The sequence below is a fragment of the Pseudoponticoccus marisrubri genome (genome assembly GCF_001482405.1).
GTDB classification, from domain to species: Bacteria; Pseudomonadota; Alphaproteobacteria; order Rhodobacterales; family Rhodobacteraceae; genus Pseudoponticoccus; species Pseudoponticoccus marisrubri.
The window spans coordinates 1-109,252 of record NZ_LPXO01000011.1; the positions used below are offsets into that span (position 1 = coordinate 1).

General features: G+C 68.4%; 107 protein-coding genes and 3 pseudogenes (1 of these 110 cut by a window edge). 50 read left to right on the top strand and 60 right to left on the bottom strand.

The annotated features are described in order from the left end of the window. The first annotated feature begins 396 nt into the window (after positions 1-396). From AVJ23_RS15875 to AVJ23_RS22300, 7 genes are read left to right on the top strand one after another with little or no spacing between them, the layout of a single operon-like run. Positions 397-660, top strand: coding sequence for a hypothetical protein (locus AVJ23_RS15875; protein ID WP_157772687.1), 264 nt, complete (start codon positions 397-399; stop codon positions 658-660). Positions 661-675: 15 nt separating this feature from the next. Then, positions 676-1,221, top strand: coding sequence for a hypothetical protein (locus tag AVJ23_RS22870; protein WP_157772688.1), 546 nt, complete (start codon positions 676-678; stop codon positions 1,219-1,221). 13 nt (positions 1,222-1,234) lie between these two features. Continuing rightward, positions 1,235-2,101 (top strand): S1 family serine peptidase, encoded by an 867-nt coding sequence (locus AVJ23_RS15880; RefSeq protein ID WP_058863202.1) that lies wholly within the window; start codon positions 1,235-1,237, stop codon positions 2,099-2,101. After that, a complete protein-coding gene (locus AVJ23_RS15885; protein WP_157772689.1) occupies positions 2,101-2,772 on the top strand; it encodes a hypothetical protein in 672 nt (223 codons plus the stop codon). Before AVJ23_RS15880 ends, AVJ23_RS15885 begins: the two co-directional genes overlap by 1 nt. A 25-nt stretch (positions 2,773-2,797) precedes the next feature. After that, a complete protein-coding gene (locus AVJ23_RS15890) occupies positions 2,798-3,418 on the top strand; it encodes a hypothetical protein (protein WP_058863204.1) in 621 nt (206 codons plus the stop codon). Further along, a complete protein-coding gene (locus AVJ23_RS22875) occupies positions 3,375-4,358 on the top strand; it encodes a hypothetical protein (RefSeq protein WP_169795949.1) in 984 nt (327 codons plus the stop codon). Before AVJ23_RS15890 ends, AVJ23_RS22875 begins: the two co-directional genes overlap by 44 nt. Further along, positions 4,355-5,575, top strand: a complete 1,221-nt coding sequence (locus AVJ23_RS22300) for a lytic murein transglycosylase (RefSeq protein WP_276203218.1) — start codon at positions 4,355-4,357, stop codon at positions 5,573-5,575. Before AVJ23_RS22875 ends, AVJ23_RS22300 begins: the two co-directional genes overlap by 4 nt. Before the next feature lie 16 nt (positions 5,576-5,591). Here AVJ23_RS22300 and AVJ23_RS15900 read toward each other — a convergent pair whose 3' ends face one another. The 5 genes and pseudogenes from AVJ23_RS15900 to thyX form a co-directional block, all read right to left on the bottom strand. Continuing rightward, positions 5,592-6,590 (bottom strand): OmpA family protein, encoded by a 999-nt coding sequence (locus AVJ23_RS15900; protein ID WP_084794669.1) that lies wholly within the window; start codon positions 6,588-6,590, stop codon positions 5,592-5,594. After that, positions 6,591-7,148, bottom strand: coding sequence for a DUF4384 domain-containing protein (locus AVJ23_RS15905; protein WP_157772693.1), 558 nt, complete (start codon positions 7,146-7,148; stop codon positions 6,591-6,593). A 431-nt stretch (positions 7,149-7,579) separates the two neighbouring features. Beyond that, positions 7,580-8,373, bottom strand: a pseudogene (locus tag AVJ23_RS22305) (IS5 family transposase). 184 nt (positions 8,374-8,557) lie between these two features. Next, positions 8,558-9,622, bottom strand: a pseudogene (locus tag AVJ23_RS15920) (IS3 family transposase). Between the two features lie 133 nt (positions 9,623-9,755). Continuing rightward, positions 9,756-10,661, bottom strand: coding sequence for an FAD-dependent thymidylate synthase (thyX, locus tag AVJ23_RS15930; RefSeq protein ID WP_058863209.1), 906 nt, complete (start codon positions 10,659-10,661; stop codon positions 9,756-9,758). A gap of 201 nt (positions 10,662-10,862) precedes the next feature. On the opposite strand from thyX, the gene AVJ23_RS15935 reads away from it, so the two are divergent. The 5 genes from AVJ23_RS15935 (at position 10,863) to AVJ23_RS15955 (ending at position 15,150) form a co-directional block, all read left to right on the top strand. Beyond that, positions 10,863-11,846 (top strand): hypothetical protein, encoded by a 984-nt coding sequence (locus AVJ23_RS15935; protein ID WP_058863210.1) that lies wholly within the window; start codon positions 10,863-10,865, stop codon positions 11,844-11,846. Between the two features lie 14 nt (positions 11,847-11,860). Further along, positions 11,861-13,228: a surface lipoprotein assembly modifier gene (locus AVJ23_RS15940; protein WP_157772694.1), complete on the top strand. Its 1,368-nt coding sequence runs from the start codon at positions 11,861-11,863 to the stop codon at positions 13,226-13,228. Between the two features lie 109 nt (positions 13,229-13,337). Then, on the top strand, positions 13,338-13,772 hold the full coding sequence (locus AVJ23_RS15945) for a VOC family protein (RefSeq protein WP_058863212.1): 435 nt from the start codon (positions 13,338-13,340) through the stop codon (positions 13,770-13,772). Further along, positions 13,769-14,464, top strand: coding sequence for a DUF1194 domain-containing protein (locus AVJ23_RS15950; RefSeq protein ID WP_058863332.1), 696 nt, complete (start codon positions 13,769-13,771; stop codon positions 14,462-14,464). Before AVJ23_RS15945 ends, AVJ23_RS15950 begins: the two co-directional genes overlap by 4 nt. After that, positions 14,461-15,150, top strand: coding sequence for a DUF1194 domain-containing protein (locus AVJ23_RS15955; RefSeq protein WP_058863213.1), 690 nt, complete (start codon positions 14,461-14,463; stop codon positions 15,148-15,150). Before AVJ23_RS15950 ends, AVJ23_RS15955 begins: the two co-directional genes overlap by 4 nt. Here AVJ23_RS15955 and AVJ23_RS15960 read toward each other — a convergent pair. The 3 genes from AVJ23_RS15960 to AVJ23_RS15970 all read right to left on the bottom strand — a co-directional run bounded on the left by AVJ23_RS15960 (position 15,144) and on the right by AVJ23_RS15970 (position 16,440). After that, the gene (locus tag AVJ23_RS15960; RefSeq protein ID WP_437176756.1) at positions 15,144-15,623 is read right to left on the bottom strand and encodes a MarR family winged helix-turn-helix transcriptional regulator; all 480 of its coding nucleotides are present in this window, start codon (positions 15,621-15,623) and stop codon (positions 15,144-15,146) included. The genes AVJ23_RS15955 and AVJ23_RS15960 overlap by 7 nt on opposite strands. Positions 15,624-15,778: 155 nt before the next feature. Then, the gene (locus AVJ23_RS15965; RefSeq protein ID WP_084794675.1) at positions 15,779-16,054 is read right to left on the bottom strand and encodes a succinate dehydrogenase assembly factor 2; all 276 of its coding nucleotides are present in this window, start codon (positions 16,052-16,054) and stop codon (positions 15,779-15,781) included. Next, positions 16,051-16,440 carry a helix-turn-helix domain-containing protein gene (locus tag AVJ23_RS15970; RefSeq protein ID WP_058863215.1) on the bottom strand — a complete coding sequence of 130 codons (390 nt, stop codon included), beginning with the start codon at positions 16,438-16,440 and terminating at the stop codon, positions 16,051-16,053. Before AVJ23_RS15970 ends, AVJ23_RS15965 begins: the two co-directional genes overlap by 4 nt. 84 nt (positions 16,441-16,524) lie before the next feature. Here AVJ23_RS15970 and AVJ23_RS15975 point away from each other — a divergent pair, with 84 nt between their 5' ends. Continuing rightward, positions 16,525-17,736: a pyridoxal phosphate-dependent aminotransferase gene (locus tag AVJ23_RS15975; RefSeq protein ID WP_058863216.1), complete on the top strand. Its 1,212-nt coding sequence runs from the start codon at positions 16,525-16,527 to the stop codon at positions 17,734-17,736. Beyond that, positions 17,726-18,127, top strand: a complete 402-nt coding sequence (locus AVJ23_RS15980) for a hypothetical protein (protein WP_058863217.1) — start codon at positions 17,726-17,728, stop codon at positions 18,125-18,127. Before AVJ23_RS15975 ends, AVJ23_RS15980 begins: the two co-directional genes overlap by 11 nt. 3 nt (positions 18,128-18,130) lie before the next feature. Here AVJ23_RS15980 and AVJ23_RS15985 read toward each other — a convergent pair whose 3' ends face one another. The 10 genes from AVJ23_RS15985 to AVJ23_RS16030 form a co-directional block, all read right to left on the bottom strand. Next, the gene (locus AVJ23_RS15985) at positions 18,131-18,406 is read right to left on the bottom strand and encodes a hypothetical protein (RefSeq protein WP_058863218.1); all 276 of its coding nucleotides are present in this window, start codon (positions 18,404-18,406) and stop codon (positions 18,131-18,133) included. A gap of 133 nt (positions 18,407-18,539) precedes the next feature. Then, positions 18,540-19,970, bottom strand: coding sequence for an amidase (locus tag AVJ23_RS15990; RefSeq protein ID WP_058863219.1), 1,431 nt, complete (start codon positions 19,968-19,970; stop codon positions 18,540-18,542). Next, the gene (locus AVJ23_RS15995) at positions 19,957-20,292 is read right to left on the bottom strand and encodes an ArsR/SmtB family transcription factor (protein WP_058863334.1); all 336 of its coding nucleotides are present in this window, start codon (positions 20,290-20,292) and stop codon (positions 19,957-19,959) included. The genes AVJ23_RS15990 and AVJ23_RS15995 overlap by 14 nt, the downstream gene beginning before the upstream one ends. 57 nt (positions 20,293-20,349) lie before the next feature. Further along, positions 20,350-21,582 carry a mandelate racemase/muconate lactonizing enzyme family protein gene (locus AVJ23_RS16000; RefSeq protein WP_058863220.1) on the bottom strand — a complete coding sequence of 411 codons (1,233 nt, stop codon included), beginning with the start codon at positions 21,580-21,582 and terminating at the stop codon, positions 20,350-20,352. A gap of 223 nt (positions 21,583-21,805) precedes the next feature. After that, on the bottom strand, positions 21,806-22,903 hold the full coding sequence (locus AVJ23_RS16005) for an alcohol dehydrogenase catalytic domain-containing protein (protein WP_058863221.1): 1,098 nt from the start codon (positions 22,901-22,903) through the stop codon (positions 21,806-21,808). A gap of 90 nt (positions 22,904-22,993) precedes the next feature. Continuing rightward, on the bottom strand, positions 22,994-24,196 hold the full coding sequence (locus AVJ23_RS16010; protein WP_058863222.1) for an MFS transporter: 1,203 nt from the start codon (positions 24,194-24,196) through the stop codon (positions 22,994-22,996). Between the two features lie 6 nt (positions 24,197-24,202). After that, a complete protein-coding gene (locus AVJ23_RS16015; RefSeq protein ID WP_058863223.1) occupies positions 24,203-25,534 on the bottom strand; it encodes a lyase family protein in 1,332 nt (443 codons plus the stop codon). 23 nt (positions 25,535-25,557) lie between these two features. Further along, positions 25,558-26,280: an alpha/beta fold hydrolase gene (locus AVJ23_RS16020; RefSeq protein WP_058863224.1), complete on the bottom strand. Its 723-nt coding sequence runs from the start codon at positions 26,278-26,280 to the stop codon at positions 25,558-25,560. Positions 26,281-26,295: 15 nt separating this feature from the next. Next, entirely contained in the window at positions 26,296-27,084 is a 789-nt protein-coding gene (gene pcaD / locus AVJ23_RS16025) for a 3-oxoadipate enol-lactonase (RefSeq protein WP_058863335.1), read from the bottom strand. A 129-nt stretch (positions 27,085-27,213) separates the two neighbouring features. Continuing rightward, complete coding sequence (locus tag AVJ23_RS16030) at positions 27,214-27,645, bottom strand: FKBP-type peptidyl-prolyl cis-trans isomerase (RefSeq protein ID WP_058863225.1); 432 nt, start codon at positions 27,643-27,645, stop codon at positions 27,214-27,216. A gap of 169 nt (positions 27,646-27,814) precedes the next feature. Between AVJ23_RS16030 and AVJ23_RS16035 the strand changes: the two genes are divergently transcribed. From AVJ23_RS16035 to AVJ23_RS16045, 3 genes are read left to right on the top strand one after another with little or no spacing between them, the layout of a single operon-like run. After that, the gene (locus AVJ23_RS16035) at positions 27,815-28,492 is read left to right on the top strand and encodes a haloacid dehalogenase type II (protein ID WP_058863226.1); all 678 of its coding nucleotides are present in this window, start codon (positions 27,815-27,817) and stop codon (positions 28,490-28,492) included. Continuing rightward, positions 28,492-29,331, top strand: coding sequence for an alpha/beta fold hydrolase (locus tag AVJ23_RS16040; RefSeq protein WP_058863227.1), 840 nt, complete (start codon positions 28,492-28,494; stop codon positions 29,329-29,331). Before AVJ23_RS16035 ends, AVJ23_RS16040 begins: the two co-directional genes overlap by 1 nt. 57 nt (positions 29,332-29,388) lie before the next feature. Further along, a complete protein-coding gene (locus tag AVJ23_RS16045) occupies positions 29,389-30,435 on the top strand; it encodes a Gfo/Idh/MocA family protein (protein ID WP_058863228.1) in 1,047 nt (348 codons plus the stop codon). Between the two features lie 9 nt (positions 30,436-30,444). On the opposite strand, the gene AVJ23_RS16050 is transcribed toward AVJ23_RS16045, so the two are convergent. Genes AVJ23_RS16050 through AVJ23_RS16060 form a run of 3 tightly spaced genes read right to left on the bottom strand, consistent with a single transcriptional unit; the run spans position 30,445 to position 33,925 of the window. Beyond that, positions 30,445-31,251 (bottom strand): SDR family NAD(P)-dependent oxidoreductase, encoded by an 807-nt coding sequence (locus AVJ23_RS16050; protein WP_058863229.1) that lies wholly within the window; start codon positions 31,249-31,251, stop codon positions 30,445-30,447. Further along, a complete protein-coding gene (locus AVJ23_RS16055; RefSeq protein ID WP_058863230.1) occupies positions 31,248-32,768 on the bottom strand; it encodes a class I adenylate-forming enzyme family protein in 1,521 nt (506 codons plus the stop codon). The genes AVJ23_RS16050 and AVJ23_RS16055 overlap by 4 nt, the downstream gene beginning before the upstream one ends. Continuing rightward, positions 32,765-33,925 (bottom strand): acetyl-CoA acetyltransferase, encoded by a 1,161-nt coding sequence (locus tag AVJ23_RS16060; RefSeq protein ID WP_058863231.1) that lies wholly within the window; start codon positions 33,923-33,925, stop codon positions 32,765-32,767. The genes AVJ23_RS16055 and AVJ23_RS16060 overlap by 4 nt, the downstream gene beginning before the upstream one ends. Before the next feature lie 82 nt (positions 33,926-34,007). On the opposite strand from AVJ23_RS16060, the gene AVJ23_RS16065 reads away from it, so the two are divergent. Continuing rightward, positions 34,008-34,553 (top strand): PAS and helix-turn-helix domain-containing protein, encoded by a 546-nt coding sequence (locus AVJ23_RS16065; protein WP_058863232.1) that lies wholly within the window; start codon positions 34,008-34,010, stop codon positions 34,551-34,553. Positions 34,554-34,574: 21 nt separating this feature from the next. Here AVJ23_RS16065 and truB read toward each other — a convergent pair whose 3' ends face one another. The 3 genes from truB to metG form a co-directional block, all read right to left on the bottom strand. Then, entirely contained in the window at positions 34,575-35,483 is a 909-nt protein-coding gene (gene truB / locus AVJ23_RS16070) for a tRNA pseudouridine(55) synthase TruB (protein ID WP_058863233.1), read from the bottom strand. A 53-nt stretch (positions 35,484-35,536) separates the two neighbouring features. After that, positions 35,537-36,937: an MATE family efflux transporter gene (locus AVJ23_RS16075; RefSeq protein WP_058863234.1), complete on the bottom strand. Its 1,401-nt coding sequence runs from the start codon at positions 36,935-36,937 to the stop codon at positions 35,537-35,539. 157 nt (positions 36,938-37,094) lie between these two features. Continuing rightward, the gene (gene metG / locus AVJ23_RS16080; RefSeq protein ID WP_058863336.1) at positions 37,095-38,807 is read right to left on the bottom strand and encodes a methionine--tRNA ligase; all 1,713 of its coding nucleotides are present in this window, start codon (positions 38,805-38,807) and stop codon (positions 37,095-37,097) included. Between the two features lie 190 nt (positions 38,808-38,997). Between metG and AVJ23_RS16085 the strand changes: the two genes are divergently transcribed. Beyond that, positions 38,998-40,302, top strand: coding sequence for an MFS transporter (locus AVJ23_RS16085; RefSeq protein ID WP_058863235.1), 1,305 nt, complete (start codon positions 38,998-39,000; stop codon positions 40,300-40,302). On the opposite strand, the gene AVJ23_RS16090 is transcribed toward AVJ23_RS16085, so the two are convergent. Further along, entirely contained in the window at positions 40,293-41,528 is a 1,236-nt protein-coding gene (locus AVJ23_RS16090) for an MFS transporter (RefSeq protein WP_058863236.1), read from the bottom strand. The genes AVJ23_RS16085 and AVJ23_RS16090 overlap by 10 nt on opposite strands. Before the next feature lie 227 nt (positions 41,529-41,755). After that, complete coding sequence (locus AVJ23_RS16095) at positions 41,756-42,358, bottom strand: ImuA family protein (protein ID WP_058863237.1); 603 nt, start codon at positions 42,356-42,358, stop codon at positions 41,756-41,758. A gap of 129 nt (positions 42,359-42,487) precedes the next feature. On the opposite strand from AVJ23_RS16095, the gene AVJ23_RS16100 reads away from it, so the two are divergent. Beyond that, entirely contained in the window at positions 42,488-43,534 is a 1,047-nt protein-coding gene (locus tag AVJ23_RS16100) for an aldo/keto reductase (protein ID WP_058863337.1), read from the top strand. Between the two features lie 98 nt (positions 43,535-43,632). Here AVJ23_RS16100 and AVJ23_RS16105 read toward each other — a convergent pair whose 3' ends face one another. Further along, positions 43,633-44,493, bottom strand: coding sequence for a helix-turn-helix domain-containing protein (locus AVJ23_RS16105; protein WP_058863238.1), 861 nt, complete (start codon positions 44,491-44,493; stop codon positions 43,633-43,635). Between the two features lie 106 nt (positions 44,494-44,599). On the opposite strand from AVJ23_RS16105, the gene AVJ23_RS16110 reads away from it, so the two are divergent. Together AVJ23_RS16110 and AVJ23_RS16115 are read left to right on the top strand one after the other, a co-directional pair. After that, positions 44,600-44,803, top strand: a complete 204-nt coding sequence (locus tag AVJ23_RS16110) for a DUF2061 domain-containing protein (RefSeq protein ID WP_058863239.1) — start codon at positions 44,600-44,602, stop codon at positions 44,801-44,803. Then, positions 44,796-45,695 (top strand): fatty acid desaturase, encoded by a 900-nt coding sequence (locus AVJ23_RS16115; RefSeq protein ID WP_058863240.1) that lies wholly within the window; start codon positions 44,796-44,798, stop codon positions 45,693-45,695. The genes AVJ23_RS16110 and AVJ23_RS16115 overlap by 8 nt, the downstream gene beginning before the upstream one ends. 4 nt (positions 45,696-45,699) lie before the next feature. Here the strand turns inward: AVJ23_RS16115 and AVJ23_RS16120 are convergent, their stop codons facing one another. Both AVJ23_RS16120 and AVJ23_RS16125 read right to left on the bottom strand, forming a co-directional pair. Beyond that, complete coding sequence (locus AVJ23_RS16120) at positions 45,700-46,020, bottom strand: hypothetical protein (protein ID WP_058863241.1); 321 nt, start codon at positions 46,018-46,020, stop codon at positions 45,700-45,702. Further along, on the bottom strand, positions 46,017-46,469 hold the full coding sequence (locus AVJ23_RS16125) for a hypothetical protein (protein WP_058863242.1): 453 nt from the start codon (positions 46,467-46,469) through the stop codon (positions 46,017-46,019). Before AVJ23_RS16125 ends, AVJ23_RS16120 begins: the two co-directional genes overlap by 4 nt. Positions 46,470-46,633: 164 nt before the next feature. Here AVJ23_RS16125 and AVJ23_RS16130 point away from each other — a divergent pair, with 164 nt between their 5' ends. Continuing rightward, entirely contained in the window at positions 46,634-47,536 is a 903-nt protein-coding gene (locus AVJ23_RS16130) for an EamA family transporter (protein WP_058863243.1), read from the top strand. A 4-nt stretch (positions 47,537-47,540) separates the two neighbouring features. On the opposite strand, the gene AVJ23_RS16135 is transcribed toward AVJ23_RS16130, so the two are convergent. Beyond that, positions 47,541-47,951 carry a (R)-mandelonitrile lyase gene (locus AVJ23_RS16135; RefSeq protein ID WP_058863244.1) on the bottom strand — a complete coding sequence of 137 codons (411 nt, stop codon included), beginning with the start codon at positions 47,949-47,951 and terminating at the stop codon, positions 47,541-47,543. A 106-nt stretch (positions 47,952-48,057) separates the two neighbouring features. Here AVJ23_RS16135 and AVJ23_RS16140 point away from each other — a divergent pair, with 106 nt between their 5' ends. The 3 genes from AVJ23_RS16140 to AVJ23_RS16150 all read left to right on the top strand — a co-directional run bounded on the left by AVJ23_RS16140 (position 48,058) and on the right by AVJ23_RS16150 (position 49,752). Then, complete coding sequence (locus AVJ23_RS16140) at positions 48,058-48,663, top strand: TetR/AcrR family transcriptional regulator (RefSeq protein ID WP_058863245.1); 606 nt, start codon at positions 48,058-48,060, stop codon at positions 48,661-48,663. A gap of 83 nt (positions 48,664-48,746) precedes the next feature. Beyond that, a complete protein-coding gene (locus tag AVJ23_RS16145) occupies positions 48,747-49,424 on the top strand; it encodes a PspA/IM30 family protein (protein WP_058863246.1) in 678 nt (225 codons plus the stop codon). Between the two features lie 49 nt (positions 49,425-49,473). Next, positions 49,474-49,752 (top strand): hypothetical protein, encoded by a 279-nt coding sequence (locus tag AVJ23_RS16150; protein WP_058863247.1) that lies wholly within the window; start codon positions 49,474-49,476, stop codon positions 49,750-49,752. A gap of 377 nt (positions 49,753-50,129) precedes the next feature. Here AVJ23_RS16150 and glyA read toward each other — a convergent pair whose 3' ends face one another. Next, positions 50,130-51,425 (bottom strand): serine hydroxymethyltransferase, encoded by a 1,296-nt coding sequence (gene glyA, locus AVJ23_RS16155; protein WP_058863248.1) that lies wholly within the window; start codon positions 51,423-51,425, stop codon positions 50,130-50,132. 160 nt (positions 51,426-51,585) lie between these two features. On the opposite strand from glyA, the gene AVJ23_RS16160 reads away from it, so the two are divergent. Then, positions 51,586-52,347, top strand: a complete 762-nt coding sequence (locus AVJ23_RS16160; protein ID WP_058863249.1) for an NAD kinase — start codon at positions 51,586-51,588, stop codon at positions 52,345-52,347. 8 nt (positions 52,348-52,355) lie between these two features. Here AVJ23_RS16160 and AVJ23_RS16165 read toward each other — a convergent pair whose 3' ends face one another. Then, positions 52,356-52,886, bottom strand: a complete 531-nt coding sequence (locus AVJ23_RS16165) for a CIA30 family protein (protein WP_058863250.1) — start codon at positions 52,884-52,886, stop codon at positions 52,356-52,358. 70 nt (positions 52,887-52,956) lie between these two features. Then, positions 52,957-54,849 (bottom strand): propionate-CoA ligase PrpE, encoded by a 1,893-nt coding sequence (gene prpE / locus AVJ23_RS16170; protein WP_058863251.1) that lies wholly within the window; start codon positions 54,847-54,849, stop codon positions 52,957-52,959. 344 nt (positions 54,850-55,193) lie between these two features. Here prpE and AVJ23_RS16175 point away from each other — a divergent pair, with 344 nt between their 5' ends. Continuing rightward, entirely contained in the window at positions 55,194-56,078 is an 885-nt protein-coding gene (locus AVJ23_RS16175) for a hypothetical protein (RefSeq protein WP_058863252.1), read from the top strand. A 24-nt stretch (positions 56,079-56,102) separates the two neighbouring features. On the opposite strand, the gene AVJ23_RS16180 is transcribed toward AVJ23_RS16175, so the two are convergent. Beyond that, a complete protein-coding gene (locus AVJ23_RS16180) occupies positions 56,103-58,382 on the bottom strand; it encodes an NADP-dependent malic enzyme (RefSeq protein ID WP_058863253.1) in 2,280 nt (759 codons plus the stop codon). Positions 58,383-58,586: 204 nt separating this feature from the next. Next, the gene (locus AVJ23_RS16185) at positions 58,587-58,778 is read right to left on the bottom strand and encodes a DUF3072 domain-containing protein (RefSeq protein WP_058863254.1); all 192 of its coding nucleotides are present in this window, start codon (positions 58,776-58,778) and stop codon (positions 58,587-58,589) included. Positions 58,779-58,882: 104 nt separating this feature from the next. Here AVJ23_RS16185 and AVJ23_RS16190 point away from each other — a divergent pair, with 104 nt between their 5' ends. From AVJ23_RS16190 to AVJ23_RS16215, 6 genes are all read left to right on the top strand, one after another. Next, positions 58,883-59,275 (top strand): cytidine deaminase, encoded by a 393-nt coding sequence (locus AVJ23_RS16190; protein ID WP_058863255.1) that lies wholly within the window; start codon positions 58,883-58,885, stop codon positions 59,273-59,275. After that, the gene (locus AVJ23_RS16195) at positions 59,272-60,567 is read left to right on the top strand and encodes a thymidine phosphorylase (protein ID WP_058863256.1); all 1,296 of its coding nucleotides are present in this window, start codon (positions 59,272-59,274) and stop codon (positions 60,565-60,567) included. Before AVJ23_RS16190 ends, AVJ23_RS16195 begins: the two co-directional genes overlap by 4 nt. Further along, entirely contained in the window at positions 60,564-61,760 is a 1,197-nt protein-coding gene (locus AVJ23_RS16200; protein WP_058863257.1) for a phosphopentomutase, read from the top strand. Before AVJ23_RS16195 ends, AVJ23_RS16200 begins: the two co-directional genes overlap by 4 nt. 14 nt (positions 61,761-61,774) lie before the next feature. After that, the gene (locus AVJ23_RS16205) at positions 61,775-62,779 is read left to right on the top strand and encodes an adenosine deaminase (RefSeq protein ID WP_058863258.1); all 1,005 of its coding nucleotides are present in this window, start codon (positions 61,775-61,777) and stop codon (positions 62,777-62,779) included. Next, entirely contained in the window at positions 62,776-63,408 is a 633-nt protein-coding gene (gene upp, locus AVJ23_RS16210; RefSeq protein WP_058863259.1) for a uracil phosphoribosyltransferase, read from the top strand. The genes AVJ23_RS16205 and upp overlap by 4 nt, the downstream gene beginning before the upstream one ends. Before the next feature lie 185 nt (positions 63,409-63,593). Continuing rightward, positions 63,594-65,033, top strand: coding sequence for an SPOR domain-containing protein (locus AVJ23_RS16215; protein WP_099045526.1), 1,440 nt, complete (start codon positions 63,594-63,596; stop codon positions 65,031-65,033). Between the two features lie 69 nt (positions 65,034-65,102). Here AVJ23_RS16215 and AVJ23_RS16220 read toward each other — a convergent pair whose 3' ends face one another. After that, positions 65,103-66,128, bottom strand: a complete 1,026-nt coding sequence (locus AVJ23_RS16220) for a hypothetical protein (RefSeq protein WP_058863261.1) — start codon at positions 66,126-66,128, stop codon at positions 65,103-65,105. A gap of 80 nt (positions 66,129-66,208) precedes the next feature. On the opposite strand from AVJ23_RS16220, the gene AVJ23_RS16225 reads away from it, so the two are divergent. After that, positions 66,209-66,850 (top strand): sulfotransferase family 2 domain-containing protein, encoded by a 642-nt coding sequence (locus AVJ23_RS16225; protein ID WP_058863262.1) that lies wholly within the window; start codon positions 66,209-66,211, stop codon positions 66,848-66,850. A gap of 96 nt (positions 66,851-66,946) precedes the next feature. On the opposite strand, the gene AVJ23_RS16230 is transcribed toward AVJ23_RS16225, so the two are convergent. The 5 genes from AVJ23_RS16230 to AVJ23_RS16250 form a co-directional block, all read right to left on the bottom strand. Continuing rightward, entirely contained in the window at positions 66,947-67,837 is an 891-nt protein-coding gene (locus AVJ23_RS16230) for a sphingomyelin phosphodiesterase (RefSeq protein ID WP_157772695.1), read from the bottom strand. A gap of 223 nt (positions 67,838-68,060) precedes the next feature. Further along, complete coding sequence (locus AVJ23_RS16235; protein WP_058863264.1) at positions 68,061-69,821, bottom strand: hypothetical protein; 1,761 nt, start codon at positions 69,819-69,821, stop codon at positions 68,061-68,063. Next, the gene (locus AVJ23_RS16240) at positions 69,799-70,458 is read right to left on the bottom strand and encodes an ABC transporter ATP-binding protein (RefSeq protein ID WP_058863265.1); all 660 of its coding nucleotides are present in this window, start codon (positions 70,456-70,458) and stop codon (positions 69,799-69,801) included. The genes AVJ23_RS16235 and AVJ23_RS16240 overlap by 23 nt, the downstream gene beginning before the upstream one ends. 158 nt (positions 70,459-70,616) lie before the next feature. After that, positions 70,617-71,642: a permease gene (locus AVJ23_RS16245; RefSeq protein ID WP_058863266.1), complete on the bottom strand. Its 1,026-nt coding sequence runs from the start codon at positions 71,640-71,642 to the stop codon at positions 70,617-70,619. Continuing rightward, positions 71,635-71,979 carry an ArsR/SmtB family transcription factor gene (locus AVJ23_RS16250; protein WP_099045527.1) on the bottom strand — a complete coding sequence of 115 codons (345 nt, stop codon included), beginning with the start codon at positions 71,977-71,979 and terminating at the stop codon, positions 71,635-71,637. Before AVJ23_RS16250 ends, AVJ23_RS16245 begins: the two co-directional genes overlap by 8 nt. Before the next feature lie 99 nt (positions 71,980-72,078). Between AVJ23_RS16250 and AVJ23_RS16255 the strand changes: the two genes are divergently transcribed. Both AVJ23_RS16255 and AVJ23_RS16260 read left to right on the top strand, forming a co-directional pair. Further along, positions 72,079-72,663: a uracil-DNA glycosylase family protein gene (locus tag AVJ23_RS16255; RefSeq protein WP_058863338.1), complete on the top strand. Its 585-nt coding sequence runs from the start codon at positions 72,079-72,081 to the stop codon at positions 72,661-72,663. After that, complete coding sequence (locus AVJ23_RS16260; protein WP_058863268.1) at positions 72,656-73,441, top strand: SseB family protein; 786 nt, start codon at positions 72,656-72,658, stop codon at positions 73,439-73,441. The genes AVJ23_RS16255 and AVJ23_RS16260 overlap by 8 nt, the downstream gene beginning before the upstream one ends. 13 nt (positions 73,442-73,454) lie before the next feature. On the opposite strand, the gene AVJ23_RS16265 is transcribed toward AVJ23_RS16260, so the two are convergent. Then, positions 73,455-74,462: a P1 family peptidase gene (locus AVJ23_RS16265; protein WP_058863269.1), complete on the bottom strand. Its 1,008-nt coding sequence runs from the start codon at positions 74,460-74,462 to the stop codon at positions 73,455-73,457. Positions 74,463-74,624: 162 nt separating this feature from the next. On the opposite strand from AVJ23_RS16265, the gene AVJ23_RS16270 reads away from it, so the two are divergent. Then, a complete protein-coding gene (locus AVJ23_RS16270) occupies positions 74,625-75,560 on the top strand; it encodes an L-lactate dehydrogenase (protein WP_058863270.1) in 936 nt (311 codons plus the stop codon). A gap of 9 nt (positions 75,561-75,569) precedes the next feature. Here AVJ23_RS16270 and AVJ23_RS16275 read toward each other — a convergent pair whose 3' ends face one another. From AVJ23_RS16275 to AVJ23_RS16325, 11 genes are all read right to left on the bottom strand, one after another. Beyond that, positions 75,570-76,310, bottom strand: coding sequence for an SDR family oxidoreductase (locus tag AVJ23_RS16275; protein ID WP_058863271.1), 741 nt, complete (start codon positions 76,308-76,310; stop codon positions 75,570-75,572). Between the two features lie 10 nt (positions 76,311-76,320). Then, entirely contained in the window at positions 76,321-77,052 is a 732-nt protein-coding gene (locus AVJ23_RS16280) for an SDR family oxidoreductase (protein ID WP_205626872.1), read from the bottom strand. Positions 77,053-77,108: 56 nt separating this feature from the next. Beyond that, the gene (locus tag AVJ23_RS16285; protein ID WP_058863339.1) at positions 77,109-78,512 is read right to left on the bottom strand and encodes an aldehyde dehydrogenase family protein; all 1,404 of its coding nucleotides are present in this window, start codon (positions 78,510-78,512) and stop codon (positions 77,109-77,111) included. 32 nt (positions 78,513-78,544) lie between these two features. Further along, entirely contained in the window at positions 78,545-80,164 is a 1,620-nt protein-coding gene (locus AVJ23_RS16290) for an ABC transporter ATP-binding protein (RefSeq protein WP_058863273.1), read from the bottom strand. Beyond that, the gene (locus tag AVJ23_RS16295; RefSeq protein ID WP_058863274.1) at positions 80,161-80,976 is read right to left on the bottom strand and encodes an ABC transporter permease; all 816 of its coding nucleotides are present in this window, start codon (positions 80,974-80,976) and stop codon (positions 80,161-80,163) included. Before AVJ23_RS16295 ends, AVJ23_RS16290 begins: the two co-directional genes overlap by 4 nt. After that, a complete protein-coding gene (locus AVJ23_RS16300; protein ID WP_058863275.1) occupies positions 80,973-81,917 on the bottom strand; it encodes an ABC transporter permease in 945 nt (314 codons plus the stop codon). Before AVJ23_RS16300 ends, AVJ23_RS16295 begins: the two co-directional genes overlap by 4 nt. A 91-nt stretch (positions 81,918-82,008) precedes the next feature. Beyond that, the gene (locus AVJ23_RS16305) at positions 82,009-83,433 is read right to left on the bottom strand and encodes a tannase/feruloyl esterase family alpha/beta hydrolase (protein ID WP_058863276.1); all 1,425 of its coding nucleotides are present in this window, start codon (positions 83,431-83,433) and stop codon (positions 82,009-82,011) included. 107 nt (positions 83,434-83,540) lie between these two features. Then, positions 83,541-85,010, bottom strand: a complete 1,470-nt coding sequence (locus tag AVJ23_RS16310) for an ABC transporter substrate-binding protein (RefSeq protein WP_058863277.1) — start codon at positions 85,008-85,010, stop codon at positions 83,541-83,543. 91 nt (positions 85,011-85,101) lie between these two features. Next, entirely contained in the window at positions 85,102-86,373 is a 1,272-nt protein-coding gene (locus AVJ23_RS16315) for a DMP19 family protein (RefSeq protein WP_058863278.1), read from the bottom strand. 164 nt (positions 86,374-86,537) lie between these two features. Beyond that, positions 86,538-87,812, bottom strand: a complete 1,275-nt coding sequence (locus tag AVJ23_RS16320) for an acetylornithine deacetylase/succinyl-diaminopimelate desuccinylase family protein (protein ID WP_058863279.1) — start codon at positions 87,810-87,812, stop codon at positions 86,538-86,540. A gap of 67 nt (positions 87,813-87,879) precedes the next feature. Beyond that, positions 87,880-88,770, bottom strand: a complete 891-nt coding sequence (locus AVJ23_RS16325) for a DUF2125 domain-containing protein (protein ID WP_058863280.1) — start codon at positions 88,768-88,770, stop codon at positions 87,880-87,882. A gap of 103 nt (positions 88,771-88,873) precedes the next feature. On the opposite strand from AVJ23_RS16325, the gene AVJ23_RS16330 reads away from it, so the two are divergent. After that, the gene (locus AVJ23_RS16330; RefSeq protein WP_058863281.1) at positions 88,874-89,413 is read left to right on the top strand and encodes a gamma-glutamylcyclotransferase; all 540 of its coding nucleotides are present in this window, start codon (positions 88,874-88,876) and stop codon (positions 89,411-89,413) included. On the opposite strand, the gene AVJ23_RS16335 is transcribed toward AVJ23_RS16330, so the two are convergent. Next, on the bottom strand, positions 89,410-90,375 hold the full coding sequence (locus AVJ23_RS16335) for a homocysteine S-methyltransferase family protein (protein WP_058863282.1): 966 nt from the start codon (positions 90,373-90,375) through the stop codon (positions 89,410-89,412). The two genes, AVJ23_RS16330 and AVJ23_RS16335, sit on opposite strands and share 4 nt — an antisense overlap. 112 nt (positions 90,376-90,487) lie before the next feature. Here AVJ23_RS16335 and AVJ23_RS16340 point away from each other — a divergent pair, with 112 nt between their 5' ends. The 3 genes from AVJ23_RS16340 (at position 90,488) to AVJ23_RS16350 (ending at position 96,040) form a co-directional block, all read left to right on the top strand. Then, the gene (locus AVJ23_RS16340; RefSeq protein ID WP_058863283.1) at positions 90,488-91,126 is read left to right on the top strand and encodes a TetR/AcrR family transcriptional regulator; all 639 of its coding nucleotides are present in this window, start codon (positions 90,488-90,490) and stop codon (positions 91,124-91,126) included. A gap of 177 nt (positions 91,127-91,303) precedes the next feature. Further along, the gene (locus AVJ23_RS16345) at positions 91,304-92,488 is read left to right on the top strand and encodes a hypothetical protein (protein ID WP_058863284.1); all 1,185 of its coding nucleotides are present in this window, start codon (positions 91,304-91,306) and stop codon (positions 92,486-92,488) included. Positions 92,489-92,491: 3 nt separating this feature from the next. After that, positions 92,492-96,040, top strand: coding sequence for a peptidoglycan -binding protein (locus AVJ23_RS16350; RefSeq protein ID WP_058863285.1), 3,549 nt, complete (start codon positions 92,492-92,494; stop codon positions 96,038-96,040). Position 96,041: 1 nt separating this feature from the next. On the opposite strand, the gene AVJ23_RS16355 is transcribed toward AVJ23_RS16350, so the two are convergent. The 3 genes from AVJ23_RS16355 to gloB all read right to left on the bottom strand — a co-directional run bounded on the left by AVJ23_RS16355 (position 96,042) and on the right by gloB (position 100,390). Continuing rightward, on the bottom strand, positions 96,042-96,935 hold the full coding sequence (locus AVJ23_RS16355; protein ID WP_240484688.1) for a M23 family metallopeptidase: 894 nt from the start codon (positions 96,933-96,935) through the stop codon (positions 96,042-96,044). An 80-nt stretch (positions 96,936-97,015) separates the two neighbouring features. Continuing rightward, on the bottom strand, positions 97,016-99,346 hold the full coding sequence (gene clpA / locus AVJ23_RS16360) for an ATP-dependent Clp protease ATP-binding subunit ClpA (RefSeq protein ID WP_058863287.1): 2,331 nt from the start codon (positions 99,344-99,346) through the stop codon (positions 97,016-97,018). A 282-nt stretch (positions 99,347-99,628) separates the two neighbouring features. After that, positions 99,629-100,390: a hydroxyacylglutathione hydrolase gene (gene gloB, locus AVJ23_RS16365; protein WP_058863288.1), complete on the bottom strand. Its 762-nt coding sequence runs from the start codon at positions 100,388-100,390 to the stop codon at positions 99,629-99,631. A 63-nt stretch (positions 100,391-100,453) separates the two neighbouring features. On the opposite strand from gloB, the gene AVJ23_RS16370 reads away from it, so the two are divergent. The 8 genes from AVJ23_RS16370 (at position 100,454) to AVJ23_RS16405 (ending at position 108,208) form a co-directional block, all read left to right on the top strand. After that, positions 100,454-101,200 carry a class I SAM-dependent methyltransferase gene (locus AVJ23_RS16370; RefSeq protein WP_058863289.1) on the top strand — a complete coding sequence of 249 codons (747 nt, stop codon included), beginning with the start codon at positions 100,454-100,456 and terminating at the stop codon, positions 101,198-101,200. 306 nt (positions 101,201-101,506) lie between these two features. Then, on the top strand, positions 101,507-102,073 hold the full coding sequence (locus AVJ23_RS16375; RefSeq protein WP_058863290.1) for a F0F1 ATP synthase subunit delta: 567 nt from the start codon (positions 101,507-101,509) through the stop codon (positions 102,071-102,073). Continuing rightward, positions 102,074-103,612 (top strand): F0F1 ATP synthase subunit alpha, encoded by a 1,539-nt coding sequence (atpA, locus tag AVJ23_RS16380; protein WP_058863291.1) that lies wholly within the window; start codon positions 102,074-102,076, stop codon positions 103,610-103,612. It abuts the gene before it with no gap. Between the two features lie 12 nt (positions 103,613-103,624). Next, on the top strand, positions 103,625-104,512 hold the full coding sequence (locus AVJ23_RS16385) for a F0F1 ATP synthase subunit gamma (RefSeq protein WP_058863292.1): 888 nt from the start codon (positions 103,625-103,627) through the stop codon (positions 104,510-104,512). Positions 104,513-104,527: 15 nt separating this feature from the next. Beyond that, positions 104,528-105,952, top strand: coding sequence for a F0F1 ATP synthase subunit beta (gene atpD / locus AVJ23_RS16390; protein ID WP_058863293.1), 1,425 nt, complete (start codon positions 104,528-104,530; stop codon positions 105,950-105,952). 89 nt (positions 105,953-106,041) lie between these two features. Beyond that, positions 106,042-106,476, top strand: a complete 435-nt coding sequence (locus AVJ23_RS16395) for a F0F1 ATP synthase subunit epsilon (protein WP_058863294.1) — start codon at positions 106,042-106,044, stop codon at positions 106,474-106,476. A 319-nt stretch (positions 106,477-106,795) separates the two neighbouring features. Continuing rightward, the gene (locus AVJ23_RS16400) at positions 106,796-107,383 is read left to right on the top strand and encodes a hypothetical protein (RefSeq protein WP_058863295.1); all 588 of its coding nucleotides are present in this window, start codon (positions 106,796-106,798) and stop codon (positions 107,381-107,383) included. A 474-nt stretch (positions 107,384-107,857) separates the two neighbouring features. Beyond that, positions 107,858-108,208: an H-type lectin domain-containing protein gene (locus tag AVJ23_RS16405; RefSeq protein WP_058863296.1), complete on the top strand. Its 351-nt coding sequence runs from the start codon at positions 107,858-107,860 to the stop codon at positions 108,206-108,208. Here AVJ23_RS16405 and AVJ23_RS16410 read toward each other — a convergent pair. The 3 genes and pseudogenes from AVJ23_RS16410 to AVJ23_RS23180 all read right to left on the bottom strand — a co-directional run. Then, positions 108,202-108,744 (bottom strand): C-type lectin domain-containing protein, encoded by a 543-nt coding sequence (locus tag AVJ23_RS16410; protein WP_058863297.1) that lies wholly within the window; start codon positions 108,742-108,744, stop codon positions 108,202-108,204. The two genes, AVJ23_RS16405 and AVJ23_RS16410, sit on opposite strands and share 7 nt — an antisense overlap. 122 nt (positions 108,745-108,866) lie before the next feature. Continuing rightward, a pseudogene (locus AVJ23_RS23505) lies at positions 108,867-109,061 on the bottom strand (VOC family protein); the annotation flags it as partial. Positions 109,062-109,094: 33 nt separating this feature from the next. Continuing rightward, positions 109,095-109,252: the 3' portion of a VOC family protein gene (locus AVJ23_RS23180; RefSeq protein ID WP_205626873.1), read on the bottom strand. 4 nt of this gene lie beyond the right edge of the window; the window shows 158 of its 162 coding nt (coding positions 5-162); its start codon lies beyond the right edge, outside the window; its stop codon occupies positions 109,095-109,097.

Below are 109,252 nucleotides of genomic sequence, written 5' to 3' on the forward strand. Positions count from 1 at the left end.
GTCCTTGGATGTTCCGGATTTCTGGCTCATCTTCGCTCCTTGGTGCCTGCGATGATCCAGAAATCCTCCGTTACGAAAACCTCAAATCTGTCCCACAGGCGCTGACGTCAGACAACACGGGATGTGACACCTAGGCTCTTGACCCTGCTAAGCCCTTGTGGATCTTCGCTTACCCACCTTGGCACATCGATGCCGTTGGGGGAGCGGTCATATCATTAAAGTCGGTTCAAACACTCAGGCAATTGGGATAGGATAAACGCCATGCTAAGACGCATTCTATTGACAATCCTCACGGGCACTATACTCGCCAACTGTACGTCCTCTCCGCACGGGAGAAACACTGCGGGGCCCGTGTCAAACGGCCAAACCCAGACGCAGCGGCAACTGGTGGTTGAGGTGTCCTACTTTGAGCGGCTGCTGGTTCCCGCCGGCTCGCAGCTGATCATTCAGGTTGCGGGTGGACCCAAGGTAGCGCAGCCGATCAAAACCAGCCTGCCATACCGCGTTCAAACCATTCTACCGCCCGACATTCAGTTCCCAGCCACAGTGACGGTGCGTATCGAAAGCGCCCTTGGACATATTTTGATCGGTCAGGGGCGACTGATCGGCTGGCCTCAAGAAAGCTTGAAAATCATCGCAAAGACCAGCACAGTAGAGTGAAGGGAAGGATTGATTATGAAGATCTCTTGTTTTAAAGTATGTTCTGTAGTTGTCTTGATAGCCGCATTTTCCACACCCGCCTTATCCTGCATCGACGGCTTCATGACAGGGTTGTCCGACTACACGGGGGGCGACCGGAGTGGAAAAAAAACATTCCGTGTAGAGGAGTTTCTTGTAATTTGTGTCACACCCAAACAATCGGGCTATATGGCGATATATGATTCCCCAGCGCAGGGGGATTTCGAACAGCTCTACCCGAATGTCATGACGCATGACCAAGGAGAGACCTTTTCTCGTGTCAGCGGTGGAGAAACCTACTGTTTTGGCACCAGCGACAGCTTCCCCATGTATCACCCAAGCTCAGAAGGTTTGGGGCGGGGTAAGGTCTCCGTTGTACTGACAGCGTCGCAAGACCAGCAACTGCCGGCAGAGGATTTTGAGATTCCCGGGCAGCGTGTTCGGTCTGGCGTGATGAACCGGTACCTTTCGATTCACTCGGAGAGTCAGGGTAAGTGCACCGATCGCGAAGTGAAGTATTTGTACTATGACGTCATACAATGAAGGATCAGGCTGCATGAAAAAGTCAAATTGGGTGACTGGTGCTACTCTGGGCCTTCTCACCTTTGTTTTGGCGGGTGCCGCGGCGGCCGCGTCGACCATCGAATGCATAGCTCCGAAGTCGCAGGAACCGCAACTACGGATCATCAACGGCCAAGCAGCCAAGCCCGGCAACTGGCCGTTTATTGTCGGACTGGGTGGCAAGGGGTCGACGCAGGCGTTCTGCGGTGGGTCCCTGATTGCGTCGCAATGGGTGCTGACCGCGGCCCATTGCTACACAGGTCCGGGGTTTGAAGACCAAGTTGTGGTGCGAAGCATCGCCCGGGGCGGGCAGCTTGGCTCACAGGCCATGCCGATCGAGCGGGCGATCCGGCATCCCGACTATGGCACCCGGGCGGACAAAGCCGATTCCGAGCTCCAGGCCATCGTCAACGACGTCATGTTGCTCAAGTTGAAAAGCCCGGCGCCGATCTCGAACAGCAACCTCGCGCTTTTGCCATCACGCCGCGTGGAGCAAACCCTTGCCAAGCTGTCGAGCTGCGCCGAAGTAGCGGGTTGGGGTGTCACCCGCGAAGGTAGGCCCGATGGGGCAAAGCGCCTCAATCGGGTGAACGTAAAATTTCTCGAAAGCGTCCTGTGTAGGCGGGCCTACGGCAGCGGCATTTCCGGCCAGCATATCTGCGCGGGCTATGAGCAAGGCGGGCTGGACAGTTGTCAAGGTGACAGTGGTGGGCCGCTGATTATCCGCGACGGACCGAATGGTTTCTTGCAGATCGGTGTCGTCAGTTTTGGCAAGGGCTGCGCCCGCGCGGGTTTTCCCGGTGTCTATGCCAGGGTCTCGCATTTTCGGGACTGGATCTTCGAAACAGTCGAGAGCAACTGATGATTACGTCTGTTTTGGCAAGACGCGCGCTTGCATCAATGGCCTTCGCGCTTGCCACAGTTAGCGCCGAGCCGGTCGAGGCCGCCTGCGACGGGCCCTATCAGTTCAATGTAAAGGAGCTTGACGCAGAACTGTACCGGCGCCTTTTTTTGTCGCTGCAAAGTGAACTGGAGCGATTCTTCAACATCGAATTCTCGGCCTTCTGTCTGGATGAGGAGGAAATGGGTGCCTATTACGATGTGCAAACCAACGAAGTCACCATCGGCATCGAATTCTTTATCGAACAAGCCAGCCCCCCGGGAAATATCAACGGCGCCATTGCTATTCTGGCGCATGAGGCCGCACATAGCTTCCAGACCCGCCACGGTCTTTTGGACATGCTCAAGGAGCAAAACCCCCATCGGGTGAAATGCATCGAACTGCACGCCGACTTTCTGGCAGGCGGTTTCATGGGGTGGAGGTCTCAATCCTTTGACATATCAGAGAAAAATATCGCCAAGATCTTCTTTAATCTGGGTGACGGCGACAGTTTGAACGATCGACACCACCACGGATTGGGTGCTGAACGATACCTGTCTTTTTTGCAGGGGTTCAGAACGCAAAACGTTGATGAAATAACCCTTTCAAGCTTGGGGATAGCGTATGTCAGCCAAACGAATTGTGATTCATAAGATATGTATCCTTGCACTGTTGTGGATGTTCGTGCTGACTGAGAAGGCGGCGGCCCAGCAGATGCGTATCAATAATGGGTGCCCGTCGCTGGGCACCTCCAATGTGGGTCAATATACCATCGAACAGCTCAACAAGCTTTGCCACGATGAGGCCCAATCGGGCGGGCAGGTGAAACCAGCCGAAAATGGCGCGGCCCTGACCTGTGGCCAGCACCGTTTCATGGCGATGAAAGCCCGCATCGACGTCAGCTATTCCGAAGGCGTGGCCAGCCAGCAGGTGGTCGACAAATATTGTACCAACAAGCCGGACTCCGCCCTACCCGATCAATCCTATGAAGGGGGGGACAAGATCACCGGAACCGTGCGCTTTGAGCGCGGCTACGACACCCGCTGGAGCGGCCGCAAAGCGAGTATCTGCCAGCGTTACTACAGCGGGCGCGCATATATCGAAAACGGTCGGATCGAATTCAACTCGGGAGGACACACATGGCGCGGAACAATTTCCCAAAGTTCATATATCTCTATTACCCGAAACGGCGTGACGCCTCGCCCCAAAAACCACACGGTGATTTCTGGCCCTATGTTCGACGCTGAGCTGTATAATGGTTATTGTGGCGCTGGCTTCTTCCGTCTGGTCGCAGACTGAAACTGAAAGGAATATCATGCCTCAGTTCACTTCACCTGTCTGCGTTTTGCCGCGCATGATTGTGTCGGCCACTGTGCTGTTGCTGGCCGCCTGCGTTGCTCTTCCGATCACCACTACGGGGGTGCGGGCGGACTGTCTCGCGCCTGCCAAAAGTGACGATCAGGATGTGCGCCGAAACGCCGATCTGCTCGGCCAGGACAGCGGTCTGTGTCTGTCACGCGAGACTTTTTCAGAGAATGGCCGTGACTGGGATCTAACGATCATTCGTAACAAGGTGCATGACCGCGGACCACTGATCTATTTGGTGCATGACAATGAACAATCTGCCTTTGATACAGCGCTGTATTCGGTGCGTCGATATGGTGGCAGCCTTGTTGCCGTCGAGTCCGGCGAAAAACGATCCCACGCGGGCCAGGACCCCAACCGAAACTTCGCGATCAATGCCAGTGATGCCGCGACCTGCCGCGATATGGTGACCAAGCCCGCGCCCGAATTCACCGAGATCATGCGCGCGCTCAATCCAGACAGGCAGTCCTTTTTTCTGACCTTGCACAACAACGATGACGGGTATTCCGGCGGTGGCGGTCTGGGCACGATCAATGTCGAACGTCCCAGCTCGATCATGCAAGGGATGCCTGCCCCACAAAGCGCCAGCGACACCGACGATGCGCTTTTGATCGCTGGCATCGAGCCATTTGGCGCCAACAAGCATGCGCGCGCGGTCACGGATCATATGCACGAGGCAGGCTATCACGTGATCTACGAACTCGTGAAATCGTCTAACAACGACTGCTCGTTCTCCAACTTTGTGGTGCTGAACAATCTGGGGGATTACTACAATATCGAGACTCAGCACGGGCATACAGCGCAGCAAAAGCAGATTCTGGATCATCTGATGGCTTATCTGCGCTTTCGCCCCCAAAATCAGGAAGTGAAGTGATCTGTAAAAAACGCGCTTTGGCCGTTAGCATTGGACTTCTTGTTACGACTACGGGGGTAGGGGCGGAGCGACCGTGTCTGACCAATGCCCCCTGTCCGGCATTTTCCGACTGGCTGATAGATTTGGGCCAACAGCTGCGTGCTGAAGGGCTAGCGCAGGCCACCATCGATCGTGCTCTTGCCGGGTTGTCACTGAACGAACAGGTTGTCGAACTGGAAAACAGGCAGCCTGATTTCATTCGGACTCTGGGTGATTATCTGGACCGGGCAGTCACGTCCGAGCGCATTCGGCTGGGGCGAAAAAAGCTGTCGGACTACGCAGATCTGCTGCAAGAGATCGAAACTCGCTATGGCGTCCCACCGCAGGTTATCGTTGCGATCTGGGGCGTGGAAACTTCTTATGGGGGTTACCGTGGGCGCAGCGACATTGTGCGGGCACTGGCTTCGCTGGCCTATGCCGGCCGCCGCAGCGCGTTTTTCCAAACGGAGTTGATCGCTGCACTTCGCCTGTTGGAAACCGAAGGCTTTTCGCGCAAAGCGCTGAGGGGTAGCTGGGCCGGAGCGCTGGGGCATACCCAGTTCATGCCCAGTTCCTACCTCAAATTTGCCGTTGACTTCGACACAGACGGTCAGCGCAACCTGATGGCCGATAATCCCGCAGACGCACTTGGTTCGGCTGGAGCCTATCTGGCCGCACATGGGTGGAGCGCATATCAGGACTGGGCGCTCGAAGTCCGCTTGCCCGATGGTTTCGACTACCGTTTGGCCCACCCTGACATCCGCAAGACCCCAAAGGCTTGGGCTGCTTTGGGAGTGGTTCCGATGCATGGTCGGCCCCAATCGCCTAGCCCGGCCTCGATCTATCTGCCGGTTGGGGCCGAGGGACCTGCGCTGCTTCGCTTCGGCAACTTCGAGGCATTGAAGGCTTATAATGTGACCCCCGCTTATATCCTTTCGGTTGGACTCTTGGCCGATGCTCTGGTCGGTCGTCCAAAGCTGGCAACGCCTTGGCCCACGCAGCGATTGCTATCATTGCCGGAACGACAAGAAATGCAGACCGGCCTGGCCCAGGCGGGCCTGTTCCCGGGGGAGGTTACCGGTAAAATGACACCGAATTTCATTACCGCGGTTCAGAACTATCAAGAAATGCGGGGTATGATCCCGGATGGTTTTCCCTCCGAGTCCTTGCTGAAGGATATCCAGCTTCACGCCAATTGACTGACGGCGGTCTGGTTTACTCGTCCTGCACCTGTATATTTATTTCGACCGGCTCTGAGGGTCGCTCGGACAGGTCTAGGCTTCCTGCCAGAGTATGTCCGTCTAAAGAGGTCAGGATCACATCCAAAATCGCCGGAAAGGCGAAGTCTTCAGGAACTGGCAGGCGCACATCATAGGGCGGCCCGTTTTGCGTGACGAGGCTATGCGTCACGGCGGCATCGGCGGCCGTCAGCTTCAGGCTCATGGTCGATCCCGCGGGGACAAGCAGTCGCTCCAGAAAATTGACTTGTAGGTCAAAGCCGACAACATTCTCGGTTTGCAAATCAAGGGTCAGGGTCTTTTCTGCTTCGTGCACGGCCTCCTGTGCCCCAGGGTCTCCCGTCTGCGCAGCGGGATATTCGGGCATGGGGTCCGCTTCCGGCGCGTCATAGTCTGTTCCGACCATGTCACTGACCACGGGCGTCAGCTCTACCCGGCGGTTAACTCCAGAACCTGGACTGGAGACGTCAAACAACCGTGTTTCGCCGAAGCTACGGACCTTGAAGGACATCTCGGTTTCCAGTTGAGTTTGCAGATAGGCTGCAACCGATTGCGCCCGAGCCAGCCCCAGTGCCTGATTGGCCTCCTCAGAGCCGACACTGTCTGTATGTCCGTCGATAAGAAAGGTCGAAGCAAGCAAGTCGGCTTCGCTTTGGATGACCTGCGCTACTCGCGCCAGCAGAATGACCGACTCTTCGGTCAGCTCAGCGCTGCCGAACTCGAACACGACCGCAAATTTTGCGGATGGCACGCCGTCTGACATCTCGACAACATTGAGCGCGCGGCCAAGGGTCGCCTGTTGGCTGCCCATCATGGCGCAGCGGATTTCGTCACGTGACGCAGCGACGCCCAAAAGATTTGACAAGGATGGGCAGTCGCTTTGGGCAAAAGCAGCCTGCCCGCACAGCGCCCATGTCAGTAGAAGTATGGGGCGCATCGACGGCTTTAGGTTCAACAGCGGTGGAGCCAAAGCCATTTATTTCTCAATTCTGTATTCTATGGTTGCGGACTGGACGGACAGCTCGGCCAACACATCTTCTAGCGTTTCAGTTGCCGTGGCAACAGGCACGATGGCTCTGGGAAAGTTTTGTCCTTTTTCGAACAAGCTTTCGATGGCCGTCTCGAATTGCTCCGTTCTGCCGCTTATAGCGATGAATTTCACGATTTCATCACCAGGGCCGCCAGTGACCTGAAACGAGTATTTTGCGCCACTGGCCGGGACCTGCAACTTATTTTCCGTTTGCTCTGCAGTCTTGTCGAACTTGTTAGGAAATATTACCCGCAGCACACCTTCATGATCCAAGTTCAAAATGAACAGCGATTTGCCCGCTACACCTTCGACTGTAAAGGACACTTTGTCACCCAAGTGCACCAAAATGGGGTCTTTGCGATTGTTAATTGTCGCCTTTAAGGCACTGTCTTCCAAGGACAGGGCAAGCGTTCGAAACTTGTCCAGCCCCATATCTGCGCAAGCGATGGATGCTGCACCGATAAAAAAAGCTGAAAGAGCTGATATTCCTTTGCAACTTAACATTTTTATTCTCCTGAAAGGACGTGGCGGAATCCTTTTCATTAAATCGCCACACCGTAACTCTGAAATCTTAATGAGACCAAGTGCCAAGCATAGTGTGCGACAGCCAACCTTGACATGCAAGATGTTTCGAAAGGCCCCATTCGATGGCTCTCCGGTCTGGATCGGGCGTCAATACAACCACTCTAGTGCGGCAGGCAACCTAACGTCAACAAGCGTCCAGCGGGCTACGAATCAAAAAAAGCTGTCTCGTGAACTCCTCGGGAGGGGGCATTAACCTTAAGAGCATAGAGGATCGGCATTGCTCAGATATCGCACGCGTTCTTAACAGAAAGCGCCTTGTCAGCCATTCTGTCTAAAAAGTTCGATATTGCGATCCATCGCGGTGCCCCACCGCCCCAACACAATGTCATTCAGCCTGCTAGGCTCAGGACTCATGGCCAGTAGATGACCGTAGCGGCGAGGGCGATTGCTGACGGGAAGACTGGTGGGCTTCGGTCGTAGCGCGTGGCGACGCGTCGCCAGTCCTTGAGCCTGCCGAACATGATTTCGATCCTGTCGCGTCGTTTGTCGCGGCGCTTGTCATGCTTCACCGGTGTCTTCCGCTGCTTCCGGCCGGGGATTCGGGCGTGTATCCCTTTGTCTTTCAACGTTTCTCGGAACCAGTCGGCGTCGTAGCCGCAATCCCCAAGCAGCCGGTCGACATCGGGCAGACTGTTGCAAGGCGCTCGCGCACCGATGTCGTCGCTGACCTGTCCTGCCGTTTCGAACAGATAGAGAGGCCGTCCCTGTCTGTCGCAGATGGCATGCAATTTCGTGTTCATGCCGCCCTTGGTCCGTCCGGTCAGGCGACCGCGCCCTCCTTTTTGACGCCCAGACTGGACGTCGTGCGGTGGGCCTTCAGGTGGGCCGAGTCGATCATCACGGTCTTTTTCTTGCCGTGCCCGGCAGCTAGCCCCGCCATCATCTTCGCGAAGATGCCTTGTTCGTGGCTTCTCTCGAACCGGTGGCGTTCGGCCACTCACCTACAGCGCTTCCAACGGTTGTAGAGCGTCTTGTGGGGGCCGTATGCCGCAGGCGAATCACGCCGTCGCAACACGTTGCGATTGATGAAGATCATTCCGCTGAGGACACGCCGGTCATCGACGCGCGCCTTGCCGTGGGGTTTCGAAAAGTAGGGTTCCAGATGCGCCATCTGCGCGTCGCTCAGCCAGAAACGAACAGACATGTCATCGCTTTGTTATCGCGCGGTGAATCATGCGCTTCAACCGAAATCAATGGGTCCTGACCCTACACCCGCGAAACCTCGCTTTTTGTATTCCAACGACGCGCGCATCAAGGGGCTCTTTGTGGAGTGGTTCCAGATTTCCGGACAGCTTGACGGCTGATCTAAGGTGTGTCTGGTTTCGTTTTCATGCCGCCAATTTCTGATCTCGACCGGCACAGTATGCCTCCCTGGGTGTTCGCCGCTCAAGGGCTGTGTGAGGCCGCTCAGTGTTGTAGAAGGCCATCCAGTCGCGGATGACACGGTTTGCCTTGAAGCCGTCGGTCAACTCTTCGAGATAGATCGCCTCCTGCTTCAATGAGCGCCACAGCCGCTCGATGAAGATGTTGTCCATGCAGCGGCTGCGTCCATCCATTGAGATCCGCACGCCCGCCTCGGTCAGCGTGGTGATCCATGCCGAGCCGGTGAACTGCGAGCCCTGGTCGGTATTCATGATCGCGGGTGGGCCGAACCGGGCAATCGCCTCCTTCAGCGCCTCGACGCAGAAGTCGGCATGCATCGTGTTCGACAGCCGCCAGCTCAGCACCTTGCGCATCGCCCAGTCCATGATCGCCCCGAGGTAGAGGAAGCCGCGCTTTACGGGCACGAAGGGGATGTCGGCGCACCAGACCTGGTTGGGGCGGTCGATCACCATGCCTCTCAGGAGATACGGATAGACCGGGTGCTGCGGGTGTGGCTGGCTGGTCCTCGGGCGCTTGTAGATCGCCTCAAGGCCCATCTTGGCCATCAACCTGCGCGCGCGGTGACGTCCGGCGATGATCCCCTCAAGGCGCAGGTAGGCCGCGATCTGGCGGGACCCGAAGAACGGATATCGGGTGAACACGCGGTCGATGGCCTTCATCAACTGCAGCGTCGCCGCATCGATCCCAACCGGCGCTTAGTAGAATGCGGATCGGTTCAGTTGCACCAGCCGACATTGCTGCTTAGCTCGGGATGGTCCCGGCGGATCATCGTCTTCTTCTTTGCCGGGCTCATTTCTTGAGCCCTCGAGACAAAAAACGTTCTCGACAGCCAGCCTCCCGATCTTGGCATGAAGCTCCTTCACCTCCGCCTCGGTCGGGCCATCCGCCTTGCCGCCTCGGGCGAACACGTCGGCCATGCCGTCTACCGCCTGCCGCTTCCACGTGCTCACCTGGTTCGGAAGCACCTGGTGATTCGCCGCGATCTCCTGCACCGTGCGGTCGCCCCGCAGCCCCTCAAGCGCAACCTAAGCCTTGAACCGGTCCGTCAACTTCCGGCGTTTCGCCATCTCGTATCCCTCCAACACGTTCGGGATACACCTTAGCTCGCTGTCCAGTTTCCCGGGACCACTTCATTGCGCCCGGTCAGTCAAGCAGCCTGGCGAACTCACGCCATTCGCCCTTGGACATGCCCGAATTCTCTTGCGTGACTTCTTCGCCCTTGAGCATGCGGCGCAGGCAGTCCAGCGCGGTGGCGCTGAGGGTGGCGCCGCCCATGCGGTAATCCTCGAAGGCGCGATAGGCGAAGGGCACCCAGTCGGCGACGATGCGACAGATCTCCTCGGCGTAAACCCGAATTTCATACTGGGCATGGTCATCTGCCCGCAGGCGCAGGAAATGCAGGAGGTTGTGAAGGTCGGTTTTCCAGTACCACTGGGTATAGACATTGGCGGGCAGGTTCATCCGGGCCAGTTCCCGGGCAAGCCCCTGTTGCCCCTCGGTCGAGATCATCTCTTCGTAATGGTCATAGGCGCGCATGCTGTCCTCGGTCAGCCAGCGCAGCACGCGGGCGGCCTCGTCGCCCGCCAGCGCCGCGCCGCGGCCCTGGTTGTTGACCTGCGACTGCGCGGCCAGCGCGTCCGGCGCGGGGATGTAGAACTCGCGGTCGAGAATCGAGTAGCGGGCCGAGTACTCGTTCACGTTGGCGGTGCGGTGCCGGATCCATTGCCGCGCGACGAAGACGGGCAGCTTCACATGCAGCTTGATCTCGCACATCTCGAACGGGGTGGAGTGCCAGTGCCGCATCAGGTAGCGGATCAGCCCCTCGTCATTCGAGACCGACTTGGTGCCGCGCCCGTAGGACACGCGCGCCGCCTGGCAGATCGCCGCGTCATCGCCCATGTAGTCGACGACGCGGACGAATCCGTGGTCGAGTACGGGGTACGCTGTGTAGAGATGTGCCTCCATGCCCGGCGCGGTGGCGCGCAGGGTCGGCACGCTCTGGTTGCGCAGGGCCTCGATCTCGTCCTGCTGGTCGCGCGACAGGGGCATGGCGATTCCTTTCCCACTAGATGAGTCGGAGTGGACTATATCTGGGGGCTGGGGTGCGGGCCACCGCAATGGACGGTGGGACGGATTTGCCTCAGTTTTGCCTTGGAAAAGCCTGATGCAATTGACTTTTAGCGGACCCGCCCGCAGGCTGTGGACAAAATAACAGGCAAGACCTGAGGCAGCAGCATGTATCGTATTCTTATGGCGCTCGCATTTGCGGGCGCAGTGGGCGCTTGCGCCACGTCGGGCGGGGACAACAATGACACCCCCGTGGGCTCCGACCAGTTCGACGGCGTGGGCTCGGGGGCGCAGCCCTTGATCGACGAGCCGGAACCGGAATCCGAGACGCCCGATGCCGACCCCGATCCCGCCACAAGTCCCAACGTCTACGCGACCGAAGCGAATGGCGATCTCACCATGAACGACGTGGATTTCGATCCTGCGACGGGCGAGCTGGTGCTGAACAACATGCCCTTCGACGGCAGCGACAACCTCTACATGCGCGACGCCGGGACCTCGGCTGCGCTGAATACCGCGACGGGGACGGATTTCGACGTCTATCGCAACGTGGCCGGGCCCTCGAACTACTACGCGGTGTTCCGGCGTTCGCCCAACGGCTTTGCCCATGTGGCCGCCGCGGGTACCGACCGCTATGTCAGCTTCGGCTTTGGCGGGGCCGGGGCCGAGCGGCTCTCGGGCAGCGGCGCCCTGCCGCGCGCCAATGAGGAATATGTGTTCAACGGCGAATACGCTGCGGTGCGCACGATCATCGATCCCGATACCGGGTCGCGAGTGCAATACGTGGCCGGCACCTCGCGGATTCAGGTGGATATCGAAGATCTTGATGATACCGGCGCGGTCGAGGGCGTGATCGTCGACCGGCGCTTCTTCGACGCCAATGGCGTGCAGATCAACGCGCTGGACGATGTCGACTTCATCAGCCTCGCCACGTCGCAGATCAATTTCGACAACTGGACCATCGATTCCTCCTCTGCCAGCGTGATCCAGTCCAACGAGGTCAAGGCCACGGGGACCTGGGAAGGCCTGCTGGCCGGCCCGAACGGCGAGGAGGTCGCCGGCATCGTGGTGGTCGAAGGCACCGGCCCGGTGGGGATCGACCCGGCCACCGGCGATCTGATCGAGGTCTCGGTCCGGGAATCCGGCACCTTCGTCGGGACGCGGTAAGCGCCGCGATGCGCATGTTCCGCCGCAGCGCGGCGCGGCTGGCGCTGATCGCCGCGCTGGCCGCGCCCCCGCCCGCCGCCGCCACCGGCGAGGAGACGCGGCTGAGCCTGTCCGAGGCGCGCGGCGCGGCCGCCCGCCTGCTGCACGAGGGGCGCGCCGCCTCGGCGCTGGTGCTGGCCGATGGCGTGCTGCTGGGCGACCCGGATGACGTGCAGGGCCTGCTGCTGCGCTCGCGCGCGCTGCGCGACATGGGCCGCCCGGACGACGCGCTGGAGGCCGCGCAGGCGGCCTGGCAGCAGGCCGGGACGGGGCGCGACCGGTTCTTTACCGCGATGGTGCTGGCACAGGCGCAGGCCTCGGGCGGCAACAAGGCCGTGGCGCAATACTGGCTGCGCCGTGCCGCGCAGATCGCGCCGGATGACCGCTTGCGTGCCGTGGCGGTGCGCGACTTCCGCCACGTGCGGCGGATCACGCCCTGGCGTCTGTCGGTGGACCTGACCTTCCAGCCCTCCGACAACATCAACGGCGCGCCCAAGACCAACACCTTCACCTTTGCCGGGTTGCCCTTCGTCAACCCCACCGCCGTCCCGGTCTCGGGGCTGCGCTACGGGGCCGACGTGGATTACGTCTACCGGGTCGGGCTCGACAAGTCCTCGCGCCTGAATCTCGGTGTCGGGCTCGAGGTCGAGCGGGTGCGGCTGTCTTCCTCGGCCAAGCGCAAGCTGCCGGGATTGCGCGCCTCGGATTTTCGCGAGGATGCGCTGAGCCTGTCGCTGGGCTATGAGCGGCGCGGTGGCGAGGGGCGCTGGCTGGGCGCGGCCGAGCTGTCGGTGACGCGCCGCTGGGTGGCCGGGGAGTTGCTCTCCGATGCGCTGCGGCTGCAGCTGTCGCATGACCGCGTGCTGGCCCCGCGCTGGGAGATGGGCGCGCGCCTCGCCGGCGAGCGCGACCATCGCCACGATCTGGCCGCGCGCTCCTCCACCAGCACCGAGCTGGGCTTCGACCTGACGCATCGCTTCGATCATGGGGCGCTGCGGCTGGACCTGATGGGGGCCGAGACCCGGTCCGACAGCCGCTCGATCGCGCGCGACACCCGCCGCGTGGCGCTGGCCTATGCGTTGGCCCGGCCGGTCAAGGGGATGCTGCCGCGCGTTGTGGCCAGCTACGAAGAGGTGGATTTCGACCTCGCCCCGGCCAGTTTCTGGACCGAGCCGCGGCGCGACCGCGAATACGGCCTGGCGCTGGACGTGCTGCTGCCCGGGCTCGACTATTACGGCTTTGCCCCGGAAATCGGCGTGTCCTGGAGCGACCGGCGCTCGAATTACAGCCTGTACGAGACCGAGGGCACGGATCTGCGGCTGGGGCTGCGCTCGGTCTTCTGAGCGGGTTTCGGGGTTTTCTTCCCGGCCGGAAAGCCCAAGTATAGCGTCGGCAAAGCGGGCCCGTCCGGGCGCGCGCAGACAGACATGACAGACATGACAGGAGAGACCGATGGGCATCACCTATCTGCACACGATGGTCCGGGTGAAGGATCTCGACAAATCCATCGAATTCTACAAGCTTCTGGGGCTGGTGGAGCGCCGCCGCATCGACAACGAGAAGGGCCGCTTCACGCTGGTCTTCCTCTGCCCGCCGGACCAGGCGGATGGCCATGCGGATGTCGAGCTGACCTACAACTGGGACGGCGATGACGCGTTGCCCTCGGATTCGCGCCATTTCGGGCACCTCGCCTACACGGTTCCGGACATCTACGAGATGTGCGCCAAGCTGCAGGAGGCCGGCGTCACCATCAACCGTCCGCCGCGCGACGGGCACATGGCCTTCGTCCGCTCGCCCGACAACATCTCGGTCGAGCTGCTGCAGCAGGGTGACGCGCTGCCGCCGCAGGAACCCTGGGCCAGCATGGAGAACACGGGGCATTGGTGACCCGGGCGCTGCTGGCGCTGTGTCTCGCGCTCGCGCCGGTCGCGGGCGCGGCGCAGTGCCGGCTGGCGCTTCTTCTGGCGCTTGACGTCTCCTCCTCGGTCGATGCGCGCGAATACGCGTTGCAGCGAGACGGGGTGGCGTCGGCGCTGGTCTCCGACAGTGTGCAGGGGGCGATCCTGCAGGGCGGCGGCGCGGTCGCGCTGGGGATCTACGAATGGTCCGGGCGGCGCCAGTCGGTTGTGCTGCAGGACTGGGTCACGCTGCGCAGCGCCGCGGACATCGCCGCCGTGGCCGAGCGGCTGCGCGGGGCTTCGCGGTCGTTCCGGCGCTTTCCCACCGCGCTGGGATATGCGCTGGGGTTCGGGGCCACGATGATGCAGCGGGCCCCCGAATGCGACCGGCAGGTGATCGACGTGTCGGGTGACGGCATCACCAATGACGGGTTCTGGCCGCAGCTGGCCTATCGTCACTTCCCCTTCGAGCGGATCACGGTGAACGGGCTGGCGGTGCTGGGCGCCGACCCTGCTGTGGTCGATCATTTCGAGTTCGAGGTTCTGCACGGGCCCGGCGCCTTTCTCGAGACCGCCGAAGGTTACGAGGGCTATGCCCGGGCCATGGAGCGCAAGCTTTATCGCGAGATCCAGGATCGCGTGGTCGGGCAGGGGCTGCCCCGGCCGGAGACGCCGGGATGAAGGCGCTGGCCCTGGTCGCTGCGCTGATGGCCGGATCGGCGGAGGCGGCGTGCCGGCAGGCGCTGGCGCTGGGGCTGGATGTCTCGGGCTCGGTCGATGCACGCGAATACCGGTTGCAGATGGACGGGCTGGCCGCGGCGCTGACGCATCCGGAGGTGCGCGCGGCCTTCCTCGCGCTGCCGGAGACGCCCGTGGCGCTGGCCGTCTTCGAATGGAGCGGGCCGGGTCACCATCGGGTGGTGCTGGACTGGACCGATGTCACCGGGCCCGACAGCCTGGCGCAGATCGCCGGGCATCTGCGCGGCGTGGCGCGGGTGGAGGCCGAGGCCTCGACCGCGATCGGTACGGCGAAGCGCTTCGGCGCGGCCCTGCTGGCGCGGCGACCCGGCTGCTGGCGCGACGTGCTGGACCTGTCGGGCGACGGCATGTCCAATACCGGGCCGCGGCCCCGTGACGTCCGGGCGCCCGGGATCACCGTGAACGGGCTGGTGATCGGCACGGGCGGCGCGGACGGCATCGGGGCGCTGGCCAATTACTACCGCGACAAGGTCATCTCGGGGCCCGATGCCTTTGTCGAGACCGCGCTTGGCTTCGCCGATTTCGAGGCGGCCATGGTGCGCAAGCTCAAGCGCGAATTGCAGGTGCAGGTCGTCTCGCAGGTCACGGGCACAGCGGCCGCTCAGTAGATGTAGCGGATCTGGTCGGTCCAGTAGCGTTCGACGCGGCGCAGCGCGCTGGTGATCTCGTCGATGCCGTCGAGGCTGAGTACACCCTTGCCCTGCAACCCCTCGGCATGGCGGGCAAAGAGCCCCGCGACGATGTTGCGGATCTCGCGCCCGCTTTGCGTCAGCCGCACCCGGACCGAGCGGCGGTCGATCTCGCAGCGCTGGTGGTGCATGTAGCCCATCTCGACCAGCTTCTTGAGATTGTAGCTGACATTGCTGCCCTGGTAGTAGCCGCGGGACTTCAGCTCGCCGGCGGTGACCTCGTTTTCGCCGATATTGAACAGCAGCAGCGCCTGCACCGCGTTCACGTCGATGATGCCCAGCCGCTCGAACTCGTCCTTGATGACGTCGAGCAGCAGGCGGTGCAGCCGTTCGACCAGGCTCAGCGCTTCGAGGTAGCTCGCCATGAAGCCCTGCTGGGAGCCCTTGTCCATGGACGAATGAATGCTCATTTCACATGATCTCCGCCTGTGTTGTTTCAGCGGAGATTTCAGGAAAAACCCCAATATCCGGTTAAACCGCGACGAAGTCCGGAAAAATTGCGCATGTATCGCGGGCAATGGTTAATGCCCGCCAAAGGCGGTGGGGCTCAGCCGCGCCCTGCCACCTGCGCGATCTCGGCCACCAGCGGCGCATGGGCCTGCGGCGCCGTGCGCTGCCCCGAGATCCACTGGTAGAGATCCTGGTCGCTTTCGGACAGCAGCGCCTCGTAGGCGTCCAGCCCGGCGGCGTCCAGCGCGTCCAGCCGCGCCTCGGAATAGCGCATCAGCAGGATGTCCATCTCCTTGGTGCCGCGCCGCATCGAGCGCATGCGCAGCCGCTTGAGCCGTGTCTCGCGGTCCTCGCCCGTCCCCATCGCGCTCATCCCTCCTGTTTCAGAAGCGCCCGCAGGCGCTTTTCCAGCCGGCCGATCTTTTCCGCGCGGCCGCGCAGCTGGGCCCGCATGGCGCGCAGCTCCATCAGGATCTCGTTGACGTCTTCCGAGATCGGCGTGTCGTCGGGGTCGGGCACGCCCTCGCCCTCGCCGGTGATCAGCCAGACCATCGACACGTTCAAGAGCCCCGCCAGCATGGAGAGCCGGTTGGCGCGGGGTTCGCTGTGATCGTCTTCCCAGCCCTGCAGCGTGGCCAGCTTGACGCCCAGCCGCTTGGCCAGCGCCTCCTGGCTCATCCCGGCGGCCTCGCGTGCGGCGGTCAGCCGGTCGCCGAACGTGGCCGCGTCGGGCCCGTACCAGTCGGTACCGTCTTCCATCTTCTTCCCCCTTCCGATCGGCTTGATCGGGTTTGGCGCGCACCCTATGACAGGGGGCGCATTTTGACAAATGGTGAGCCGGACATGCCCTTCCTTTCCCGCACGCTGGACCGCGTGAAGCCGTCCCCGACCGTGGCCGTGACGCAACTGGCGGGCGAGCTGAAGGCTGCCGGACAGGATGTGATCGGCCTTGGCGCCGGTGAGCCCGACTTTGACACGCCCGACAACATAAAGGCTGCCGCAATTGCGGCAATCGAGGCGGGGAAAACGAAATACACCGCGCTGGACGGGATCCCCGAGCTGAAGGCCGCGATCTGCGACAAGTTCCGCCGCGAGAACGGGCTGGACTATGCGCCCTCGCAGGTGATCGTCTCGACCGGGGGCAAGCAGGTGCTGTTCAACGCGCTTCTGGCCACGCTGAACCCTGGCGACGAGGTCATCATCCCCGCGCCCTACTGGGTCAGCTATCCCGACATGGTACAGATCGGCGGCGGCACCCCGGTCATCGTGCCGGGCACGGCCGAGACCGGCTACAAGATCACGCCCGAGGCGCTGGAGGCGGCGATCACGCCGGCCACCAAGTGGTTCATCTTCAACTCGCCCTCGAACCCCACGGGCGCGGGCTATTCCCGCGACGAGCTGCGCGCCCTGACCGACGTGCTGATGCGGCATGAGCATGTCTGGGTGATGACCGACGACATGTACGAACATCTTGTCTATGACGGCTTCACTTTCGCCACCCCGGCCGAGGTCGCGCCGGGGCTCTACGACCGCACGCTGACGGTGAACGGGGTCAGCAAGGCCTATGCCATGACCGGATGGCGCATCGGCTACGCGGCCGGCCCGGCCGAGGTGATCGGCGCCATGCGCAAGGTGCAGTCGCAATCCACCACGAACCCCTGCTCGATCAGCCAATGGGCCGCGGTGGAGGCGCTGACCGGCCCGCAGGACTTCCTTGCCACGCGGGCCGAGGCCTTCCGCGCGCGCCGCGACCTCGTGGTGGCGGGGCTGAACGCCTGTCCCGGCATCGACTGCGCCACGCCCGAGGGGGCGTTCTACGTCTACCCCTCGATCGCGGGCTGCATTGGACGCGTCTCGGCCGGGGGGGCGCGGATCGAGACGGACGAGGATTTCTGCACCGCGCTGCTGAAGGAAGAGGGCGTCGCCGTGGTCTTCGGCGCGGCCTTCGGCCTCTCGCCCAATTTCCGGGTCAGCTATGCCGTCTCGGACGCGGTCCTGGAAGAGGCCTGCGCCCGGATCCGCCGCTTCTGCGAAGGGCTGCACGATGGCGGGTGACCTGCCGGAGTATTATTTCCGCGTGCGCGACAACGGCGCCATGGTGTTCCGCGTCGATACCGAGAACCGCCAGCGCCGCATCGAGATGGACCCGATCGCGGTGGTCAATCTCAACCGAGACGAGATCAAGCCGCAGGGGGACCGGCAGCTGTCCGAGACGGATGTCGCCGAGATCCGCCGCTGGATGGCCGAACGCCGCGCGCTGCTGGCCATGCGCGACATCGACGACATCCACCGCGCGGTGGACTACCTCAACACCACGACGCAATGGATCCAGTCCAAGGCGACGGACGCGCAGCTGGAAGAGATCACCGACGCTCTGCTCCTGGCGATGCACGACCTGCGCTCGGTGCTGGTGCGCAAGAAGGCCGACCGGCTGATGAAACGCTGAGCGCTAGTCGCGGCCCAGATGCGCCCGGGCCCGGGCGCGCAGGTCCGCCACCAGCGTGCTGTTCGCGGCTTCCCACGCCTTGAACCCGGCATAGCCCTCGCGGATCTGCGCCGCCCGCGCCGGCGAGCCCTGCCGCGCATGGGGCTTCTCGACGAAATGCATCTTGAGCCGCTCGTAATTGGCCATGCAGCGGGTGACCTCATCCGCATCCAGCCCGCGCGTCGCGGCGGCCTGGTCGCAAAGATAGTAGAGACTGATGAGCGCGGTGAACTGGGACATGCCGCAGTCTTGCCAATCGCACCCCGCCTGTCGAGACCGGCTGGATCAAACGTGATCGCCGCGGACGTCGTACGGCGCTCGTGCCTGCGGCACCTCGCCCCGCCCACCGTCCCGCGGCGCCCGGACCGGGCCGTCAGCCGTGGCGGATGACCGGGTCGATGGGGACGGGGGAGGCGCCGAGGATCTCCTCGAAATGCCGGGCGACCTGCAGCAGGCGGGCCTCGCCGCGGGGGCGGCCGATCAGTTGCACACCGACGGGCAGCCCGTCCTCGGACAGGCCCACGGGCAGCGACAGGGCCGGCAGGCCGCAGAGCGTGGCCGGGAAGGCGAAGCTCAGCCAGTCGAGATAGTCGCGCGACGGCACGCCGGCGATCTCGGGCGGGTACTCGAACTCCACCAACAGCGGCGAGATGCCGGTGACCGGGCAGGCCAGCACCTCGTGGCGGTCGAGGAAGCCCCGCATGGCGTGGAAGAGCCGCGTGCGCGTGGCCATCGCGTCGGCGATCATGTCCACGCCCAGCTGCGCGCCTTCGCGGATGTTCTGCTGCAGGGCGGGCTTGTAGGTCGCGCGCACATGCTCGGGCGTCTGCCGCGCCTGCGCCCACATGCCGAGCGCCCGTAGGGTGCGGAAGCAGGAGACCGCGCCGCCCGTCTCGGGCGCGGCCTCGGTCACCTCGACGCCGGCCGCCTGCAGCCGGTCCATGGCGCGCGACAGGGTGGTGTGCATGTCCAGCGTCACCGGGGCGATGCCACCCAGGTCCGGGGCAAAGGCGATCGCGACCGGGCCGGGCGCCTGCAGGCAGGTGTCGAGATAGCGCGTCGGCGGTGCCGGGCGCGACAGCGGCGCGGCCGGGTCGAGCCCGCTCATGGCGTCGAGGAAAAGCGCGCAATCGGCCACGTCGCGCGCCATCGGCCCGGTGACCGGCATCGCGTCGAAGGCATCGGTGGCGGTGCCGCTGCCGCAGACCCCGGGCGAGGGGCGCAGGCCCACCACGCCGCAGAAACTGGCCGGCGTGCGCAACGAGCCGCCGAGATCCGAGCCGAGGCTCAGCCAGGCCTCGCCCGTGGCGAGCCCCGCCGCCGCGCCGCCCGAGGAGCCACCGGCATTCATCCGCGTGTCCCAAGGATTGCGCGTGGGCCCGAAGACCGCATTGAACGTGTTGGCCCCGGCGCCCATCTCGGGCGTGTTGGTCTTGCCGATCACGATGGCGCCGCACGATTCGAGCCGCGTGACCATCGGGTCGGAGACGTCCGAGATCGTGTCGGCCAGCGCCGTGTTGCCCCAGGTCGTGCGCAGACCGGCGACCTCGGTCAGGTCCTTGATGCCCACGGGCAGCCCGGCCAGCAGCGTGTCGGGTGCGGACTGCGCGGCCGCCGCACGCGCGCGGTCGGGGCAGGGGGTGACGGTGGCATTGACCGCGTCAGCGCATTGCGCGATGCGCGTCAGGCTGGCCTCGACCAGGTCTGCCGGGGTGATCTCGCCGGATTTCAGCAGGGCGACGGCGCGTCGGGCGCTCAGGCGGCAGAGCTCGGGGCCGCCGAATCCCGGGTCAGCAGCGCTCATTCGGGCCGGCGCAGAACATCTCGTAGAGCAGCCCGATCACGCGGCTCGTATCCGCGTTGGCGAGGCTGTAATAGATTGTCTTGCCGTCGCGCCGCGTGCTGACCAGCCCCTCTTCACGCAGCCGGGCCAGCATCTGGCTGACCGCCGCCTGCCGGATGCCCAGAAGCTCTTCGAGCTCGCTCACGGATTTCTCGCCCGAGCCGAGATGGCACAGGATCATCAGGCGCCCTTCATGCGCCAGCGTCTTGAGGAACGCGGCGGCGTTGCGCGCGTTCGTGGCCATCTCGTCGGGCGGGGCGGGGGCGATCTGGGTCGTGTCCATCGGCATCGGTCTCTTGACTTTTTCCCAATATAGGCTGCCCGCCGGGGAATTGCGAGATCAACTGTCGCGCGGCGGGGCTCCCCCGGCAAACGCGTTGCCCTCGACATAGTTGCAGGGCGCGTCCTGCATCTGCAGGTGCAGCCCGTCGCCGGTATAGGGGTTGGCGCGGGCCAGGTCCTCGTCCACCTCGATGCCGAGCCCCGGCGCGGTGGGGGCGGTCACGAACCCGTCCTCGACCCGGATCGTGCCGCCGATCAGCGCGTCGTGGAAGGGCGTCTCGATTGTCTCGGCCATCAGCAGGTTGGGGATCGCCGCGGCCAGGTGCAGGTTGGCGGCCCATTCCACCGGGCCGGCATAGAGATGCGGGGCCATCTCGGCATTGAAGCTCTCGGCCAGGGCGGCGATCTTGCGCGCCTCCCAGATGCCGCCGGCCCGGCCCAGCGCCGGCTGCAGGATGCGCGCGCCGCCCGAGACCAGCAGGGCCGAGAACTCGGCGCGGGTGGTCAGACGCTCGCCCGTGGCCACCGGCACGCGCACGGCGCGCGCCACCTCGGCGAACTCGGCGATGTTGTCGGGCGGCACGGGTTCCTCGTACCAGAGTGGCAGGTAGGGCTCGATCGCCTGTCCCAGCCGGATCGCGCCGGAGGTCGAGAACTGGCCATGCGTGCCGAAGAGCAGGTCGGCCCGGTCGCCCACCGCCTCGCGGATGGCGCGGCAGAAGGCCACCGATTGCGCGATGTCGGACATGGCGGGCTGGTGGCCGCCGCGCATCGTGTAGGGGCCGGCCGGGTCGAACTTCACCGCCGTGTAGCCGCGCGACAGGCAGTCCAGCGCCGATTCGGCCGCCATCTCGGGCGAGGTCCAGAAGCTCGGCATGTCGTGCCGGGCCAGCGGGTAGAGATAGGTATAGGTGCGGATGCGTTCGTTCATCATGCCGCCCAGAAGCGCCCAGACCGGCCGGTCGCGCGCCTTGCCCAGAATGTCCCAGCAGGCGATCTCGAGCCCCGAGAAGGCGCCCATCACCGTCAGGTCGGGGCGCTGGGTGAAGCCCGAGGAGTAGCTGCGGCGGAACATGCGCTCGATATTCTCGGGGTTCTCGCCTTCGACATAGCGCTGGAAGAGGTCGCGGATCACCGCCTGCATGGCCTCGGGGCCGACCGAGGCGGCATAGCATTCGCCCCAGCCAGTGATGCCGTCATCGGTGGTCAGCTTGACGAGGATCCAGTAGCGCCCGCCCCATCCGGGTGCGGGCGGCGCGGTGACGATGATGTCGAGATCGGCGAGCTTCATGGTCTGGCTCCTTGTGGTGTTTCGCCCCGCTGTCGCGGGTCGACCGGCCGGGGGCTGCGCCCCCGGACCCCCCTTGTGCCGGTGTGCGCCGCCCGAGGCGGCGGGGATGCGGCGGGCGTGGTCGGGGGCTCTGCCCCGTCCGCCCCTTCCCGGGGAAGGGGCGGACTCCCCGGGATATTTGGGGACCAAAGATGGGGCAGGGTCGTGCCGTGTTCGGAGCGGGTCACGGGGTGGCGGGGTCGAAGAGGATGACATTGCGCCGCGCGCCGCCCGCGGCGGTGTCGGCGATGGCCTCGTTGATCTGGTCGAGGCGCCAGCGGCCCGAGACCAGCTCGTCCAGTTTCAGCCGGCCCTGGCGGTAGAGATCGGCCATCCAGGGGATGTCGCGCTGGATCACCACGTCACCCATCTTGGAGCCGACCATGCTCTGGCCCATGAAGGCGGGGATCACCGGTTCGTAGCGCGCCATGGCGCCGGAATGCGGCATGCCAGCCATGACCATGCGCCCGCCCCAGCCCATGTAGCGCAGCGCGTCCTCGTAGGCGGGGATGGCGCCCACGGTCACCGCGACCACGTCGGCGCCGCGGCCCAGGAGCTTCATCGCCGCGCGCCAGGGGGCCTTCGTGGTGGCGAGCACGCCATCTGTGGCGCCGAATTCGCGCGCGATGTCCAGTTTCTCGGTGCTCATGTCGACGGCCACGATGCGGCGGGCGCCCGCGATGCGCGCGCCCTGGATGGCGTTCAGCCCGACGCCGCCCGCGCCGATCACCACCACGTCCTCGCCGGCGCGCAGGCGGCCGGCATTGACCACCGCGCCGATGCCGGTGATCACGCCGCAGGCCAGCAGGCAGACGCTTTCGGGCGGCATGTCGTCGGGCAGGGCGACGATCTGGCTCTGGTCGACGACGACGCGCTCGGCGAAGGCGCCGCAATTCATCGCCTGCACCACCTCGGTGCCGTCGGCGCGGCGCAGCGGCGAGGCCGGGCCCGAGCCCTGCCGCTCGCAGATCGTGGGATGGCCGGTGGTGCAGTTGCCGCAGGTGCCGCAGGCGCGGATCAGGGTCACGACCACGCGCTGGCCGCGTTCGACCCCCTCGACGCCGGCGCCGATCGCGGTGATGCGCCCGGCGGCCTCGTGGCCGTAGACCGCCGGCAGGTTGCCGCCCCAGCCACCCGCGGCATAGGAGATGTCGGAATGGCAGATCGCCACCGCCTCGAGCGTGACCTCCACCTCGCCGGCGACGGGCGCGCGCAGCTCGAGCTCTTCGATGGCAAGCGGCGCTCCGAATTCGGTGCAGACCGCGGCGCGGATATGCGTCATGTCCCGGCTCCCTGTGGCGGTAGTTCCATGCCAAGCCTGCGTGGCCCCCGCGCGCGGTTCAACCCGGAAAACGACGCCCGGGGGGCGGGGTTACGTCACGGCGCGCGGCCGCTCGGGGCGCAGGAACAGCACCAAAGCGAGCAGGACCAGACCCAGGGCGAGGGCAAAGGGTGCCCCGGCAAGGCGCGGCTCGGCCCCGGGCGCGGTGAAATGGGCAAAGACCCGGGTCATCACCAGCGGCGCGAGCACCATCGACACGGCGGCCGCCGCGCCAAGCGCCCCCTGCAGCTCGCCCTGCCGGTCGGGGCCGAGCCGCGCGCTCATCACGCCCTGGATCGCCGGGCCGAACAGCGCCCCCAGCGCGGCCAGCGGCACGATGGCCAGCGCCAGCGGGCCGGTGGGGGCCCAGAGGATGGCCGCGAAGGAGAGGGCCGAGAAGAGCAGCCCGGCCAGTACCGTGCCGCTTGGGCCGCAGCGTGTCAGCACCGGGCCGATCAGCACGCCCTGCACCAGCGCCATGGAGATCCCGAACAGGCCCAGTGACAGCCCCGTCATGCCCGCGTCCCAGCCATAGCGCGCGGCGACGAAATAGGCCCAGACGGCGGGGTAGGTGGCGAAGGCCAACTGATAGAGGAAGAACAGGACCAGCCCGCGCCGCACCCCGTCCAGCCGCGACAGCGACAGGAAGACGCCCAGCGGGTTGGCGCGCCCCAAGGTAAAGCGCGGCCGCGCCGCGCCCACCGTCTCGGGGAGAACCACTAGGCCCAGCAGCGCGTTGGCCCCGGCCAGCGCGGCGGCGGCCCAGAAGGGCGCGCGGGTGCCCAGCTCGCCCAGCAGGCCCCCCAAGAGCGGGCCCAGCACGAAGCCCAGGCCGAAGGCCGCGCCGATCAGCCCGAAGCGCCGGGCGCGGTCCTGTGGCGGGGTGATGTCGGCCAGCGCGGCCGAGGCGGTGGATTGCGTGGCCGCGGCCAGACCGCCCAGGGCCCGCGCCGCGAGCAGCAGCCAGAGCGTCTGTGCCAGCGCCATGACCACGTAATCCACCACCATCACGGCCAGCGTGATCAGCAGCACCGGGCGGCGGCCGTGGATGTCGCTCAGATGGCCCATGAGCGGCGCGAAGAGGAACTGCATCAGCGCGTAGAGCGTCGACAGCACGCCGCCCCAGAGCGCGGCATCGGCCAGCGTCCCGCCCGAGACCTCGCGGATCAGATCCGGCATGACCGGCAGGATCAGACCGATCCCCATCGCGTCGATGGTGACGGTGGAGAGCAGGAAGACCAGCCGCGGCGACACCGCGCCTCAGCCCGCGCGGTCGCGCGCCGCGGACAGGAAGGCCTGTGCCTCGGCCGGGGCGGTGCCGGTCTGCCGCGCCGGGTCGAACAGCGTGGCGGGCAGGTCGGGATAGGCGGCGCGGGCGATCTCGGCCAGCGGGCGGTGCGCCGCGCGCGCCTCCCGGCACAGGGCCTTGGCGCGGGCCTGCGCCTCGGGGCGGGGCATCCGCTCGGCCAGTGCGAAGGACAGCGCCTCGGCCAGGATCAGCCCGCCGGTCGCCTCAAGGGTCGCGGACATCGCCTCGGGATCGGCGGCCAGCCCCCGGGTCAGCGTGCGGGCGTGGGTCAGCGCGGCCGCCGCGCCCAGCACCAGCTGCGGCAGGGTCAGCCACTCGGTGAACCACGCGGCACCGTCGCGCTGCTGGCGGTGGATCGCGGCGCCCTGCAGGGTGCCGTTCAGCCCCTGCACGTGGCGGGCCAGCGCCACCATGGCCACCGCGCCCACCGGGTTCTGCTTCTGCGGCATGGTGGAGGAGGCGCCCGAGCCGCCCAGCGAGAGCTCTCCGATGCCGGACTGGGTGGCGAGCGTCAGGTCTTCGCCCATCTTGCCGGCGGCCAGCGCCGTGCGCGTCAGCCAATGCGCGATCTCGAGGATCGGCGTGCGGTCGCTGTGCCAGCCATGGCCGGGATCGGCCAGCCCCAGCCGGTGCGCCATGTCGGCGCGCAGCGCCGCCGGGTCGGGCCCCAGCGCCGAGGCGTTGTCCGCCGCGCCGGCCAGCGAGACGCAGAGCGCACGTTGGCGCAGCCCGGGCAGCGCGTCCAGCGCGGCGATCAGCGGCCAGCCCCAGCTGGCCACCACGGCGCCGAAGGTCGTGGGCGTGGCGTGCTGGCCATAAGTGCGCGCGGCCAGCACCGCGTCGCCATCGCGTTCGACAAGATCGGCCAGCGCGCCCAGCACCGCCTTCAGACGCGCCTCCTGCAAGGCCAGGGCCTGACGCAGGCGCAGCATCAGCGCGCTGTCCTGGATATCCTGCGAGGTGGCGCCCCAATGCAGATATTGCGCGTGCTCGGGCGCCTGCATCGCGTCGCGGAAGGCGGCGACCAGCGCGGGCGTGCTGACGCCGTTCTGCGCGGTCTCCTCGGCCAGCGCGGCGGGGTCGATCTGGCATTCGAGGCTCGCACGGTGGATCGCGGCGGCGGCGGTGTCGGGGATGACGCCCTGCGCCGCCTGCGCTTGCGCCAAGGCGCCCTCGACCAGCATCATCGCCCGGATCTCGGCCGTGTCCGAGAAGAGCCGCGCGGTCTCGTCGGTGGGAAAGAGCCCCGAGAGGATGGCGCTGTCAAAGGGCGTGGCGGGCATGGCGGGCCTCCGGGTGGATCGGGTCAGGTCTGGGCCGCGATCCGGTCCAGCAGCTCGGCCAGCCGGTCGGGCATCGAGAAGAAGGGCGAATGGCCGCTGTCAAGCGCGTGCACATCCGCCGGATCGAATCGCGCAGCCAATGTCTCCTGCAGGTCGGGCGGCACGGCGCGGTCCCTGCGGCAGAGGATGTAGCTGCGCGGCAGCGTGGCCGAGCGGTCGCTGAGATCCACCGGCGTGGCGCTGGGGGCCAGCGGCTCGGTGCAGAGCTGCGCCTGCGCCAGGGCCACGGTGTCGGCCGGGCAGTCGTGATAGAAGACCGCCTCGACCTGCTCGGGATCCAGCGTAAACCCCTTGCCGTCCACGGTCTTGCGGATCACCGGCAGTAGCGGCTGGGTCGCGCCAAGCAGGCGCATCTCGCTCAGCGACTGGCCCGGCCAGGGCGTATGGGCGCAGAGATAGACGAGCCGGGCGATCCTGGACGGGTCGATCTCGGCGGCGCGGGTGATCGGAAAGCCGCCCATGGAATGGCCGACCACGAGGCTCGGCCCCTCATGATCCCGCAGCCCGTCCAGCACGGCGTGGGCGTAATCGTCCAGCGTGATCCCGGCATAGGGCGTGGCGTCCTGACCGTGGCCCGGCAGGTCGATCGCATGGGCGGCGTGGCCGCGCGCCTTCAGCGCCGGGATCACGTCTCGCCAGCACCAGGCGCCATGCGCCGTGCCATGCACCAGCAGGAAGCGTGCCATCAGGCAGCGCCCCGCTCAGACATGGCCCTGCGCCTTGAGGAAATCCGTCAGGATCCGGGCATAGGCCTCGGGCGCCTCGACACAGGGCAGGTGGCCCGCGCCGCGGATGATCTCGAATCGCGAGCCGGGCACGAGGTCGGTGGTCTCGCGCACCAGATCCACGGGGGTGGAGCCGTCTTCGGTGCCGGCAATGCCCAGCACCGGCAGGCGCAGCCCGGCCGTGGCGCTGTAGAAATCCGTCCCCGCGATGGCCGCGGCGCAGCCGGTCCAGCCGGTCGCCGGGGTGCGCAGGAACATGTTGCGCCAGCCGGGAAAGGCGGGCGTGTCGTGGAACGGGGCCGAGAACCAGCGCTGCATCGTGGCATCGACCACCGCGCCCAGCCCGCCGGCCTCGACTGCGGCGATGCGCTCGCCCCACATCTCGCGCGTGCCGATCTTGGCGCCGGTATTGGACAGCACCGCGGCGCGCACGAGGTCGGGCCGCTTGGCGGCCAGCCCCTGCGCGATCATGCCGCCGATGGACAGGCCGACGAAGATGGCATCGGAAAAGCCCGTCTGCTCCATCACACGCTCGGCATCCCTGACCAGCGCGCCCATGGAATAGGGCCCCGCGGGGCAGTCCGACAGCCCGTGCCCGCGCTTGTCGAAGCGCAGGATGCGCAGGCCCTGCGGCAGGTGGGGCAGGATCGGATCCCAGAGCCGCAGGTCGGTGCCCAGCGAGTTGGCAAAGACGACCGGGGCGCCGTCGGCAGGCCCGTCGATCCGGTAATGCAGGTGAAGATCGCCCAGCTGCGCCATGTCCATGATCATGCCTCCTTTCGCTTTGCGCCGGTGTAGCGCGAAGCGGCGGGCACGGAAAGGGCGCGCGGGCCGGGGCGGGACGGGTCCGGACCCATCCCGAAGGGACGGGGGCCATGGCGGCCCCCGGTCCGGTCACTCGGAGATGGCGACCAGTTCCACCGCGAAGGTCAGGTCCTTGCCGGCCAGCGGGTGGTTGGCGTCCAGCGTGACCTCGCTGTCGGTGACCTCGACCACGGTGACGGGCACGGTCTGGCCCTGCGGTGTCTGCACCTGCAGCTGGGTGCCCAGATCCAGCGGGATGTGGTCGGGGATCTCGGTGCGCGGCACGTTCTGGCGCGCCTCGGGGCTGGGCTGGCCATAGGCCTCGTCCGCGGGGATGTGCACCGTCTTGGATTCGCCGACGCTCATGCCGGGCATCGCCTTGTCGAGGCCGGGGATGATCTCGCCCGAGCCGACCTTGAACTGCAGCGGATCCCGGCCGTCGCTGGAATCGAAGGTGCTGCCATCCTGCAGCGTGCCGGTGTAATGGATATGAACGGTGTCGCCGGATTTGACCTGCGTCATGAATGCTCCTGATCGGGGGGAAGGGGTTGGGCGAGGCCGGTGTCTCCGGGTGCTCGCGGTTCATTACAAAGGGTATGCGTTTTGCGCGCGGATTGCAAACCGGGGTGCCCTTTCGTCGCGCCCCGCGCCGTGGCAGGGTGCATGCGAGGTCAGATCGGGAGGGGCGCGCGTGGCCACCAAGCTTTGTGTTTTCGATGCCTATGGCACGCTGTTCGACGTGGCCGCCGCCGCGCGTGTGGCCGCCGAGGAGCCGGGGCGCGGCGCCCTGCAGCAGGTCTGGCCGCAACTGGCCGAGGACTGGCGCCGCAAGCAGCTGGAATACAGCTGGCTGCGCGCGGTCACGGGCGATCATGTCTCGTTCTGGCAGGTGACGCAGGACGGGCTGGACTGGGCCATGGCGCGCGCCGGGCTGGACGATCCCGAACTGCGCGAGCGCCTGCTTGCACTCTACTGGGAACTGCCCGCCTACAGGGAGGTGCCGATGATGCTGGCCCGGCTCAAGGCCGAGGGGCGCGACTGCGCCATCCTGTCCAATGGCAGCCGCGACATGCTGGAAGGCGCGGTCGACAGCGCCGGGATCGGGATCTATCTCGACGCGGTGCTCTCTGTCGACGAGGTCGGCATCTTCAAGCCGGCGGCGCGGGTCTATGACATGGTGGGCGCGCGGTTCGGCTGCGCCCCGGACGAGGTGCTGTTCACCTCTTCCAATGGCTGGGACGCCGCGGCGGCATCCGCCTACGGCTTTCGCACGGCCTGGGTCAACCGGGCCGGGCTTCCCATGGACCGGCTGATGGCCGAGCCCGCCCATGTGCTGGACGACCTGACCACGATCCCGGAGCTTGCCTGATGCCGCGTTTCACCACCTCCGACGGGCTGTCGCTGCATTACCTCGACGAGGGCGCGGGCCTGCCGCTGCTCTGCCTCGCCGGGCTGACCCGCGACGTGCATGATTTCGACCACGTGGCCCCGCATCTGGACGGGGTCCGCCTGATCCGCATGGATTACCGCGGCCGCGGGCAGTCCGACTGGGCCCCGCATGAGACCTACCAGATCCCGGTCGAGGGGCGCGACGCGCTGGAGCTGCTCGACCACCTGGGACTGCAGCGCGCCGCGATCCTCGGCACCTCGCGCGGCGGGCTGATCGCCATGGTGCTGGCCGCCACCGCCAAGGACAGGCTGACCGGCGTCGCGCTGAACGATATCGGCCCCGAGATCGCGCCGGCGGGGCTGAAGGTGATCGAGGGCTATCTCGGTCGCACCCCGCCCTGGAAGACGCTGGAGGAGGCGGCGGAGAAGCGCGCCGCGGCTATGACCGCCTTTGCCAATGTCCCGCCCGAGCGCTGGCGGCAGGAGGCCGCGACGCTCTACCGGCAGGGCCCCGACGGGCTGAGCCTGCCCTATGACCCGGCCCTGCGCGAAGCGGTGCTGGGCGGCGGGGCGCAGCCCGCGCCGGATCTCTGGCCGCTCTTCGACGCGCTGGCGGGGCTGCCGCTCTGCGCGCTGCGCGGCGCCAATTCCGACCTGCTGGCGCCCGAGACCTTTGCCGAGATGCAGCGCCGCCGTCCCGACATGATCGCCGCCGAGATCCCCGACCGGGGCCATATCCCCTTCCTCGACGAGGCCGAAAGCCTGCAGGCGCTGCGCCGCTGGCTGCAGATGCTGCCGCGCGAGGCCACCGCTGCCTGACGCGCGGCCCCGGCACCGGGGCGCGTGCATTCCCATGACGTGAAAGGCTCCGACCGCATGACCGATCCCGAAACCGAGACCCCGATCGGCGTTGCGCTGATCGGGGCGGGCATGATCGCCCGGACCCATGTTGTGGCGCTGTCCGGCGCTGCCTCTGCCCGGCTGGAGGCCGTGGTGTCGCGCCGCCCCGAACGGGCCGAACCGCTGGCGCAGCACTATGACGGCGCCCCGCCGCGCTTTACGGCCGATCTTGACGCGGTCGCCGCTGATCCCGCGATCGGCATGGCCATCGTCGCCACCCCGCCCAGCGTGCGGGCCGAGGTGATCGGCACGCTGGCCCGCGCGGGCAAGCATATCCTGCTGGAAAAGCCGGTGGGGCGGACGCTGGCCGAGGCCGAACAGGTGGTCGAGACCTGCGATGCCGCCGGGGTCACGCTGGGCGTGCTGTTCCAGCACCGTGTACGCGCCCCGGCCGTCGCCGCGGCGCGGCGCGCGGCGGCAGGCGGGCTGGGGCGGCTGGGCCTGGTCGAGATCGCCGTGCCGCTCTGGCGCGACCAGTCCTATTATGACGAGCTTGGCCGCGGCACCTATGCCCGCGACGGCGGCGGCGTGATGATCACCAACGCGATCCATTCCATCGACCTCGCGCTGAGCCTCACCGGGCCGGTGACGCGGGTGCAGGCGATGACCGCGACCACGCCGCTGCACCGGATGGAGGCCGAGGATTTCGCCATGGCCGGGCTGCATTTCGCCAATGGCGCCGTGGGCGCCTTCATTGCCAGCACGGCGATGTTCCCGCACCGCACCGAATCGATCACCCTGCATTTCGAGGCCGCCTCGCTGCGGCTGGACAAGGACTCGCTGGAGATCTCCTGGCGCGACGGGCGCCGCGAGGTCGAGGCCACGGGCCCGCCCGACGGGGCCCACGCCTCGGAGGCGCGCAAGGCCGGCTGGCACCGCGCCGTGATCGAGGATTTCATCACCGCCATCCGCCACGGACGGCCCCCGCTGGTCACCGGCCGGCAGGCGCTGTCCGCCCACCGCCTGATCGAAGCGATCGAGACCGCCTCGCGCGAGGGCCGCCCGGTGGACCTGCCGGGCTGAGCCGCCGGCCTATTGCGCGGTCCAGCCGCCGTCGACGGGGATCGTGGTGCCGGTGACGTTGTGGGCGACCGGGTGGCAGAGCCAGAGCGCCAGCGCGCCGATCTCGGACGGATCGGAGGTGCGGCGCGAGGGTTGCTTCTCGGCCAGCAGGTCGGCGATGCCGCGTTCCCTGTCGCCGCCATGCTGGGCGGCGCGGGCCTGCACCTGCGGCTCGATGATCGCCGTCTCGGTCCAGCCGGGCGCGATGCAGTTCACCGTCACCCCGCCGGACGCCTTGCCGCCGGCCTGCGCGTATTCCAGCGCGGCGACCTTGCTCATCCCCACCAGCCCGAATTTCGAGGCGACGTAGGGCGCCTTGTGGATCGAGGCGACCAGCCCGTGCACCGAGGCGATGTTGATCACCCGCCCATAGCCGCGCGCGGCCATGGCCGGCAGGGCCAGCCGCATGGTGTGGAAGGCGCCCGACAGGTTCACCGCGAGGATCGCGTCCCATGTTGCGGCATCGGCCTCGGCAAGGCTCACGGTCTTCTGGATGCCGGCATTGTTCACGAGGATATCGACCCCGCCCCAGTCCTCCAGCGCGGCCATCATCCTCTCGATGGCGCCGGTATCGCGCATGTCGGCCTCGAAGAAGCGGGTCTCGGGGGCGCCGGCGGCGCGCAGCTCGGCCATCGCGGCCTCGGCCTCCTGCGGGTCGGCGAGCCCGTGCACGCCGATCCGGCAACCGGCCCCGGCCAGCGCGCGGGCGATGGCCAGCCCGATCCCCTGCACCGATCCGGTGACCAGCGCGGTCTTTCCCTGCAACTCTTCCGTCATTCCGCCTCCTCCTTCAGCATCTGGCGCAGCGTCGTCTTGACGACCTTGCCGTAATTGTTCTTGGGCAGCGTCTCGGTGAACCGGTAGGCCTTGGGCCGCTTGAACCGCGCGATCCGGTCGAGGCAGAGCGCATCCAGCGCCGCGGCCTCCACCGACTGCCCGGCATGGCAGACCACGAAGGCCACCACCACCTCGCCCCATTCCGGGTCGGGCTGGCCGACCACCGCGACCTCGTGCACGGCGGGGTGCGACAGCAGCACCTCCTCGACCTCGCGGGGATAGATGTTCGTCCCGCCCGAGATGATCACGTCCTTGGAGCGGTCCTGCAGCGTGACATAGCCATCGGCATCCATGTGCCCCATGTCGCCGGTCCAGAGCCAGCCGTCGCGCAGCGTCTCGGCGCTGGCCTGCGGGTTCTGCCAGTAGCCCGGCATCACCGTAGCGCCGCGCACCGCGATCTCGCCCACCGTACCGGGGGGCAGCGCGGCGCCCTCGGGGTCGAGGATCGCCACCTCGACCAGCGATTGCGCCCGCCCGACCGAGTTCAACCGCTCGCGCCAGCGCGGCGCGCTGCGGTCGGCCACGTCGGCGCGCGGCAGGGCGGTGATCCCCATCGGGCATTCGCCCTGCCCGTAGATCTGCACGAAGCGCGGGCCCATGGTCTCGACCGCCTCGAGGATGTCGGCCTCGTACATCGGGCCGCCGGCATAGACCACGGTGCGCAGCCCTTCGCCACGGCCGCCCGCCTGTTTCGCCACGTCCACGAGGCGGCGCACCATGGTGGGGGCGGCGAACATCGACACCGGGCCCACGCGCGGGGCGAGGTCCAGCACCTCGGCCGCGTCGAACCCGCCGCTTTCCGGCACCACGTGGCGCGCGGCGCGCAGCACGTGCATGAAGTTGTAGAGCCCCGCGCCATGGCTCATCGGCGCGGCATAGAGGATCGCGTCCTCGCGGTGCACCTCGTCGACATCGGCGAAATAGCTCAGCGTCATGGCCGCGATATTGGCGCAGCTGATCATCACCCCCTTGGGCCGCCCCGTGGTGCCCGAGGTGAAGAAGAGCCAGGCGATATCCTCCTCGCTCAGCGCGGCGGGGCCTTCGCCCTCGACCGGGGCGCGCATGGCGTCGAAGCCCGGCCCTGCGAGCGACTGGATCGGCGCGGTGACATGTGGTGTCAGCGCCGCGGCGCTGGCCTCGTCGGCAAAGACCAGCGCCGCGCCGGCCTCGCCGATGATCCAGGCGGCCTCCTTCTCGTGCAGCTTGGCATTGATCGGCACGGCCACGGCGCCGGCCCACCAGATGCCGTAGAGCGCCTCGAGATAGGCGGTGCAGTTCTTGGTAAAGAGCGCCACGCGGTCGCCCCGGCCAATGCCGCGCGCGGTCAGCGCGGCGCCGATCCCGGCGGCGCGGCGGGCGAAGGTGGCGTAATCGGCTTCCAGATGGGTGCCGCGCAGAAGCGCGGGCGCCTCGGGATGGCGTGTGGCGGTGCGGTGCAGCCAGAGGGCGGGGTTCATGCCACCGCCTCCAGCACCGAGCAGTAATTGGCCACGCCAGAGCCGCCCATGTTGAACACCGCCGCCAGTTCCGCGCCGTCCACCTGCATCGCCTCGGCCGTGCCGGTCACCTGCCTGGCCGCCATCACGTGCATCGACACACCCGTGGCCCCTACGGGGTGACCCTTGGCCTTCAGCCCGCCCGACAGGTTCACCGGCAGCCGCCCGCCGCGCGCCGTCGCGCCCTCGGCCAGCAGCCGCGCGCCCTGTCCGGTCTCGGCCAGCCCCATCGCCTCGCAGATCATCAGCTCGGCAATGGTGAAGCAGTCATGCACCTCGGCCAGGTCGAGATCGTCCACCGTGATCCCGGCCTGCCGGAAGGCCGCGTCGAAACAGTGCCGCGCGGCGGTCAGCTCGGTCAGGTTGCGGCGCGACATGGGCAGCAGGTCGTTCATCTGCACCGCGGCGCGAAAGCCCACGGCGCGCGGGAAATCCGCCGCCATGTCCTCGGCCACCATGACCAGCGCTGCCGCGCCGTCGCTGACCAGCGAGCAATCGGTCATCCGCAGCGGCGCCGCGATCATCGGGTTGCGGTCCGAGACCGTGTTGCAGGCCTCAAAGCCGAGATCCTTGCGCAGATGCGCCAGCGGGTTGTGCAGCGCGGCGGCATGGTTCTTGGCCGCGATCCGGGCCAGTGCCTCGGACTGGTCGCCGAAAGACTGGAAATAGGCCTGCGCGAAGCGCGCGAAGATCTGCGGAAAGGACACCCCGGCCTCTTCGGCCTGGTAGGAGGCGCCGGCCAGCGCCTCGGTCACACCCTGCGTGTCGCGCGCGGTCATCTTCTCGGCGCCCACCACCAGCACGCGGCGCGCCCGGCCCGCGGCAATCGCGTCGCGCGCGGCGTAGATCGCGGCCGAGCCCGAGGCGCAGGCATTCTCGACCCGCGTGGCCGGGGTGAAGCGCATCGCCTCATCCAGCCCCAGCACCATGGAGGCGGCGAAGGCATCGGGCACCAGCCCGTTGTTGAAATGGCCCAGCCAGACCGCGTCCACGTCCCCCGGGCCCAACCCGGCATGATCCAGCGCCTCGCGCGCGGCCCGCTGCACCAGCGTTTCGAAATCGGTGTCCTTGTGTGCGCCGAAGGGCGTGTGCCCCCAGCCGACGATCCTCGCGTCCATGCTTGCCTCCCGTGATCTGGCACCGGATACTACCGATCCGGCCGCCGGGGCCAATTCCGGAGGAATACGTAACGGGAGGCGCATGCAGGATCTCGCGGAACTGGCCTTTGCCCATGCGCCGGTCGGGCTGATCTATACCGAGGACCGGGTGATCCGCCGCTGCAACCCGCGGCTCGAGGCGATGTTCGGCTTCGGGCGCGCGCAGATGGAGGGGCGCTCGCTGTCGATGCTCTACCCTTCCGAGACCGAGTTCGAGCGCATCGGCCGTCTGGGCGCGCAGGTCATGGCGGTCAGCGGGCAGTATCGCGACGAGCGGATCATGCGCCGCAACGGGGGCGAGCTGTTCTGGTGCCGGGTGCGCGGGCAGTCGCTGGACGCCGCCGCCCCCTTCGCCCGCGCGGTCTGGAGCTTTGCCGACATCTCCGAGACACGCCCCGCCACCGGCCTGACCCTGCGCGAACGGCAGGTCGCCAAGATGATGGCAGAGGGGCTGACCTCCAAGGAGATCGCGCAAGGCCTCGACATCTCGCCCCGCACCGTCGAGGTCCACCGCGCCCGCCTGCTGACCAAGTTCAACGCCCGCAACAGCCTCGAACTGGTCGCCCACCTGTCGGGGATTCCGCTGTAAGTGCGGCGCGCGCGTGCCGGTTCACCCCGGCAGGTTGAACACGCGCGAGGGGTGCAGCTCGCCGGCCTTGAACACGCCCACCGCGACGGGCTTGCCGTCGAACGAAGCCCAGGCCGTGTCGCCGTATTCCACGTCGCCGGGGATCACCATGCCGGGATTGCCGTTGCGCAGCCGCGACAGGCCAGCCTCGGTGGTGCGCAGCTCGGGCAGTTCGGACAGCCCGGTCTCGAGTGGCAGCAGGCAGGCATCAAGCTCGGGGGTCTGCGCCAGTTCCTCGATCCGCTCCAGGCTCAGCCCGTCTTCCACTTCGAACGGGCCCGACCAGGTGCGCCGCAGCTGCGCCACATGGCCGAGGCATCCCAGAGCTTCGCCCAGGTCGCGCGCGATGGAACGGACGTAGCCGCCCTTGCCGCAGACCAGTTCCAGCTCGGCATGATCGGGATCGGGCCGGTCGATCAGCACCAGCTCCTCGACCCAGAGGGGGCGGGCCGCGATCTCCATCGCCTCGCCGTCGCGCGCCCGCTTGTAGGCGCGCTCGCCGTCGATCTTGACGGCCGAGTATTGCGGCGGCACCTGCTCGATCTCGCCCACGAAGCCGTGCAGCGCCTCTTTCAGCGCCGCGTCATCGGGGCGCGTCTCCGAGGTCGCGATCACTTCGCCGGCGGCATCGTCGGTATTGGTGGCCGCGCCCATGCGCATGGTGAAACGGTAGGCCTTGAGCGCATCGGTCACGAAGGGCACCGTCTTGGTCGCTTCGCCCAGGGCCACGGCCAGCACGCCGGTCGCATCGGGGTCCAGCGTGCCGGCATGGCCGGCCTTCTTCGCCTGCAAGGCCCAGCGCACCTTGTTGACCACCGCGGTCGAGGTCATCCCCGCCGGTTTGTCGACAATCAGCCAGCCGGAAATGTCACGTCCCTTCTTGCGTCCCATGCGTCCCCTCGGTCTCGTCAAGGGCGCGGGCGTAGCAAGCCGGGCAGGGGCTGTCAATTCAGTGGCATCTGCGCCGCGGCGCGTCGGATCGGGCGCAGCCGCACCTCCAGAAGATCGGCCTTGCGGCACAGGATCAGCGCGCCCAGCACGGCCCAGAGATTGGCCGCCACGAAAGCGCCGACGATGCCGCCGAAACCGAAGAGCAGCGCCCCGCCCCAGGCCAGCGGCACGTAGACCAGCGCGATGCGGCTGGCCGACAGGCCCATCGACCACAGCGCCCGGTCGCGGGCATTCATCGCCGCGTTCGCCGTCACCAGGATGCCGTAGCCGAAGAAGCCCAGGCTGCCCCAGCGCAGATAGGTCGTGGCATGGCCCGCCGCGTCGCCGCCATCGGTCATCAGCGCGCCCAGCCACGGCGCGGCAACCATCATCGCGCCCGCCAGCGCCGCGCCGTAGCCCAAGCAGCACAGAAAGGTCAGGCGCACAGCGGCCTGCGCCCGTTCGACCTTCTCGGCGCCCCAGGCCTGGCCGACCACCGGACCGATCCCGGCCGACAGTGCCAGCATGGGCACGAAAAGCAGCGATTGCAGACGGGTGGCAGCGCCGAACCCCGCCACGGCGGCATCGCCCAGCGTGGCCGCGGCCGAGGTCACCAGCGACAGGCCCAGCGGGTTGATCGCGTTCGAGGCCGCCGCCGGCCCGCCGATCCGCGCGATCCGGTGCAGGCTGTCGCCGATCCCTTTCAGGCAGTTGCGCGACAGCGAGACCCGGCCGCTCTTCAGCGCAAAGGCGAAGAGCCCCGCAAAGCCCAGCACGCGTGCGATGAAGGTGGCGATCCCCGCACCCTCGGTGTCCAGCGCGGGGATCATGGCGAGGCCGAAGATGAAGACCGGGTCCAGCGCGATATTGATCAGCGATTGCGTGACCATGACCGTGGCCGCGATATGGCTCTCTCCGCCGGCCCGGAACACGGCGTTCAATCCCATCCCCGCCACCATGGGCACGAAGCTCGCGCACCACCACGGCACGTAGGCCAGCACCGCCTCCAGCACCGCGCCCTGCGCCCCCATGAGCGGGAAGATCATCGGCGCGGCCAGCCAGAAGGACAGTGCCGCCACCGTGGCCAGCGTCGCGGCAAAGATCAGCGAGTGCAGCGCCAGCCGCGCGGCGCGGGCATCATCGTCGCCATCGCGGCCCAGGGTCTGGCTGACCACGGCCGAGGTGCCGGCGCCCAGCCCGATTGACAGCGAGGTCAGCGCCACGATCACCGGGTAGATGAAGCCGATGGCGGTCAGCGGCACGTCGCCCGCCCGCGCCAGGAAGGCCGCGTCGGCCAGACCCACGGACAGCACGCCCAGGATGCCGATGCTCATCGGGGCCGAGACGCGCCACAGCGCCCGGCCCACGGGGCCGCGCGTCAGGTCGCGGCTGTGGTTCTGTGTTCCATCTGCCATGCGCCGGACATGGCGCGCCCGGCCGCCGTGGCAAGCCCGCCCGGTTGCGGCAGCTCTGCGCGCTGGCGCACGGAACCCGCAGATCCGGAAGCGCCTTTCATCTTTCCGTCAAATACTCCCGCCGGAGGCGTCCCGACGCCGCCGCCCGCGCGACGCCTCAGCTGCGCGTGCCGGCAAAGCGGGCCTGCCATTCCTCGCGTTCGGCATCGGCGATCTTGCGGAAGGTCACGTCGGGCACGGTGAAGCCATGGCCCGCGGGCAGGGCGGCCAGCGCGGCCTCGACATCGTCGGGCCAGTCGCGGTCTCCCGCCTGCATCGCCTCCAGCAGCTGGTCCGCCGCGTCGGGGATGAAGGGGGCCGAGATCACCGCATAGAGCCGGATCAGGTTCAGCGCCAGCCGGATCTGCATCGCGGCCTGTTCGGGATCGGTCTTGAAGGTCGACCAGGGCGCGGCCTCCTGCAGGTACTCGTTGCCCAGCACCCAGGCGCCGCGCAGCGCGGCGGCGGCCTTGCGGATCTCGATCGCCTCCATGTGGCGCTCGTAATCGCGGATCCGCGCCGTCAGGTCGGAGATCAGCTGCGCCTCGGGCGCGCCCTGCCTGCCGCCCTCGGGCACCGTCTCGCCGAATTTGGAGCGGCAGAACTTGGTCACGCGGCTGGCGAAATTGCCCAGCACGTCGGCCAGGTCCTTGTTCACGCCCGACTGGAAGCTCTCCCAGGTGAACTCGGCATCGGACGTCTCGGGCACGTGGGACAGCAGCCACCAGCGCCAGTAATCCGCCGGCAGGATCTCCAGCGCCTGGTCCATGAACACGCCGCGCCCGCGCGAGGTGCTGAACTGCCCGCCATCGTAATTCAGGTAGTTGAAGCTCTTGATGTAATCGACCAGCTTCCAGGGCTCGCCCGAGCCCAGGATGGTGGCCGGGAAGCTCAGCGTGTGGAAGGGCACGTTGTCCTTGCCCATGAACTGGGTATAGGTCACGTCCTCGGCGCCCGCATCGGTGCGCCACCAGCGCTGCCAGTCCGTCCCCTTGCCGGCATCGACCCATTCCTGCGCGCAGGCGATGTACTCGATCGGCGCATCGAACCAGACGTAGAAGACCTTGCCCTCCATGCCCGGCCAGGGATCGTCGCCGCGCTGGACCGGCACGCCCCAGTCGAGATCGCGGGTGATGCCGCGATCCTGCAGCCCGTCGCCGTCATTCAGCCACTTCTTGGCGATCGAGGTGGTCAGCACCGGCCAGCCCTGCCGCGTGTCGATCCACTCCTCCAGCCGGTCCTTCATCACCGACTGGCGCAGGTAGAGATGCTTGGTCTCGCGCATCTCCAGGTCGGTCGAGCCCGAGATCGTGGAATGCGGGTTGATCAGGTCCACCGGGTCCAGCTGCTTGGTGCAGTTGTCGCACTGGTCGCCGCGCGCGCTTTCGAAGCCGCAATTGGGGCAGGTGCCCTCGATATAGCGGTCGGGCAGGAAGCGGCCGTCGGCGCGGGAATACATCTGCGTCTCGGAGACTTCGCGGATCAGCCCCTGCTCATCCAGCACCTTGGCGAAATGCTGGGTCAGCGCGCGGTTCTGCGGGCTCGACGAGCGACCGAAATGGTCGAAGGACAGCCGGAAGCCTTCGGCGAGGTCGCTTTGCACCTGCCACATCTCGGCGCAGTATTCATCGACCGGCTTGCCGGCCTTGGCGGCGGCCAGCTCGGCCGGGGTGCCATGTTCGTCGGTGGCACAGAGGAACAGCACCTCGTGCCCGCGGGCGCGCAGATACCGGGCATAGAGATCCGCGGGCAGCTGGCTGCCCACCAGATTGCCCAGGTGCTTGACGCCGTTGATGTAGGGAATGGCGGAGGTGATGAGGTGTCGTGCCATGAGTGTCGCGCGCAAGTCCATCTGTCAGGTTGGCCCCGGTGTAGCCGTCCTGAACGGCGAGGGCCAGAGGGGCCGGGGCTTTGTCGCAAACGGGCCGCGAAGCGGCGCTGTGGCCAGCGCATGGCCGCGGCGCTAGCTGCAGGGGCGGGAGGGGTGCATCGGCCCGCCGGACAGGAAGGGGGGAATCGCCATGTTCGCTGTGTTGTCGGGGGTCTGGGCCCTGCTGGTCGGGATCGTGTTCATCATGCTGGGCAACGGCATGCATTTCACGCTGATCGGCCTGCGCGGCGGGATCGAGGGGTTCTCCTCGGGCGAGCTGGCCGTGGTGACCTCGGGCTATTTCGTGGGCTTCCTGTCGGGCGCGCGGCTGACCCCGGTGCTGATCCAGCGGGTGGGCCATGTGCGCGTCTTCGCGGCGCTGGGCAGTTTCATGTCGGCCGGGCTGATCGCCTTCACCCTGCTGGCCGAGCCCTGGGCCTGGACGATCCTGCGCGTGCTGGTCGGGTTCTGCATGTCGGGCATCTACGTCACCGCCGAGAGCTGGCTGAACAACTCGGCCGACAACCAGAGCCGCGGCAAGGTGCTGTCGGCTTACATGATCGCGCAGACGCTGGGCATCATCGGCGCGCAGGGCCTGCTGACGCTGGGCGACGCGGCGGGGGCGGCGCTGTTCATCGGGGCCTCGATCCTCGTCTCGGTCTCCTTCGCGCCGATCCTGCTCTCGGTCACCCCGGTGCCCGCCGTCGAGGTCGCGCGGCCCATGTCGCTGCGCGCGCTTTTCGTCAACTCGCCGCTGGGCACGGTGGGGATCTTCCTGCTGGGCAGCGTCTATGCCACGCAATCGGGCATGGGCGCCGTCTTCGGCAGCGAGATCGAGATGAGTGCCAACGAGATCGCGCTGTTCGTCGCCATGCTCTTTGCCGGGGCGCTGGTGCTGCAATACCCGGTGGGCTGGCTGTCGGACCGGCTCGACCGGCGGGTGATGATCCTTGCCTCGGCGGTGCTGGGCGGGCTGGCCTGCGGGCTGGGCTGGATCGCCGGCATGGTGGGCGCGTGGCTGGGGACCGAGGGGCTCTGGCCGCTGATGGCGGCGGCCTTTCTGGCGGGCGGGGTGACGACGCCGCTCTACGCGCTGCTGCTGGCCTACACGAACGACTATCTCGACGCGGGCGACATGCCGGCCGCCTCGGGCGGTCTGGTCTTCACCTTTGGGCTGGGGGCGATTTTCGGCCCGCTGGTGACCGGATGGGCGATGCAGGTCGCCGGGCCCTATGCCTTCTGGCTGGTGCTGGGCGGGACCTTCGCGCTGCTGGCCCTCTACGCGCTCTATCGTATGACGCAGCGCGCCAGCGTGGCGGCCGAGGACACCGACAGCTATCTCGGCGTGCTGCCCATGTCGACGGCGGTCGCGGTCGAGGCGGCCGGCGCCTGGGCGGTGGAACAGGCCGAGATCGAGGCCGAGGCCGAGGAGCGTGACGCCGCCGCTCAGTCCTGACCGGTGCCGCGATCGCGCAGCCGCGCGATCAGCCGGCCGACCTGGAAACTGGTGCGCGGGCTGTAGACATAGGGCGTGCGATGCGCGGCCGCCGGGCGGCGCCGCATGCGGACCAGCCCGAACACCACCAGCCCGCCATGGCCCAGGGCGATCATCGCGAAGAGCGCCGGCGGGCCGTAGAGCTCGATCAGCGCCGAGGCCAGCCAGGGTGCCGCGATGGCGCCCGTGGCGAACCAGAACATCAGCGCGGCCGACAGCTCCACCCGCTCGGAACTGGCCGCGAAATCATGCGCATGCGCCGCGGCGACCGAGAAGATCGGGAAGGTGGTCAGCCCGAACAGCGCGGCGGTCAGCAGGATGCCGGTGGCGGGCAGGTCCGAGACGCCGGCGATGAAGGCGCAGCTGCCGATCGCCGCGACCGACATCCAGATCAGCACCCAGCGCCGGTCGTAGCGGTCGGCCAGCCAGCCCACCGGGTATTGCGACAGCGCGCCGCCGGCCAAGAAGGCGGCAAGGAACAGCGCGATCTGGTTGGTCTCGAGCCCCACGCCCGAGCCGTAGAGCGGGCCCACCATCCGGAACGAGGCGCCCGACAGCGCGGCGACCAGCACGCCCGCCACCGCCAACGGCGAGCGCGCCCAGGCCAGCCCCGGCTGCAGGCGCGGCGCCTCGGGCAGCTCGGGCTGGCGCAGGCGGGTCACGGTCAGCGGCAGCAGCGCGGCGCAGCAGATCAGCGCGAGCAGCGTGTAGCTGGCGTAATGCGCCGGCGGCAGGACCGAGATCATGAACTGCGCCGCCAGCTGCGCGCCCAGATCGGCCAGACGGTAGGCGCCCATGGTGCGACCGCGATTGGCATTGGTGACCTTGGCCTGCATCCAGGCTTCGACCACCGTGTAGCAGCCGGCGATGCACAGGCCCTGGCCGATGCGCAGCCCGGCCCAGGCATAGGCATTGTCGGTCAGCACGTGGCCCAGGATGCCGATCGTGCCCAGCGCGGTGAAGGCGGCGAAGGCGCGCGAATGGCCGACATTGCCCATCAGCCGCGGCGCCCACCAGCAGCCGAGGAAGAAGCCCGCGAAATGCGCCGAGCCCAGAAGGCCGATCTGCGTGGTGGTGAAATCCAGCGCCAGCCCCGAGAGCGCATCGAGCGGGCCGATCCCCCCCGAGGAAAGCTGCAGCAGGATGACAGACAGGAACAGGGCGGCAAGCGAGATCAGGAAACGCATGGGGGAGGGTCAGCATCTGTGGCGCAGGCCGGTCCGGGGCGCTGCCCGCCCATCCTGCGCCGGGGTCGGCCAAACTTCAATGCGCCGCGTGGCCGGAGCGGTGGGGCAAGCCGCTTCGAAGCGGCTTGGGTCAAGCGGTTTCGAAACCGCTTGGGAACGCGTTTGCAAACGCGTTCTTCAAGGCCCTTCGAAGGGCCTTGCCCGCCCCTGTCGCCGGGCGCGCCCGGTCAGGGCACCGGGTCGGCCAGCGGGGTCAGCCGGTCCTGGTCCAGCCGCCAGCTGCGGGGCGGCTGCATGCGGGCGCGCAGCCGCTCCAGCCGCCAGGCCTGCCGCCCGGGGCGGTGCAGCGGGTCGGCCTGCCAGCGCGTCTCGATCCCCGGCGCGCCGCCCGTGCCGGGGGTCAGCAGCAGGCCCAGCGGGCGGCAGCGGCCATGCCCAGCGCCCTGCTCGGCGGCCAGGTGCAGGCGGCGCACCGGGGTCATGCCGGGCGGCTCGGGCAGGTCGGCGATCACCACGGGGGCCGCGCCGCTGCGCAGCGCCTCCTCCATCGCCCAGAGCAGGTCCGGCCCGCGTTCGGGCGCCACGAAGAGCACCTGCCCGGGATCGATCAGCGGGGCCATGCCGCAGGGGTTCAGCGGATCGGTGCCCCAGGCCGGCGCGATCCAGATCACCGGCGCCCCGGCCCGCGCCGCCACGCGCAGCGCCAGCATCCGCCGGGCCCGGCCGCAGATCTCGTGCACCCGGGCCAGTGTCAGCTGCATCTCGTCCCAGAGCGTCAGCGCCGGGGGCGGGCGATGCGGGCGGCGGGTGAGGGGGGCGATCGCGGTCATGGGATCACGCTAGCATGTTCTTATTTTGTTCTCAAGCTGCGGTCGACTTGGCATCGCGCGCGGGCACGTTATGGTGCGCGACAAGGACGTCGGGCCGAAATGGCCGGACGCGGGACCAAGGAACGCGCGATGAAGATGAACCCGCTGGGCCGCACCGGCCTGCAGGTGTCCGAGCTCTGCCTCGGCACGATGACCTTCGGCACCCAGACCTCGGAGGCCGAGGGGCACCGCCAGATCGACCGGGCGCTGGAGGCCGGCCTGAACTTCATGGACACGGCCGAGATGTACCCGGTCAATCCGGTCAGCGCCGAGACGATCGGCCGGACCGAGGAGATCCTCGGCACCTGGTTCGCCAAGTCGGGCCGGCGCAATGACTGGATCCTGGCGACCAAGCATTCGGGCGAGGGGTCGAAGGCGCGGGACGGGGCGCCGATCTCGTCGAAGACGATCCCGCAGACGATCGAGGCGGCGCTGAAGCGGCTGCAGACCGATCATATCGACCTCTACCAGTTCCACTGGCCGAATCGCGGCAGCTTCATGTTCCGCAAGAACTGGCGTTACGATCCGGCCGACGCGACCATGCGCCGTGACGAGATCCTGGCCGACATGGAGGATTGCCTGGGCGCGCTGCAGGACGAGGTGGCGCGCGGCACGATCCGTGCCTTCGGCCTGTCCAACGAAAGCGCCTGGGGCACGACGCAATGGATCAACGCCGCCGCGCGCGTCGGCGGGCCGCGCGTCGCCTCGGTGCAGAACGAGTATTCGCTGATGTGCCGGCTGGCCGATACCGACCTGGCCGAGACGCTGATCCAGGAGGAGGTGGGGCTGCTGCCCTTCTCGCCCCTGGCGGCGGGGCTGCTGACCGGCAAGTACCAGGGCGGGGCCCTGCCCGAGGGCTCGCGCGGGGCGATCAACGGCACGCTGGGCGGGCGGCTGTCGCCGCGCGCCTTCGCGGCGGTCGAGGCCTACCTGCAGGTCGCGCGGGAGTTCGGGCTGGACCCGGTGCACATGGCGCTGGCCTGGTCGGCGCGGCGCTCCTTCGTGGCGTCCTCGATCTTCGGGGCGACCACCCTGGCGCAGCTGGAGCACGCGCTGGGGGCGGCCGAGGTCACTCTGAGTCCGGAGCTGCTGGAGCGGCTGGACGCGGTGCACAAGGACCATCCCATGCCCTATTGAACGGGCGCGGCGGGCGGGCCGGCCTTCGGCCGGACGCTCGTGCCTGCGGCACCTCACCCCGCCCACCGTCCCATGGGCGTCGTGCCCGGCCGGGCCGCTCAGCCGACCTTGTCGCGCAAGCCGCGCAGATGGCCGGGCAGGGCGCGGGCCGAGATGCTGGCCTCCTTCACCAAGTGGTCGAAATGCGTGGTGAAGGCGGCGATCCGGTCGGTGTCGCGGAAGGCGAGATAGCTGCGCCCCATGTAGAGCACGGCCAGCAGCGGGCCGAAGATCGTCACCGGCGCGGAATAGAGCCGGCGCGCATCGTAAAGATAGACCCTGAGCCGCGGGTAGAGCGTCTCGGTCAGCCCGATCAGCTGGTCCAGCTGGTCGGCGCGCAGCGCCGGGTCCAGCCCGGCATAATAGCCGGCGCCGGTGGCGAAGCTGTCCAGTTCGAAGAGCGGCAGGGCGATCTCGTAATCCGAGCGCGACACCCGCATCCAGTCCAGCCGGTCGTTCGAAGCGTTGATCGCTTGTTCCGTGGTCTTGCCCAGATGCGGCGCGTATTCCCATTCCAGCACCGCCCGGGTCTTGAGCATGTCGGGCAGGGCGGGCGGCACGTAGCGGATCTTGTAGCCCTCGGCATCGCGGTGCCATTGGTAGATCGTCTCGTCCACCAGCGCGCGCGGTGCCTCGGTCAGGGTCAGCGAATTGGCCAGCAGGTCGGCGGCCAGCTCGGGCCGGTCCGACAGGCCCAGCAGCCAGTCGGTCGAGACCCCCAGCGCCTGCGCGCAGGCCCCCACGAGATGCGCGTTGGGCAGGCGCGCGCCGTCATCGGACAGCAATTGCGAGATGGTCGAGCGGTCGACCCCGGCCGCGCGGGCCAGCGCGGTCTGGTTCGAACCGGCGCGGGTCAGCGCCTGGGCGAGGCGCGCGCGGAGCAGGGTGGCGCGGGTACGCTTGTCGAGAATCTGCGACATGCCGTGACAAATATCACGTCTGCGGAGATTTGTTAACCAGAGACAGAATGGTCACCGCCCCGCCGTCCCGTTAGCGTCGCCCCTGGTTTCAAACATCGGAGGATACATGGAAACGCGGGCGCGCACGCTTGTGAAATCGGTGCTGTGGACGGCGCTGGGGCTGGTCGTGATGGCTTTCGTGGGGCTTGCCTTCACCGGGTCGCTGGTGGTGGGCAGCGGCATGGCGCTGGTCAATGCCGTGATCGGCTTTCTGACCTACATGCTGTATGAACGGGTCTGGGCGCGCATCGGCTGGGGCCGCTATGAATAGGGCCCTGCGCGGGGTCGAGTGGCCGACGCTGGCGCTGACCGCGCTGTGCTATGGGCTCTGGGCGCTGGGCACCACCGCGCTGGCCGAGTTCTGGCTGCCGCTGGGCATGGCGGTGACCATCGTCACCACGGCGCTGCATTCCTCGTTGACGCATGAGGCGCTGCACGGCCACCCGACCCGGTCGCCGCTGTTGAACGCGGCGCTGGTCTTTCCGGCGCTGTCGGTGGTCGTGCCCTACCTGCGCTTCAAGGACACGCATCTGGCGCATCATCGCGACTCGATCCTGACCGATCCCTATGACGACCCCGAGAGCAACTACATGGATCCGGCCGTCTGGGCGCGGCTGCCGCGCCCGGTCAGGGCGGCGCTGCGCTTCAACAACACGCTGGCCGGGCGGCTGCTGCTGGGGCCGCTGATCGGCACGCTGGCCTTCGTTGCCGCGGACCTGCGGGCGCTGCGCCGGGGCGCGCCCCGCTGGGCGCTGGGCTGGGCGCTGCATGTGCCGGCCGTGGCGCTGGTGCTGGGCTGGATGGCCGGGCCGGGGCAGATGCCGCTCTGGACCTGGGCGCTTTGCGTCTATGCCGCGCTGTCGATCCTGAAGATCCGCACTTTCCTCGAGCACCGGGCGCATGAGGATGCGCGCGGGCGCACCGTGATCATCGAGGATCGCGGTCCGCTGGCGCTGATCTTTCTCAACAACAACCTGCACGTGGTCCACCACATGCATGCCGCGGTGCCGTGGTACCGGCTGCCGGTGCTCTACCGCGAGAACCGGCAGCGCTACCTGGGGCGCAACACGGGCTATTTCTACCGCTCCTATGCCGAGATCTTCCGCCGCCATTTCTGGCGTGCCAAGGACCCGGTGCCGCACCCGCTCTGGCCCGATCCCTGAGCCCTCAGCAGGTCAGCGGCCCGTGGGTCAGGCGCTGCGTGGCGTAATTGTAGCCGAAGGAGCATTGCGTCTCGCCATCGGGATGCACGGTGCAGTTGAAGCCGCTGGCATCCTGCTTGGTCCAGCCGCCGGTGCAGGGATCCTGGCTGTGCGGCGTGGTCATGGCATCGAAGATCTGCCGCGCATGCGGGCCGCTGACGATGAAGCCCACCTCGGTCGGGCTGAACCGGGCATAGACCGGCAGGCCGTCCACCTCCTGGCTGGCCGCGGGCGGGCCGGCCGAAAGGGCCAGCAGCGCGGACAGCGCCAGTGCCGAGCGGCTCACTGCGCGGGTTCCAGGTAGAGCTGCTGAAAGCCGCCCTGGCCGTCGGTATATTCGAGATACTGGCCGTTGTCGTAGACCGAGACGAAGACCCCGCTGTCGCGCGCGCCGAACAGGGCCGCGTTCTGCAAGCCTTCGGCCTCGTCGGGCTTGGCGCATTGCGAGAAGGCATAGCTGAGCATCCATTCCCCGATCTGCCCGGTCAGCATGGTGCTGGGCCCCTTGGTGCCCGGCGCCTCCAGCGCGACGTCGCCGCCATATTGCCACTGTTCGCCGTCCCAGTAATAGGCGTTGAACCGCGAGCCGGTCACGCCGCAATCGCCCACCCGGTCGGCCAGCGTGGTGGTGCCGTCAAGGCTGAGATCCAGCTTGCGCTGCTCCTGCGCGGCGGCGGGCAGGCACAGGCAGAGCGGCAGAAGACCGGCCGCGGCGAATCGAAAATTCGGGGTCATGGCATGTTTCCAATTGAGAAGATTAAACTTTGACGTAAGGCATTTCCGTAACGTCAAGTGTGCCGCCTGCACCGTCGACTTGGCAACGGTTCATTGCAGGCGACCGGCAGAGGGCCGGCGGTTTGGCTCTGGCCAATCGGGCGGCGGGGGGCCATAGCGGGCGGATGGAACTCTGGGTTATCGCCTCCCTCATCGCCGCGCTGTTCCAGACCGTGCGGTTCATGCTGCACAAGATCCTCGCCGGCAGCGGGCTGAGCGCGACGGGCAGCACCTTTGCCCGCTTCGCCTATGCCAGCCCCTTCGCGCTGCTGGCGCTGGGGGGCTACCTGTACGCGACCGGGCACACCCTGCCGCCGCTGGGCCCGGGCTTTTTGGGCTGGGCCGTGCTGGGCGGGATGGGCCAGATCCTGGCCACCGTGCTGGTCGTGCTGACCTTCCGCGAGCGCAACTTTGCCGTCGGCATCACCTTCAAGAAAACCGAGGTCATCCAGACCGCGCTCTTGGGCTTCGTGGTGCTGGGCGAGGCGGTGTCACCCGGGGGCTGGCTGGCCATAGGCATCGGGCTGGTGGGCGTGCTGCTGCTTTCCGAGACGCCGGGCCTGACCGAGGCGCTGTGGCAGCGGATGCGCAGCCGGGCCGTGGTGCTGGGGCTGGGCTCGGGCTTCTTCTTCGCGATCTCGGGCGTGGGCTACCGCGCCGCGACGCTGCAGGTGGGGGCCGAGGATCCCATCCTGCGCGCCGCGATTACGCTGGTCTGCGTGACCGCGCTGCAGGCGCTGGGCATGGCGGCCTGGCTGCACTGGCGCGAGCCGGGCCAGCTGGCGGCGGTCTGGGCAGCGCGGCGCCGCGCCATCTGGCTGGGGCTCAGCTCCATGGGCGGCACGCTGGGATGGTTCACCGCCTTCACCCTGCAGACCGCGGCCTATGTCTACGCGCTGGGCCAAGTCGAGCTGATCTTTTCGCTCGCCGCCTCGGTTCTGTTCTTCCGCGAGACCGTGACCCGCCGCGAACTGGCCGGGATCGCCTGCCTGACCGCCTCGATCGTGGTGCTCGTGCTGGTGCTCTGAGACGTCAGGGCGTCCCGCGCGGGCCGTTATACTGGGCGTCGGTGACCTTCTCCATCCAGTCGGCCGCGCGCCCGTCCACGTCTTCCTGCAGGGCAAGATGCTGCATGGCCACTTCGGGCGCCGCACCGTGCCAGTGCTTCTCGCCCGGGGCAAAGCGGATCGTGTCGCCGGGGCGCAGCTCCATCACCGGGCCGCCCTCGACCTGCGCAAGGCAGAGCCCCGACAGGATGTGCAGCACCTGCCCCAGCGGGTGGGTGTGCCACGCGGTGCGCGCGCCGGGCTCGAAGGTGACCAGCAGTGCGTTGACCTGCGAGGGCGGCTCGGCCGCGGCGATCGGGTCCATCCGGACAGTGCCGGTGAAATAGTCCGGGTTCGGCCGGGTCGAGGGCCGGCTGCCGGCAGGATAGAGGTTCATCGTCTGCGCTCCCGTGTCATGCGCGCCCATCCTAGCGGGGATCGGCGCTTGTGAAAGGGGCCGCGCGCTGCTAGCTCTGAACGGCGTTCATGAACAGGGGGCGAAGATGGCGGGGAAGGTGGCCGCGCGCAAGGCGGCGCTGCGGGAAAAGCTGGTGGACCTGGCCGAGGCGCAGATCGCGGCAGAGGGGCTGGCCTCGTTGCGGGCGCGGGATCTGGCGAAGCAGGCAGGCTGTGCCGTGGGTGCGATCTATACCCATTTCGATGACCTGAACGCGCTGGTGCTCGAGGTCAACGGCCGCACCTTCCGGCGGCTGGGCGCGACCATGGCCCGTGCCGTGGACGGGGCCGAGGGGCAGTCGCCCAATGCGCGGCTGACCACCATGGCGCAGGCCTACCTGCATTTCGCCGCCGACCAGCCCACGCTGTGGCGCGCGCTCTTCGATGTCGAGATGTCGGCCGACGGGCCGGTGCCGCACTGGTATCTCGACGCGTTGGGCAATCTCTTCTCCTACATCGCCGAACCGCTGGCCGAGCTGTTCCCCGACCTGCCCGCGCGCGAGCTGGACCTGATGACGCGGGCGCTGTTCTCCTCGGTGCACGGGATCGTGCTCCTGGGGCTGGAGCGGCGCATCTCGGGCGTGCCGGTGGACCAGATCGAGCAGATGATTGCGCAGGTATTGTCCCAGATCGGGAACCGCAGCGTTTCCTGAACATCGTTCACGTTTTTTCTTGAACAGCGTTCAGGGAATCGCTATGTCTTTCTCATGAACAATGTTCAGAAACGGAGAGCGACATGTTCGGAACCCTCAAGACCCTGATCGCCGGCGCCAATGCCCGGGCCGAGGAGCAGGTGCGGGACCATTTCTGCATCGAGCTGATCGACCAGAAGATCCGCGAGGCCGAGGCCAGCCTGAAATCGGCCAAATACGCGCTGGCCGGCCTGATCCAGCGCGAGCGCGCCGAGACCCGCCAGGTCACCGCGCTCGAGGCCCGCGTGGCCGACCTGATGTCCCGCGCGAAAGAGGCGCTGGAGGCCGGGCGCGAGGATCTGGCGACCGAGGCGGCCGAGGCCATCGCGCAGATGGAGAACGAGCTGACCCTGCGTCGCGGCACGGTGCAGCGGCTGGAAACCCGCATCCTGCAGCTGCGCCAGTCGGTCGAGACCGCCAACCGCCGGCTGATCGACCTCAAGCAGGGGGCGGTGGCGGCGCGGGCGGCGAAGAAGGAGGCAGAGATCCAGAAGCGGTTGGGCGCGCATGTGCCGCGCGACACCGCCTTCGAGGAGGCCGAGGCGCTGATCGGCCGGGTGCTGAGCCGCGACGACCCGTTCGAGCAGAGCCAGATCCTGAAGGAGATCGATACCGGCCTCGACCGCAGCGACATGGCCGACCGCATGGCCGCCGAGGGCTTCGGCCCGGCCTCGCGCAGCACCGCCGCCGACGTGCTGAGCCGGCTCAAGACCAAAGACTGACCTTTTCTTTTTCTTCCACTGACCCACAAGACATCCAAGGAGACATCCCATGTTCAACGAGCACAACGAAAACGGCCTCATCCTCTTCCTCAACGGCGCGGGCATCGCCATCGCCTATGCCATGCTCGGCATCTCGCTCTGGCTCTCGACCGAGGTGCCGCTGGCCACCAAGGGGTTCTGGCTGATGGGCATCCTGCTGTTGACGCTCAGCCTGATCAACGTGGTCAAGTACCGCTTCGACTTCCGCAATTCCGCCGACCGGCTGCGCCGCATCGAGGAAGCGCGCAACGAGAAGCTGCTGGAAGAGGCGCTGCGCGAGGAAAGCTGAGCCTGTCCTGCGAGACGCGCGACCCGCCGGTGAGGATCACCGGCGGGTTTTCCTTTGGTCGGGTGTCTTCCCGACCGCCCGTTGTGGAACCCGGCGCGGAATCAAGGCCGAAGGCCGCCGCGCATCGCCGGGCCGCCCCCACGGCACGGCGATCTGGTCGGGTTTGCGCGCAGCTTCGAGCTTCTGCGGATCTGACGGAATAAATCGAGGGATTCCGAGGTCAGGATCGCCGCACCGCGGCCCGGCGATGCGCGTCTCCGCCCTCGCGCCCGACACGAAAAAAAGGGCCCGGAGCGGTCTTCGCGCCCCGGGCCCTTGTCATGACCGGCCAACCGCATGCTGTTGCGCGGCCCGCCGGTTGTCTGTTGCCACGTGCTTCAGAGCGCGCCGTAGATCGGGAAGCGCTGGCACAGGGCCTCGACCTCGGCGCGGACCTTGGCCTCGACCTCGGCATTGCCGTCCTCGCCATTGGCGGCCAGCCCGTCGACCACCTCGACGATCCAGTCGGCGATCTGGCGGAACTCGCCCTCCATGAAGCCGCGCGTCGTGCCGGCCGGGCTGCCCAGCCGGATGCCCGACGTGATCGTGGGCTTTTCGGGATCGAAGGGCACGCCGTTCTTGTTGCAGGTGATATGCGCGCGGCCCAGCGCCTTCTCGGTGGCATTGCCCTTGACGCCCTTGGGGCGCAGGTCGACCAGCACGACATGGGTGTCGGTGCCATGGGTGACCGTGTCCAGCCCGCCCTTGATCAGCTGGTCCGACAGCGCCTGCGCGTTGCGGATCACGTTCTGCTGGTAGGTCTTGAACTCGGGGCGCAGCGCCTCGCCGAAAGCCACGGCCTTGGCGGCGATCACGTGCATCAGCGGCCCACCCTGGATGCCGGGGAAGATGGCCGAGTTGAACTTCTTGGCCAGCGCCTCGTCATCGGTCAGGATCATGCCGCCGCGCGGGCCGCGCAGGGTCTTGTGCGTGGTCGTCGTCGCCACATGGGCATGCGGGAAGGGGCTGGGATGCTCGCCCGCCGCCACCAGCCCCGCGAAATGCGCCATGTCCACATGCAGCCAGGCGCCCACGCTGTCGGCGATCTCGCGCATCTTGGCAAAGTCGATCTGGCGCGGGATGGCCGAGCCGCCGGCAATGATCAGCTTGGGCTTGTGCTCGGTCGCCAGCGCCTGCACCTGGTCGTAATCCAGCAGGTTGTCCTGCTGGCGCACGCCGTACTGGATCGCGTTGAACCACTTGCCCGACTGGTTGGGCCGCGCGCCATGGGTCAGGTGGCCGCCGGCATCGAGGCTCATCCCGAGGATCGTGTCGCCCGGCTGCAGCAGCGCGGTGAAGACGCCCTGGTTGGCCTGGCTGCCCGAGTTGGGCTGGACATTGGCATAGCCGCATCCGAACAGCTCGGTCGCGCGCGCGATGGCCAGGTTCTCGGCCACGTCCACCCAGTCGCAGCCGCCATAATAGCGCCGGCCGGGATAGCCCTCGGCATATTTGTTGGTCATGACCGAGCCCTGCGCCTCCATCACGGCGCGGCTGACGATGTTCTCCGAGGCGATCAGCTCGATCTCGTCGCGCTGCCGGCCCAGTTCGCCCTCGATGGCGGCAAACAGCTCGGGGTCACGATCGGCGAGGGTTTCGGTGAAGAACCCGGTGTCACGGTGGGGGGCGTTCATGGCCTGCTCCTCTGGGATTCGGAAATCTGGTCTCTCCTACCGGAAAGGTGGGGCGTGACAAAGAATGTAAAGCGACGCACCGGTCCCGGCTTGCGTCTTCTCTGGTCAGCGCGGGGGACATGTGCTTGTTTCGGAGCCAAAGGACGACAACAGGAAACCCATGTCACTCAGGATCGCTTTCTGCGCGTCGCGCGCGCCCATCGCGCAGGCGGCGCTGCAAGGCCTGTCGCGCCGCTACGGCGACCATGCCGAACAGGGGGCCGACGTGATCGTCGCGCTGGGCGGCGACGGGTTCATGCTGCAGACGCTGCACCGCACGCAGGACAACCCCGCGCCGGTCTACGGCATGAACCGCGGCACCGTGGGCTTCCTGATGAACGAATATTCCGAGCACGGGCTGGTCGAGCGGCTGCAATCGGCCGAAGAGGCGGTGATCAACCCGCTGGCCATGCGTGCCGTGCGCGCCGATGGCAGCGAGCATCACGCGCTGGCGATCAACGAGGTCTCGCTGCTGCGCACCGGGCCACAGGCCGCGCGGCTGCGCATCGTGGTCGACGGCAAGGTGCGGATGCCCGAGCTGGTCTGCGACGGGGCGCTGCTGGCGACGCCCGCGGGGTCGACCGCCTACAACTACTCGGCGCACGGGCCGATCCTGCCGATCGGGGCCGATGTGCTGGCGCTGACCGCGGTGGCGGCCTTCCGCCCGCGGCGCTGGCGCGGCGCGCTGCTGCCCAAGGCTGCCGATGTCACCTTCGAGGCGCTGGAACCCGAGAAACGCCCGGTCATGGCCGAGGCGGACAGCAACTCGGTGCGCGACGTGGTCGCCGTGCATATCCGCTCCGAGCCGCGCATTGCGCATCGCGTGCTGTTCGATCCCGGTCACGGGCTGGAGGAACGGCTGATCCGCGAACAGTTCGTCTGAGGCGCCGCTCACTCGGCGCGGATCTCCGACAGGCTGACCTGTGCCTCGTGGTCGCGGCCATAGGCCACCAGCGCCACCGACCGGACCGATCCGGCCGCAGGCGTGCCCGGCAGCATCCGGCCCGAGGGCTTGAACGCCGAGAGCGGGATCTCGACATTGCCCCAGTCCTCGGGCGCGGTGAAGGCGGCCTGGTAGTATTGCCAGGGCAACATGGTCGCCCGCGTGCGCAGGTGCAGGTAATAGGTCTGCCCATCCCCACGCACGCGCGCCACCAACCGGGACGCGCCCTCGGGCAGGCTGATCCCGTCCAGCCGCGCCTGGATGAAGCCGCCATTGTTCTCGGTCGAGACGGTGCCGGTCAGGGTCAGCGCGCCGTTCTCGATCCGCGCCTGCCCGGTCGAGACCCCGCCCATCACCTGATCGGTGAAAAAGCGCCAGTCGCCCGCGCGCTGCGGGTCGGAAAGATCGGCGAGTGTCATGTCCTGAGCATGGAGCGGCGTGGCCAGACAGGCGGCGAGGATCAGGGTGCGCAGTTTCATGACGGGAAGATAGCCCGAGCCACGCCCCGGGAAAGGGAGGCGGCGCCCGCGAGGGACGCCGCCCGCGCGGTCAGGCCTTGGCGTAGCCCAGCCCCTGCAGGGCCGTGCGGATCTCGTCGAGGATGGCCGGGTCGTCGATCGTGGCAGGCGTCTTGAACTCCTCGCTGTCGGCGATCTTGACCATGGTGGCGCGCAGGATCTTGCCCGAGCGGGTCTTGGGCAGGCGGTCCACCACGCAGGCCAGCTTGAACGCGGCGACCGGGCCGATCTGCTCGCGCACCAGCTTGACGCATTCCTTGACGATTTCCTCGTGCGGGCGGTTCACCCCCGAGGACAGGCAGAGGAAGCCCAGCGGCAGCTGGCCCTTGAGCTGGTCGCTCACCCCGATCACGGCGCATTCAGCCACGTCCGGGTGGCTGGCCAGCACCTCTTCCATGCCGCCGGTGGACAGGCGGTGCCCGGCCACGTTGATCACGTCATCGGTGCGCGCCATGATGTAGACATAGCCGTCCTCGTCGATCATGCCGGCATCGCCGGTCTCGTAATAGCCGGGGAAGTGTTCGAGATAGGATTTGCGGAAGCGCGCCTCGGCATTCCACAGGCCGGGCAGGGTGCCCGGGGGCAGGGGCAGCTTGATGGCGATGGCGCCCAGCGTGCCGGCCGGCACCTCGTGCCCCGCCTCGTCGAGGATGCGGATGTCATAGCCCGGCATCGGCTTGGCCGGGCTGCCCAGCTTGGTCGGCAGCTCCTCGATGCCCAGCGGGTTGCCGGCAATGCACCAGCCGGTCTCGGTCTGCCACCAATGGTCGATCACCGGCACGTTCAGCTTGTCCTGCGCCCACTGGATCGTGTCCGGATCGGCCCGCTCGCCGGCCAGGTAGACCGCGCGCAGGCAGGACAGGTCGTACTTGCCGATGAAATCGCCGTTGGGATCCTCGCGCCGCACGGCGCGGAAGGCGGTCGGCGCGGTGAAGAAGCTGCGCACCTTGTGCTCCGAGATCACCCGCCAGAACGTGCCGGCATCGGGCGTGCCCACGGGCTTGCCCTCGAAGACGATGGTGGTGTTGCCGTGGATCAGCGGCGCGTAGCAGATATAGCTGTGCCCCACGACCCAGCCCACGTCCGAGGCCGCCCAGAACACGTCGCCGGGATCGACATTGTAGAGGTTCTTCATCGACCAGTTCAGCGCCACGAGATGCCCGCCGGTGGGGCGCAGCACGCCCTTGGGCTGGCCCGTCGTGCCCGAGGTATAGAGGATGTAGGCCGGGTGGTTGCCCTCGACCGGCACGCAGTCGGCGGGCTCGACCCCGTATTGGAAGCCGTGCCAGTTCACGTCGCGCCCCGGGGTCAGCTCGGCCACTTCCTGCTCGCGCTGGAAGATGACGCAGAAATCCGGCTTGTGGGCGGCGGCCTCGATCGCGCCGTCCAGCAGCGGCTTGTAATGGACCACGCGGCCCGGCTCCATCCCGCAGGAGGCGGCGATGATCGCCTTGGGCTTGGCATCGTCGATGCGCACGGCCAGCTCGTGGCTGGCAAAGCCGCCGAACACCACCGAGTGGATCGCGCCCAGCCGCGCGGCGGCCAGCATCGCCTCCAGCGCCTCGGGGATCATCGGCATGTAGATCACCACGCGGTCGCCTTTTTCCACGCCTTTGGCGCGCAGCGCCCCGGCCAGCGTGGCAACGCGGTTGCGCAGTTCCACATAGGTGATCCAGCGCTTGGTATGGGTGATCGGGCTGTCATAGATGATCGCGGTCTGTTCGCCGCGCCCGGCCTCGACATGGCGGTCCACCGCGTTCCAGCAGGTGTTGACCATGCCGTCGGCGAACCATTCGTACAGGTGGTCGCCGCGGTCGAACAGCGCCTTGGAGGGGGGCTGGTCCCAGTCGATGGCCTGCGCCTGCTCCATCCAGAACCCCTCCGGGTCGGATGTCCAGCTGTCATATACGTCTTGGTAGCCCATGCTTCCCTCCTCTTGGTCCCTTGCATCGGGCTTAGGGTGCGGCTGCGCGCCCGGGCAAGCATGTTAGCGACGCATCGGACATATTATCGCAGCGCTTTGCGCAATATTTGCGGACCGGCCCTGCAAATTTTTGCAAATCTCCTTGTTTTTTGCCCGTGCGTCTGAAAATCCGTCCGGGTTTGCAAACTCGGCTTGTTGGTCCGTGACCCGCGGGGCGACTCGCGCCCTGTCACGATCGGGTGACCATGGCGGCGGGCGGGGCCGACATGCGCGGCGCCACCTTGATCTTGCCCGTGGCTTGCGCCGTAATGCCGGGAAAACACGGGCAGCCGAGGATGGGCAGTATGCGCGCAGCATGGATCGCGGCGATCGTCACGCTTTGGGCGGGGGCGGCCGCGGCGCAATGGAGCTTCGAGAATACCGAGACCGGCGCCGTGGCGCGCGGCTGCAGCGACCCGGCGCGCGGCGGCCAGAGCCTCTGCCTGGAGCTGTCCTGCGCGGACGGGGCGCCGCTGGCCTGGGGGCTGACCACCGAGACGGTGGCCGAGCTCGTGGCCGCGCCCTCGGCCGAGGCGCTGGTCTTCGTGGGCAGCCGCGATGCCGGCACGCTGGACTTCCGCGCCACCGGGCCGGGGACGTTCCGCGCCCCGCTGCGCGAGACGCATCTGGGCGGGATCGACTGGCTCAAGCGCGGGCTGCGCGCCGAGCTGCGCCTGTGGGCCGGCGCCGATGCGCCCTTCCAGAGCTTCCGCGTGGGGCTGATCGGGTCGCGCAAGGCGATCGAGGCGGTCGAGGCCGCGTGCCCGATGCCCGATTTCGAGGCGGCCGAGCGCGAGGCGCGCACGCTGGAGGATCCCGAAACCGTCGTGCTGGGCCAGATCGCCGAGGCCTGCGCCGCGCTGGACGGGATGCTGACCGTGCAGGAGGGCTTTGCCCGCGAAGTCGAGCTGGACGGCGCCAACGGCCCCGATTTCGTCATCGCGCATGGTCTGGCCGCCTGCAGCACCACGCCCGAGTTGCTGTGCGGGGCAGGGGGCTGCCTGCACTCGGTCTGGCTGGCACGGGATGACGGCCGCTACCTGCGCGTGTTCGAGGATTACGTCGACACGATCACCCCGGTCGAGCCCGGCGTGCTCGAGATGCGCCGCCCCGGCGCCGGCTGCGGGCGGGACGAGGCCGGCTGCATCACGCGCTACGGCGTGACCGCGGAGGGGCTGGAGGCGTTCTGACGCCTCCGCCCCGATGCGCCCGGATCAGCTGTATTTCTCGACCGGCGTGCCGGCGATGGCGGCCATGTTCAGCAGGCCGCGCGCGGTGATCGCGGGGCTGACGATATGGGCGCGGTTGCCCATGCCCATCAGGATCGGCCCCACTTCCAGCCCGCCGGCCTTCATCTTGAGAATGTTGCGCGTGGCCGAGGCGGCATCGGCATGGCCGAAGATCAGCACGTTGGCCGCGCCCTTCATGCGGTTGGCGGGGAAGAGCCGCGCGCGCAGCTCCTCGTCCAGCGCGGCGTCCACGTTCATCTCGCCCTCATAGCAGAAATCGCGCTCCTGCGCGTCGAGGATCTCCATCGCCTCGCGCAGCCGGCGGCCCGAGCCTTCGTCCTGGTTGCCGAACTGCGATTGCGAGCAGAAGGCGATGTTGGGCTCGATTCCGAAGCGGCGCACGTGGCGCGCCGCGCCAATGGCGGTCTCGGCCACCTCGGCGGGGCTGGGCAGCAGCCGCACATGGGTGTCGGCGATGAAGAGCGGCCCGTCCTCGAGGATCATCAGCGACAGCGCGCCATGCGGATGATGGCGCGGCGTGCCAAGCACCTGCCGGACATAGTTCAGGTGCCAGCGATATTCGCCGAACGTGCCGCAGATCAGGCTGTCGGCCTCGCCGCGATGCACCATGATGGCGCCGATGGCGGTGGTGTTGGTGCGCATGATGGCGCGGGCCAGGTCGGGCGTGACGCCGCGCCGCGCCATGATCTGGTGATAGGTCTCCCAGTAGTCGCGGTAGCGCGGATCGTTCTCGGGGTTGACGATGTTGAAATCGCGCTCGGGCCGGATTTCCAGCCCCATGCGCTCGCAGCGGGTCTCGATCACCTCGGGGCGGCCGATCAGGATCGGCGTCTCGGTCGTCTCTTCCAGGATCGCCTGCGCGGCGCGCAGCACGCGCTCGTCCTCGCCCTCGGCAAAGACGATGCGCCGCGCCGCCGTGGCCGCCGCCTCGAAGACCGGCCGCATCAGCAGCGCCGACTTGTAGACGCTGGCATCCAGATGCTGCTTGTAGGCCTTGAGGTCGGCCAGCGGGCGCGTCGCCACGCCCGACTCCATCGCCGCCCCCGCCACCGCGGTCGAGACGATGCCCGACAGGCGCGGGTCGAAGGGTTTGGGGATCAGGTAATCGGCACCGAAGGTCAGCTGCTCGCCGCGATAGGCGGCCGCGGCCTCGGCGCTGGTGGTGGCGCGGGCCAGCGCCGCGATCCCCTCGACACAGGCGATCTGCATGGCGTCGTTGATCTCGGTCGCGCCCACGTCCAGCGCACCGCGGAAGATGAACGGAAAGCACAGCACGTTGTTGACCTGGTTCGGGAAGTCGCTGCGCCCGGTGGCGATGATCGCCTCGGGCGCGACCTCGCGCGCGGCATCGGGCATGATCTCGGGCGTGGGATTGGCCAGCGCGAAGATGATCGGCCGGCGCCCCATGCGCGCCACCTGCTCGGGCTTGAGCACGCCCGGCCCGGACAGGCCCAGGAACAGGTCCGCCCCCTCGATCACGTCATCCAGCGTGCGCAGGTCGGAGGCCTGCGCAAAGGCGGCCTTCTGCGGGTTCATGTCGGTCTCACGCCCCTCGTGCACCAGCCCGTGGATGTCGCAGAGCCAGATGTTCTCGCGCTTGACGCCCAGCTTGACCAGCATGTTCAGGCAGGCGATGCCCGCCGCGCCGCCGCCGGTCGAGACCACCTTGATGTCGCCCCAGGCCTTGCCCGCAACGTGCAGCGCGTTGGTCGCGGCGGCCCCCACCACGATGGCCGTGCCGTGCTGGTCGTCATGGAAGACGGGGATGTTCATGCGCTCGCGGCAGATCTTCTCGACGATGAAACAGTCGGGCGCCTTGATGTCCTCGAGGTTGACCGCCCCGAAGGTCGGCTCAAGCGCGCAGACGATCTCGGCCAGTTTCTCGGGATCGGGTTGGTCCACCTCGATGTCGAAACAGTCGATATTGGCGAATTTCTTGAACAGGACGGCCTTGCCTTCCATCACCGGCTTGGAGGCCAGCGCGCCGATATTGCCCAGCCCCAGCACCGCCGTGCCGTTCGAGACCACCGCCACGAGGTTGCCGCGCGTGGTGTAGCGTGCCGCGTTGGCCGCGTCGGCCTTGATCTCGAGGCAGGCCTCGGCCACGCCGGGCGAATAGGCGCGGCTGAGGTCGCGACCATTGGCCAGCGGCTTGGTGGCGCGCACCTCCAGTTTCCCCGGCTTGGGGGTCTCGTGGTAGAACAGCGCCGCCTGACGCAGCGTTTCGTTGCTGGATTCCGACATGGGACGCGGCTCCTCCTCGGGGTGGTCATGGCCGGATGCGGCGGCCGGCCGGCAGGGGCCGCCCGGCGGATCTCGTGCCCGAGTGATAATCGCCCCAAAGGCCCCGGGCCAGCCCCCGCCCGCGCCCGCGCCGAAAAAAACGCCCCGCGGTGGATCACCGGGGGCGCGAAGTTCAGAGGGAAAAAGGCAGTGCCGAGAGGGCCGTCAGGCGGCCATCTCTTCCAGCGCGGCGATCCTGCGGGCCGCCTGGCGCTTGGTCAGGGCCATGTCGAACGGCTCGTCGAGCTTGTCGGTCAACTCGCGTAGGCGGGCGGCCTGCACCTCGGACATGGGCTCGCGCGGGTCGGGCGGCAGGTCGGCCGCAGCATCGATCAGGTAGGTCTGTGTCGTACTCATGGCGTCCTCCTTTACGTTGCCAACGCACGGCCTGCCCGTGGGTTCCGCTTGCAATCGCTGTCCGTGCTTCGCAACATGAGGGTCCGATTTGCCAGGGAGGTCCCATGTCGCTGAGCGAGGCAGCCCGCGCGGTGCGCGAAAACGCCTATGCCCCCTATTCGCGCTTCAAGGTGGGCGCCGCCCTGCGCACGCCCTCGGGCGCGGTGCATGTGGGCTGCAATGTCGAGAACGTGGCCTATCCCGAGGGCACCTGCGCCGAGGCCGGCGCCATCGCCGCCATGATCGCCGCCGGCGAGACCGAGATCGCCGAGATCTACGTCATCGCCGACAGCCCGCATCCCGTGCCGCCCTGCGGCGGCTGCCGGCAGAAACTGTTCGAGTTCGCCCGCAACGGCGCGCCGGTCACGCTCGCCACGCTGGACGGGCAGGAGCTGCAGACCACCGTCGGCGCGCTGCTGCCCGGCGCCTTCGCCACCACCCACATGGAGAACACATGACCGATGCGCGCCGCGTGATCGCCGCGCTGCGCCGTGGCGAGGAACCCTCGGCCGCCGAGCTGGGCTGGTTCGCCGAGGGGCTGGCCGACGGCTCGGTCAGTGCCGCGCAGGGCGCGGCCTTTGCCATGGGCATCTGCCTGCGCGGCCTGTCGGATCCGGGACGTGTGGCGTTGACGCTGGCGATGCGCGATTCCGGCAAGGTGCTGGACTGGGATCTCGACGCGCCGGTGGTGGACAAGCATTCCACCGGGGGGCTGGGCGATTGCGTCAGCCTCGTGCTGGCGCCCGCGCTGGCCGCCTGCGGCGTCTACGTGCCGATGATCTCGGGGCGCGGGCTGGGCCATACCGGCGGCACGCTGGACAAGCTGGAATCGATCCCCGGCTACAAGGTCGCCCCCGACGAGGCCCGGCTGCGCCAGATCGTGTCCGACGTGGGCTGTGCCATCGTCGGCGCCAGCGCCGACATCGCGCCGGCGGACAAGCGGCTCTATGCGATCCGCGACGTGACCGGCACGGTCGAAAGCCTCGACCTGATCACCGCCTCGATCCTGTCCAAGAAGCTGGCCGCCGGGCTTCAGGCGCTGGTGCTGGACGTCAAGACCGGCTCGGGCGCCTTCATGAAAACCGAAGAGGAATCGCGTGCGCTGGCGCAGGCGCTGGTCGCCACGGCCAATGCCGCCGGCTGCCCGACCACGGCGCTGATCACCGACATGGACCAGCCGCTGGCCCCGGCGCTGGGCAACGCGCTGGAGGTCGATGCCTCGATGCAGGTGCTGACCGGCGCGACGCGCGGCCCGCTTTTCGAGCTGACCGTGGCGCTGGGGGCCGAGCTGCTGGAGACCGTGGGCATCGACGACGGTGCCCGCCGCCTGACAGAGGCCCTGGAGAGCGGCGCCGCGGCCGAGCGTTTCGGCCGCATGGTCTACGAGCTGGGCGGGCCGCTGGCCTTCGTCGAGGACTGGCGCCGCTTCCTGCCCGAGTCGCCGGTGATCCGCGAGGTGCCCGCCCCGGCCGACGGCGTGGTCACCGCGATCGACGGCGAGGCGCTGGGCCTGTCCGTGGTCGACCTGGGCGGCGGGCGCCGGGTCGAGGAGGACGAGGTCGACCCCGCCGTCGGGCTGGACGCGGTGGTGCGGCTGGGCGACCGGGTAGCCACCGGCCAGCCGCTGGCCCGGGTCCATGCCGCCCGCGCCGAGCAGGCCGAGGCCGCGTCCCGCGCGGTTACCGCCGCGATCACGCTGGGCGATGCCGCGCCCGCGCCGCGCGAGCTGGTACGGGGGCGGGTGGCATGACACGCGCCTTTCTCGTGGTGATGGATTCGGTCGGGATCGGCGGCGCGCCGGATGCCGACCAGTATTTCAACGACGGCACGCCCGATACCGGCGCCAACACGCTGGGCCACATCCTGTCGGCCTGCGCCGACGGCACGGCGGGCCGGGGGCCGCTGCAGCTGCCGGTTCTGGGCCGGCTGGGCCTGTTCCACGCGCTGGAACTGGCCAGCGGTGTCGCGGGCCCGGACGGGGCTGCGCCCGAGGGGCGCTGGGGCGCGGCGACCGAGGTCTCGCGCGGCAAGGACACGCCCTCGGGTCATTGGGAGCTGGCCGGCCTGCCGGTGCCCTGGGACTGGACCTATTTCCCCGACACCGTGCCCGCCTTCCCGCCCGAGATCACCCGTCGCGTCTGCGAGATCGCCGGCGTGGACGGGATCCTGGGCGATTGCCACGGCTCGGGCACCGTGATGGTCGAGCGGTTCGGCGACGACCATGTCCGCACCGGGCGGCCGATCTGCTATACCTCGGCCGACAGCGTCTTCCAGATCGCCGCGCATGAGCAGCATTTCGGCCTCGACCGGCTTTACGACCTGTGCAAGGGCATCGCGCCGATGTTGCACGAGCGCAAGGTCGGCCGGGTGATCGCGCGCCCCTTCCTGGGCGAGGATGGCGACTACACCCGCACCACCAACCGGCGCGACTATGCCATCCTGCCGCCGCAGCCGGTGCTGACCAACTGGGTGCAGGAGGCCGGCCAACCCGTGCACGCCATCGGCAAGATCGGCGACATCTTCTCGATGACCGGGATCGACGACGTCAGGAAGGGCGCGGATGCCGATTTGATGCAGCACCTCTCGGACGCGGTGGACAGCGCCGAGGAGGGCAGCCTGACCTTCGCCAATTTCGTCGAGTTCGACAGCCTCTACGGCCACCGGCGTAACGTGGCGGGCTATGCGCGTCACCTCGAATGGTTCGATGCCGGGATCGGGCAGCTGCTGCCACGGCTGCGCGACGGCGACCTGATGATCCTGACCGCCGATCACGGCAATGACCCGACCTGGACCGGCACCGACCACACGCGCGAACGCGTGCCGGTGCTGGTGGCGGGGCAGGGGGCCGGGCCGCTGGGCCAATTGGCCTTCACCGACGTGGCCGCCAGCGTCGCGGCGCATCTGGGCGTGCCGGGGCAGGGCCCCGGGCGTTCCTTCCTCTAGATCAAGGCCAGACCATGGACGAAGAGCAGCTTGCCCGCATTGCCGGCCTGCCCAAGACCGAGCTTCACCTGCATTTCGAGGGCGCCGCGCCGCCCGCCTTCATCCGCGGGCTTGCCGCGGAAAAGCAGGTGGATCTCAGCCGGATCTTCAACGAAGACGGCTCCTACGCCTATCGCGATTTCACGCATTTCCTGTCGGTCTACGAGGCCGCCACCGGCGTGCTGAAGACGCCCGAGGATTTCGCCCGGCTCTGCCGCGCCGTGCTCGAGGAAAGCGCCGCCAACGGCGTGGTCTATTCCGAGACCTTCCTCAGCCCCGATTTCTGCGGCGGTGGCGATGTCTCGGCATGGCGCGACTACCTGCACGCGATCCGCGAGGCGGCCGAGGCGGCCGAGCGCGATCTGGGCGTCACCCTGCGCGGTATCGTCACCTGCATCCGTCATTTCGGCCCCGACAAGGCGCGGGCCGCCGCGCTCTGCGCCGCCGAGACGGCGGATGACTGGCTGGTGGGCTTCGGCATGGCGGGCGACGAGAACCGCGGCCGGCAGCGCGACTTCGCCTACAGTTTCGACATGGCGCGCGAGGCCGGGCTGCAGCTGACCAGCCATGCCGGCGAATGGCGCGGCCCGTCGGAGGTGCGCGAGGCGGTCGAGGATCTGCGCGTTACCCGCATCGGCCACGGGGTGCGTGCAATCGAGGATCCGGCCACGGTCGAGATGCTGGCCGAACGCGGCGTGACGCTCGAGGTCTGCCCGGGCTCGAACGTGGTGCTGGGGGTCTATCCCGCGCTGGCCGACCACCCGATCGACCGTTTGCGGCGCGCCGGCGTCAAGGTCACGGTCTCGACCGACGACCCGCCCTTCTTCCACACCACGATGCGGCGCGAGTACACGGGTCTTGCACAGCGCTTCGGATGGGACGAAGAGGTGTTTGCCGAGATCAACAACACCGCCATGGATGCCGCGTTCTGCGACGCGGCCACGCGCGCGGCGGTGAAGAAGCGACTGGAGCCGTCATGAGCGATCACTTGACCATCGTCGACCACCCGCTGGTGCAGCACAAGCTGAGCCACATGCGCCGGGCCGATACCTCGACCAGCGATTTCCGCCGCCTGCTGCGCGAGATCAGCCTGCTGCTGGCCTACGAGGTCACCCGCTCCCTGCCGATGACGACCGAGCGGATCGACACGCCGCTCTGCCCGATGGATGCGCCGGTGATCGAGGGCAAGAAACTGGCGCTGATCTCGATCCTGCGCGCGGGCAACGGGCTGATGGACGGCATCCTCGAACTGATCCCCTCGGCCCGGGTGGGTTTTGTCGGGCTCTACCGCGACGAGGAGACGCTGAAGCCCGTGCAGTATTACTGCAAGCTGCCCTTCGGGCTCGAAGACCGGCTGACCATCGTGGTGGACCCGATGCTGGCCACCGGCAACTCCTCGGCCGCGGCGCTGGATCTCGTCAAGGAACAGGGCGCGCGCGACATCCGCTTCCTGTGCCTGCTGGCCGCCCCGGAGGGCGTGGCCCGCATGAAGGAGACCCATCCCGACGTGCCCGTTGTGACCGCCTCGCTGGACGAGCGGCTGAACGAGAAGGGCTATATCGTGCCCGGTCTGGGTGATGCGGGCGACCGGATGTTCGGAACGAAATGATGTGTCTGGTGGCGCCTCGGCCCCGAAATCTGGGGCGCCGCTTCCCCGATCAGAAACAAATGCCCCGATTCGGGATGACCGTTTCCGGATCGTGCCTGTGGAGATCCGCAGCCTCTTAAGGATTTCAAGGCTTTACAGGTCACAGTTGATGGGGCATTGTTCCTCCTACATCTGTGGGGGCAGACATGACATTGAAAACACTGGCGATTTTCGCCATCGCTGCTGCCGGATTCGCGTCTCTGCCGGATCCGGTCCTCGCTCAGGGCAACATCCGGGAGGTCCCGGCCAATTTCCCGCCCCAGAGCTTTACCGGGAAACAGTTTGTCGACAATCGCGGCTGCATCTACGTGCGCGCGGGCTTTGACGGCGCCGTGACATGGGTGCCGCGCGTGACGCGCAGCCGCGAACACCTGTGCGGCCAGACGCCGACCTTCGGTTCCTCGCGCACCGCGGCGGCCACGCCGGCACCCGAGCCGGCGCCGCGGCAAGAGCCGCGCGCACAGCAGGCCGCCCCGGCGCCCAAGCCGGCACCGCGCACCACCACCACGACCGCCCGGGTCGCGCCGAAACCCGCTCCGCAAGTGCGGCAGACGACCCCGGCCCGACAGGCGGCGCCCAAGCCGGCCCCGCAGGTCCTGCAGACCGCACCGGTCCGGCAGACCGCGCCGGTTCGGCGCACGACGCCGCAGGTCGTGACGGTGCGGCGCACCGCCCCCGCGCCACAGGCCGCCCCGGCCCGGCGCGTGGTGCGCGCTCCGGCTTCCAAGCCGGCCCATGCCGCGCCGCCCAGCGTGGTGCGCCGCGTGCCCGCACACACGGTCAAGCCCAAGGTGCAGGCCGTCGCGCCGGCCGCCACCACTGGCGCGCGCCGTGTCGGCCCGATCACCTACAGCACCTGCCGGAACGGCTATTACACCCGCACGATGAACGGCACGACGGTGCGCCAGAAATGCGGCCCGCAGACCGCGCCGCATGTCACGGTGATCCGCCGGGGCGAGGCACCGAGCCCGGGCAAGAAGGTCTATCGCAACCAGGGCTGGCAGGACAGCTCGCTGCAGCTGCAGGACGGCACCCGCATCGTGCCGCGCCATGTCTACGAGCAGCGCGACACCCAGCACGCCTATGTCCCAGAGGGCTATCGCCCGGCTTGGGATGACGGCCGCCTGAACCGGCATCGCGGCGTGCAGACCGTGGGCGGCTATTACGACACCCAGCAGGTCTGGACCAACACGGTGCCGCGCCAGCTGGTCGTGCAGGCCCGCCGGCACGAGGTGAAGGACCCGGTCATCGCCTACCGCGTGGAGCATCCGCACAACGACCTGCAGCCCGTGGTCTCGTCGCAGGGTAACGCCTATCGCGCGCCCGTTGTCTCGACCCGCGCCACGCCCAAGCCGGTCGCCACCGGCCGCTGGGTCGAGATCGGCGTCTTCACCACCGGCGCCAAGGCCAATGCCGCCGTCTCGCGGCTCTCGGCGCATGGCCTGACGGTCAAGGCCGCCACCACGACGCGCAACGGCCAGACGGTGCAGCGGCTGCGCGTCGGCCCCTTCGCCTCGGCCGCGGCGCTGAACGGCGCGCTGAGCGCGGTGCGCGGGGCCGGCTACGTGCAGGCCTATATCCGCTGAGCGGACGCCGTCAGGATGCGTGAACGGGCCCGTGCCACGATCGTGGGGCGGGCCCTTGCACGTCGAGGCTCAGGCGCCGCAGATGCCCTGCAACCGCACCCAGTCGGCATCGCTCAGCACCGGACGGCTGCCCTCCTCGGCACGGGGATCGGCCTCGATCAGCGGCAGCATGGTCTCGCCCGTGATGTCCTGCGCATAGGCATAGGGCGAGCTGCGCAGCTCGGCCGCGGCAAAGGCGGCCAGCAGGGTCTCGTCCCCGACCGCGACGGGCGACGCGGTGACGAGATGCTCGGCATAATCCGACAGGGCGCTGTCGGGCAGGTTGCCGGTGGTCAGCAGACGCAGGCTGGCCATCAGCCCGGCATGGGCGATCAGGTCGGCCAGCGGGTCGGTCACCGCGGCGCGCTGCGCCTCGACAAGGATATGACCGGCGGCGACATCGGGATCCTCGTGATCCTCGACCACCGAGCGGTTGAGCAGGATCAGCCCGCCGGGCAGGTGGGCGCTGGTTTGCGGGCCGTCGGGCACGATCACCACCCTGCCGGCCGCCCCCTCGCCCAGCACGCGCATGGCCAGCCGGCGCAGCGGGCGGCGCGCCTCCTCGGTCATGCAGGGCGGGCCGGTGACGCGCTGCACGCTCTGCAACAGCGCGCCGCCGATCTCGGCCCGCTTGAGCGGCGGCACGACCGAGACCGTGTAGCGCTGCAGCGCATCGGGAAACCAGACCACCGCCGCCACCCCCAGCGCCAGCGCGGCCATGCCGCTGAGCACGAAGCGCAGCTTGCCCGGATGCGGGCGGCGCCGTTCGATGGCGCGCAGCAGCCGGTCGATGCCGTTGATCATCTCGGTCTCGTCCGCGCCCAGCTCCAGCGTCTCGCCGGGGTCGTTGTCGGGAAAGTAGATCGCCGGCACCGCAGTGCCGTTGGCCCGGTTGACCGCGCCCAGCGACCAATGCGCCAGCGCCGTGCCGTTGATGTCCGACATGGTCAGCGTCGCATCGCCCAGCGACACGATCACCTCGCGGCGCTGCTCGTCGGGGCTGCGCCGCCAGAGGCCGGTGGCCTCGAGACGGTCGAACTGCTTCAATGCGGTCATGCGGGCTGCTCTGCCTCTTTTCCGCGCTCTTGTACCATGGGCGATGCGGGGCGGCAATCTGGCGCGGACCGGGGGGCGGCATGATCATCTCGCGCGGGCGGCGCTACATCTTCGTCCACATCCCCAAGACCGGCGGCACCTCGATGGCGCTGGCGCTCGAGGCGCGGGCACAGCGTGACGACATCTTGATCGGCGATACGCCCAAGGCAAAACGCCGCCGCGGCCGGCTGCGCGCGCTGCGCCCCGCGGGGCGGCTGTGGAAGCATTCAACCCTTGCCGATATCGACGGCGTGGTGCCGTCGGAGGAGATGGACGCGATGCTGTGCTTCTGCCTCGTGCGCAACCCGTGGGACCGGCTGGTCAGCTACTATCACTGGCTGCGCGCGCAGGGCTTCGACCACCGCGCGGTGAAGATCGCGCAGACGCATGATTTCGCCGGGTTCCTGGCCCATCCGCACACGCAGGCCACGCTGCGCGCCTGGCCCTACGGCCGGTACATGCGCGACGCGACCGGGCAGGAACGCGGCCTCTTCCTGCGGCTCGAGGCGCTGGAGCAGGACCTCGCTCCGGTGGTCACCCATCTCGGCTTCCGCCCCGAGATCGGCCACGTGAACGCCTCGGACCGCGCCCCCGACTGGCGCGGCTACTACAGCGACGCCCTGCGCGACCTCGTGGCCGAGCTCTGCGCCGAGGACATCGCCCGCTTCGGCTATGCGTTCTGAATCCGAATAGGCGCCCCGGTTTCGGGGCGCCCGTGTGGTTTCCGATATCTTCCCGAACCATGCGGACAAGATCGACATGGTGCGCAGGTCAATGCGTCAGTTGAACCGGAAGGTGGCCGAGATGCCGTAGTGATCGGACAGATCGCTGGTCGTGGTGCCGGCGCCGCCGAACGGAGAGTAGCGCAGGGACGAGCCGGCCTTGGGACGGATCACCGCGTAGTCGGTCTCCGACGGCTGGGTGCCGAAGCGGCTGGTCAGCACGTAATCCAGCGTCATCTGCTGCTCGCCGGCATAGCGCCACTTGGCCAGCCCGTTGTTCACCGGATCGAAGGAATGGAACAGCTCGGGCGGGGTCTCGGCCTGGAACATGCCCAGCATGCCCTTGAACTCGCTGGAATTGTGCAGGCGGTCGAAATTCAGATCGCCCGCGATGATTACCGGTTCGTTGTTGAGGCTGGCCGCCGCTGCCTTGCTGAGCATGAAGGCCTGCAGCTGGATCAATTGCATGGTGCGCGCGGTTACCGCGTCCTCGCTGTCATCGGCCTGCAGATGCGTGGCGAAGACATGGTGATAGACGTTGTCCTTCCAGATCTTTGCATAGACCGCGCCTTTGTTGGCAAGGCAGTCGCTGCCGTCACAGGCGCTGAAGACCAGCGTGTCGGTCTCGACGATCGGGTGCCGGGACACCAGGAACACGCCGGAATCGTCGTGGATCGTCGCCTTGTCCGGCACGTCCGTCATGAAGGGATAGCCCTGCCCGATCGTGTTGAGCATCAGGATGCTGCGCGCCTCGTTCTCGAAGGCCTCGTTGTAGACGATCACGTCCCAGCTGCCCTGCCGGCTCAGCGCCTGCGGGATCAGCTTGGCACGATCATCCTGGCGGTGGTTCGGGAAGGTGAACTTGCTCAGCAGCATGGCGTTGTAGCTGAGCACCTTGAACTCGCGTGCCTCGGCCATCCCGGCCAATGTCAGCGTGCTGGCGGCCATGGCCGCAGCGGCAATGCATGTCTTCAAGCTTTTGATAATATTCATGAAACCCATCCTCATCTGAAGTGACGAGAGGACAGTATGCGACGAGTGACATGCGCGGTACGGGTGAATACCCCACCCTTGGGGCCTCCGGCGGGCCATCGGGGTCACGATGGCTCACGCGGGCGTGAGATCGGGCTGCTCAGAGCGAGCGGGACGGTGCGTCGCCCCAGCCCTCGTGTCAGCTGCTGACCTGTTCGCGCAGGATCGAGGCGGTGAGGGAGACCATCAGGTAGATGCCGGCGAAGATCAGGAAGGCGAGGATCGTGTTCTCGAACTTGCGCGGATAGCTGGGATCCTCCGAGGCGACCGGTTCGACCGAGGTGGTCAGGTAGCGCGCCTGGCTGTCGGCGTCGCGGCGGGCCTGTTCCAGCCGCTCCAGCGCGGTTTGCAGCATCAGGTCGCGCGTGGCGAGGTCGGCCTCGGCCAGCTTGATCTGCACCGCCTTCTCGGCCAGCGAGCCCTCGCCCTCGGTGGCCGAGGTCATGGCCGCGTTCAACTCGGCCAGCAGCGCTTCCAGCCGGCGCACGTCGCCGCGGGCGCCGTCGACCTTGGCCTCGTTCGGGCGGCGATTGTCCAGCAGGGCCTGCAGCTGCAGCCGCTTTTCCTGCAATTGCAGCTCGTAGGTGTTGATCTGGGCGCGCAGCGCGGCGATGCGGCCCTCGGGGTCGACGATATTGCCCTCCTGCTGCAGCCGCACGAGGTATTCCTGCGCCAGCCGGCGTTCCTCCTCGGCCTTGGCCAGGCCGATCTCGGCATCGTCCACCGCGTTGGAGCGCTTGCGCAGCGACAGGTTGTCGACGCGTTCCTCGGCATAGCCGATCAGGGCGCGGCTGAAATCGGCGGCGATCTCGGGATCGGCGGCCATGACCTCCATCTTGACCACGCCCTCGGTCGGGTCATAGCCGATCTCGATATGGCGCTTGTAGAGCGTGTAGGCCTCTTCGTTCGAGGGCTCGGCGCCCAGCCGCTGGATCGGGTCGATCGAGGGGTCGGTGAAATGCTCCTTGAAACCCACGTCCTGGTCGAGGCGCAGCATGGCATCCTTGGATTGCAGGTAGGATTGCACCGCGATCGCGTCCTGGTTGGTGGCGAATTGCGTGCCCGAGAAGAGCGAGCCCATGGCGCCGCCGGAATTCTCGGCCTTGAGGATCAGGAATTCCGACTTGGTCGCGTACATGGGCGTGGCGACGACGTAGAAGTAGTAGCCCGCGATCAGGGTGGGCAGCATCACGAAGGCGGCCAGCCGGACCAGCAGCAGGGCCATCTTCTTGCGCCGGCGCGCGGCGAGGTCGCGCTGGATGCGGGTGATCTCGGCGGCGCTGCGCGCGGCGGGGCTGGCCGTCTCGGTCGAGGGCAGCTGGTCCTTCTTGACCTCGACGGTCTGGGGCAGCTGCACCTTGGGATCGGGGCGCCGTGCGGGGGTGGTGTCCGCCTCTTCCTTGACCAGCTCAAGCATGTTGGTGCGCTGGAACGGGTCGATGCCGCGCGCCCTGAGCAGGCGCACCGCGTCGAAATCCGAGACCGGGGCCAGCCCGTGTTTCTGGGCCACGCGGCGGGCCATGCGCAGCTGGCGGCCGGTCAGCCCCTCGCGGCGGATCGCCTCGATATCGGTCTCGCCCGCGACCTGCCCGGCCGAGGCGACCTCGCCTTCAGGCGCAGGGGATGGGGTGTCCTCGCGGGGCGGCGTGGCCGCTTGGGTCGGGCGCTGTGATGGCATAGCCGCTTGCGAAGGCGTTGCGGTCGGCTGGGCCGGGGCGGAGGGCCGCGTTGATGCGGTGGCCTGCGGCGGCGGCGTGGCGGCGGCGCCGGGGCGGGGCCCGCCGGGATCGGCCTCCGAGAAGCGCGGTTTGGCGCTGCCCTGCGCCGCGCTGTCCTGTGGCGGCTCGGCATTGGGCGAGCGGCGGATGCGGAATTTCTTAGCCTTGGGTTTCGTAGTCATAGAGCTGTTTCGCTTCTTCCAAGGTGTCGAACATGTGCAGCTTGCCATCCATCAGGACGGCCGCCTTGCGGGCGAATTTCTCGAGGATCTTGGGCTGGTGGCTGACGATGATGATCGTCGTGGTGCGCAGCCGCTCGGCCAGCAGGTCGCCGGCCTTCTTGTTGAACTCCGCATCGGTGGAGTTCGGCATGCCCTCGTCGATCAGGTAGATGTCGAAATCCAGCGCCAGCATCAGCGAAAAGGTGAACCGCGCGCGCATGCCGCTGGAATAGGTGCCGATGGGCTGGTCGAAATATTCCTTGAGCCCGCAGAGCCAGCGGCAGAACGCCTCGACGTAATCCGGGTCCAGCCCGTAGAGCCGGGCGATGTAGCGGGCGTTCTCGCGGGCCGAGATCTTGCCGACCACGCCGCCCATGTAGCCCAGCGGGAAGGAGATGCGGCAGCCGCGGCGGATCTCGCCCTCGTCGGGCTTTTCGAGCCCGGCCATCATCTTGATCAGCGTCGTCTTGCCGGTGCCGTTCGGCGCAAGGATGCCCAGCGACTCGCCCAACTCCACCCGGAACGAGACGCGGTCAAGGATCACCTTGCGCTGCGTGCCGGTCCAGAAGGACTTGCTGACCATGTCGAACTCTAACATCCCGGGGATCCCGATTGTGCCTCGATGCCCCGTTCCAGGGGCTTGGAACAGGATCTAGGCGCGGAATTGGACCATATTATGGCCCTGCCGAGAAACAAAAACAACGCGGGGGCCATGGCTGGCCCCCGCGACGGAACAATGCCGGACAGATACCCGCGTCAGGCGAGCGCGGACCAGGCCAGCCCGGCGATCAGCGCGCCCAGCAGGGCAAAGCCCAGATAGGCGGCAAAGATGCGCGGCTTGACCAGCGCCCAGACCGCGATGGCGGCCGGGATGCTGCTGACCCCGCCGGCGATGACAAAGCTCATCGCCGCGCCCGGCGCCATGCCCTGCGTCAGCAGCGCGTCCACCAGCGGCACCGCGGCATAGCCGTTCAGGTAGGCCGGGGCCCCGACCAGCGCGCCCAGCAGGATCGGCAGCAGGCCCTGTCCGCCCAGCACGCCGGCGATCATCTCCGCGGGCACGTAGTGGATCATCACCGCCTCGATCACGTAGGCCAAGGTCAGCCATTTCAGCAGGAAGAGCCCGTTCTCGACCGCGCTGTCGCGGAAGGTCTCGCGCCGTGCGGGCTCGGTCCAGAAGCGCCAGAGCGGCTGGCCGGCGAAGGGCTTCTTGACCCCGCAGCAGCCGCCGACCTTGGGCTTGGCGCGCAGCGGGTCGCGGAAGACCGGCGTGTCGGCAAAGAGCTTGGTGCCGAAGCCGCCCAGCAGGCCCAGCCCTACGGCGGACAGCGTCTTGGCAATGGCGAAGTCCCAGCCCAGGGTGCCCGAGGTGATCAGGAACATGGCCGGGTCCATCAGCGGCGAGGCCAGCCAGAAGGCCATAACCGCCGAAAGCGGCGCGCCCACCGCCAAGAGGGCCGCGATGAAGGGGATCACCTCGCAGGAGCAGAAGGGCGACAGCCCGCCCAGCAGCGCGGCCAGCACGATCATCCGCATCTCGCGCCCCTCGAAGGCGCGGGCCAGCAGCGTCTCGGCCCCCGTCGCCTTGAGGTAGGCCACCGCCGCCACGGCGAACAGGATGAAGGGGGCTGTGTTCCACAGCGCCCCGGCGGCAAAACTGACGGTCGGGCGGAACTGGGCCGGGTCCAGCAGGGCCACGGCCAGCAGGATCAGGGCCGAGGCGGCCCAGGCCTTGGGGATCTTCGGCAGCCGGCGCGCCGGCGGGGTGGTCGTGTCAGCCATCGGTGGGCTCCTTGTGGCAATGGGGCGCATCGGCGCAGCAATTCCGCAGCAGGTAGTCGGACAGGGCGTGCACCTCGTCGTAATCGGCCCCGGCGCAGATCGTGCTGCGCCCCTGCTTTTCCTGCCGCACCAGCCCCGCCGCGGCGAGGATCTTGAGGTGATGGGTCAGGGTCGAGCCGGTGATGCCGGTGCGCTCTCCCAGCGCGCCGATGCTCAGACCGTCGGTCCCGGCACGCACCAGCGCGTGCAGCACCTGCAGCCGTTGCTCCGAGCCGAGCGCGGCGAATTTCGAGGCGGCGGTCTCGACCGTCAGCGGGGGCGGGGGGGAGTCGGTCATTTTCATGTTTCTAACATCGTCGAAATAATTTCGGCGCGCAAGAATTAATTCGACACTTGTCGAAATGACATGGCGCCGCGCAGGCGCTATCTGGGGGGCATGGATGATCTGCTGACCGAAATCCGCGCCTGCCGGCTCTGTGCCGAGCGCTTCGCCGCGACCGAGACGGGCCACGCGCCGCGCCCGGTGCTGCGCGTCGCGCCCTCGGCCCGGCTGCTGATCGCCGGGCAGGCGCCGGGGATGAAGGTGCACCACTCGGGCAAGCCCTTCACCGATCCCTCGGGCGACCGGCTGCGCGACTGGACCGGGCTGGAAGAGACGGCCTTCTATGACCGGACGCGCGTGGCGATCCTGCCCATGGCCTTCTGTTTTCCGGGCTACCGCAAGGGCTCGGACCTGCCGCCGCCGCCGATCTGCGCGCGCACCTGGCACGCCCGGGTGATGGCGCAGCTGCCCAACATCCGGTTGGTGCTGGCCGTGGGCGGGCATGCGCAGAAATGGCACCTTGGCGTGCGCAGCACTGTCACCGAGACGGTGGCGCGCTGGCGCGACGTCTTGCCCGGCGCGATCCCCTTGCCGCACCCGTCGTGGCGCAATACGGCATGGCTCAAGCGCAACCCGTGGTTCGAGGACGAGCTGGTGCCGGTGTTGCGCACCCGCGTGGCCGAGGTGATGGATGACTGAGACGCAACTGGACGCGGCGGTGGCCGCGATGGAGGCCGCGCCCGAAGATGGGGCCGTGCGGCTGCGGTTCTACGACCGGCTGGCCGGGGCCGAGCTGTTCCTGATGCTCGAGGCCGAGCCCGAGGGCGATGCGATCTCGCCCGTGGTGTTCGAGCTGTCCGACGGCGCCTGCGTTCTGGGCTTTGATCGCGAGGAACGGCTGAGCGGCTTTGCCGGCCGCCCGGTGCCCTATGCCGCGCTGTCCGGCCGCGCGCTGGCCGGGATGCTGGCGGGGCAGGGGCTGGGGCTGGCGCTGAACCTGGGCACTGATGCCGAATACCTGCTGCCGGCCGAGGCGCTGGCCTGGCTGGCCGAAACCCTGTCCGAGGCCCCGCGCGAGGAAGAGGCGCGCCCCGAGCGCATCGCCGCCCCGCGCGACCTGCCGGCTGTGCTGCTCGAGGCGCTGGATGCCAAGCTGGCCAGCGCGGTCGGGCTGGCGCGCAAGGCCTACTTGGCCGAGGTGACCTACGAGGGCGGGGTGCAAGGCCACCTGATCGCGCTGACCGGCACGCAGCCCGGGGCCGAGCCGGCGCTGGCCGGGGCCATCCGCGAGGCGCTGGTCTTCTCGGGGCTGGAGGCTGGCGCGCTGGACGTGGCCTTCCTGTCGGACAGCGATCCGCTGACCGCCGAACTGGCCCGTGTCGCGCTGCGCTTCGACCTGCCCGAGCCCGAGGCGGTCTCGGTCCGCACCGTCGAGGCGCCCGGCAGCAACCCCGACAAGCCGCCGCGCCTGCGCTGAGGCGCCGGCCGGTCTAGCCGTCGCGCCCCAGCTCTTGCCGCAGGGTCGGCAGCGTGTCGCCGGGGGCGGGCGTGGCCTCCCACACGGCGCGGGCGATGGCGCGTGACAGGCAGAGGCTGGCGGCATGGCCCAGCTGCGCCAGCTGCACGCCCGGATCGGCCAGCGCTTTCGTGCCCGTGGCGGCGGCAAAGACGCAATCGCCATCCATCGGGCTGTGCGCGGGCAGGATGGCGCGGGCGATCCCGTCATGCGCTGCAATGGCCAGCCGGTGGCACTGCGCCTTGTCCAGCGCCGCATCCGTCGCGACGATGGCGATCGTGGTGTTGCCCTGCCCGGCCATGGCGGTGACCTTGCGGCTGGGCGGCAGGGCAAAGCCCTCGGATGCGTCGAATCCCAGCGCGCCATATTCGCCGTCGACCTCGAAGGGCGCGGCCCAGAAATGCCGGCCCGAGGGCGTGGTCACGCTGCCCATCGGGTTCACCGCCACCAGCGCGCCCACGCTCACCCCGTCCTCCAGCACGAAACTGGCCGAGCCCAGCCCGCCCTTGTGCTGTGCCGTCTGCGCCCCGGTGCCGGCCCCTATGGACCCCAGCGCGAAATCCGGCCCGGCGGCCGCAAGCGCCGCCCGGCCCAGCGCGGGGTAGGGGTTGGCCTGCCACTCCTTGTCGCCGCCGTTCAGCAGGTCGAACAGGATCGCCGCCGACACGAGCGGCACCTGGGCCGAGAAGACCTCGAAACCGCGGCCCGCGTCGTGCAGCGCCTCCATCACGCCCTGTGCGGCGGCCAGCCCGAAGGCGCTGCCGCCCGAAAGCACCAGCGCATCCACGCCCGGCGCCGACTTGTCCGGGGCCAGCAGGTCGGTCTCGCGCGTGCCGGGCGCGCCGCCCTGCACTGCGACCGAGGCGGTGAAGGGCCGGTCGGCGGTCAGCACCGTGGTGCCGGATTTCAGCCTGTCATCCTGCGCGTTGCCGACGGACAGCCCCGCCACGTCGGTGATCAGGTTGCGTGGTCCCGGTCTCATGCGCTGCCCTCCGCCTGTGCTGCTGCCAGATGTCGCCTGCCTGCGGCGCGGGCGCAAGTCCCGACCGGGCCCCATGCCGCGCGGCAATTCCCGCCCCGGTCATTGGCAACGCCGGCCGGGACGTGCAGTATCGCCGCGACACGTGCTGATCGGGAGAGCCACATGAAAGTCGCAATCGTCGGGGCCGGCATGGTGGGATCCGCCGCCGGCTATGCCCTTGTCCTGCAGAACGCCTGTTCCGAGCTGGTCTTCGTCGACCTCAACGCCAAGCGCGCGCAGGCCGAGGCCGAGGATATCGGCCATGCCGTGCCGCTGTCGGGCTCGACCATCGTGCGCGCAGGCGGCTATCCCGAAATCGCGGGGGCCAGCGTGGTGATCCTGGCCTGCGGCGTGTCGCAGCGCCCCGGCGAGACGCGCCCTGAATTGCTGAGCCGCAACGCCGAGGTGTTCCGCGCCGTCATCGGCGAGGTCATGGCCGTGGTGCCGGACGCGATCCTGCTGGTGGCCAGCAACCCGGTGGACGTGATCACCGACATATCGACCCGGCTGTCGGGCCTGCCCGCCGCCCGCGTCATCGGCTCGGGCACGATCCTCGACACGGCGCGGTTCCGCTGGCTGATCGGGCGGCACCTCGGCATCTCGCCCGGCTCGATCCACGGCTACGTGCTGGGCGAGCACGGCGATTCCGAGGTGCTGGCCTGGTCCAGCGTGCGCGCCGGCTCGGTCCCGCTTTCGGCCTTTGCCGCGCAGATCGGGGCGCCGCTGACCGCAGATGTGCGCAGCCGCATCGACACCGGTGTGCGCCGCGCGGCCTACACGATCATCGAGGGCAAGGGCGCGACATGGTACGGGATCGGCGCCGGGCTGGCCCGCATCGTGCGCGCCATCCTGCGCGACGAGCAGGCGGTGCTGTCGGTCTCGACCGTCGAGCCCGAGGTGCAGGGCGTGCGCGACGTGGCCCTGTCGCTGCCGCGGCTGGTGGGGGCGCAGGGCGTGTCGGCCACGCTCTGGCCCGATCTCGACGCCGACGAGACCGAGGCTTTCGGGCGCTCGGCCGCGATCCTCAAGGAGATGTCGGACAGCGTGACGCTGGGCTGAGCGGCGCGCTCAGATGCAGCGCCCGCCATCGACCTCCATGCAGACCCCGGTGACCATCGAGGCCTCGTCCGAGCACAGGTAGAGCGCGGCATTGGCCAGGTCCTCGGGGGTAGAGAACCGACCCAGCGGGATGGTCGACAGGAATTTCGCCCGCATCTCGGGCGTGTCCTCGCCCATGAAGCTCTTCAGCAGCGGCGTCTCGCCGGCAACGGGGTTCAGCGCGTTGACGCGGATGCCGAAGGGCGCAAGCTCGACCGCCATGGCCCGCGTGGCGGTGTTCATCCAGCCCTTGGAGGCGTTGTACCAGTTGAGCTTCGGCCGCGGCGACACGCCAGCGGTCGAGGCGATGTTCAGGATGGTGCCCGCGCCCTGCGCCTTCATCAGCGGGACCAGTACCCGCGCGCCCAGGTAGACCGACTTGCAGTTCACCGCGAAGACGCGGTCGAAATCCACCTCGTCCACCTCTTCCATGAAGGCGGGCAGGTGGGTGACCCCGGCATTGTTGACGAGGATGTCGATCCCGCCCATGCGCTCCTGCCCCAGCGCGACCATGGCCTCGATGCTTTGCGCGTCGGCCACGTCGGCGGTGCAGGCGATGCCGCCATGGGACGCGGCCACCTCCTGCGCGGCGGCGCCGTTGATATCGGCCAGAACGACCTGCGCGCCCTCCTGCAGGAAGCGCTGCGCGATCCCGGCGCCAAAGCCCGAACCTGCCCCGGTGACGATGGCGCGTTTGCCCTCCAGTCTCATGATCGCCCCCTCAATAGACCGCGCGGCCGCCGGACTGGTCGAAGACCGCGCCCGTGGCAAAGGAGGCCTCTTCGCTGGCCAGCCAGCAGATCATGCCCGCGATCTCGTCGACCGTGCCGAAGCGTCCCATGGGGATCTTGGACTTCATGTAGGCGATGTGCTCGTCGGTCATCTGGTCGAAGATCGCCGTGTGCACCGCGGCCGGCGTGATGGCGTTCACGGTCACGCCGGTCTGGGCCAGTTCCTTGCCCAGCGACTTGGTGAGCCCGATCACGCCTGCCTTGGAGGTGGAATAGGCCGAGGCGTTGGGGTTGCCCTCTTTCCCCGCGATCGAGGCCATGTTGACGATGCGGCCATAGCCCTCGGGCGCCATCAGCGCCGCGGCGGCCTTGTTACAATAGAACAGCCCGTTGAGGTTCAGCTCGATCACCTTCAGCCATTCGGCCACCGGGTAGTCGATGACGGTGGTATTCGGCCCGGTGATGCCCGCGGAACAGACGAGCACGTCCAGCCCGCCCATGGCGTCGCGATCGGCCGTCATGCAGGCGGCGACGGCCTCGGGGTCGGTCACGTCGATCTGTCGCGTGCGGATCCCGTCCGTGCCCCCGGCGGCCTTGAGCGCCTCGGGGTTGATGTCCCACAGCGTGACCTCGGCGCCCTCGGCCACCATGCGCTGCGCGGCGCCCCAACCGATGCCCGAGGCGCCCCCGGTGATGACGGCCTTGCGGTTCTCAAATCTCATGTCAGATCCTCCCGGGGCCATTGGTTCCACCTTGGCCGCCCGAGGGCAAGGGCCTGTCAGCCGTGCCGCGCCGCGACGGTCTTGAGCGCGGTGAAGCCGTAGAGCGCCTCGAACCCCTTCTCGCGGCCGTGGCCGGACTGTCCGACCCCGCCGAAGGGCAGTTCCACCCCGCCGCCGGCGCCGTAATTGTTGACAAAGACCTGGCCTGCGCGCAGGCGCCGGGCCAGCCGCATCTGGCGCGCCCCGTCCTGCGTCCAGACCGAGGCGACAAGGCCATAGGGTGTGCCGTTGGCGATGCGCAGGGCCTCCTCCTCGGTCTCGAAGGGGATCAGCACCTGCACCGGGCCGAACACCTCTGCCTGCGCCAGCGGATGGTCCGGCGGCGCCGGGCCATACAGGCAGGCGGGCACGAAATGGCCCGGCCCCTCGGGCGGGTCGATCCGGGCGAGGCAGGGCAGGTCGGCGGCGCGGTCGAGATAGCCTGTCACGCGCGCCTTCTGGGTCGCGCTGATCAGCGGCCCGATATCGGGATCGTCACCCGCGACGCCCATGCGCAGCGCGCCATAGGCCTCGGCCATGCGGGCGGCGACCGCGTCGAAGCGGCTGGCATGGACCAGGATGCGCGAGGCGGCCGAACAGGTCTGGCCCGCGTTCTGCAGCCCCGGCCGCACGAGGAAGGGCAGCGCGGCGTCCAGATCGGCATCCTCGAAGACCAGCTGCGGGGACTTGCCGCCCAGCTCCAGCGTGACCGGCACCACGTTCGCCGCGGCGGCCGCCTGCACTGCGGCGCCGGTGGCGACCGAGCCGGTGAAGCTCAGGTGGTCGATGCCCGGATGGCCCGCCAGCGCCGCGCCCGCCTCGGGGCCGAGACCCGGCACGACGTTCAGCGCGCCCGGCGGCAGCCCGGCCTCGCCGGCCAGCCAGGCAAAGAACAGCGCGGTCAGGCAGGCCTCCTCGGCGGGTTTCAGCACGCAGGCATTGCCGGTGGCCAGCGCCGCCCCGACCGAGCGGCCGATGATCTGCATCGGGTAGTTCCACGGCACGATATGGCCGGTCACGCCATGCGGCTCGCGCAGCGTGTAGACGGTATAGCCCTCCTGGTAGGGTATGGTGGTGCCGTGCAGCTTGTCGGCGGCGCCCGCGTAGAACTCGCAATACCGCTCGAGCGCCAGCGCGTCGGCGCGCGCCTGTGCCAGCGGCTTGCCCACGTCCAGCGCCTCCAGCCGGGTCAGCGTGTCGGCATGTTCCAGCACCAGCCGGCCCAGCCGCGCCAGCAGACGGCCCCGCTCGGCCGCCGTGACCCGGCCCCAGTCGCCGTCAAAGGCCGCGCGGGCGGCGCCGACGGCTGCGTCCACGTCGTCGGCCGTGCCGCGCGCGATCCGGCAGAGCGGCTTTTCCGTCGAGGGGTTCTGCAGCTCCAGCGTCTCGGCGGCGGCGCGCCATTGGCCGCCGATCAGCATCGCGGCGGGGTCGAAGGGCAGGTCGGGCAGGGTCACGGGCGGGCTCCTTTCAACTCGGGCAGGCGCGGGGCGGCGGCGATCAGGCTTTGCGTGTAGGCATGGTCAGGCTGGTCGAAGACGCGCGCGGTGGGGCCTTCCTCGACGATGCGGCCCGCCTGCATGACCAGCACCCGGTCGGTGATGGAGCGGACCACTGCCAGGTCATGCGAGATGAACAGGTAGGTCAGCCCGTAGGCCCGGCTGAGATCGGCCATCAGGTCGAGGATCTGCGCCCGCACCCGCACGTCCAGCGCCGAGACCGCCTCGTCGAAGACGATCAAGTCGGGCCGGATGATCAGCGCGCGCGCGATGGCGATGCGCTGGCGCTGCCCGCCGGAAAAGGCGTGGATGTACTTGTCCGCATCCCCGGCCGACAGACCCACGGCGGCCAGCGCCTCGTCGACGCGGCGCGCCGCCTCGTCCGGGGCGGGTCGCGGGTCGAGCAGGTGGAAGGGCTCGGTGATCAGCCGGCGCACCTTGTGGCGCGGGTTGAAGCTGCCATAGGGGTCCTGGAAAACCACCTGCATGCGGCGCCGCGTCTCCATGTTAGGGCGGTGATGGGTGAAGACCGGCTGCCCGTCCAGCGCGATGCGCCCCGCGCTGACCTCTTCCAGCCCGAGGATCGCGCGGGTCAGGGTGGACTTGCCGCAGCCCGACTCGCCCACCAGCCCGACCCGCTCGCCCCGGTCGATGGCAAAGCTGACATCGCGCACCGCCCGGAACCGGCCGCGGCGCGCTAAGGGATGGGCGCGCGGCAGCGGGTAGTCGCAACTGACCCCCTCGACCGTCAGCAGCCGCTTGGGCGCGGGCGGCGGCGGCAGGTCCGCGGTATGGCGCGAGGCCTCGAACAGCGCGCGGGTGTAGGGGTGGCGCATCTCGGCAAAGAGCCGGCGGGTGGGCGCGCTCTCGACGATTTCGCCCGCGCGCATGACGGCGATCCTATCGGCCATGCCCGAGACCACCGCAAGGTCATGGGTGATCATCATCAGCGCCATGCCCTCGCTGCGCGCCAGCCCGGTCAGCAACTCGATGATCTGCGCCTGCGTGGTGACGTCCAGCGCGGTGGTGGGCTCGTCGGCGATCAGCAGGCGCGGCCGCAGCGCGATGGCCATGGCGATGCCCACGCGCTGGCGCTGCCCGCCCGACAGCTCGTGCGGGTAGCGCGACAGGGCAAAGCGCTCGGGTGGCAGGCCGACCCGCTCCAGCACCTCGCGGGCGCGCGCCTCGGCATTGCGGCGCGAGCTGTCGGTGTGGATGCGGATCGTCTCGGAGACCTGCTGGCCGATGCTTTGCACCGGGTTCAGCGCGGTCATCGGCTCCTGGAAGATCATGCCCATCTCGCGCCCGCGCAGGCTGCACAGGCGGCGCTCGGAGAGCGCCAGCAGCTCGGTCCCGCCCAGCGTGATCCGGCCCGAGGTCGTTGCGGCATGGGGCAGCAGGCCCATGGCGGCCAGCGCCGTCATCGACTTGCCCGAGCCGGATTCGCCGATCAGGGCAAAGATCTCGCCCGGGCCGACCCGGAACGAGACGTCGCGCAGGATCTGCGTGCCGTGGATCGTCACGCCCAGCCCGTCCACCGCCAGCAGCGTTGCGTCCGTCGCCGGGCCGGTCATGTGCGCAGCACCTTCAGCCGCGGGTCCAGCGCGTCGCGCAGCCCATCGCCCAGCAGGTTCAGCCCCAGCACGGTCAGCACGATGGCTAGCCCCGGAATGATCGCCACATGGGGCGCGATGGCCACCATGGTTTGCGCATCGGCCAGCATCCGGCCCCAGGAGGGCAGCGGCGGCTGTGCGCCGAGCCCGACATAGGACAGCCCGGCCTCGGCCAGGATGCCCAGCGAGAACTGGATCGTGCCCTGCACGATCAGCAGGTTGGCGATGTTGGGCAGGATGTGCTCGGCGCTGATGCGGGCCGCGCCCTTGCCGGCGACGCGGGCGGCCATGATGAATTCGCGCGTCCAAAGCCCCAGCGCCGCGCCGCGCGACAGCCGCGCGAAGACGGGGATGTTGAAGATGCCGATGGCGATGATCGCGTTGACCGCGCCGGGACCGGCGATGGCGGTGATCAGGATGGCGATGACGAGGCTGGGAAAGGCGAAGATCAGGTCGTTCCCGCGCGAGATCAGCTCGTCCAGCAAGCCGCCCTTGTGCGCCGCCGCGGCCAGGCCCAGCGGCACGCCGAAGCCCATGCCGATCCCCACCGCCACGATCGCCACCGCGATCGAGGTGCGCGCGCCGGTCATGATCATGCTCAGCATGTCGCGGCCCAGGTGATCGGTGCCCAGCAGGCCCGCCGCGCCCGGCGGTTTCAGCCGGTTGGCGATGTCGATGCCTTCCACGTCGCCCGGTGTCCAGACGAAGGAGACCAGCGCGGCCGCCACGAAGACGGCGGACAACACGGCGCCAAGGATCAGCGTGCGGCTCATGCCCGGCGCCTCAGCCGCGGGTCGACGATGGCATAGGCGAGATCGGTCAGGAAATTCACCATGATGACGGCAAAGACCAGCAGCATCACCACGCTTTCCACCACAATCAGGTCGCGCTGGCTGATGCTCTGGAAGATGAGCCGGCCGAGACCGGGCAGGAAGAAGATCTGTTCGATGATGATGGCGCCCGCGATCAGGAAGGAGAATTGCAGCCCGATGATGGTCAGCACCGGGATCAGCGCATTGCGCAGCCCGTGCCGCCACAGCGCCTGCCCGCGGGTCAGACCCTTGGCCCGCGCGGTGCGGATGAAATCCTCGCCCAGGATGTCGATCAGCGACGAACGCATGACCCGGGCGAGGATGGCGGCCTGCGGCAGCGCCAGCGCCACGGCGGGCAGGGTCAGCGAGACCATGGCATCCAGCGGTTCGTCCCAGCCGGGAAACCCGCCCGAGGGGAACCAGCCCAGCCGGATCGCAAACAGCAGCACCAGCAGCATGGCGAACCAGAAATTCGGCACCGCAACGCCCAGCTGGGTGGCGGCCATGACACCCATGTCGGCCGGCCGGCCGCGCCGCGCGGCGGCGAGGATCCCGGCGGGAAAGGCGATCAGCGTCGACAGGGTCAGCGCGTAGAGCGCCAGCGGCAGCGAGATCCACAGCCGGTCGGCGATCATCTGCGAGACCGGCGTGCGATAGGTGTAGGAGGTGCCGAAATCCCCCGTCAGCATGCCGCCCACCCAGTTCAGGTATCGTTGCAGCCGCGGCACGTCGAGCCCCAGCTCGGCGCGCAGCGCGGCCACCGTGTCGGGCTGCGCGTTGAGGCCCAGCATGTAGCTGGCCGGATCACCGGGCGCGACTTCGACCACCACGAAGATCACCGCCGAGGCCACGGCCAGGCTGAGGACAAGCGAGGTCAGACGGCGGATCAGGTAGCCCAGCATGGCGTCACGTTAGGCAGGCTCGCGCCCGGGGTCCAGAGCCTGCCGGCCCCCGGGGGCGGGGAAGGGGCATCCCCTATCCCCCTGGAATGGCTCACTCGGCCATGATCGACATCGGGGCCGTGCCGCCGTCCAGCCAGGCCTCGAGCGGCGTCATCGGGTCCAGCGCGGCGGCGTTGATGCCGCCCGGCCCGGGCAGGATGCCGCAATGGTCAAGCCCCGGCACCATGAACAGGCGCACGTTTTCCTGCAGGCTCTCCTCGCCGCCCGCGGCCTCGGCGGCCTTTTCGTACCAGTCGACCGTCTTGTAGGGCGTCACGATGGCATCGGCCCAGCCGTGATAGACGATCATCTTGCCGCCCGCCGCGCGGAAGGCCGAGATGTCGGGGTTGTCGCCGTTATAGGCCGCGGCGGCCGCGCTCATGCGCTGCGGGTCCTCGGTGAAGTCGAAATCCAGCGGGCTCCAGGTGGGGCCGGGATCCTCGTCGAAGGCCATGTAGCGGCCGAACCCGGTGGCGAAGGCCGGCACCAGCTTGCCGCCGCCCTGTTCGAAGCCGGTCAGCCACAGGCCCCAGAACGGCTCGGAGCCCTCCGGCACGCCGCCGGGATAGAGCTGCTCTCCGGCGCGGTTCACCGGGCCCTGCCGCCACTTGACGATCACGCCCTGCTCCTCTGGGGTCAGGCAGTCGGTCCCGTCGGCGGAATTGCAGGTCAGCCCGGTCAGGTCCACGTCGCAGGCGCGCGGGTCCTCGATCACGCCGTCCTCGGTGCCGTCGGTCGCGTCGCATTGCGCCATCACCGCCTCGGCCACCAGCGGCACCTTGGCCGGTTTCAGGATCTGGTTGCCATCCGCGTCGGTATTGGCCTGCACGATCCAGCTCATCTTGGTGGCGACCAGCCCGGGGTAATCCATCGCCGGCGCGCCCGAGATGATGCCGTCGAACATCTCGGGGTAGCGCTGCGTGGCGACATGCGCCATGCGCCCGCCGGTCGAGCAGCCCTGGAAGATCGCGCGGTCCGAGGCGGCGCCGTAGAAGGCGTCGATCATGGCCTGCGCCACGCGATGCGTCTCGCCGATCGAGCGCCAGCCCCAGTCGCGTTCCGCCGCGGGGTTGTTGTAGGCCCATTCGCCATCGACCACCGACAGGCCGAAATGGCCGCTATCCGAGGTCGCGGTGGCATAGCCGCGCTCCAGCCCGGGGCGCATGGCATTCACCCAGCCGCCCGAGGCGTCAGCGCGCCCGAGGATGCCGCAGAACCCGCCGCAGCCGGCCTGGTAGTAATGGCCGTTCCAGCCCTCCATGGGCAGGCGCACCTCGATCGAGATTGCCGGCAGCGCGGTGGCGCGCAACTCGCAATAGGCGGGCAGAGTGCCTTCTGCCGGCATGACGCGGGCCGAGGTGACATGCCCCGCCGTGATGACGGTGTCGCGTAGCGCGGTGCAGTCGGCCGCGTCCTGCTGGGCCAGCGCCGGTGTCGCGCCCATGGCCAGAAGCGCCCCGAATATCTGGGGTTTCATGTATATCCTCCCTGAGTTGTCGTTGCAGGGAGGATTGCAAGCGTAGCATCGCCAGTCCAGCCTTTTGGCACCGACCCGCGCGGATTGCGCGGCCGGTGCCGGGCGGCTCACTCGGTCCAGCGCACGCCGGTCAGGTCGGTGGCCTGGGTCGGCTGGTTCAGCCACAGCCCCTCGATCCGCGCATCCGCCACGGTGGGGAAGGCCAGCTGGAACAGGTAGCCGTTCACGTAATCCTCGGCGATCATGCGCTGCGCGTCGGCCAGCAGCTCCGAGCGTTTCTCGGGCGCGGTGGTGGCCGTCAGCGTCATCATCAGCTCCTGGAAGGCCGGCTTGCCGTACTGGAAGTAGTAGTCGGGCCGGGCATAGATGCCGATGTCGAAGGGCTCGGTATGGCTGACGATGGTCAGGCCGAAATCCTTGCCGCGGAACACCTCTTCCAGCCACTGGGCCCATTCGAGATTGGTGATCTCGGTCTCGATCCCCACGGCGCGCAGCTGGGCGGCCACGATCTCGCCGCCGCGGCGCGCATAGGAGGGTGGCGGCAGCTTGAGCGTGGTGGTGAACCCGTCCGGGTAGCCCGCCTCCTCCAGCAGGGCGCGCGCCTTGTCGGGATCATGCCCGGACAGGCCGGTCAGGTCGACGTAATCGGGGTTGTGCGGTGCGAAATGCGTGCCGATCGGCGTGCCCAGCCCGAACATGGCGCCGTCGATGATCGCCTGCCGGTCGATGGCATGGGCGATCGCCTGGCGCACGCGCACGTCGTCCAGCGGCGCCATCTGGTTGTTGGTCGACAGGATCGTCTCGCCCTCGGTCGAGCCCACCAGCACCTGGAAACGCGGATCGGCCTCGAATTGGGGCAGGTTCTCGGGTGCGGGATAGCCGGCAAAGGCGTCGATATCCTGCGCCATCATCGCCGCGAAGGCGGCGGTCGGGTCCGAGATGAACTTGAACGTGGCCTCGGTCAGGGCCGGCGCCTCGCCCCAGTAGTCGGGGTTCTGCACCAGCGTGATGCTGTCGCCCTGCGTCCAGCTGTCGAACTTGAAGGGGCCGGTGCCCACCGGGGTGGACTTGATGTCCCCGATGCTCTCGGGGGCCACGATCACAGCGTCGCCCCAGGCCATGTTGAACAGGAAGTTGCCGTCCACCTGGCCCAGCGTCACCTCGACGGTCTGCGGGTCGATCACCGTGACCTCGGCGATGCCCTCGAACAGGGCCTTCTGCGCGTTCTGGCTGTCTTCGGCGCGGGCGCGGTCGAGGGTGAACTTGACGTCCTCGGCATCCATCGTCGTGCCGTCATGGAAACTCACGCCCTCGCGCAGGTGGAAGGTATAGGTCAGCCCGTCTTCCGAGATGTCCCAGCGCTCGGCCAGCCCCGGCACGACCTCACCGGTATTGGTGAAGCGCGTCAGCCCCTCGAACACGTTGGTATAGAGCACGCTGTCGATGGCGCCCGCGGCGGCCGAGGTCGGGTCGAGATGCGGCGGCTCCAGCTGCAGCGCGATGGTCAGGTCGGTCTGCTGGGCCAGCGCGGCCGTGCCGGTCAGCAGCGCCGCGGCAAGCGTGAGGCGGAAGGTCATGGGCGGGTCTCCCTGTTGTCGGTTGCCCGCGAGTGTCACCGGAACCGCCCGATGTGGCAACCCCGCGCCGCGCGACCGGCGGCGCGGGGGCTCAGAGCAGCCGGTCGAGCGCGTGCGCCTCGGCATGGGCGTCGATCTCGGCCCGCGAGAGTTCTGCCAGCCGGTCATGTTCGGGCTCGCTCAGCAGATGGGCGCCATGCTCCGAGATCACCGCCGACAGGGCCAGCTGCGCGCCGTTCAGGATCAGCGTCGCGGTCAGCCCCTCCTCGCCATGGGCATCGGCCCCGGCCGAGCGGATGGTGACGAAATCCAGCGCCGGCCGCTCGGGCAGGCGGCCCAGCAGCGCATGCAGCGCCGCCCCGGCCTTGAGGTCGCGCGCCACCCGTCCGGCCGACTGGATCGTCTCGTTGCGCACGAAGATGCGCAGCTCGCCCACCTCGTCGGGGCGGAACTTGCGGATGTCGTCCAGCGAGGCGTCGAACGGGTTCTCGGGCAGGTGGCTGTTGTCATGCGTGATCCCGGCATAGATCGCCACGCCCTCGTCCAGCGGCACCGCCCAGCAGGGCCCCGAGACGGTGCGCATGAAGACGGTCATGCGCCGGTCGCCCTCGACCTCGCGGTAGCTGCCATTGCCGATCGAGACGATCGGGTCCAGCGGGCGCAGCGCGCCTGCGGCCACGCTGAGCGGCAGGTAGGGCGGGGTGGTCATCATGCCGTCGATGCGCGCCATCTCGAGGATCTGGCGACGGTAGTCGCGCGCCGGGTTCTCCTCGGCGATCTGTTGCATCGTGTCGCGCAGCCGCGCATCGGGCACCGGCTCCAGCGCGGGGTGGCCGGCCAGCCACGTGGCGATGAAGCGGCGCAGGGGCGTCGCGCGGTCGAGTTTGAAGAAGGGGCTGTCGAGCGTCTGTAGCACGGGGTCGATGCCGCCCTCGAAGCCTGTCTGTTCCTCGACCTTGTCGGGATTGTCGTCGACCCATTTGGTCATGCGCCGGACCAGCAGCAGGTAGTTGGGAGCGCGCATCTGCTCGAGCCCCTCCAGCAGGTCGGCCAGGGTCGGCTTCAGCAGGGCGCGCGTATTGCCCACGAACTGCGCGTGCCCGCCATTGAGCACCTGCGCCAGGTAATAGTCCGTGTGGAAGGCCTGCATGGCCGCGGGGCAGATCTCGCGGCGATTGTAGCGCCCTTCCTTGGTCAGGAAGTTGACGTAGTCCACCACCGCGCAGACCAGCGGATCGGGATCCTGCGGCCAGGCATCCAGCGCCGAGCGGGGCACGACGATCCGGCTGTAGGCGCGCCCCTCGCGGGACGGCGCCGGGGGGATGGGCGGTGCCGGCGGCACTTGGGGCGCGCGCGGCGTCATGATCCTTTTGATTGCTTGCAACATCGTGGGCCTCTCCACTGCCTCTGGCTTGACCGTTGCAGGGGAAGCGGGCCGAATTGCGGCGGATTGTTAACCATTTTGGCACAGTGGGGCCGGCGCCGCGGTTTCGCCGCGGATCTTGACGATATCTTAAGCGCGCTCGGTCAGGGCAGCAGCAGCCGCTCCAGGCTGCGCCCCATGACGCGAGCACTGTCCAGCATGTCGGTGACCGAGACCCATTCGTCGGGCTTGTGCGCCAGCTCGAGGATGCCGGGCCCGTAGGCGATGCAGTTCTTCAGCTTGCCAATCCGGTCGATATGCTTCTGATCGTAGGAGCCGGGCGAGGCGACATAGGCGGCATCCTGTCCCAGCACGTCGCGGATCGCGCCGGCCACCGTGGTCACCACCGGCGCGTCCTGCGGCGTCATCGAGGGGATCACGCTGTTGAGGTCGCGGATCTCGTAGCGGAAATTCTCGCGGCGGTCGGCCAGATCGTCCAGCAGGGCGATCACCTCGCCGCGGACCTGCTCCAGCGGCTCTTCCATCAGGAAACGGCGGTCGATCACGATGCGGCAGCTGTCGGGCACGCAGTTCGCCGGCAGGCCGGTATAGTCCTCGGCCTGCTCGGGCTCGCCGCCATGGACCGAGTTGATGTTCATGGTCGAGGAGCGCGCGCCCTCGGGCGTGACCGGCATCGCGGTCTGCCGGGCGGCCATGGCGGGAAACAATCGCTCTTCGAAGGCGTGCAGCACGGCGCCCATGTGGCGCACCGCGCAATCGCCCAGGAAGGGCATCGAGCCATGCGCGATCTCGCCCTTGGTCTCGATCTCGGCCCACCAGCCGCCGCGATGGCCGAGGCAGATCCGGTCCTTGTTGAGCGGCTCGGGGATGATGACATGCTGCACGCGTTCAGGTGCGAACCAGCCCTGCTCGGCCAGGTAGGCGACGCCGCCATAGCCGCCCGATTCCTCGTCCGCCGTGGCGCTGATCTCGATCGCGCCGGCAAATTCGGGATGGGTGTCGACAAAGGCCTCGGCCGCGATGACCGAGGCGGCCAGCCCGCCCTTCATGTCGCAGGCGCCCCGGCCGTAGATCCGGTCGCCGTCCAGTTCGGCGCCGAACGGGTCGCGGGTCCAGCCCTGTCCGACCTCGACCACGTCGTGATGCGAGTTGAAATGCACGCAGTCGCCGGGCCGGGTGCCCTCGCGCCGGGCCACCAGGTTCCAGCGCGGGTAGCGGTCGGAATCGCCCGGCGCCCCGGTGGCGCGGACCAGCTCGCAGGAAAAGCCCCGGGCCGACAGTCGCCGTTCCAACGCCTCGCAGATCGCGCGGTAATGCTGCCCCGGCGGGTTGAGCGTGGGGATGCGGATCAGCTCCTGCGTCAGCGCGATCAGGTCGTCGCGCCGGTCGTCGATACGGGCAAAAAGGGCGTCTGTCACGAAGGCTCCGTCACCGGGGGATGCCGGCACTCTCGCCCGGCCCGCCCGGCGGTGCAAGCCCGCGCGCTCAGCGCAGGGACAGCCGTCCCAGAGCGCGGTCGCCGGTGCGAAACGCATCACCCTCGACCGTCACGGTCAGCGGGCCCTCGGTCACGGCCGCCGCCAGCGCCGCGCGGCCGTCCGCGCCGAGCAGCCCGGCCTCTGCCAGCATCTCCAGCGCCGCGCCCCAGTCGGGGCTCTGCAGCTCCAGCGCGCCATGCGCGCGCGGGTCGAAGCGCAGCAGGCCATCGGCGTCCACCTGCGCTTGCGGTCCCGTCACCCCGGCCTGCCGGACATCCAGCCGGTCCAGCCGCGGCAGCACGCCGGAGGGGCTGTCGAGGCTCCATGTCCCTTCGAACCGCGCGGCCAGCTGCAGCGACAGGCGCGGCGTCGGCGCGCCCTCCAGCCCGGCCTCGAGACCGGCGAGGATCTCGGCCCCCTGCCGCGCGGCGGCAAGGCGCAGCCCGTCCAGCCGCAGATCCCCGTCGGGGCCGGGCAGGGTCAGCGTCTCGGCCTCGAGATTGGCGCGGCGCAGCGCGCGGTCGCCGTCATAGATGACCGAGGCGCGCAGGCCCGTGGCCGCGATCGGCAGCTCGGTCCTGTCCCATGTCACCATCTGCGTGTCGGGCAGGGCGAGGATCTTGTGCCCCGGCTTGTAGGTCAGCCCGAGCACCTGCAGGAAGGGCGCCTGCCAGCGCAGCCGGCCGTCCGGGCCGGTCACGTCGATCCCCTCCAGCGTCAGGTCCAGCCGGCTGGGAAAGCCGCGCAGGCGGGTGTCCTCGATCGCGACCTGCCAGCCCGCGGTCTCCAGCGCGGTGACCCAGCGGTCGAGATCGCCGCGCAGCGCCCGGGCCGACCAGGCCCACCAGCCCGACCAGGCCAGCGCCGCCACCACGGCCAGTGCAATCCAGCGTTTCATGCCCGGCCCCCTTTCGCTGCCCGCAGGGTTCGTGTTTACAGCGAGACGCGGCGCGGCGCCACTTGGACCGCGTGTCGCAGGGCGAACGGGCAAGGAGCGCGCGATGACAATGTGGGTGTTCGGTTACGCATCGCTGTTGTGGAACCCCGGCTTTCCCGTGGTCGAGCGTCAGCACGCGCGGCTGGAGGGCTATGCGCGCGGCTTCTGCATGTACTCGATCCACCATCGCGGCACCGAGGCGCGGCCGGGGCTGGTGCTGGCGCTGGATGCGCAGGAGGGCGCATCGTGCGACGGGTTGGCGCTGCGGGCCGAGCCGGGCACCGAAGAGGCGACGCTGGCCTATCTGCGCGAGCGCGAGCTGGTCTCGTCCGCCTATATCGAGACGCGCCAGCCGGTGCACCTCGGCGATGGCCGCCGGGTCGAGGCGCTGGCCTACGTGATCGACCCGCATCACGAGCAGTACTGCCACCTGCCGCTGGAGGAGCAGGCCCGGGTGATCGCCGGCGCCCATGGCGGGCGCGGGCCGAACCCGGAATACCTGTACAACACGGCCGAGCATCTGGACCAGCTGGGCATCCCCGATCCCGACCTGCACTGGCTGTCCGATCAGGTCCGCGCGCTGACCGGCGACAGCCGGGGCTAGACCTGCGCCGGGACACGTGCCGCCTGCACCTGTTCGGCGATCCGGGCAAGATGCGTGTCCCATGTCCCGCAGCAGCCGCCCCAGATATCCACCGAGGGCAGGCGCCGCGCCAGCGCACCCATGCGCGCGGCCAGGTCCACCGGGTCGCCCTCTTCGAGATGGTCGAGCTTGCACAGCGCGATCTTGTCCATCGCCGCCGCGTTGGGCCGCAGGCAGCGCAGCCGCCCCTGCCACGCGCCGGGCGTCAGCGCTGGGGCGAACTCGGCCGGGTGCGAACAGTTGATGCCAAAGCTGTCGGGCCGCGCCGTGCCGGCCTGCGCATCGGTGGCCGCGACCGCCTCGGCCAGCGTCGGGCCCGAGCGCAGGCGATGTGTCTCGGTCAGCGTCCATGAGATGTTGACCGCCAGCCCCGCCGCCGCGGCCGCCCGTGAGATGCCGACCGCTTCGGGGATGTTGTTGATCGTCGCCGCCCAGACCAGGTCCACCTGCAGCCCGGCCAGCGTCTCCAGCTGGACGGCGTGATAGTCTTCGGCCGCGTCCGCGGTGATCGCGCGGTTGAGCGCATAGGCGTCGCCGCGCGGGCCGACGATCCCGGCGATGCGGATATCGGGTTTCTGCGCGAGGTCGCCGCGATAGGGCGCGGCGACCTCGCGCAGAAACCCGATATTACGCGCTTGCAGATCCGCCAGCGCCGCGGGCGACAGGCCCAGCAGCCCCGCCCAGTCGGGGCTGGCGCGATAGTCCAGCCCGGCCAGCAGTGCACAGCCCCCGGACGCGGCGATCACGTCCAGCAGGCGGCGATACATGTCGTGCAGCACCACCATGGCGCGCGGATCGTCCAGCAGGGTGAAGGCGGCGAAATGATCGAAGGTGAAGCCGTGGCGATAGAGCAGCTCGGTCTCGGTGCCGCCCTCGGTGATATAGAGCGCGCCGGGCGCGTGCGGGGTGAAGGGGACGGTCATGGCGGCTCTCCTGTGATGCGCCCTCAGCCTGCCGGGCGGGGCGGCCGCGATCTACTGGACTCGTGGTACAGTGACCGTTGCCCGGCGGCCTGCTAGGATGGCGCAACAGGAGATGCCCGCCGTGACCTTCATCAAGCCCCGCAGCACCGGCACCACTCGTGACAGGCTTCTGACGGCGGCCGAGGTGGCGATCCTCGACAAGGGCTTTGCCGCCACCTCGATCGAGGAGCTGATCGCCGAGGTGGGCATCACCAAGGGCGGTTTCTTCTACCATTTCCCCGACAAGAACGCGCTGGTGATCGCCATACTCGAACGGCACCTCGCGGCCGAAGAGGCCTGGCTGGACGGGCTCTTCGCGCAGGCCGCGAGCGAGGCCGGCAGCGACGACCCGCTGCAGATCTTCCTGTGCTTCCTCGCGCTGCTGCAGGCGCAGATGGAGGCGCTGCCGGACGTGCATCCCGGCTGCCTGATCGCGGCCTGTTGTTTCCAGGAACGGCTGTTCCGCCCCGAGGTGCACCGGCTCGCGGCGGCCAACCTGCTGAACTGGCGCGCCCGCTTCACCGGCGTGCTGACCGGGATCGCCGCGGTGCATCCGCCGCGCCGCCCGGTCGAGATCGAGGCGCTGGCCGACATGCTGGTCGTGCTGGTCGACGGCGCCATCATCCTGTCCAAGACAGTGCGCCAGAAAGAGGCCCTGCCGCGCCAGATCGGCATCTATGCCACGCTGCTCCGCAGCCTGTTCGAGACCTGAGAGGCGGCGTCCCTCGCGCCCGCCATCCCCGTCACGCGCCGGATTCCGCGCGTCCGGGGCCGAAAAGCCGTGCTTTTCCGGCCTCTGGGCCTGCGGGGGTGTTGATAACTCCTTGGCGCGGGTGCGGGAAAACCTTAGTTAGGGACTAGTTAGAACAAACCGTGTCAGGTGTGATCCTTGGACCATCCCGACCTCGAGGCCGAGCCGCATTTCAGCCAACCCGTCCGCCAGGTGATCCTCATGCTGGCCGTGATCGGGCTGTCGGGCTTCGGCGCCTTCCTGGCGCTGCCGCGCGTGCTGCCGGTCTTCGAAAGCAATCCCTACCTGAACGGCTTCATCCTCTGCGTCTTCGTGGTGGGCGTGCTGGCCTGTTTCTGGCAGGTCGCGCAGCTGATCACCTCGGTGCGCTGGATCGAGCGCTTCACCGCCACCGGCGACCAGGGCACGCGGGCGCGGGCGCCGCAACTGCTGGCGCCGCTGGCCGCGCTGCTGGGGCGGCGGCGCGACAAGCGGATGCAGATCACCACGACCTCGACCCGCTCGATCCTCGATTCCGTCGCCACCCGCATCGACGAGGCGCGCGAGATCACGCGCTACATCGTCTCGCTGCTGATCTTCCTGGGCCTGCTGGGCACGTTCTACGGGCTGGCCACCACGGTGCCGGCACTGGTCGACACGATCCGCGGCCTTGCCCCGCAGGAGGGCGAGAGCGGCACCGCCGTCTTCGGCCGGCTGATGACCGGCCTCGAAAGCCAGCTGGGCGGGATGGGCGTGGCCTTTGCCTCGTCGCTGCTGGGGCTAGCCTGCTCGCTGGTCGTGGGCCTGCTGGAGCTGTTCGCCGGGCACGGGCAGAACCGCTTCTACCGCGAGCTCGAGGAATGGCTCTCCTCGATCACCAAGCTGGGCTTCTCGGCCGAAAGCGACGGCCCGGACCTGGGCGCCGCCGGGGTGGTGCTGGACCGCATGGCCGAGCAGATGGAGCAGCTGCAGTTCCTGTTCTCCGAGGCCGAGCAGGGCCGCGCCGAGGTGGACACGCGGCTGGCCCAGCTGGCCGACAGCGTCGAGCGGCTGACCGAGCGGATCGAGGCGACCTCACCCTCGGCCTCGTCGCTGGCGCGCATCGCCGACGGGCAGGAGCTTCTGGCCGAGGCGATCCGCGAGAAGGAAAGCAACGAGGGGCTGGATGCGGAAAGCCGCATGCGGCTGCGCTCGATCGACGTGCAGATGCTGCGCATCCTCGAAGAGATCAGCGCCGGCCGGCAGGAAAGCATGGCCGAGCTGCGCACCGACCTGGCCGCCCTGTCGCGCGGGCTGGGCGTGTCGCGCACCGCGCGGCCCCGCGGCAGCGGCACGGAGGGCTAGGCCATGGCGCTGAGCCGACGCACGGGGGCCCGGTTCCAGGCGTCGATCTGGCCGGGCTTCGTGGACGCGATGACGGGGCTGCTGCTGGTCCTGACCTTCGTGCTGTCGATCTTCATGGTCATCCAGTTTGTCCTGCGCGAGACCATCACCGGGCAGGAAACCGAGCTGTCGACCCTCTCGGCCGAGGTTGCCGCGCTGGCGCAGGCGCTGGGCGTCGAGGAGCGCCGCAACACCGCGCTGACCAACCAGCTGGGCGAGCTGGAGGCCACGCTTTACAGCTCCGAGACGCGGCTGGCCGAACAGCAGAGCATCATCGACAGCCTGACCGCCACGCGCGACCGGCAGGCCGCCGCGCTGGACGCGGCCTCGGACCGCATCGCCACGATCGAGGAGCGGGTCGCCACGCTTCTGGCCGAGCGTGACGCGGCGCGGGAGGACGCTACCGAGCTGCGCGCCACCGTCTCGGATCTGGAAGCGGCGCGCACGGCACTGACCGAGGAGCGCGACGCGCTGGACGCGGCACTGGTGCAGGCGCGTGACGAGATCGACGCCCAGGCCGAGGAAGCCCGGCTTGCCGCGGCAAGGCGCGAGGCGCTGGAGGCGCTGGTCGCCGACCTGCGCACCGAATCGGACGAAAGCGATGCACGCATCGGTGCGCTGAGCGACCAGGTCGAGACCCTGCAGGCCGAGCTGAGCGAGGAAGAGGCGCAGCGTCTGGCCGAGGCCGAAGCCGCCGCCGCCCTGCGCCGCCGCCTTGAAGAGGCGGATGCCGAGCTGACCGCCATGACCCTCGCGCTGGAAGAGGAGCGCGCCCGCGCCGAGGAGACGCTGACCCTGCTCGCCGCCGCCCGCGAGGCCGAGGAAGACCTGAACGCCCGGCTGGCCGCGGCGCTCCTTGAGGGCCAGCAGCAGGGCGAGGACCTTCAGGCGCGGATCGACGACCAGGCGGTGCAGATCGCCCAACTGCAACGCGAACTGGACGCCGCCCGCGCTGCCAGTGCCGAGACCGAAACCACCCTGACCGCGCAGATCGACAGCCAGCTGGCGCGCATCGCCGCGCTCGAGGCCTCGCTGGACGCGGCGCGCGAGAGCGGGTCGCAGACCGAGCAGGCCCTGTCGGCCGAGATCGCCGGGCTGCGCGACGAGCTGGCCACCGCGCGGCAGGCGGCCGAGGCGCAGACTGCCGAGCTGCGCGACCGGATCGACACGCAAAGCGCCGAGATCGGCCGGCTGCAGGCCGAGCTGGCACAGGCGCGCTCCAGCGAGGCCGCCCAGGTCGCGAAGCTGGACGATCGCGATGCGCGCATCGCCGAGTTGCAGGCCCAGCTGGCCACCGCGCGGCAGACCGAGGCCGAGCTGAACGACCGATTGGCCGCGAGCCTTGCGGACAGTGCAACCGAGGCCCGCGAACTGCAGGAGCGGATCGACGCGATGGCGGCCCGGATCACGCGGCTCGAGGCAGTGCTGGCCGACGCCCGTGCTGAAGGCGCCGAGACGGATGAGCGGCTGACCGCGCTGCGCGACCAGCTGGCCGAGGCCCGGGAGGCCCGGCAGGCGGCCGAGCAGGCCCGCGCCGAGGCCGAGGCCGCGCGGGACGAGACGCAGGCCGCGCTGGATGCCGCGCAGGCCTCGGCCGGGGCCAGCGCGACGCGGCTCTCCGACCTCTCGGCGCAGCTGGCCGCGGCCTTGGCCCGCGTGACCGAGGCCGAGGCGCTGGAGACCGAGCTGGCCGCCCTGCGCGAGCGCAACGCGGCGCTGGTCTCGGACCTCTCCGAGGCGCGCGGCGCGGTCGACGACCGGGCCAGCGCGCTGGACACGCTGGCGGCCGAGCGGGACCGGCTGGACGCCGCCCTGTCGCAGGCCCGCGACCGCCTGACGGAGGCGCGCCGCGAGGCGCAGGCCCTGACCGAGGATGTCTTTCGCCTGACCGGCGCGGTCGAGAGTGCCGAGACCCGCGAGACGGAGCAGGCCGACCGGATCGAGACGCTGCGCGGGCAGGCGGCCGGGCTGCAGGCGCAGCTCGACGCCTCGCAGAAGCGCGCGCAGACCCGGGCCGAGCGGATCGAGGCGCTGCAGGCCGAGAATGCCGAGCTGGACGCGCAGCTGGCCACGCTGGGCGGCGCCAGCGCCGAGCAGGGGGCCGAGCTGAGCCGCCTGCGCGCGCAGGCCGCGCGGCTGGAACGGGACCTTGCCGCCGCCCGCACGCGCGAGAGCGAACGCAGCGCCGAGCTGGCCGAGCTGGAACAGCAGCTGGCGCGGGCGCAATCCACCGTGGCCGAGCGCGCCGAGGAGCAGGATGCCGAGCTGCAGGACCTGCGCGGCACGGTGGCGCAGCTGCGCAGCCGGCTGGAGACGGCCGAGGCCGATGCTGATGCGGCGCTGACCCGGATCATCGCGCTGCAGACCGAGAACACCGATCTCTCCGACCGGCTGCAGGCCGCCGATGGTCGCAGCGCCGCGCAGGACAGCGAGCTGGGCGCGCTGCGCCGCCAGCTCGCCCGGCTGCAGACCGAGCTGGACGCCGCCCGCGCTCGCGAGGACCGGCGCGAGGCGACGATCCGCGCCCTGCGCATCGACCTGGCCGAGGCCGAGGCGCGGGCCGCCGAGCGCGACGATGACTCGCGCTCGCTCGAGGAGCAGCTGGCCGCCGCGCTGGCGGCACGCAGTGCGGCGCAGAGCACGGTCGAGGAGACGCGCGATCGGCTGACCGCCGCGCTGGCCGAGCAGAAGGCCGCCGAAGAGCGGCTGGAGGCGCAGATCACCCGCGCCGAGGAGCGCCAGATCCTGCTGGAGGAGGCGCGCGACACGCTGGCGCAGCGCAGCGAACGCGCCAGCCAGGCCGAGCTGCAGGTCGAGGCGCTGAACCGTCAGGTCGCCGAGCTGCGCCGGCAGCTGGGCGAGTTGCAGGCGCTTCTCGACACGGCCGAGGCCAAGGACGTGGCCTCGCAGGTGCAGTTGCAGAACATGAGTTCGCGGCTGAACGCGGCCATCGCGCAGCTGGCCCAGGAAGAGCGCCGCCGCCGCCAGCTGGAAGAGGAGCGCGCCGCGCGGCTTGAAGAAGAGAAGCGCCGGCTGGAAGAAGAGAAGGCAGACCTCGAGAATTACCGCTCGGAGTTCTTCGGCCGCCTGCGGCAGGTGCTGGGCGATCGCGAAGGGATCCAGATCCAGGGCGACCGCTTCGTCTTTTCCTCCGAGGTGCTTTTTGAGCTGGGCTCCGCCGACCTCTCGGCGCTGGGCCGGCGCGAGATCGCAGGGGTGGCCAACATCCTGCGCGCGGTCTCGAAGGACATCCCCGACGAGGTCGACTGGATCCTGCGCGTCGACGGGCATACCGACAACATCCCCGTGGTGCGCGGCGAGTACGAGGACAACTGGGAGCTCAGCCAGGCCCGCGCGCTGTCGGTCGTCCGCTACATGATCGAGAGCTACGGCATTCCGCCCGACCGGCTGGCCGCCAACGGGTTCGGCCAGTACCAGCCGGTGAACGAGGCGAACACCGCCGAGGCGCGGGCCCAGAACCGGCGGATCGAGCTGAAGCTGACCGAGCGTTGAGCTACGGCGTCACGGTGACATGGGCGAAGCGATGCGCGATGACCTGGCCGTCGCGTGTCAGCATGGCACGGCCCAGGTAGTCGCCCGGCGGCCAGCCCCCGTCGGGCGCCTTGCGGCCATAGGCCTGCAGCTGGCTGCGTTGCGGGGCGTCCAGCACGAGGCTGTGAAAGAAGATCCGCCCCTCGGGGCCCTCGCCGCTCAGGGTCAGCCGGTCGCCGGTCTGCGCCTCCTGCGCGATGGCATAGACCACCAGCGGCTGCATCGGGTCGGCCACGTCGATGGGGGCGGTGCCGGCGCGCACCTCGTCGAAACCCGGCACGCGGTTCGAGAAGCGCGCGGTGAAGAGCCCGGTGCGCACGTAACCCGGCGGATTCTGCCACAGCGTGTCGCCCGCCGTGCCACAAGTGCCAAGCGCGGCCCCGGGGCGGAACGGGTCGACCAGCGCGCCATCGCGCGAGACCTGCAGGTGCAGATGCGGGTGGTTGGTGCGGCCCGACAGCCCGATCGACCCCAGCCGGTCGCCGGGGCGCACGATGTCACCGGGCGCCACGGCGACCGAGCCCAGCCGGAGGTGACAATAGAGCGTGCGCCAGCCATCGGCATGTTCGACGAGCACCGCGTTGCCGCAGGCCGTCTGGTCGGTCACGCCGCGCATCAGCCGGTCATCCGGCATCTCGTCGCGGGTGCGCAGCACCAGCCCGGGGGCGGCGGCGGTGACGGCCACGCCCTCTGCGATCGCGTCGAAATCGAGCAGCGCGATATCGGTGCCCTTGTGCCCGTCGCGCGCATTGTAGCCGCAGGCGAAATCGCGCTGGCGCCCGGGCTCGGGGTCCTGGTCGACGTAATCCTCGATGAAGCAGTCCTGCCCGAGCGTGCAGTCCACAGGCCAGGCCAACGAAAAATCCCCTGCCGCGACAGGCGCGGCAGGGGAGGAGAGCGACAGTGCAGCCGCGAGCGCGACGGCGCGGGTGGGCATCACTCCGCGGTCAGAAGCGGCGGCTTCTTGGAGCCCAGCCGCGGCTTGTCGGGGCCTTCCAGCTTGAGCACCAGCTCGCCATCCTTGACCGAGACCTTGACGACGCCGCCCTTGACCAGCTTGCCGAAGAGCAGCTCCTCGGCCAGCGGCTTCTTGATGTTCTCCTGGATGACCCGGCCCAGCGGGCGGGCGCCCATCTTGTCGTCATAGCCCTTCTCGGCCAGCCACTCGGCCGCCGGCTTGGTCAGCTCGATGGTCACGTTGCGATCCATCAGCTGCGCCTCGAGCTGCAGCACGAACTTCTCGACCACCTGCAGGATCGTGTCCTTGGGCAGGGGCTGGAAGCTGATCACGGCGTCCAGACGGTTGCGGAACTCCGGCGTGAAGGTGCGCTCGATCGCGGCGGTGTCCTCGCCCTCGCGGCGGTCGCGGCCAAAGCCGATGGCCGATTTGGCCTGCTCGGTCGCACCGGCATTCGAGGTCATGATCAGGATCACGTTGCGGAAGTCCACCGTCCGGCCATTGTGGTCGGTCAGCGAGCCGTGATCCATCACCTGCAACAGGATGTTGTAGACATCCGGATGCGCCTTCTCGATCTCGTCCAGCAGCAGCACGCAATGCGGGTGCTGGTCGACGCCGTCGGTCAACTGACCGCCCTGGTCGAAGCCGACATAGCCCGGAGGCGCGCCGATCAGGCGGCTGACCGCGTGCTTCTCCATGTATTCCGACATGTCGAAGCGCAGCAGTTCCACGCCGAGATTGTCGGCCAGCTGCTTGGCAACCTCGGTCTTGCCGACACCGGTCGGACCCGCGAACAGGTAATTGCCGATGGGCTTCTCGGGTTCGCGCAGGCCGGCACGGGCCAGCTTGATCGCGCTGGACAGCGCCTCGATCGCCTTGTCCTGCCCGAAGACCACGCGCTTGAGCGTCGCCTCGAGATCCTTGAGCACCTCGGCATCGTCCTTGGAGACGTTCTTGGGTGGGATGCGCGCGATCTTGGCGACCACGTCCTCGATCTCCTTGGTGCCGATCGACTTGCGCCGCTTCGACGCCGCCACAAGGTGCTGCGCCGCGCCGGCCTCGTCGATCACGTCGATCGCCTTGTCGGGCAGCTTGCGGTCATTGATGTAGCGCGCCGACAGCTCGACCGCGGTCTTGATCGCGTCACCGGTGTATTTCACGCTGTGGTGATCCTCGAAATAGGGCTTGAGGCCCTTGAGGATCTTGATCGTGTCATCCACCGATGGCTCGTTCACGTCGATCTTCTGGAAACGGCGCGACAGGGCGCGGTCCTTCTCGAAATGCTGGCGGAACTCCTTGTAGGTGGTGGAGCCCATGGTGCGCAGCTTGCCGCCCTGAAGCGCGGGCTTGAGCAGGTTGGAGGCGTCCATCGCCCCGCCCGAGGTCGCGCCGGCGCCGATCACGGTGTGGATCTCGTCGATGAAGAGCACCGCATCGGGATGCTCCTCGAGTTCCTGCACCACGGCCTTGAGCCGCTCCTCGAAATCGCCGCGATAGCGGGTGCCGGCCAGCAGCGCGCCCATGTCCAGCGAGTAGATCGTGGTGTTGGCCAGCACCTCGGGGGTCTCGCCGGCGACGATCTTGCGGGCCAGCCCCTCGGCGATGGCGGTCTTGCCGACGCCCGGGTCGCCCACCAGCAACGGGTTGTTCTTGCGCCGGCGGCACAGCACCTGGATGCAGCGCTCGACCTCGGAATCGCGGCCGATCAGCGGGTCGACATCGCCTTCACGCGCCTTGGCGTTCAGGTCGACGCAATACTTGGCCAGCGCCGATTCCTTGTCGCCGCTCGATGCCGTGGTCTCGGCCTGCTGGGCCTCTTCCTCGGCCTCGGCGGCGCCCTGCACGGGCCGCGCCTCGCCATAGGCGGGGTTCTTGGCGACGCCATGGGCGATGAAGTTCACCGCGTCATAGCGCGTCATGTCCTGCTCCTGCAGGAAATAGGCGGCGTTGGACTCGCGCTCGGCAAAGATGGCGACCAGCACGTTGGCGCCCGTCACCTCGGTACGGCCCGAGCTTTGCACGTGGATCGCGGCGCGCTGGATGACGCGCTGGAAGGCGGCGGTCGGCACCGCCTCGGAGCCCTCGATGTCGGTGACCAGGTTGGCGAGATCCTCGTCGATGAACTCCACCAGCGTGGTGCGCAGCTCCTCGGTGTCGACCGAGCACGCCTTCATCACCCGCGCGGCGTCGGGTTCGTCGACCAGCGCCAGAAGCAGGTGTTCCAGCGTCGCGAATTCGTGGCTGCGCGAATTGGCCAGCGCAAGGGCCGAGTGGATTGCCTGCTCAAGGGTGTTCGAGAATGAAGGCACGGGCGTGCTCCTCTTGTCTGCGCCGGTCCGGGATAGGACCAGCATTGCCTCTTGGGATTAAAGTTTGGTCGATTGGGCCCTCTCTTCAAGTCATTTTTTCCGTGCCCCGCGTCACAATGAGGCAATGTGACGTAAACTGCCGTGACTTTGACCGCACGTCCCCCGTGCGCGCAGCCCTTGCAGGCAGCGCGGGTCGGGAACATGGCATCGAGAGGGGATAATCGCCACAATCCAGAATTATTGTCGGCGAGCGGGAATTCAATGGGGCGCCGGCGCGGCGCCTCAGAAGCTGTCCTTGCGCGCCCGGATCTCGGCGAAGACGGCGGCATCCTCGGCATCCGCCATGTTCACCGCGCGCTTGGTCGCGGCCTTCCCGGCCCGCAGGAATGGGTTGGTCGCCAGCTCGAGAGAGAGCGGCACCTGCGCGGTCGGCTGGCCGTCATTGCGCGCCGCGGCGATGGCCTGCATCCGGTCGTTCAGCGCGGCATTGCCCGGGTCGATGGTCAGCGCGAAACGGGCATTGGTCATGGTATATTCATGGCCGGAATAGACCACGGTCTCGGGCGGAAGGGCGGCGAGCTTGGACAGGCTGTCCCACATCATCTCGGGCGTGCCCTCGAAGACGCGGCCGCAGCCCAGGGCCATCAGGCTGTCGGCGGTGAAGACCGCACCGCCCTCGGGGAAGTGGAAGGCGATGTGGCCCAGCGTGTGGCCCGGCACCTCGATCACCGTGAAGCGCCCGGCGCCGGTGCCGGCCTCGTCGCCCTCGGACAGGGCCCGGTCCAGCGGCGGCAGCTTGTCCTGCTCGGCCGCGGGGCCCATGACCGTCGCGCCGTATTTTTCGCGCAGCTCCTCGACACCGCCCACGTGATCGTGATGATGATGGGTGATCAGGATCGTGTCCAATGTCCATCCGCGGCTGTCGAGCGCGTCGATGATCGGGGCGGCCTCGGGCGCGTCGATCAGCAGGACGCCGTCGGGGCCGTGGACGAGATAGGCGTAATTGTCGCTGAGACAGGGCACAGTGACGATATCGAGGGGCATGGTCTTTCCTCGCTGGTTTTGTCAGACTGCCGCCCAGAGTGACGCATCGGGCGAGGGGGAGCAATGCATCTCGATGTGCAGACCCTGCGCGACTTCTATTACCGCAGCGCGCTGGGCCGGGCGGCGCAGGCGATCCTGCGCCGGCAGGTCACCCGGTTCTGGCCCGAGGCGGCGCGCCAGACCGTGGCGGGCTACGGCTTCGCGGTGCCGCTGCTCCGGCCCTACCTGCAGGACGCGCGGCGGGTGGTCGGGCTGATGCCCTCGCCGCAGGGCGTGATGCCCTGGCCCGCGGGGATGCCCAATGTCTCGGTCCTGTGCGAGGAAACGCTCTGGCCGCTCGAGACCGGGCATGTGGATCGGCTGATCATGATGCACGGGCTGGAGACCTCCGAGCGCCCCTCCGACGTGCTGGACGAGGCCTACCGCGTGCTGGGCCCCGGCGGTGCGGCGCTGTTCATCGTGCCCAATCGCACGGGGCTGTGGGCGCGGGCCGATCACACGCCCTTCGGCTATGGCCGGCCCTATTCCATGGGCCAGCTCGAGGCGCAGCTGAAGCGGCATGATTTCGTGCCCGAGGCGCATGTCTCGGTGCTCTACCAGCCGCCCTCGACCCGGCGTTTCTGGATGAAGACGGGGCCCGCCTGGGAAAAGGCCGGCCGCGCGATCCCGGCCGTGATCGCAGGCGGCGTGATGATGGTGGTGGCCACCAAGCGCCACCCGCCGCGCCCCCGCGGCGTCGATGAGGCGGCGCGCGTGCTCAACCCGCTGGAGGTGCTCTCGCCCTCGCCGGGCAAGGCCAAGCCGGTGTGAGCGCCGCGTTCGCGCCGTGCCGGGCTCGGGCCCCTTTCAGGGCGCAAAACCGGCCGGGGAATCGTGACCGGACCCGTCAAAATGGCCACGAAACTGCACAAACCATGGGCACAGAAGGTCGCACTTGGCGCAAGCCTCTGAAAAGCGGCGGTTTCCTGCCGCGGGCTTTTCTGCCCAAGCATGTTGCGGGGTGCGCGAGGCTCTGCTACATCCGCCACGATTTATCTGCCTTGGCGGTTGCCCGGGCCACAAAACGCCCTCGGACGCCGGCGCTGCCGTGCGTTACGGGGGCCGTATATCGGAAGGGTGGACGTGTCTGAATCAGCATCTGTTTCCTCCGGCATCGCAGAGCGCTATGCCACCGCCGTCTTCGAGATCGTGAAGGAGAACAACAAGCTCCAGAAGCTCGAGACCAACCTGGACGACCTGTCCGCAGCCCTGAAGGAAAGTGCCGACCTGCGCGACCTGCTGTCTTCGCCGGTCTACTCGCGCGAGGCGCAGTCCACCGCGATCACTGCAATCGCGGAGAAGATGGGTCTGATGCCGGCGCTGAAGAACGTGCTGGGCCTGATGGCCGCCAAGCGGCGGCTCTTCGTCGTGCCCCAGATGGTGGCGCGGCTGCGTGACATGCTGGCCGAAGAGAAGGGCGAGGTCACTGCCGACGTGACCACCGCCATTGCGTTGACCGATGCGCAGGCCGCGCAGCTGGCCGACACGCTGAAGTCCAAGGTCGGCAAGGACGTCAAGATCAACACGACCGTCGATGAAAGCCTCATCGGTGGTCTCGTCGTCAAGGTGGGCTCGAAGATGATCGACACCTCGATCCGCTCCAAGCTCAATTCCCTCCAGAATGCAATGAAAGAGGTCGGATAAATGGGTATCCAAGCCGCCGAGATTTCTGCGATCCTAAAGGAGCAGATCAAGAACTTCGGGCAGGAAGCCGAAGTTGCAGAAGTGGGCCGCGTGCTCTCCGTCGGGGACGGGATCGCCCGCGTCTACGGCCTCGACAACATCCAGGCCGGTGAAATGGTCGAGTTTCCCGGCGGCATCATGGGCATGGCGCTCAACCTCGAGACCGACAATGTCGGCATCGTGATCTTCGGCTCCGACCGGGACATCAAGGAAGGCGACACCGTCAAGCGCACCAACGCCATCGTGGACGTGCCCGCCGGTGACGCGCTCTTGGGCCGCGTCGTGGACGGCCTGGGCAACCCGCTGGACGGCAAGGGCCCGATCGAGGCGGCCGAGCGTCGCGTCGCCGACGTCAAGGCGCCGGGCATCATCCCGCGCAAGTCGGTGCACGAGCCCATGGCGACCGGCCTCAAGGCCGTCGACGCCATGATCCCGATCGGCCGCGGCCAGCGCGAGCTGATCATCGGCGACCGCCAGACCGGCAAGACCGCCGTCGCGCTCGACGCGATCCTGAACCAGAAGTCGTACAACGACGCCGCCGGGTCGGACGAGAGCAAGAAGCTCTACTGCGTCTACGTCGCCGTCGGCCAGAAGCGCTCGACCGTGGCGCAGCTGGTGAAGAAGCTCGAAGAGACCGGCGCCATCGACTACTCGATCGTCGTCGCCGCGACCGCCTCGGACCCCGCGCCGATGCAGTTCCTCGCGCCCTACGCCGCGACCGCGATGGCGGAATATTTCCGCGACAACGGCAAGCACGCGCTGATCATCTACGATGACCTGTCCAAGCAGGCCGTGGCCTACCGCCAGATGTCGCTGCTGCTGCGCCGTCCGCCGGGCCGTGAAGCCTATCCGGGCGACGTCTTCTACCTGCACTCGCGCCTGCTGGAGCGGTCGGCCAAGCTGAACGAGGACAACGGCGCCGGCTCGCTGACCGCGCTGCCGATCATCGAGACGCAGGGCGGCGACGTGTCGGCCTTCATCCCGACCAACGTGATCTCGATCACCGACGGCCAGATCTTCCTCGAGACCGAGCTGTTCTACCAGGGTGTCCGCCCGGCCGTGAACACCGGTCTGTCGGTGTCGCGCGTGGGCTCCTCGGCCCAGACCAATGCGATGAAGTCGGTCGCCGGCCCGATCAAGCTGTCGCTCGCCCAGTACCGCGAGATGGCCGCCTTCGCGCAGTTCGGCTCCGACCTCGACGCCGCCACCCAGCAGCTGCTGAACCGTGGTGCGCGCCTGACCGAGCTGATGAAGCAGCCGCAGTACTCGCCGCTGACCAATGCCGAGATCGTCGTCGTGATCTGCGCCGGCACCATGGGCTATCTCGACAAGATCGCCGTGGGTGACGTGGGCCGCTTCGAGAAGGGCCTGCTGGCCCATGTGCGCGGCAAGCACCAGGATCTGCTGGACTGGATCACCAACGAGGATCCCAAGATCAAGGGCGATGCCGAAGACAAGATCAAGGCGGTTCTGAACGAATACGCTGCCGACTTCTCGTAAGGAGCAGCCGGCATGCCAAATCTCAAGGACCTCAAGAACCGGATCGCGTCGGTCAAGTCGACCCGCAAGATCACCAAGGCCATGCAGATGGTGGCCGCCGCGAAACTGCGGCGGGCACAGGATGCGGCCGAGGCGGCCCGCCCCTACGCGGAACGCTTCAACGCGGTGATGGCGTCGCTGGCAGCCTCGGTCGGTGACAGTGACAGCGCGCCCCGGCTTCTGGCCGGGACGGGCTCGGACGACGTGCACCTGCTGGTGGTTCTGACCGCCGAACGCGGGCTGTGCGGCGGCTTCAACTCGAACATCGTCAAGCTGGCCAAGGCCCGCGCGGACGAGCTCAAGGCCAAGGGCAAGACGGTCAAGATCCTGACCGTCGGCAAGAAGGGCCGCGAGCAGCTCAAGCGCGACTATGCCGACCTCTTCGTCGGCCATGTCGACCTGAGCGAGGTCAAGCGCATCGGCTATGCCAATGCGCAGGAGATCGCCCGCGACATCCTGGGCCGGTTCGACAATGGCGAGTTCGACGTTGCGACCATCTTTTACGCGACGTTCCAGTCGGTGATCAGCCAGACCCCGACCGCGCAGCAGATCATCCCCGCCTCCTACGAGACCGAGGGTGACGACGCGGCCGAGGACGGCACCGCGACGCTCTACGACTACGAGCCGGACGAAGAGGCGATCCTCGCCGATCTTCTGCCGCGCGGCGTGGCCACCCAGATCTTCGCGGCGCTGCTCGAGAACGGTGCCTCGGAACAGGGCGCCCGGATGTCGGCCATGGACAACGCGACGCGGAACGCGGGTGAGATGATCGACAAGCTCACCATCGAGTACAACCGTTCGCGTCAGGCCGTCATCACGAACGAACTGATCGAAATCATCTCGGGCGCCGAGGCGCTCTAAGACCGGAGAAGACACATGGCAAACGCAAAAGGCAAGATCACCCAGGTGATTGGCGCCGTGGTCGACGTGCAGTTCGAAGACCACCTGCCGGAAATCCTCAACGCCCTGACGACCGACAACCAAGGCAAGAAGCTGGTGCTGGAAGTGGCCCAGCATCTTGGCGAGAACACCGTGCGCACCATCGCGATGGACGCGACCGAGGGTCTCGTGCGCGGGCAGGAAGTCGTCGACACCGACGGCCCGATCTCGGTCCCGGTGGGCAACGCCACGCTGGGCCGCATCCTGAACGTCGTGGGCGAGCCCGTGGACGAGGGCGCGCCGGTCAACGCGCAGGAATACCGCCCGATCCACGCACCGGCCCCGGAATTCTCGGAGCAGTCGACCGAGTCCGAGATCCTCGTGACGGGCATCAAGGTGATCGACCTGCTGGCCCCCTATTCCAAGGGCGGCAAGATCGGCCTGTTCGGCGGCGCCGGCGTGGGCAAAACGGTTCTCATCATGGAACTGATCAACAACATCGCCAAGGTGCACTCGGGCTTCTCGGTCTTCGCCGGCGTTGGTGAACGGACCCGCGAGGGCAACGACCTCTACCACGAGATGATCGAATCCAACGTGATCAAGCCCGACAACCTGGAAGACTCCCAGGTGGCGCTTGTCTACGGCCAGATGAACGAGCCTCCGGGGGCCCGTGCCCGCGTCGCGCTGACCGGCCTGACCCTGGCCGAGCAGTTCCGCGACCAGTCCGGGACCGACGTTCTGTTCTTCGTCGACAACATCTTCCGCTTCACGCAGGCGGGCTCCGAGGTGTCGGCGCTTCTGGGCCGCATCCCCTCGGCCGTGGGTTACCAGCCGACGCTGGCCACGGACATGGGCGCGATGCAGGAACGCATTACCTCGACCAAGACCGGCTCGATCACCTCGATCCAGGCCGTCTACGTGCCTGCGGACGATCTCACCGACCCGGCGCCGGCCACGACCTTCGCCCACCTCGACGCCACGACCGTTCTGTCGCGCGCCATCTCCGAGCTGGGCATCTACCCGGCCGTGGACCCGCTCGACTCGAACTCGCGCCTGATGGACCCGCAGATCGTCGGCGAAGAGCACTACCAGGTCGCGCGTGACGTGCAGGGGATCCTGCAGCGCTACAAGTCGCTCCAGGACATCATCGCCATCCTCGGGATGGACGAACTGTCGGAAGAGGACAAGCTGACCGTGGCCCGCGCCCGGAAGATCCAGCGCTTCCTGTCGCAGCCTTTCGACGTGGCCAAGGTCTTCACCGGTTCGGACGGGATCCAGGTGCCGCTCGAGGACACGATCAAGTCGTTCAAGGCGGTTGTCGCCGGCGAGTACGACCACCTGCCCGAGAGCGCCTTCTACATGGTCGGCGGCATCGAGGACGTGGTCGCCAAGGCCGAGAAACTGGCTGCCGAGGCGGCCTGACCCGACGTGCCGTGGCGCCCTGACGCGGGACGGAACCCAAACCCCGTCCCGTGCCAGGGGCCGCCGCGGCGCAGATCAAGGAGTTCCCAATGGCGGAAACGATGCAATTCGACCTGGTCAGCCCCGAGCGCCGGCTGCTGTCGGCCGAGGTCACCTCGGTGCAGATCCCGGGTGCGGATGGCGACCTGACGGCGATGCCGAACCACGCGCCGCTGATCACCACGCTGCGCCCGGGTCTCCTGACCGTCGAGACGGACAAGGGCACGCAGGAATTCGTGGTCACCGGCGGTTTCGCCGAGATCGGCGAAAGCCTGTCGGTGCTGGCTGAGAAGGCCCTGCCGCGCGCGGACATGGATCAGGCCACCTACGAGGCGCTGGTGGACGAGGCGCACGCCACCTACCAGCAGACCAAGGAAGCCTATCCGAACGAGCCGGGCCCCGTCGACGACGCGGCCAAGCTGCTGCAGGACATGGTCGCCGTCGGCACGCATATCGGGCTGGACCCCAAGCAGCCCTCGATCTGACCGGTCCGGATCGCGGATCGCACAGGCCCCGCCACAAGGCGGGGCCTTTTGCGTCAAAGGTATGGAACTGGGAGCCGTTCAGGACGAATCGCTGACCAGCAAGCAGTTCCGGAAGCGAGTCTTGAGATCTGGTTGCGATGCGTGACGGCTGTGTGGGTTTTGCTGCCTTTCGTGTTCATGCACTCAAGGTCCGTTTCGCGCGCTTGGCGACTGCGGCGAAATGGACCAAGGGAACTTTGTACCTTTCTCTTTTCGCAAGCTACCCGAAAATTCGCCACAGTCCTGCCGTTGACTGGGACAGTTGAAAAACGGACGTCGCATGGCGAAGAAAACGACCAAATTCGAAGAACGGTTGGCCAGGATAGCGCAACAGAGCGGTGCAACCTCCGTGTCAAGGTCCCTCCAGTCCAAGCTGGATGACGACGAGAGACCCCGGCTTCGGTTCTCGTTCCGTCGTGCTTTCCTGCTGCCTAGTATCGTGGTTCCGGTGCTTTTTGTCGCCCAGCTGAACGACAATTTGTTCGTGGCATTCGCCAAACGGGTCGCGGCGGCTGAAACTGCTGGCAGAACGACCCTTGCGACGGTTCTGGCCTCGGATACGCTCAGCGGAGCCGATCGTGCCAACGCCCTAGCCGTCAAGAAGGCCAAGCACCGGCTGGCGCACGAAGAGCTGAGTCCAGAGGCGGAAAACAGCCTGCGCGCCATCATCCGTGCCTACGAGGGGAAGTCCGCCGCAGATTTATCACGTGAAAGCATGGTGCTCGAATTGACGCGCAGGGCACGGACGCAGGGCGATGCGGCCATGGCCCAACGGATCGAGGACCAGCTGAATGCCTGCCGTTCCACGCTGTGCCTGGACACGGTCTACTCCATTGCGGTCATGGATCTGGACACGCTCAGCCAGTGAAGCCGAATCCTGTGGCACGGCACACGCCGCAATGCTTGAGCTGAAAAAATGACTCCTGCCAGACGTTGCCCATAGGGAGGTTGAGGCGCCGGCTTGCTCGTGTGCTGTGCTCTTGCTAACCGGCCAGCGAACGGGTCAGGGGCAGTGTCCTGTCCGCCCGTCACCGCGACACGTATGGTGAAACCGGCCGGAATCGGGCTTTGGCCGTACCATGTCGGGCTGCACCGCAACTTATGATGAGCCGACACTTGTGCAACGTGCAGCATCCGGCACCCTGGGCGCGAAACGGCCCCCGTATGCAGAAGGCAGCGCCCTACACCCCGCGCGCCGGCGCCACAACGCGTGCTCTCTTGTATCATCCGCCACAAAGCGGCGCCTGTTGCGTTTGGACAGGGCGCGCGCGACGTTGAACCCGTTCCATGGTCCGGAAAAACCGTTATAACGCGGGGCAATGGCGGAACAGAGGCAAGGCGCATGAAGAAGATCGCAGGCTCGATGATCGGCATCGAACAGGGCAATGACGAGGTCTTCTCGGATTTTGCCAGCGGCGGCGAGATGTGGACCGGCTCGGGCGCGCGCGAGCGGCGCAAGCCCGTCCGCTTTGCCGAACCGTTTCGCGTGCCGCCCAGCGTGCAGGTCGCGCTGTCGCTCTGGGACATGGACCAGGGCGCCAATGTGCGGGCCGATATCGTGGCCGACAAGATCACCAAGACCGGGTTCGACCTTGTCTTCCGCACGTGGTCCGACACCCGCGTCGCCCGCGTCCGCATGTCCTGGATCGCCATCGGCGAGGTTGCGAACGAGGACGACTGGGAGCTTTACTGACCCACGCGCGCCAGCTCGCAGAGGAAGAAGAAGGCGCGGTCGTTGCGCGGTGCGCCGTCATCGTTCCAGAGCCCGTCATCGCCGAACTCGAGATAGTCCTCGCCCGCATCCGAATTGTTGGGTTCCTCGTCGTTCCAGGCCGCAAAGCCCCAAGGTTCGCCGGTGATCCAGCGCCATGTGCCTTCCTGCGCGGCATCTGTGCCGCCCAGCCAGATCCGGTCGCTGCCGTCGAAATGCGCTGTCAGGAAAGCGTTCTCAGCCGCCGAGGTCACCGTGGCCAGGTGCCCGCCGCCCTGCGCGCAGATCTCGCGCGCCTCGGACCAGCGGGCCCGGTCGGCCGAGCGCAGGTAGACATGGCCGCTGGCCGGGTCCAGCGCTACCTCCGAGAAGCGGTCCGGGTCGTAGGGCAGGTAGCGCCATGTCCCGTCATCGCGCAGCAGCACGGCGCGGCCCGCATCATCCTGCCCCAGCCGGTCGGCCATTACCGGCGCCGCCATCACCAGGCACAGCGCCACCATCAGTCCCCGCATCGTCATCTGTCTCCCCCCTCTGCAAAGAAGGGGCCAGTCTGGCACGCGGGGGCAGGGGCGCCTTGATCTGGGTCAGGGCGCGGCGCGGGACGCCTGACATCGACCCGGGGATCACGCCTGCAGCCGGGTCAAAGCTCCCAGGCGGCGTTCTGCAGGACCGTGCGATAGCCGTCGGGATCCTCGAAGGTGACGCCCTGCCGGTCCCAGTAGGGGTTCGCGGCCTCCACGGGATCATACCCGGCCGCCTCCATCCGTGCCACGGTGGCCTGCCATGTGGCGCGGTCCGGCAGGTAGAAGACCAGCAGGTGCTCGGGCCCCGGGGCGCGCCCGGCGGGATGCGCCGGGCAGCACGTGAATTACAGATGATAGGGCGCGCCCGGCGCCCCCAGCATCACGCCGTCAAACCCGTCATGGTCCCGGAACTCTGCCAGCACGGAAAAGCCCAGCCCGTCGCGGTAGAACGGCAACAGCGCTGCGATATCGTCGGTCGGCCGCGCGACACGCAGCGTCGGCG

Excerpts from the sequence above, each read along its gene's own strand:
- AVJ23_RS15945 (WP_058863212.1), top strand. The coding sequence starts at position 13,338 with ATGGGCATCACCTATCTGCACACGATGGTCCGGGTGAAGGATCTCGAC.
- AVJ23_RS16260 (WP_058863268.1), top strand. The coding sequence starts at position 72,656 with ATGACTGAGACGCAACTGGACGCGGCGGTGGCCGCGATGGAGGCCGCG.
- AVJ23_RS16255 (WP_058863338.1), top strand. The coding sequence starts at position 72,079 with ATGGATGATCTGCTGACCGAAATCCGCGCCTGCCGGCTCTGTGCCGAG.
- AVJ23_RS16110 (WP_058863239.1), top strand. The coding sequence starts at position 44,600 with ATGGAAACGCGGGCGCGCACGCTTGTGAAATCGGTGCTGTGGACGGCG.
- glyA (WP_058863248.1), bottom strand. The coding sequence starts at position 51,425 with ATGAACGCCCCCCACCGTGACACCGGGTTCTTCACCGAAACCCTCGCC.
- AVJ23_RS15985 (WP_058863218.1), bottom strand. The coding sequence starts at position 18,406 with ATGTCCCAGTTCACCGCGCTCATCAGTCTCTACTATCTTTGCGACCAG.
- AVJ23_RS15885 (WP_157772689.1), top strand. The coding sequence starts at position 2,101 with ATGATTACGTCTGTTTTGGCAAGACGCGCGCTTGCATCAATGGCCTTC.
- AVJ23_RS16325 (WP_058863280.1), bottom strand. The coding sequence starts at position 88,770 with ATGAAACGCTGGATTGCACTGGCCGTGGTGGCGGCGCTGGCCTGGTCG.
- AVJ23_RS15960 (WP_437176756.1), bottom strand. The coding sequence starts at position 15,623 with ATGGACAAGGGCTCCCAGCAGGGCTTCATGGCGAGCTACCTCGAAGCG.
- AVJ23_RS16250 (WP_099045527.1), bottom strand. The coding sequence starts at position 71,979 with ATGACCGACTCCCCCCCGCCCCCGCTGACGGTCGAGACCGCCGCCTCG.
- AVJ23_RS16330 (WP_058863281.1), top strand. The coding sequence starts at position 88,874 with ATGACAATGTGGGTGTTCGGTTACGCATCGCTGTTGTGGAACCCCGGC.
- AVJ23_RS16145 (WP_058863246.1), top strand. The coding sequence starts at position 48,747 with ATGTTCGGAACCCTCAAGACCCTGATCGCCGGCGCCAATGCCCGGGCC.
- AVJ23_RS15940 (WP_157772694.1), top strand. The coding sequence starts at position 11,861 with ATGTTCCGCCGCAGCGCGGCGCGGCTGGCGCTGATCGCCGCGCTGGCC.
- AVJ23_RS16240 (WP_058863265.1), bottom strand. The coding sequence starts at position 70,458 with ATGTTAGAGTTCGACATGGTCAGCAAGTCCTTCTGGACCGGCACGCAG.
- AVJ23_RS16140 (WP_058863245.1), top strand. The coding sequence starts at position 48,058 with ATGGCGGGGAAGGTGGCCGCGCGCAAGGCGGCGCTGCGGGAAAAGCTG.
- AVJ23_RS16205 (WP_058863258.1), top strand. The coding sequence starts at position 61,775 with ATGGACGAAGAGCAGCTTGCCCGCATTGCCGGCCTGCCCAAGACCGAG.
- AVJ23_RS22875 (WP_169795949.1), top strand. The coding sequence starts at position 3,375 with ATGGTTATTGTGGCGCTGGCTTCTTCCGTCTGGTCGCAGACTGAAACT.
- AVJ23_RS16190 (WP_058863255.1), top strand. The coding sequence starts at position 58,883 with ATGTCGCTGAGCGAGGCAGCCCGCGCGGTGCGCGAAAACGCCTATGCC.
- AVJ23_RS16230 (WP_157772695.1), bottom strand. The coding sequence starts at position 67,837 with ATGGCCGCCAGCACGCTGACATTGGCCGGGATGGCCGAGGCACGCGAG.
- AVJ23_RS16315 (WP_058863278.1), bottom strand. The coding sequence starts at position 86,373 with ATGACGCCGCGCGCGCCCCAAGTGCCGCCGGCACCGCCCATCCCCCCG.
- upp (WP_058863259.1), top strand. The coding sequence starts at position 62,776 with ATGAGCGATCACTTGACCATCGTCGACCACCCGCTGGTGCAGCACAAG.
- AVJ23_RS16200 (WP_058863257.1), top strand. The coding sequence starts at position 60,564 with ATGACACGCGCCTTTCTCGTGGTGATGGATTCGGTCGGGATCGGCGGC.
- AVJ23_RS15990 (WP_058863219.1), bottom strand. The coding sequence starts at position 19,970 with ATGAGCGCTGCTGACCCGGGATTCGGCGGCCCCGAGCTCTGCCGCCTG.
- AVJ23_RS16275 (WP_058863271.1), bottom strand. The coding sequence starts at position 76,310 with ATGAGACTGGAGGGCAAACGCGCCATCGTCACCGGGGCAGGTTCGGGC.
- AVJ23_RS16065 (WP_058863232.1), top strand. The coding sequence starts at position 34,008 with ATGCAGGATCTCGCGGAACTGGCCTTTGCCCATGCGCCGGTCGGGCTG.
- AVJ23_RS16000 (WP_058863220.1), bottom strand. The coding sequence starts at position 21,582 with ATGAAGCTCGCCGATCTCGACATCATCGTCACCGCGCCGCCCGCACCC.
- atpD (WP_058863293.1), top strand. The coding sequence starts at position 104,528 with ATGGCAAACGCAAAAGGCAAGATCACCCAGGTGATTGGCGCCGTGGTC.
- gloB (WP_058863288.1), bottom strand. The coding sequence starts at position 100,390 with ATGCCCCTCGATATCGTCACTGTGCCCTGTCTCAGCGACAATTACGCC.
- AVJ23_RS16300 (WP_058863275.1), bottom strand. The coding sequence starts at position 81,917 with ATGCTGGGCTACCTGATCCGCCGTCTGACCTCGCTTGTCCTCAGCCTG.
- AVJ23_RS16180 (WP_058863253.1), bottom strand. The coding sequence starts at position 58,382 with ATGTCGGAATCCAGCAACGAAACGCTGCGTCAGGCGGCGCTGTTCTAC.
- AVJ23_RS16215 (WP_099045526.1), top strand. The coding sequence starts at position 63,594 with ATGACATTGAAAACACTGGCGATTTTCGCCATCGCTGCTGCCGGATTC.
- AVJ23_RS22870 (WP_157772688.1), top strand. The coding sequence starts at position 676 with ATGAAGATCTCTTGTTTTAAAGTATGTTCTGTAGTTGTCTTGATAGCC.
- AVJ23_RS16175 (WP_058863252.1), top strand. The coding sequence starts at position 55,194 with ATGCGCGCAGCATGGATCGCGGCGATCGTCACGCTTTGGGCGGGGGCG.
- AVJ23_RS16165 (WP_058863250.1), bottom strand. The coding sequence starts at position 52,886 with ATGAAACTGCGCACCCTGATCCTCGCCGCCTGTCTGGCCACGCCGCTC.
- AVJ23_RS16280 (WP_205626872.1), bottom strand. The coding sequence starts at position 77,052 with ATGAGATTTGAGAACCGCAAGGCCGTCATCACCGGGGGCGCCTCGGGC.
- AVJ23_RS16385 (WP_058863292.1), top strand. The coding sequence starts at position 103,625 with ATGCCAAATCTCAAGGACCTCAAGAACCGGATCGCGTCGGTCAAGTCG.
- AVJ23_RS15980 (WP_058863217.1), top strand. The coding sequence starts at position 17,726 with ATGGCGGGTGACCTGCCGGAGTATTATTTCCGCGTGCGCGACAACGGC.
- AVJ23_RS16055 (WP_058863230.1), bottom strand. The coding sequence starts at position 32,768 with ATGAACCCCGCCCTCTGGCTGCACCGCACCGCCACACGCCATCCCGAG.
- AVJ23_RS16305 (WP_058863276.1), bottom strand. The coding sequence starts at position 83,433 with ATGAAACCCCAGATATTCGGGGCGCTTCTGGCCATGGGCGCGACACCG.
- AVJ23_RS16050 (WP_058863229.1), bottom strand. The coding sequence starts at position 31,251 with ATGACGGAAGAGTTGCAGGGAAAGACCGCGCTGGTCACCGGATCGGTG.
- AVJ23_RS16285 (WP_058863339.1), bottom strand. The coding sequence starts at position 78,512 with ATGCTGATCGGCGGCCAATGGCGCGCCGCCGCCGAGACGCTGGAGCTG.
- AVJ23_RS16040 (WP_058863227.1), top strand. The coding sequence starts at position 28,492 with ATGCCGCGTTTCACCACCTCCGACGGGCTGTCGCTGCATTACCTCGAC.
- AVJ23_RS16245 (WP_058863266.1), bottom strand. The coding sequence starts at position 71,642 with ATGGCTGACACGACCACCCCGCCGGCGCGCCGGCTGCCGAAGATCCCC.
- AVJ23_RS15975 (WP_058863216.1), top strand. The coding sequence starts at position 16,525 with ATGCCCTTCCTTTCCCGCACGCTGGACCGCGTGAAGCCGTCCCCGACC.
- thyX (WP_058863209.1), bottom strand. The coding sequence starts at position 10,661 with ATGCCCCTGTCGCGCGACCAGCAGGACGAGATCGAGGCCCTGCGCAAC.
- AVJ23_RS16270 (WP_058863270.1), top strand. The coding sequence starts at position 74,625 with ATGAAAGTCGCAATCGTCGGGGCCGGCATGGTGGGATCCGCCGCCGGC.
- AVJ23_RS15970 (WP_058863215.1), bottom strand. The coding sequence starts at position 16,440 with ATGGAAGACGGTACCGACTGGTACGGGCCCGACGCGGCCACGTTCGGC.
- AVJ23_RS16310 (WP_058863277.1), bottom strand. The coding sequence starts at position 85,010 with ATGACCTTCCGCCTCACGCTTGCCGCGGCGCTGCTGACCGGCACGGCC.
- AVJ23_RS16195 (WP_058863256.1), top strand. The coding sequence starts at position 59,272 with ATGACCGATGCGCGCCGCGTGATCGCCGCGCTGCGCCGTGGCGAGGAA.
- AVJ23_RS16265 (WP_058863269.1), bottom strand. The coding sequence starts at position 74,462 with ATGAGACCGGGACCACGCAACCTGATCACCGACGTGGCGGGGCTGTCC.
- atpA (WP_058863291.1), top strand. The coding sequence starts at position 102,074 with ATGGGTATCCAAGCCGCCGAGATTTCTGCGATCCTAAAGGAGCAGATC.
- AVJ23_RS16045 (WP_058863228.1), top strand. The coding sequence starts at position 29,389 with ATGACCGATCCCGAAACCGAGACCCCGATCGGCGTTGCGCTGATCGGG.
- AVJ23_RS15995 (WP_058863334.1), bottom strand. The coding sequence starts at position 20,292 with ATGGACACGACCCAGATCGCCCCCGCCCCGCCCGACGAGATGGCCACG.
- AVJ23_RS16090 (WP_058863236.1), bottom strand. The coding sequence starts at position 41,528 with ATGCGTTTCCTGATCTCGCTTGCCGCCCTGTTCCTGTCTGTCATCCTG.
- AVJ23_RS15955 (WP_058863213.1), top strand. The coding sequence starts at position 14,461 with ATGAAGGCGCTGGCCCTGGTCGCTGCGCTGATGGCCGGATCGGCGGAG.
- metG (WP_058863336.1), bottom strand. The coding sequence starts at position 38,807 with ATGGCACGACACCTCATCACCTCCGCCATTCCCTACATCAACGGCGTC.
- AVJ23_RS16370 (WP_058863289.1), top strand. The coding sequence starts at position 100,454 with ATGCATCTCGATGTGCAGACCCTGCGCGACTTCTATTACCGCAGCGCG.
- AVJ23_RS16020 (WP_058863224.1), bottom strand. The coding sequence starts at position 26,280 with ATGGCACGCTTCCTGCTGGTGCATGGCACGGCGCATGGCGCCTGGTGC.
- AVJ23_RS16335 (WP_058863282.1), bottom strand. The coding sequence starts at position 90,375 with ATGACCGTCCCCTTCACCCCGCACGCGCCCGGCGCGCTCTATATCACC.
- AVJ23_RS16150 (WP_058863247.1), top strand. The coding sequence starts at position 49,474 with ATGTTCAACGAGCACAACGAAAACGGCCTCATCCTCTTCCTCAACGGC.
- AVJ23_RS15965 (WP_084794675.1), bottom strand. The coding sequence starts at position 16,054 with ATGAGCGCGATGGGGACGGGCGAGGACCGCGAGACACGGCTCAAGCGG.
- AVJ23_RS15890 (WP_058863204.1), top strand. The coding sequence starts at position 2,798 with ATGTTCGTGCTGACTGAGAAGGCGGCGGCCCAGCAGATGCGTATCAAT.
- AVJ23_RS16100 (WP_058863337.1), top strand. The coding sequence starts at position 42,488 with ATGAAGATGAACCCGCTGGGCCGCACCGGCCTGCAGGTGTCCGAGCTC.
- AVJ23_RS16235 (WP_058863264.1), bottom strand. The coding sequence starts at position 69,821 with ATGACTACGAAACCCAAGGCTAAGAAATTCCGCATCCGCCGCTCGCCC.
- AVJ23_RS15900 (WP_084794669.1), bottom strand. The coding sequence starts at position 6,590 with ATGGCTTTGGCTCCACCGCTGTTGAACCTAAAGCCGTCGATGCGCCCC.
- AVJ23_RS16350 (WP_058863285.1), top strand. The coding sequence starts at position 92,492 with ATGGCGCTGAGCCGACGCACGGGGGCCCGGTTCCAGGCGTCGATCTGG.
- AVJ23_RS16340 (WP_058863283.1), top strand. The coding sequence starts at position 90,488 with ATGCCCGCCGTGACCTTCATCAAGCCCCGCAGCACCGGCACCACTCGT.
- pcaD (WP_058863335.1), bottom strand. The coding sequence starts at position 27,084 with ATGGACATGGCGCAGCTGGGCGATCTTCACCTGCATTACCGGATCGAC.
- AVJ23_RS16105 (WP_058863238.1), bottom strand. The coding sequence starts at position 44,493 with ATGTCGCAGATTCTCGACAAGCGTACCCGCGCCACCCTGCTCCGCGCG.
- AVJ23_RS16225 (WP_058863262.1), top strand. The coding sequence starts at position 66,209 with ATGATCATCTCGCGCGGGCGGCGCTACATCTTCGTCCACATCCCCAAG.
- AVJ23_RS16410 (WP_058863297.1), bottom strand. The coding sequence starts at position 108,744 with ATGACGATGCGGGGACTGATGGTGGCGCTGTGCCTGGTGATGGCGGCG.
- truB (WP_058863233.1), bottom strand. The coding sequence starts at position 35,483 with ATGGGACGCAAGAAGGGACGTGACATTTCCGGCTGGCTGATTGTCGAC.
- AVJ23_RS16095 (WP_058863237.1), bottom strand. The coding sequence starts at position 42,358 with ATGACCGCGATCGCCCCCCTCACCCGCCGCCCGCATCGCCCGCCCCCG.
- AVJ23_RS16005 (WP_058863221.1), bottom strand. The coding sequence starts at position 22,903 with ATGACGCATATCCGCGCCGCGGTCTGCACCGAATTCGGAGCGCCGCTT.
- AVJ23_RS16115 (WP_058863240.1), top strand. The coding sequence starts at position 44,796 with ATGAATAGGGCCCTGCGCGGGGTCGAGTGGCCGACGCTGGCGCTGACC.
- AVJ23_RS15905 (WP_157772693.1), bottom strand. The coding sequence starts at position 7,148 with ATGTTAAGTTGCAAAGGAATATCAGCTCTTTCAGCTTTTTTTATCGGT.
- prpE (WP_058863251.1), bottom strand. The coding sequence starts at position 54,849 with ATGGGCTACCAAGACGTATATGACAGCTGGACATCCGACCCGGAGGGG.
- AVJ23_RS16400 (WP_058863295.1), top strand. The coding sequence starts at position 106,796 with ATGGCGAAGAAAACGACCAAATTCGAAGAACGGTTGGCCAGGATAGCG.
- AVJ23_RS16125 (WP_058863242.1), bottom strand. The coding sequence starts at position 46,469 with ATGACCCCGAATTTTCGATTCGCCGCGGCCGGTCTTCTGCCGCTCTGC.
- AVJ23_RS16130 (WP_058863243.1), top strand. The coding sequence starts at position 46,634 with ATGGAACTCTGGGTTATCGCCTCCCTCATCGCCGCGCTGTTCCAGACC.
- AVJ23_RS16015 (WP_058863223.1), bottom strand. The coding sequence starts at position 25,534 with ATGCCCGCCACGCCCTTTGACAGCGCCATCCTCTCGGGGCTCTTTCCC.
- AVJ23_RS16085 (WP_058863235.1), top strand. The coding sequence starts at position 38,998 with ATGTTCGCTGTGTTGTCGGGGGTCTGGGCCCTGCTGGTCGGGATCGTG.
- AVJ23_RS16135 (WP_058863244.1), bottom strand. The coding sequence starts at position 47,951 with ATGAACCTCTATCCTGCCGGCAGCCGGCCCTCGACCCGGCCGAACCCG.
- AVJ23_RS16075 (WP_058863234.1), bottom strand. The coding sequence starts at position 36,937 with ATGGCAGATGGAACACAGAACCACAGCCGCGACCTGACGCGCGGCCCC.
- AVJ23_RS16220 (WP_058863261.1), bottom strand. The coding sequence starts at position 66,128 with ATGACCGCATTGAAGCAGTTCGACCGTCTCGAGGCCACCGGCCTCTGG.
- AVJ23_RS16290 (WP_058863273.1), bottom strand. The coding sequence starts at position 80,164 with ATGACCGGCCCGGCGACGGACGCAACGCTGCTGGCGGTGGACGGGCTG.
- AVJ23_RS16030 (WP_058863225.1), bottom strand. The coding sequence starts at position 27,645 with ATGACGCAGGTCAAATCCGGCGACACCGTTCATATCCATTACACCGGC.
- AVJ23_RS16185 (WP_058863254.1), bottom strand. The coding sequence starts at position 58,778 with ATGAGTACGACACAGACCTACCTGATCGATGCTGCGGCCGACCTGCCG.
- AVJ23_RS16060 (WP_058863231.1), bottom strand. The coding sequence starts at position 33,925 with ATGGACGCGAGGATCGTCGGCTGGGGGCACACGCCCTTCGGCGCACAC.
- AVJ23_RS15935 (WP_058863210.1), top strand. The coding sequence starts at position 10,863 with ATGGCGCTCGCATTTGCGGGCGCAGTGGGCGCTTGCGCCACGTCGGGC.
- AVJ23_RS16295 (WP_058863274.1), bottom strand. The coding sequence starts at position 80,976 with ATGAGCCGCACGCTGATCCTTGGCGCCGTGTTGTCCGCCGTCTTCGTG.
- AVJ23_RS16395 (WP_058863294.1), top strand. The coding sequence starts at position 106,042 with ATGGCGGAAACGATGCAATTCGACCTGGTCAGCCCCGAGCGCCGGCTG.
- AVJ23_RS15880 (WP_058863202.1), top strand. The coding sequence starts at position 1,235 with ATGAAAAAGTCAAATTGGGTGACTGGTGCTACTCTGGGCCTTCTCACC.
- AVJ23_RS16160 (WP_058863249.1), top strand. The coding sequence starts at position 51,586 with ATGTCACTCAGGATCGCTTTCTGCGCGTCGCGCGCGCCCATCGCGCAG.
- AVJ23_RS16405 (WP_058863296.1), top strand. The coding sequence starts at position 107,858 with ATGAAGAAGATCGCAGGCTCGATGATCGGCATCGAACAGGGCAATGAC.